Below are 115,343 nucleotides of genomic sequence, written 5' to 3'. Positions count from 1 at the left end.
GCCGTCTCCACGCCCTCGGCCACCACGTGCGAGCCGATCTCGTGCGCGAAGTTGGTCAGCCCCTTGGCCAGCGCGCGGCACGTGCGGTCGCTGTCGATGCAGTGGGTGATGCTCATGTCGAGCTTGATCACGTCCGGCTGCAGCCGCAGGATGTGGCGCATGCTGGCGTAGCCGGCGCCGGCGTCGTCCACCGCCAGGCGTGCGCCGCGCGCGCGCAGCGGCGCCAGCGCATCGGCCAGTTCCAGGTAGTTGCGCACGATGGCGTGCTCGGTGATCTCCAGGGTCAGGCGCGCGACGTCGATGTCGTCCCCGAGCAGCACCGCCAGCGCCTCGGACGTCAGCAGCTCCGGTGACAGATTGAGATTGAGCCGGAACGTCGGGGGAAACCGCCGCAGATAGGCCAGTGTCTTGGCCACCACGTGCAGTTCCAGGCGGATGCCGACGCCGGCCAGCTCGGCCTGCTGGAACCACTTGTCGGGGCCACGCTGCGGGGCGATGTCGAAACGCGACAGGCACTCGAACCCATGCAGGCGCATACCGTCCAGCGCGAACAATGGCTGGAACACGATGCGCGGCGCGCCCGCCGCCAAGGCGCCGTCGATCTCGTCGATCATCGCCTGCCGCTCCAGCTTGTGCGCCTCCACTTCATGCAGGCGCAGGGCGAGAATCTCGGCGAATGCGCGCAGCATGCCGATGTCGCGTTCGCCCAGGCCGTGCCTGGGCAGGAAGCTGAAACAGCACAGCGTGCCGTACACCCGTCCGCCGACCTGGATCGGCACGCTCATGTGCGCGCCGATCGGGATCGAAAAGGTCGCCGGGATGCATTGCGCGGCCGGCACCAGCGAGGTATCCGGAATGAGCTGCGGCAGATCGCCTCGCACCACGCCCATGCAGTAGCCGTCGGCCAACGGCAGGATCTGGCCTTCGTGGATCGGGCAACCGGGCGGACCGTCCACGTGGTCGAGCACGCGATCGGTCGCGCGGAAGCGCGACAGGAACGCCACATCCATGTCCAAGTGCTGGCGCACCACGCGCAGGCAACGGCGCAGTTCGCGGTCGCTGATCTCACCCGACAACAGCTCGAACAACGGATGAGATTCCGATGCACCCTCGCTCGACGCCATCCCGCTTCTCCCCCGAAAGCGTTGCGGCCCACGCGGCTCGGGCCGCGCACGGCGCCGAGCCGTGACCGACCTGATCGAGCAACGGGGAACCCCGGGCGTTCCCCGCGCTATCCAGCGGGCGACACGTCCTTGTCGTTCGACTGTAAAGCGTGATGTACAGCGGCGAAAGCACCCGCGTGTTCAGGAAGCGAGCTGTCTACGGCAGCGACCGCGTCGAACAGCCGCGGCGCGGCTCCAGCCAACATGCTGGCGCCGCCGATGGCGGACCGTTCAGGCAACGCGGCCGCAGTCACCGACTGGCAGGCGCCCTGCGAGTCGAGCGACACCGACGTCTGCCAGCGGCGCACCGTAGCAGAGGCGGCTGACCCGGGACCGGTGGCCGCATCACCGGACGACACGCAGATCACCCTGGACAAGGCGCCGCGCACGCCTCGCCCGTTCACCCAGACGTGCTAGTACAGCGTATCGCGCGTACGCTGCGGCAATTCCCGGTCATAGGCGTCGGCGTCGAACGCGTCGTCGGTCAGGTGCGCGAGCATGGTGCCGGGACTGGGCAGACGATCGCGCGGCAGGTGCCGCGCCGGATCCCATAGCTGCGAGCGCACGATCGCCCTGGCGCAGTGGAAGTACACCGCCTCGATGTGCACCACGATCACGCTGCGCGGCAAGCGCTCGCCGACCGCAAACCGCGCCAACAGGTCCGGATCGACGCGGATCTCGGCATGGCCGTTCACGCGCAAGGTTTCGCCGATGCCGGGAATCAGGAACAACAGCGACAGGCGCGGATCCTGCAGCAGATTGCGCAGCGTATCGATGCGGTTGTTGCCCGGCCGATCCGGAAACGCCAGCGTGCGCGCATCCAGCACCTGCACGAATCCCGGCGCGTCGCCGCGGGGTGAGCAGTCCAGGCCCTCGGCACCGGCCGAAGCCAGCACCACGAACGGCGACGCGTGCACGAACGCCTGGTAGTCGGCGTTCAGATGATCGATTTGCTTGCGCACTGCGCGCTCGGCGGGTTGGCCGTACAGGGCTTCGAGGGCGTCGAGGCTGGTGATGCGATGCGCGGCGTGCCCCGCCGGCGAGATGGGCGACGCCATCTCAGTCGGCACGTCCGCCTTGGCAGCGGCAGCATTGGCGAGCGCAGCGGCGAGCACGCTTTCGTAAAGGTGCAGACGCAGACGGAAATTAGCGCCAAGCCAACTCACCATCCATAGAATCGCCGCGAACATCGCCAGAATTGATAACCATGCAGGCAAGGCAAGCAGATCGCGCCAGTTGCGCAAAACGACGAGCAGCGACAAGCACAGAGGTAGCAAACCCAGCTTATCCATACCGCCGACGAACAGACCGAGCTTGGCAACTAGACGTTCCTGCGCCATCTTCGCGTAACGCAATTGGTCTTCCAGCACTTCGCGTGGATAGATCAGCAACCACTGAGCTAACTGACGCAGTTCGCCGACATCATGATCGTGCTGCAAGATCCACTGCCGGCGCGCATTGGAGAATTCGTAGATAAGCAACCCGACCGTGCGTAGGAAATAAGGCACAAAGGTAACGGTGAGCGCCAGCCCGACCTGCGACAGCGTCACCATCCAGTGCTGCGGCGCTATCCAGACCAACAGCAGCGAAGGCAGCAGCGCGAGCATTGAACCCACCCATCCCACCGCATTGAGCATCCGCATCCAGCGCGGCGTCGACAACGCAGACACCGGCCCTTCCGGCATAGCTTGTATTTTCTGCTCCAGCAGCGCGAACGTCAGCGGTGGCGTGGTGGCATCCATGGCCGCGATCTCCTTAGGCCAGAGGCGCGCACTGGCTTTTTATGAATAAAATTTTTACTTTAAATTCGCGCATTATCCACTCAGCGACAGATGCGGCATTGAACGCATTTTACTCAGAACTGACTACTAACTGATTCAGACCACAATCACTCCAACATATTTAAAACTGGGCGCGCCTCGTTCGTTTCAGCAGCTCTCAAAACCTCGGCCTTCCCCAGCAAGCCTTTCTCGATAATATTTTTAACGAGATGCGGATAATTGAAGCTCCACTTAACCTCTGGATTTTCGATAGCAGCTAAAATCTTATTAGCATCATCCCGGGAAAGAAGATCAATCATTCTTTCAGATATAGCCGAGCAAATGGCATTAGATGAGTCCCAACTTCCTGATGTCAAAAGCATTTCAACAGCCCGACTTATTACCGGGCGAGATGGAGCTCTAGCAACCTTCTGAACGAACTCTCGAAGCTGACTCGGCGTTACACGACTCAACCTCTCATTCACCTCTTCAAACAGAAAATTTATATCAGAGGCAAAATTTAAAATTCCTAAATCAGCTTCGCCAATTCTTTTTACAAACTCCTTAAGCTTAATTCTAACGCCTGCACTTACTTTTGAAAGCAGATGAGGCTCCTTTGAAATGACGAGTATAAGATAGCCAAGCTGTCTGTCATCAACCTGATCAAAAATTGACGATACTTTTTCATTAACAACAGAATCTACCACTACCCCATGAAGCTGGCGGCAAGCAAACGCCGCTGCAAGCCTTCTTTCGAACTGGTCTGCATTCAACTTCTCCCTTAAAAGAGAAGTCAGACAGCCCAAGAAAAAATCCCTCACTACAGTTTTTTTTGCCCGAATCAAGGGTGTTGCACTTAAAGCAACAACCGCGTCTTGAGTCTTCCTGGGAAAATACTCGGAGTCCACAGTCGCGCGAATTGAAGCCAGAGCTGATTTGCCTTGCACTGGCGGCCTTTCCAGCACGTGCTCAACTGCATTGCGAAGATGAGCTCTAGCGACTTCTGCAGATGCGTCTAGAACGTCCAAATCTTGATTCAGGTTAGGGTGACCGAAGCGATTCCTATCTTCAAAGAGGCGCCGAAGATCAACGCATTCCTGCTCGGATATAAGCTCGTAACTTGATTTGGCCAGATCCAACACATCGCGTTCGAACTTTAATGCGCCAGCAGTGTCTCTTTTCGCTTGAATTTGATCGAACTCAGCAACCAATTGAACAGCAGATGCGTCGCCAGCCAAAGCCAGCTCCCTAAACTTATCCACAAAATCATAAATAAGTGCTATCCATGTTGCGACGATGCATGATCGATAGGCGCCAACTTTATAACAACGCACAGCCTCTTCAATAAAAGACTTAGCTGCAATACTCCTTACGCGCTCCGCGAGAACCTCAACGTCAATGAGAGTCATTATTAATCACTCACCCGCACTTGCTATACCCACAATTCAAACAAGTCGCACACCCGTCCATGATGACGAGCGCCTTGGTATTGCACTTGTGGCACATCGTGGCCGACGGCGGGAAACTCGCGCCGTCGCCGGTGACGGCGATGTCCTCTTCGTGGTCGGCGGTGGAGTGGGCGGACACCGTACCCTCATCCGCCCTGCGGGCGCCTTCTCCCACAGGAGAAGGCACCGCCTTGCTCACTTCACTGTTTTTTTTTGAGCGTTCTTCGTACTGCTTGCGCTTCTCGGCGATCAGCGCGCGCTGGTGGTCGCTCATCTCCGGGTCGTGCAGCAGGCCGATCGACTTCATGTGTTCTTCGACGATGCTGCCCAGTTCGGCGACCAGCGACGGCATGTACACGCCGCCGGCCTTGAAGTAGCCGCCCTTGGGGTCGAACACCGCCTTCATTTCGTCGACCAGGAAGGTGACGTCGCCGCCCTTGCGGAACACGGCGGACATGATGCGGGTCAACGCCACGATCCACTGGAAGTGTTCCATGGACTTGGAGTTGACGAAGATCTCGAACGGGCGGCGCAGTTCGTGTTCGGTGCCGGCATTGAGCACGATGTCGTTGAGGGTCACGTACATGGCGTGTTCCACCAACGGCGACTTGATCTTGTAGGTGCTGCCGATCAGCACGTCCGGGCGCTCGATGCGCTCGTGCATGTGGATGATGTTGTCGGCCGGCGCTTCGGCCTCGGCGGTGGCACGGTCGATCGACGAGGCGGGCACCGCGGCGGCGGCGTCGCGCGCCTTGTCCTCGGGGGTGACGACGGCGTAGCCCTTGATTTTCTGGTCGATCTTGATGGCCATGAGGCGTGCGTTCCTGGAATGCGGATCGGGACGGGCGTGGGCCCGGCCTCTCTCCCGCGTGCGGGAGAGAGGGTGCGACGGGACGGCTTACTTCTTGGCGCGGGTGGCCGCGGCCTTCTTGCCGGCGGCCTTGCGCACGGCGGTCTTCTTCACCGCGGCGCTCTTCTTGGCGACCTTGGCGGTGCTCTTCTTGACCGCCTTGGCGGCCTTGCCCACGGCCTTCTTGGCCACGGCCTTGCGCGCGCCCACGCTCTTCTTCACCGCGCTCTTCTTGGCGACCACCGACTTCTTGGTCACGGCCTTCTTGGCGGCGACCTTCTTGACCGCCTTCTTCGGCGCGGCCTTCTTGGCGGTCACTTTCTTGGCCAGGGCCTTCTTGGCGACGGCCTTCTTCGCGACCGTCTTCTTGGCGGCGGCCTTCTTCGCCGGCGCCTTCTTCGCAGCCGCCTTCTTGGCGGTCTTCTTGCCGCCCTTGCTCAGCGAGGCCGCTTCGGCCTGGGCGCTGGCCTTGGCCGCTTCCAGCTTCTTGCGCGCGCTGGCGACGGTCTTCTTGACGGCCTTGCCGGCCTTCTCGGCGCGCTTGGCGACGGCCTTCTCGGCCTGCTTCACCACCTTGCGGGTCTTGGCGACCTGGTCCTGCACGCGCTTCTGCACGTTCTCGGCGGTCTGCTTGACGCTGGCGACGGCCTCGCTGGCGGTGGCGGCGATGGTCTCGCCCACGTTGGTGGCGGTTTCTTTCACGTTCTCGGCGACCTGCGTCAGCGTCGCCGTGACTCCATTCCCAGTGCTCATAAAACCCTCCTCAGGGTGTCAGTGTTTATGTAACGCGGGCGATGCTATACCGATTGCAGCGAAGCGGGGAGCCGGAAACGGCGACAGGCGGCGGACGGTGGGGAAGCGTTGGGGAAGCGCGGCGCGCCGCGCTCCCGGGCTCCCACCGCCGCCCTCCCCTCCGCCGGCGCGGAGAGGAGACGGGACGGCATCAGAACTTGCCGTAATACCCTTCTTTCAGCGCATCGAACAGGTTGGCGGCGGTATGCATCTCGCCGTCGTATTCGATCTGTTCGTTGCCCTTGACCTCGACCACGCTGCCGTCTTCCAGCTCGAAGCGGTAGGTGGTGTTCTCCAGGTCCGCCTCCTTGACCAGCACGCCCTGGAAGGCGGCCGGGTTGAAGCGGAACGTGGTGCAGCCCTTCAGCCCCTGCTGGTGGGCGTAGCGGTAGATGTCCTTGAACTGCTCGTAGGGATAGTCGGTGGGGACGTTGGCGGTCTTGGAGATGGAGCTGTCCACCCACTTCTGCGCGGCGGCCTGCACGTCCACGTGTTCCTTGGGGTGGATGTCGTCGGCGGCGATGAAGTAATCCGGCAGGCGCGCGGCGGTGTCCTCGGCGAACGGCATCGCCTTGGCGTTGACCAGGTGGCGATAGGCCAGCAGCTCGAAGGAGAACACGTCCACCTTCTCCTTGCTCTTCTTGCCTTCGCGGATCACGTTGCGGCTGTAGTGATGGGCGAAGCTCGGCTCGATGCCGTTGGAGGCGTTGTTGGCCAGGCTCAGCGAAATGGTGCCGGTGGGGGCGATGGAGCTGTGGTGGGTGAATCGCGCGCCCACCTCGGCCAGCTCCTCGACCAGCGCCGGCGCCACCTCCGCGATGCGCTGCATGTAGCGGCTGTACTTGGCGTGCAGCAGCCGGCCCTCGATGCGCTCACCGACGCGCCAGCCGTCGCGGGCCATCTCCGGGCGCTGCCGCAGCATCGCCGCGGTGACCTCGAAGGTCTCCTGCATGATCGGCGCCGGGCCCTTTTCCTTGGCCAGCGACAGCGCGGTCTCCCAGCCGGCCACGGCCATCTCGCGGGCGATGGCCTCGGTGAACTCGCAGGACTCGGCGCTGCCGTACTTCATCCGCAGCATGGTCATGGTCGACCCCAGGCCGAGGAAGCCCATGCCGTGGCGGCGCTTGCGCATGATCTCGTCGCGCTGCTGCTGCAGCGGCAGGCCGTTGACCTCGACCACGTTGTCGAGCATGCGGGTGAACACCCGCACCACGTCCTTGTATTCCTCCCAGTCGAAGCGGGCGCGCTCGGTGAACGGCTCGCGCACGAAGGTGGTGAGGTTGATCGAGCCGAGCAGGCAGGCGCCGTAGGGCGGCAACGGCTGCTCGCCGCAATTGTGGGCGTGCAGACCGTTGCCGTCGAAGGTGTTGATGCCGGGGACCTGAACGTCGTAGACGTCTTCGATGCCATCGGCGGCCACCGACTGCACGGTCGCCACGAAGCGCTCGCGGTTCAACTGGCGACGGTAGCCGGACAGCATCGCCTTGAGGCGGTTGGCCTTGGCGGTGTCGGCAAAGCCCACCCGCTGGGCGAAGGCGTCGAGGTTGTCGCCGCTGACGACCAGTTCGTGCTGCGCCTTGGTGGGATAGGCACGCGTGCCGCCGTGCCCGTCGGGGAGCAATGCCGTGCCGGCGGGCCGCCGGTCGCGGTAGATCTGCGAGGCGATGCCCAGCCGCAACAGCATGCGCTGCGCTGCCTCCAGCCGTGCCAGGTCGGACTGTGCCAGGCGCACGCTGACGCCCTTCTCCTGGCTGCCCTGCACCGAGCCGTCGGTGTCGAACAAGCCGCGCAGGAAGCCGCGATGGAAGTCGCTGGAGGTCTTCTCGACGGCCGGCGTGATCGCCTTGTCGCCCGGACGCAGGCCCAGCTCCAGGGCCAGATCGCGCAACGCGGCCGACTTCAGGCGGTACTCGCCACGCTCGCGCACCTCGCTCCAGCCGGCGAAGTCGGCACGGTGCGGCAGGCTGCGCGCGCAGCGCAGGGCTTCGTCCATCAGCGCCACCGGTGCCAGCGGCGCCGCATTGACGGCGGCGGCTTGCGACCAGACAGACAACACGGCGGCCTCCTGCTTGAGCGTACCGTCGCCCACCAGCATGCCGAGCAGGAAACCTTCCTCATAGCTGCGCGCGCCGCACCACTCCGCACCGGCACGATGATTGTTGAGCAGCACCCGGTCGCCTGCGACCAGTTGGTCCGCCTGGCACCATTGGGTGTCCAGCGACCAACGGGTCTGGCGCACCACGCGCCGCACGCGGTGGTCTGCGGTCAGGCGCAGCGCGTAACCCTCCTGCGTCTGCAGTCGTACCACCTGCTTGTGCGCGGTCTTGAAGAAACCCTCCGCACCGGTGGCATGGTCGCCGCCATCGACCCGCGCCAGGAACTGCGTTCCCAGCAGATCGGCGACCTGACGCGGCCCCTCGGCGGTCTGCACCCAGGTATCGGCGGTCACGCAAGGATTGGTCGCGCGGATGTTCTCGCACCACCAGTTGTTGTTCATTTCGTTGACGCGGTCGATCAGGATGAAGCCCGGCTCGGCGTAGTCGTAGGTGGAGACCATGATCATGTCCCACAGGTGGCGGGCGCGGATGTGCCCGTACACCTTGCACGCGACCAGGCCGTCGTCGCGCACGATGTAGTCCTGGTGCGTGGGCCAGTCGCGCCACACCACGGCGCTGGCGTCGGCCAGGTCGATGTCGGCCTCTTCCTTGCGGTTCACCGGGAACACCAGCGGCCAGTCGGCGTCCTGCTCCACCGCCTGCATGAAGCCGTCGGTGATCAGCAGCGACAGGTTGAACTGGCGCAGGCGCCCGTCCTCGCGCTTGGCGCGGATGAAGTCCTTCACGTCCGGATGGGATACGTCGAAGGTGCCCATCTGCGCGCCGCGGCGGCCGCCGGCCGAGGACACGGTGAAGCACATCTTGTCGAAGATATCCATGAACGACATCGGCCCGGAGGTGTAGGCGCCGGCGCCGGCCACGAACGCGCCGCGCGGGCGCAGCGTGCTGAACTCGTAGCCGATGCCACAGCCGGCCTTGAGGGTCAGCCCGGCCTCGTGGACCTTCTCCAGGATGCCGTCCATCGAGTCGGTGATGGTGCCCGACACGGTGCAGTTGATCGTGCTGGTGGCCGGCTTGTGTTCCTGCGCGCCGGCATTGGAGGTGATGCGCCCGGCCGGGATCGCGCCGCGGCGCAGCGCCCAGGCGAAGCGCTCGAACCAGTAGGCGCGCAACTCGTCGGTGGATTCGGCATCGGCCAGCGCCCGCGCCACGCGCAGGTAGGTGCCGTCGATGTCGGCATCCAGCGGCTCGCCCTGCTTGGTCTTGAGCCGATACTTCTTGTCCCAGATGTCCTGCGACGCCGGCTGCATCGGGATGGGGTCGTGCTTGGATCCGGTCTGGACGACTTCCAGGCGCACCGTACTCATTCTGCTGTGTTCTCCTCGAACCTGTCCCGATGGGGCGGATGGGTGGTCACCCGCCGTGTGTCTTGTCTATATCGCACTTGCGCTGCACGGCAGAGACGGCCGCGGCAGCGCACGCGGCGCCTGCCCTCGACCGTTCGACATTCCCCGAATCCGCGACGTTTCCTGTCACCGTCCCGTCATGCACCGCCGAGCGCGCCCCTGGATGTAAATTCCTGGTGAAGAAAACCCTATGTCTAGTGCCGCACCGATGCGCTACCGCTACATGTTGTGGCTGCGGCACGCGTGAACGCTAACCCCGGGCAGGCCGACTGTCAACGGCGCCGCACGCCCATTGCACGCCATCGAGATGCGGCGCGCACGGGGCGCGTACACGGCCTTGCGCAAGCGGCATTCGGCGCGCTTTCACTGGCGGTTAAACGCCGCGCGTTCATCTTGATTTACGCGCACGCGCGCCCATCTGCCCCACGTCTCCCGCGTCCCCGGAAAACCACCCATGCGACCGCTGCCTACGCTGCTGACCCTGACCGCCGCCGCTGCCTTCGGCGGTTTCGCCGCCACCGCGATCAACGCGCAACTGGACAACCGCGCCGAGGCCGCGCCGGTGGCGGCGGCACCGCCGCTGTCCGGCGCCGCGCGGCTGCCGTCCTCGGTGGCCGGCGAGCCGCTGCCGTCGCTGGCGCCGATGCTGCAGAAGGTGATGCCGGCGGTGGTGAGCATCAACACCAAGCAGGTGGTACGGGTACGCAATCCGTTCTTCAACGACCCGATCCTGCGCCGCCTGTTCCCGGACATTCCGCAGGAGCGCATCAACGAGTCGCTGGGCTCGGGCGTGATCATCGATGCCAAGAACGGCTACGTGCTCACCAACCACCACGTGGTGGAGAACGCCGACGACGTGCAGGTGACCCTGGCCGACGGGCGCAGCTTCAAGGCCGAGTTCATGGGCTCGGACGCGGACACCGACATCGCGCTGATCCGGATCAAGGCCGACAACCTCACCGAGATCCGCCTGGGCGACAGCGACAAGCTGCGCGTGGGCGATTTCGTCGCCGCCATCGGCAACCCGTTCGGCTTCACCCAGACCGTCACCTCCGGCATCGTCTCGGCGATGGGCCGCAACGGCATCCGCGGCCTGGGCTACCAGAACTTCATCCAGACCGACGCCTCCATCAACCCGGGCAACTCCGGCGGCGCGCTGGTGGACCTGCGCGGCGAACTGGTCGGCATCAACACCGCCAGCTTCAATCCGCAGGGCAGCATGGCCGGCAACATCGGCCTGGGCCTGGCGATCCCGTCGAACCTGGCGCGCGCGGTGGTCGACCAGTTGATCAAGAACAACGGGGTGATGATCCGCGGCACCTTCGGCATCGAGACGCAGAACCTGACCACGCAGATGGCGCAGGGCCTGGGCCTGTCGGCGCCGCGCGGGGCGCTGGTGACGCGGGTGCTGGCCGGCTCGTCGGCCGCGGCCGCCGGGCTGCAGCCGGGCGACGTGGTCGTCGGCGCCAACGGCGAGCGCCTGGACAGCGCCGAGGCGCTGCACAACTACGAGGGCCTGCAGCCGGTGGGCAGCACGGTGACCTTGGACGTGCGCCGCGACGGCAAGCCGCTGCAGCTCAAGGTCGCGCTCAAGGAACAGCCGCGCGCGGTCAGCGGCGAGTCGCTGGACCCGCGGCTGAGCGGCGCCACCTTCACCGACCTGCCCGAATCGCTGCGCCAGTCCGGCATCTCCGGCGTACTGATCGGCAACGTGGCGCGCGGCAGCCGCGCGGCGCGCAACGGCCTGGCCGGCGGCGACATCGTGGTGGCCGCCTCGGTCGGCGAGTTCGCCGACCTGGCCAGCTACCGCGCCAACTTCGCGCGCAAGCCGGCGCAGTTGGTGCTGCGCGTGGTGCGCGGCGGCGCGCAGGCCGACCTGGTCATGCAGTGAGGCGACGCCCTCAGTCCAGGCGCGCGGCGTAGTCGTCGCGCACGTGCTGGTTGAGATAGGTGGTGAGGCCGCGCCCGGCCGCGGCCAGGCGCTGCATCTCCAGCACGTGGAGCAGGCCGGGATGATGGCGGTCGTAACGGTAGGTGGCGCCATCGGCGAAGCGCAGCACGATCCAGTCCGGACCGCTGTCGTAGGCGACCACTCCGGCGTGGCCGCTCCGGTTGCCGTATGCGTGCATGACAGGTCCTCCAGGGCTTTTGGGATGGCTGACAAGACGTCGCGAGCCGCCGCCAGTTGGGGTGCGGCCGGCGCGAAGTAACCGCCGTGCACGCGTGGTGCCTGCCGGTTCCGAGCACGTCCGCGCCGACGGTGGCTGCGAGTCGTTTTGCTGGCCGCTCTTGGCCATTCGCCGGCAGAGCGCCGACACTATGGCGCATCGCCCGCGGCGACGAGCTAACACCCCGTACACCCCGCCGATGGTATTGGTGTCGCCCCGTTCTGCGCAGCGTCCGCATCGGCGGACGGCAGGCCCCCAAACCCCAGAGGAGACATGCCCATGAATGCCAGCCCGACCAATACCGAAAACCTCAAGGACAACCTGAGCGAGGCCGGCGCGCACCTGAAGTCCGCGGCCAGCTACGCCGGTGATGCGATCAAGGGCGCTGCCGGTGCCGCCGGTGAAGAACTGAAGCTGGGCAAGGCCAACGTCAAGGCCGAGCTGTCCGACAGCGCCCTGTCCGGCTTGGCCGCGGCCGAGTTCGGCGGCGCGGCGGCGAAGGAGCAGGTGGACGTGCTGCTGGACAAGGGCCGCGACCTGATCGACAGCGCTGCCGAACTGATCCGCGAGCGTCCGCTGGCGTCGTTCGGCGTGGCCTTCGCCACGGGCTGGATCATCGCCAAGCTGGCGCGCAGCGGCGGCGACAAGTAAGCCGCACGTGAGCGAGGAGCAGGCCCGCGCCGACGGTGCCGCGGCGGACGCCGCGGCCGCACCGTCGCTGGAGGAATCCTTCCGCGCGCTCGGCACCGCCGGCCGCGAAGGACTCACCGCCACCCTGGACACCGGCCGCGCGCTGCGCAAGCTGGTGGCCGCGGATCTGGCCCTGGCTCGCGCCGCGTTGGCGCGGGCCCTGGTATGGCTGACCGTGTCGGTGGCGTTCGGCGCCTCGGCCTGGATGCTGCTGATGGGCGCGATGATCGCCTTGCTGCAGCGCATGGGCTGGTCGTGGCTGGCGTCGATCTCGGCGACGGCCGCCTTCAGCCTGGTGGTCACCGCGCTCGGTGCCTGGCAGGCGTTGCGCTACTTCGACATGAGCAAGCTCGACGCCACCCGCCGCCAGCTGGCCAAGCTGGGCATCGGTGGCGATGACGAGGACAGCGACGAAGACGTCGCCAAGCGCGAGGCCACGCCATGACCCTGCGGCAATTGCAGCACCGCATCGCCCGCGCCGAATCGGTGCTGGAAGGGCGCCAGGAGCAGGTGCGCACGCACTGGACGACCCTGCAGCAGGTCTGGCGCGAAGGCTGGACGCCGTGGCGGATCGTGATCGTTGGCCTCGGCACCGGCTTCCTGGTCGGACGCGCCGAACCGGCGGCCGTGGTCGGCAAGCTCGGCGGCGCACGCTGGCTGCAGATGCTCAGCGCGGTCTCCAGCCTGATCAACGCCACCACCGCCAAGAGCGCCTCGGACAACGCCGAGCGCGCCTCCGACAATGCCGAGGAGGCGGCGGATACCGCGCAGGACGCGGCCGAGGACGCCAGCACTCCGCCCGCAGCGCAGCCCGCCGCTGCCCCTGCTGCCGGCCCGCGCCCCTGGCCGCCGATGGCCTCGCGTCCCGGGCACCCGGCCGCGGCGGAAGCGGCGACCGACCTGTCCGAGCGCTAGGTCGCCCCCGGCAAGCACACGGAGCGCAGTGTAGGAGCGGCTTCAGCCGCGATGGGCGTTCCCGGTAAAGCCCGTCGCGGCTGAAGCCGCTCCTACGATGGCGCCGCACATCCGGTTCCATTGCGGCGCCGCCGGATTGAACGCAGTGCCAGGCGACCGCGGGCGCAACGCCGCGAGCACGCGGCGGCCACGCGGTCTTGATACCGCCCCGGCCACGATCGGCCTACACTTCGCTTCCTTTTCGACGCCGTCCGGCGCATGCGCTGCGGCGCGCGCCGCGGCCACCGTCTCGCAGGTCCGATGAGTACAGTTTCCGATCCCGCGGCCGTCGCCGACGACGCGCCGCATGACGCCCTGCCGCCGCCGCCCGCGCCGCGCCCGCGCGGACCGGTCTCGCTGGTGGTGCTGGCGACGCTGGCGGTCTGCTACACGCTGTGGGCGGCACAGGACGTGATCCTGCCGATCCTGCTCTCGGCCTTCTTCGCCCTGGTCGGCAACCCGATCCTGCGAGTGTTGCAACGGCTGTACCTGCCACGCTTCCTGGCCGCGCTGCTGGTGCTGCTGTCGGGCATGGCGGTGGCGACGACCTTGACCGTGCAGTTGGCCGGCCCCGCTGCCGAGTGGGCGCAGCAGGCGCCGGCGCAACTGCGCCACCTCGCCACCCAGGTGCGCGATCTGACCAAGCCGATGCAGCAGGCCAACCAGGCCGCGGAGAACTTCGCCCGCGCCGCCGGCGGCGAGAGCGGGCGCCGCGTGCAGGTGATCCGCACGCAGATGGACGACCCGTACAAGGCGCTGGTGCGGACCCCGCGGCTGGCCGCCTCGGTGCTGGCGGTGGTGCTGCTGACGTTCTTCTTCATGGTGTTCGGCGAGAACCTGCAGCGCCATGCGATCGCCTTGCTGCCCAACCGCCAGCAACAGAAATTCACCACCGAGATCCTGCGCTCGATCGAACGCGAGGTCTCGCGCTACGTCCTGACCATCACCGTGATCAACACGCTGGTCGGCCTGATCTTCGCCGGCATCCTGATCCTGCTGAAGATCCCGCCGCAGGAAGCGTTGCTGTGGGGCACGGTGGTGGCGCTGCTGAACTTCGCGCCGTACGTGGGGCCGCTGATCGGCGCGGTGCTGATGCTGCTGATGGGGTTCGTCGCCTTCCGCGACCCGCTGAGCGCGGCGCTGCCGGCGATCCTGTACCTGGCCCTGCACACGCTTGAGGGCCAGGTAGTGACGCCGATCGTGCTCGGCCGGCGCATGGCGATCTCGCCGCTGATGCTGATCCTGGCGCTGATGCTGTTCGGCTGGCTGTGGGGCATGATCGGCCTGCTGCTGGCGGTGCCGCTGCTGGTGTGCATCAAGATGGTGCTGGCGCGGGTGGAGGGCATGCAGCGCTGGGCACGGCTGCTGGAGTGAGGCGGGGATTCGGGATCGGGCGTCGGAAGCGCCTCGGCGTGCTGTCTATCGGATGCTGCCCGCGACGGCGGTGGCGCTTGGCGTAAAATGCGCCGGTGACTTCCATGCCCTCCTTCCCCGTCCGCGCGATCACGCTGGATCTGGACGACACGCTGTGGCCGTTCGCGCCGATCGGCGCGCGCATCGAGCAGGTGCTGCACGACTGGCTGCTGCAGCACAGCCCGGCCACCGCCGCACGCTTCCCGGTCGCGGCGATGCGGCAGCTGCGCGAAGACGTGTTCGCCGCGCATCCGCACCTGCATCACGACCTCAGCGAACTGCGCCGCTTGACGCTGCGCCGCGCGCTGCACGAGAGCGGCGCCGACGCCGCCCTGCTGGAACCGGCCTATGCGGTGCTCCATGCCGCGCGCAACCAGGTGGAGTGCTATCCGGACAGCATCGCCGCGCTGGAGCGCATCGCCGCGCGCGTGCCGGTGGTGGCGCTGAGCAACGGCAACGCCGACCTGGCCACGATCGGCCTGGACCAGCATTTCGCCTTCCAGCTCAGCGCCCGCGAGCACGGCGCGGCCAAGCCGGACCCGGGCATCTTCCGCGCCGCCTGCGCGCGCCTGGGCCTGCCCTGCGCGCAGGTGCTGCACGTAGGCGACCACATCGAGATCGACGTGGTCGGCGCGATGCAGGCCGGCCTGCGCGGCTGCTGGATCAACCGCGATGCGCAGGCCTGGCATCCGCCGACGCCACCCGACCTGCATTTCGACACCCTCACCGGCCTGGCCGACTGGCTGGACGCGACCCAGCCGGCGGTCGCGCGCGCATGACCTGCGCGCGCTGGCCCGCCGGCCACCTCCCTCTTCCAAGGATCCGCTGATGTCCCTGCCGACCGGCTTCACCGACGCCTCGTCCCACGCGCTGCCGCTGTACGTGCTGGACCGCGACCACCTCGCCGAATGGCGCGCGGCGCAAGCGCCGGCCTGGGCGGCGTGGATGGACGCCCAGCAATTCGTGGCCGCACCGGGCAGCGTGCTGCTGCTGCCGGGCGCCGACGGCGTGGCCGCCGCGGTGCTGGGCGTCGGCGATCGCGGCGATGCGTATGCCTATGCGCATGCGCCGTACGCGCTGCCGGCCGGCAGCACCTGGCGGGTGGAGACGGCGCTGGACGCCGACACGCTGGCGGCGCTGCACCTGGGCTGGGGCCTGGGCAGCTACCGCTTCGCCCGCTACAAGCAACCGGCGCGGCTGCCGGCGCAGTTGCTGGCCACGCCGCAGGCGGAAGTGCGCGACCTGATCGCCGCCAGCCTGCGCGTGCGCGACTGGGTCAACACGCCGACCGAGCACATGGGGCCGGAGCAACTGGAAGACGCCGCGCGCGCGATCGCGCAGGAACACGGTGCGCAGTTCGAGAGCATCGTCGGCGACGCGCTGCTGGCGCAGAACTTCCCGGCGATCCACGCGGTCGGCCGCGCCTCGCACCGCGCGCCGCGGCTGCTGGTGCTGCGCTGGGGCGAGGAGGCGCATCCGCACGTGGCCTTGGTCGGCAAGGGCGTATGTTTCGACACCGGCGGCCTGGACCTGAAGCCGGCCGACGGCATGCGCAACATGAAGAAGGACATGGGCGGCGCCGCGCACGCCCTGGCGCTGGCCGGGCTGGTGATGGCGCAGCGCCTGCCGCTGCGGCTGACCGTGCTGCTGCCGGCGGTGGAAAACTCCGTCGGCCCGAATGCGTTCCGCCCCGGCGAGGTCATCGCCACCCGCCAGGGCACCAGCGTGGAGATCGACAACACCGACGCCGAAGGCCGCCTGGTGCTGTGCGATGCGCTGGCCTATGCCGGCGAGCAGCGACCCGACGCGATCCTGGATTTCGCCACCTTGACCGGCGCGGCGCGCATCGCCCTGGGTCCGGACCTGCCGGCGCTGTTCAGCAACGACGACACGCTGGCGCAGGCCTGGATCGCCGCCGGCGAGCGCACTCGCGACCCGGTCTGGCGCATGCCGCTGTGGCGCCCGTACCTGCGCTACCTGACCAGCTCGGTCGCCGACCTGGCCAACGCCGGCTCGCGCATGGCCGGCGCGGTCACCGCCGCCCTGTATCTGGAGCGTTTCGTGCCGGCGCGGCAGGCCTGGGCGCACCTGGACGTGTACGCCTGGAACGACAGCGACCGCCCCGGCCGCCCAGCGGGTGGCGAGGCACTGGCGCTGCGTTCGGCGTATGCGATGTTGAAGGCGCGCTACGCGGGGTAAGCCGCGGTCGATCGGCCTGCGCGCCCCAGGTCGCGCAGGCAGGCGCGGGGCTGGTGTCGAGCGGCATCGGGCGGTGCAGCGCCTCGCGCGTATTCCTTGTAAGCCACTGCGGCCGCGACGCGCGGGGGTGTGAGCATTGCTGTCTTCGGACACCGTCGGGACTGAAGTCCCTCCCACAGTGCAGCACCATGCCCATCGTGCACTCGTAGGAGCGGCTTCAGCCGCGACGCGACGGTGTGAGCAGCGTTGTCGTCTTCGGATGCCGTCGGGACTGAAGTCCCTCCCACAATGCACCCTCACACTGATCGTGTTCTTGTAGGAGCGGCTTCAGCCGCGACGGGCCTTCCCATGAACGCCTGTCGCGGCTGAAGCCGCTCCTACGACAGCAGCAGGCACGCGGCAAGCCAACCGCTGCGCGCTTTTCCTGCCGATCGCCATGGCACGCCAACCGGCGCGCCGACCATGCCTTCAACCCGCCAGCGCCTGCAGCGAATCGCGCTCGATACCGGCGTAGATGGCGAATTCGTCGTGCACCGGCGCGCCCAGCGCCTGCTCGAATGCGGCACGGTTGGCGTGCGCGGCGTAGGCGCGCTGTTCGCCGCCGCCGAGGTTGGACTGGAAGATGCCCGCAGCGCTGACCGGCAGGAAATCCTCGTAGACGATCGGGTCGGCGCTGGCCAGACCGTCGGCGATCAATGCTTCGGCCGGCTTGCCGGCCAGGGCGGCGGCGCCGGCGGCGCGACCGGCGTCGGTCAGCGCATAGCGGAAATAGCCCAGGCCCTCGCGGCGCAAGGTGGCGTAGTCGTCGGGGAAATCGGCGAACACGGCATGCAGGCGCGTGGCGTAGTCGGCACCGGCGCTGCCCTCGGCCGCGCGCGCGCGCTCCAGCAGCGCGTCGTACAGCGCGCGACCCTTCGGCGTCAGGGCCAGGCCACGCTGTTCGATCTCGCCGAACCGCGCGGTGTGGGTACCGGCCTCGGCGCTGTCCGCGCCCGCCGGGAAACGCACGGTTTCCTCCAGCGCCTTGAAGCTGGTCTGGCGCAGCAGGATCGGGCAGGCGCGGCGCGGCGGGCCTTCGATCACCGCCTTGGCGTCGATGCCCCGGCGCAGCATTTCCGCCTGCGCGGCGTCGATGTCCAGGGTGCGCGGGGTCAGGTGGTTGATGTGCGGGCCGTGGAAGCTGACCACGTCGGCGATCAGCTTGTGCGCCTCGCTCAGCGCACGGTAGGTCGGCAGGCTCACGGTGGCGTCGCTGTGCCAGCGGAAGGTCTCCAGCGCCTCGGCAACGAAACGCTGCGCATCGGCGTCGACCAGGCCGCCGTCGCGTTCGCATTGCGCGATCAACGCGAGGGCGCCGTCGGTGAAGATGCGCCGCTTGGCGAGGATCTGCGCGGCCTGCTCGCGCAGCGCCGGGTCCTCGATCAGCTCCAGCCGCAGCAGCGAAGTGAACACGCGGAACGGGTTGCGCGCCAGCGCCGCGGCATCCAGCGGGCGGAACGCGGTGGAGTGCACCGGCACGCCGGCCACCGACAGGTCGTAATACCCCACCGGCGCCATGCCCATCACCGCGAACAGACGGCGCAGGGTGGCCAGTTCCTCGGCAGTGCCGACGCGGATCGCGCCATGCCGCTCCTGGTCCAGCCGCGCGCGTTCGTCGTTGCGCTGCAGTTGCGCCTCCAACGCCGGATCCGCGGCCAGGGTCTGCGCATTGACCTGCGCCACCAGCTCCATCAGCGTGCCGTACAACGGCACCTCGGTGCGGTACATGTCGGACATGGCCTGCGCAAACAGGCTGCGGATAGCGTCGGGCGAAACGAAGGCGTGGGTCATCGGGCGGTCCGGAGCGGCAGTGGCGCCGGCGGCAGGACCGGCAGAATGCCTATTCTCGCGCCGCGGCGGCGGCGCGGCCAGTGTGGATGAATGCGCGGCGCGTATCGGTGCGGCACGGACGTGGCCTACACCGCTGTCTCCTTCTCCCGCCGGGAGAAGGTGCCCGCAGGGGCGGATGCGGGTCCGGGCGCAGCCTCGTGCACCCAAACTGCATGAGGCGCTGCGCGCCCCGACCCTCACCCCCAACCCCTCTCCCGGGGGGAGAGGGGCTAGGTATGCGCAGACGTTGATGCATAACGGTGCCTGCATGCCGTGCAGGACAACGGGACGTTCGCGCAACGACATGGGCGAACGTGCAGGCGGCCGCTCTGTGTCGTTGTGCTCCCCCGCGCTTATTGCGTGCGCGCGGATCCGTCCTGCGGCTGCGCCGCGGCGCGATCGCGGGCGGCGCGGTCGCCCAATTGCCGGCGCAACAGTGCGTCCAGCACGATCGGGCGATCCCAGTGGTCGTAGCTGGCGACGATGGCATGGCGCAGCGCGCGATAGGCCAGCGAACCGGGCGGCGCGTCCATGTCGCTCGCCACCGTCGCCCAGCCGGCAGCGACACCGGCGGCCGTGCGTGCGCGCACCACCTCGCGGTAGGGTCGCCCCGCCGCCTTGGCCAGGAACGCCGCGACATAGACATCGCGCGGCGGCCAGCGCCGATCGTGCAGCAGGACCTCGGCATAACCGTGCGGCATCTGCGCATAGCGCGCGATCTCGTCGAGAAAGCTGTCGGGATAGCGCGCGGCGTAACGGTCGATGTCGAGCAACTGACGGTCGATCCAGGCATCGTCGGTGCCGGGCACCTCGACCGGTGCGGCGTCCGCGGCTTCGGTGGCGGCCGTGCGCGCCGGCGCCGCCGCACCCTGCGCCACGGCCGGGCTGCCAGCGCACAGCACGGCACACAGAAGCAGAGCGGCAGAAGGCTGATGCAGGCGCATGCTCCGATTCTGCCGGAGGCGACGGGCGCTGTCAGCGCGCTTGAAGGAAGAGACCAGCCGGCAAATGCGCACCGCGGCCTCGGCGGGATGGCAAACGACCATGTTGGCATGACCGGTGCCCACCTCGGCTACGCGCACGCGGCCCATCGACGCAAGCACGCCCTGCTGGCTCACCTACAGGCCGTTGTCGGCAGCACCGCGTGGACATGGCGTTACTGACTGCGGCTCTCTGCCGCAGGGATTAACAAAGCGTTTAAAGCAAGCAAGAGAACACGACGGGGCGCAATCGCCGGCTCTTGTAGGAGCGGCTTCAGCCGCGACCAGGCTTTCCCGGTACAGCCCGGTCGCGGCTGAAGCCGCTCCTACGAGACCCGACCAGACGCGCACGCCAACGCCGCCAAGCAGAGGAGTCGCTCAGCCCCGCTGCAGGCTCGCCGCATGCCGGTTGAGATCCGCCACCGCCTGCGGCCAGTCCGCGGCCGCGGCGACTTCGCGCAGGCGCGGTTCGTCGGCCGACAGCCCGTGCTCGGCCTCGTGCGCCCAGGTGGTGGTGTATGGCGTATGGATGCCCCAGCCGCCGAGCGCGATCACCGGCTCCACGTCCGATCGCAGCGAGTTGCCGATCATCACGAAGCGCTCGGCGCCGATGCCGAACTCGGACAGCACCTTGGCGTAGGTCTTCGGGTCTTTCTCGGACACGATTTCGATGCGCGGGAACAGGTCGCCCAGGCCGGACTGCGCGATCTTGGCTTCCTGGTGGAACAGGTCGCCCTTGGTGATCAGCACGATCTCGAACTCCGCGGCGATCGTCGCCACCGCCTCGCGCACGCCGGCGATCACCTCCACCGGATGCTGCAACGTGCTGCGCCCGATCTCGACGATGCGCCCGATGTCGCGCGCGGAGATCCGCGCATCGGTCAGCTCGATCGCCGCCTCGATCATCGACAGGGTCATGCCCTTCGCGCCGTAGCCGAACACCGCCAGGTTGCGCCGCTCCACCGTCAGCAGGTGCTGCAGGGTGCGGGCGTCGTGCAGGTCCAGGTACTGGCCGAGGATGGCTTCGAACGCGGCTTCGGCGTCGCGGTAGTAGTCCTCGCTCTTCCACAGGGTGTCGTCGCCGTCGAAACCGACCAGGGCGATGGGGGAAGCACGCAAGGCAGTCGGCGTCGGCATCATCCGCCAAGCATAGCAGCGCCTTCCGACCCGCAGACACCTCCCCTGCCCCACCGCGCAAACGCACGACGGCGGCCCATGGCCGCCGTCGTGGTGGAGCGTTGATGGAAAGACGCTCGCGGTGATGCGCTAGAGGTCCGGTCCCGGCGAGGCGGTGCGCGTCCTCATCGCCGCGCGACCGCCGTGCCGGGACCGCTCCCGTTACTGGCCGCCGTTGCTGTCGCTGCCGGTCGCCGCGCCGCCCTGCTGCTTGGCGACGTAGGCCTTGTACTCGTCCGGGGTCAGCTTGCCGTTATGGTCGGCATCGGCCTGGGCGAAGATCTGGCTGAGGCCGGCGTTGACCTGCGCCTCCTGCTTGCTGATGGCGCCGTCCTTGTCGGCGTCCACATCGGCCCAGGTCTGGCCGCCGCCCGAGGCCGCGCCGGCCTGCCCACTCTGGCCGGTGGCGCTGGTGGACGACTGCGTCTGCGCCTGCGCGGCGGCATCGGCCTGCTGCGCGTCCTGGGCAAACGCCGGCAGGGCCAGCGCGGCGGCGAGGAGGGCGGCGGTACCGATCAGCGGGGTGCGGGTGCGAATGTTCATGGGTGGATTCTCCTTGGCTCTCTCGGTGTGGCATGTCCGGTCGATTCCGGACACGGCGCTACCGTGCCGGTCTCAGACTGAATCCATTCCCTGTCGAAAATCGCCGCCAAACGGATCGTTAACCACGGCGCCCGCACGGCGCGCTACCGCAATGGTTAGGGCTTCGTCAGCGTGTGGTAAGGCGTCCATTCGAGACGTTTGGATTGCAGAAAGAAAACGTCTGTTTCAGCGTGTTTCGTGACCGCCGTCGCCAGCGTTTTCGCTTGAACGTCCCCTGAATGCAACCCAGGCCAGCGCCACGCCAGCGAGCGCGCCGGCCACTTCCAGCACCACCCGCGAGCCTAGTTCGTCCGGGTCGTGGATGCTGGCCAGGGCGATGCGCGCGTACAGCGGCGACTCCAGGCGCACGATGCTGGTGTAGAACAGGTTCCAGCAGTCGATGCCGGCCGACACCGCCACCGCGATCAGGCACGCGCCGCCCAGCTGCTGGCCCTCGGACCAGCCCCATCGCCGGCCCAACCATTGCCACAGCGCATAGACCAGGAAGCCGACCGCCAAGGCGATCAGCCCGGCTTCCAGCGAGCCCAGCAGGCCGAAGTGCAGCGGCAGGTTCATCGGGTGTCCTCGGTCGGCAAGGGCACAAGTCTAGAGGGTGTCGCGCATCGGCGTGCGGCACGGCGCGCCGGCGCGCGGCTCAACTGGCGTTTTCGGCGATCGCGCTCACCACCGGCGCGCCGTCCTCGTCCCAGCGCACCGTCATCAGCATCGGCTTGCAGCAGACCTGGCAGTCCTCGACGTACTGCTGCACGTCCACCGACGGATCCAGCGCGACGTCGATCCATTCGCCGCAGTAAGGGCATTGCAGGTCGACGAACTGGTGCGTGCCGGTCATGGAGGGGTCCGTAGCGAAGATGAGGCGCCGCTAGCGCACCGGCACGTCGAAGGCGACGCCGGGGCTGGGCTCGGGCTGGAAGGTGAAGTGCCACCATTCCATCGGATAGTTGACGAAGCCGCGCGCGGCCATCGCTTTCAAGAGCTGCCGACGGTGCGCACGCTGCGTGGCGTCGATGGCCGGCGTGTCGGTGTGCGCGCTGGCGTCGAAGAAGTCGAAGCCGGTGCCCATGTCCAGCGCGCGGCAGGCGCCCTGGCGGCAGTCCAGCAAGCCCAGGTCGACGGTGGCCCCGCGGCTGTGGCCGGAGTGCTCGGCGATGTAGTCGCCGAGCAACACGCTCTTGTCGAGCTTCGGGTAGTAGCGCGCCTTGGCGAGCTGATCCTGCGGATCGCGCGCCCAGGCGACGAAGGCGCGGACCGACCGCTGCGGCCGGTAGCAATCGAACACCTGCAGGCGGTAGCCCTTGGCCTGCAGGTCGCGCTGCACCTGCGCCAGGGCCTGCGCGGCCGGCGCCAGCAGATAGCACTTGGGCGCGTCGTAGCCCGGCACCGGGCGACCGGTGAAGTTGTCGTGGCCGGCGTAGCGGATGTCCATCGCGATCTCCGGCGCCAGCGCATGCACGTCCACCAGTCCCGCCTGCTCCGGCGTGGTCGCCGGCGAGGTGATCGGTTCCGCAGCGAACGTGGCGGGCGCGACGGCGAACGCGAGCGTCAGGCCCAGCGCGCGCAGCGCGCCAGGCCGGCGCCAGGGGCGCGAGGAATGGTGGTGGCGTGAGCGGCGGTCATGCGGCATCTGCGCAGCATAGGCCATGGCCGTTGCCGCTGTCCTGCCGCGCTCCCGTGATGCGCGATGCCACTGCGCAATGAGGGCGGCCAGCGGCGCGTGCCGATGACCGCCCTGCGCAGTGCGTATCAACGCCCCGGCGTCTGCGCCTGGGTCTGGGTGCGCTGCTGGTCCTGCACCTGCCGCTCCTGCGCCTGGCGCTGGGTTTCGGCCGCCAGCTGCTGCTGGCTCTGCTCCAGCGGCACGGTCGCCGCCTGCTGGCGATCGACGTAGGCGCGGTACACGTCGTGCGCGTTTTCCGGATTGCGCTGTACCGCGATCATGCCGCGGCCATCGGTGCTGGCGACCAGGTCGTCGATGCGCGACATGCCGCTGACCTTGGCCTCGAACGCCAATTGCCCGGCCGCACGCTGCATGGACTCGCGGTCGCCGTAGCCACCGTTGCGCCCTTGCTTTTCCAGCTGCGCGACCGCCTGGTCGAACAATGGATTGTCGCGCCGCAACTGCTCCACGCCCTGCTGCCGCTGCACGCTGCGCTCGATCGCCGCCAGCGTCTCCGGGCCGGCCTTGCCGTCCACGCCCTTCAGGTGCTGGTCCTGCTGGAACTTCTCCACCGCCGCCTCGGTCTTGGGGCCGTAGGTGCCGATCGCATCCTTGGCCTCCAGGTAGCCGAGCGTGGCCAGCTTCTCCTGCAGGCCCTTCACCGCCTCGCCCTGCGCATTGCGCGCCAGCACGCCGCCGTGCGCGGCCGGCTCGCGATGGCCGTCCTGCGGCTTCGGCGCCGTGTGCCCGTCGCGTTGCTCGCCGGGCTTGGCGACGGTCTTGCCGAGGTCGGCCAGCTTGAGCAGGTCGGCCTTCTCGTTCTCGGCACGGTTCTGCAGCGAATCCAGGGTCTTCTGCTTGTGCACGCGCGGGAACAGCTCCTTGACGTGCTCGGCCTTGTAGTCCTGCACCGCGCTGACGATCTCCTTGTCGGAGATCTTCGACAGGTCGGCCTGCTTGCCGAACTTCTCCTCCATGGCGCGCAGGAACACGCCGGAGCCGCCCGGCTTCTTGTCGCTGCCGGGGCCGTACTGGACCGCGGTGCTCCACATCGCGTCCTGCACTGCCGGGCCGCGGTCGGACAGGTCCAGGCCCTTGTCCTTGAGCCGGTCGACCAGTTTGTCGAAGTGGGTGCGCTTGATGTAGTCGTGCTGTTCCTGGCCGAAGCCGGGGTCGGTCTTGGCCAGCTCCTTCCACTTGGCGCTGAAGGCGTCCGAGCCCGGCTTGAGGCCGGCGAAGTCGTCACTGTACTTGCTGTCCTTGACGAAGGCGGCGACGGTGCCGCCGTTGATGACCTTGCCCTCGCGGGTGGTGGTCTGCGAGGTCATCTGATACGAGCCGTAGGACACGCCGCCCGGGTCGTCGACGCCGGAGGACACGGTCGACGCGCCGCGGCCGCCGGTCTCGTAGTGCTTGGAGGTCTGGCCCAGTTCCCAATCCTTGTCGCTCATCGCGTTCTCCTTGGCAGGACGCGCGGCGTGGAAGGCGCCGCGCGTCGGGGTTCAATACATAGAGGGTGAAATCAGTGCGCTTCGAGTTCGTCGGCGCGGCGTGCGGTCATTTCCAGGCGGCATTCGGCCGCATCCACGCGCTCGGCCTGGCCGCCGTCCGGATCGGCGACGCACTTCTCGTCGCGTTCGGCGATCCACTTGCGCTGCCGCTCGCGCAGCGCGTGCTGCTCGGCCTCGCCGAGCTTGGCCATCGCCGCCTTGTAGGCGGTGTTGAGGCGCTGGTCCTGGTAGGCGTGTTCGTCGGAAATGCAATCCAGCATCGCCGGGGTGGCGCCGCCGGCGGCGGTGATGCAGGTGTCGTAGGACGGTCGCAGCACGGGGGAATCTCCTGAAGCGGGGGAAGGGCTGGGCGCCGCCGGCGTCGCGGCCGGCGTGGCGGCACCCGCGTCGGCCTGGGTGCCGGCCTCGTGCGCGGCGGCAGGGGCCGCCGCGGCAGCGGCGTCCGCAGCCGGAGCAGCTGGTGCCTGCGCCTGGCTGGGCGTGGAAGACGGCGCGCTGCAGGCGGCGGTGGCCACGCACAACAGCAGCAGGGAAGAGTGGTGGAAAGCCTTGACGATGGCCATGGTCGGGTTGCGTCCTTGTCGTTTGCGCGAGCGGAAAGGCGAGGTTCTAATCGATGGTGGCGCACGCTGTCCATCGCGCGCCGCGATGGCGGGTGCTGGTGTTTGGCCGGCGTTGGGCAATGTCGCGCCGACGCATGCATGGCAATGGCCGCCGCCATCGCCACGCACGACCATCGCCGCGCGACATGCGCGGCGGTGGTCGCGGCCGGAAGCACCGATCAGCGCGGTGCCTGGGCCTTTTCGCGCTGCGGGTCCAGCTGCTGCGGCTGCTCCTGCGCCTGCCGCTGGGTTTCGGCGGCCAGTTGCTGCTGGCTGCGTTCCAGCGGCACCGTCGCGGCCTGCTGCCTGTCCACATAGGCACGATTGACGTCGTGCGGATTCTCCGGATTGCGCTGCACCGCGATCAGGCCGCGGCGGTCGCCGCTGAGCACCAGGTCGTCGATGCGATTCATGCCGCTGACCTTGGCCTCGAACGCGACCTGGCCCGCGGCGCGCTGCATCTCCTCGGCGCTCTTGAAGCCGCCGTTGGGTCCCTGCTTCTGCAGGTGGTCCATGGCCTGCTTGTACAGCGGGTTGTCGGCCAGCGCCGCCGCGTCGGCCTTGGCCGGCGCCGGCTGCTTGGCGATCGCCTCCAGCGTGGCCTTGTCGGCGATGCCGGTCGCCGCCAGGCCCTTCTCGCGTTGCAGGTTGGCGACCACTTCCTTGGTGCGATCGCCGTAATAGCCGGTACCGCTGAGCAGCTTGCCCTGGTCGTCCTTGATGCCCAGTTCGATCAGGCGCTGCTGCATCGCCTTGACGTCGGCGCCCTGCTCGCCCGGCTTCAGCGCCGTGCGCGGCTCCTGCGCCCCCTGCGTCTGCGCCTGGCTCTGCTGGCGGTCCTGCAGCAGGTCGCGGCCCTTGGCCAGCGGATCGGAAGCGAACAGCTTGGCGTTCTGGTGCGTGGCCAGGTAGTCGTCCAGCGGCATGGTGTTGACGCCCTTGCTGCCGGTGGACTGGCTGACCAGCAGTTCGCCGCTCTTGGGATCGCGCACGACCATCATGATGTGGTCGATGCCCTTCCAGTGCTCGTGCGCGGTCTTGCCCGAGTCCACGCCGATGACCATGCCTTCCTTCAGCGCGCCGGGCTTGAACACGTCCTTGCCCTGCAGCAGCACGCCGGAGCTGTCGAAGGCCTTCTTGACGATCTCGCCGGAGCCGACCATGCCCTGCGCCAACATGTCCTTCTGGGTGAACACGTCGCGCCCGGCCTTGCGGTTGATCTCGTTCATCGTCGCGTTCTGCAGCTCGGTCACCCAGCCGGAGCAGTCGATGTAGCCCTGCGACAGATGCTTGCCGTCCACGCCGGGGTGGTAGTACTTGCTGCTCTTGACGTTGATCGCGTACTTCACGTCGTCGTGCTTGACGCCCAGGTCGTAGGCGGCGGTCAGCGCGATGCCGTCGTGGCCGCCCTGCCTGCCGCCTGCGTGGGTCGGCGTGCGCGCCGGCGCGCCCTGGCCCTCGGCGAGCGGCTTGATGCCCTTTTCCGGGATCGCGATGTGGTCGTATTTGGCGTCCCAGTACTTCACGAAGGCCTTGGCCATGTCCTGGTCGGACAGTGTCTTGAAGTCGGCCAGCGAGGTGCCGGTGTAGGCCTGGAACTGGCGCGCGCCCTGCGCGTCCTTTTCGCCGGGAACGTTGTTGAGGATGTTGGCGCGGGTGCCCTTCAGCTCGAAGTGGCCGGTGGCGATGGCGGCCTGGATCGAGCGGTAGCCGCCGGCGCCCTGCTGGTGCGCCATGTACATGTCCAGGCCGTCGGGCTGCGCGCTGCCGGACAGGTAGGGGCGGCCGTCGCGTTCGTGCTGGCGGGTCAGGCTGTTGCGGTTGTCCTGGTACATGCGCGCAGCGGCATCGGTGTTGGCCACCGCGTCGAGTTCGCGGCCACGGATGCCGTAGGCGCTGGCGGCGCCGGGGGTGAACTGGAACAGGCCCTTGGCGCTGTTGGGACCGCGACTGGCCTGCTCGTCGAAGCGGCCGCCGGTTTCGATGTAGGCGAAGCGCATGAAATCGTCGACCGGAATCTGCCGCTGCCTGGCTTCCCGCTCGATGATGTCGAGATTCTCTGCCTTGGTGGTATCGCGTGCCATCTCGTGTAACTCCTTGAGGTTGAGGTACGGCCATCGCGGCCGCCTGGGTCAACCGAGCTCGTCCGTGAGCTTGTTAGTGCGCGGTCAACAGAACGATTGCGTACTGCGGAACATCGGGTGCTGCGTCCACCGGCGCGCCGCCGCGCGCCGTGGGGTCATGCGTCGGGCGTCGGCTGGTACTGGCCGCTGTCCGGGTCGAAGGCGTACTGCAGCACGTCGCCGGCATCGAGCAGGCGCGCGCGGCCGGGAGCGGCGATCGCGGTGCCGTGCAGCGCCACCCGCAGCGCCGGCATGCGCTGGCCGGGGACCGCCTGGAATTCCAGGGTGCCGGTGCTGGACACGTGCGGCACCACGCCGTCCGGGTCGCTGGCCGCTTCGTTGTCTTCGCCGGCCGCCACCGTGCCGCAGTAGAGCCAGCTGCGGTAATCGCCGAGGTCATGCCGGTTCGGGTCGAACACGAACAGCGCGAAGCCGGCCTCGGTGATGCCGTTGCCGAAGCGCGTGGTGGGCAGGGCCAGCAGCAACCGGCCGTCGCCCAGTGCATGCTGCTGCGGCGCACGCGTGGTGTCGAACGCATCGGCACGCGCATAGGCGCCGAAGCTGCCGACGTAGCGCTGCGCGTGCAGCACCATCCACGGCCGCTCGCCGCCGGGCGTGGTCAGCAGGAAGGTGGCGGCGCCGAGCGAGACGCCCTCGCCCGGGTTCGGAAAAGTTTCGGCATCGTCGATGCCGTACCGGCCCGGCGTGGCATAGCTGAAACCGGTGTAGTAGTGCTTGCCGTCCAGTTCGACATGCTGGCCGCCCCAGAAATTCACCACCGCGCCGTTGTCGATCTCGTAGGACACGGCGCCATCGCCGTCCCAGCCGTAGATCAGGTACAGCACGCTGCCCGCATCGGGTGGCACTTCGGGAGCGGCGGCGCGCTTGTTGTCGTTCGACATGTCCAGAACATCCTGTATTCGGTGAAGAAGCCGGAAGAACTCACCTGCACATTCCGATGCGCCCGCCGCCGTGTCCGCCCTGACGCAGGCGGCGCACGAGGCGGACGCGACGCCTGACGCGGAGCACGAAGACTCCCCGCGGGCGCGGTTGCGGACGGAACGACGGTGACGTGCACTGCGGCCCCGAGCAGGGGCGGTGATGGCGGTCGCGCATGGCGAACCGCACGCCGGCAATCCACGCCGGCATTTCGGGCGAGTGCAGCATCCCATGCCGCTCGCGAATGACTCGCCTGATCATCAGGCCCCGTGGGGCGCATCTTAAACCAGGTCCTGCGCCCGACACCACCGCGGCAACGCGCGCCCGCGCCGCCCGCGCGCCGTCCGTCAGCGGTCCAGCGGCGGGGTGTACTGCTGCTTGGCGGGGTCGTAGGCGTAGGTGACGGCGTCGGCCGGGCCCAGCGTGCGGACCTTGCCCGGCCCGTCCACCGCCGTGCCCTGCAGGGCGATCCGCAGCGACGGCACGTTGCCGCTGGTCGGCGGCACGAAGCTCAGCGTGCCGGTGCTGGTGGCGCACTTCATGGTGCCCTGGTCGTCGCAGGCGGCGCTGTTGTCCTCGCCGGCAGCGACCGTGCCCAGGTAGACCCAACCCTTGTAGTCGCCCAGGTCGTTCTTGTTCGGGTCGAAGGTGAAGATCGCGAAGCCGGCACTGGTGATGCCGTCGGCGAAGCGCGTGGTCGGCAGCGCCAGCAGCAGGTGGCCGTCCTTGGTGGTGGTGCTCTGCGGCTTGCGCTGTTCGTCCAGGGTGTCGGCCTTGCCGTCGGAGCCGAAATCGCCGGCCCAGCGCTGCGCATGGAACAGGGTCCAGGTCGGCGTGCCGCCGGCGCTATCGAGCACGTAGGTGGCCTGGCTGATGCTGACGGTGGCTGCCGGGTCGGGCATGTCCTGGTCGCCGGCCTGGTCGCCGGGCTTCTCGTACTTGCCGCCGGTGGCATTGGCGAACCCGGTGTAATACTGCTTGCCGCCGAGGTCGAAGCGGTCGCCGTACCAGAAGCTGGCCACTGCGCCGTTGTCGATGGCGTAGGACGCGGAGCCGTCGCCCTTGGTGCCGTAGATGTCGGCCAGCACCTGGCCCGGCGCCGGCACCTCGGCGGCGGCCGGCTGTGCCGCGGCGGTCGCGTGGGCGGGCGCTGCGGGCGCGGCCGCGCTTGCCGGCGCCGGGGTCTGCGTGGCCGGCGCATCGGCAGTCTTGTCCTTGCACCCACCCAACAGCAGGAAGGTGGCCGCCCACAGGGCCGTGGTTCCTCGCCTCATCGCACTGTCCTTTGGAGTCCGTTGGCGCGCGATGCTACCAAGAACCGCGGCGGCGCCAAGTGACAGGCGTGCACGCCGCCAAGACCGACGCTGGCGCCGCGGCGCGCCGGCTCAGGGCGCGTCCGGCTCCATCGCCGGGACCGGCTGCGGCCGCGCCAGCAGCGGCTGGGTCAGCGCGTACAGGATGCGCAGGTCTTCGGCGTCGAAGTCGGTGGCGTCGTTGCCGCGGTAGTGGTGGTGGAAGGCACGCAGGGTCGCGGCGCGGTCGTCGACCGGATAGCCGACCAGCGCCAGCGCCTGCCACGGATCGAAGCAGGGCGGGGCCGGCGGCGTGTCGGCGGCCGGCCAGCGGCCGAAGCCGGCCTCGGCCAGTTGCTTCCACGGGAACAGCGGGCCCGGATCGACCTTGCGCGAGGGCGCGAAGTCCTCGTGCCCGACCACCTGGGTGCGCGGGATGCGCAGGCGTGTGCACAGGTCTTCGAGCAGCACCAGCAGGCTGGCGATCTGTTGCGGCGCGAACGGGGTCTTGCCGTCGTTGTCCAGTTCGATGCCGATCGAGGCGGAGTTGATGTCGGTGATGGTGCCCCAGCGTCCGGCGCCGCCGTGCCAGGCGCGGTCCTGGTCGGCGACCAGCTGGTAGCGTGTGCCGTCGCGGCCGATCAGGTAGTGCGCGCTGACCTTGCCCTTGCTGTTGTGCGAGCGCAGCGTGTCCAGGCTCTGCTGTACCGAGTGCTGGTCGGTGTAGTGGATGACGATCAGGATCGGCCGGCGCGTGTCGTAGTTGGGCGACGGCACCCAGGTGGCCAGCGGATTGCGCTGCGGCGCGTGCGCGCAGGCCCCGAGCAAGGCCAGCGTCCCCAGGAGCAGCAGCCGGCACACGGCGGACAGGAACGGCACGGGAACGCGGGTCATGGACACTTCCTAGTCGGGGTCGCACAAGCGTACGCAATCGGCGCGGCGGCGGCGTGCAAACGCGCGTCGACGGCCACGCGCGCTCAGAAGCGGTAGTTGAAGTTGACGGACCACTGCCGGCCGATCGCGCTGTACACCCGCGGGAAGTACGGCCAGGTGGTGTAGGTGTCGTCGCGCGGATGCAGCGCGTCGAACACGTTGAGCACGCTCAGGCCGACGGTGGTCTTGTCGGTGATCTGCTTGGCGAGATCGACGTTCCACACCAGGTAGGGCGCGACGCGGCCGCGCTCGGCGTAGTCGGGCCGCGAGCCGTAGCGGTAGCCGTACACGCTGGCCGACCAGTCGCCGCGGCTCCAGTTCGCGCGCCAGTTGCTGCGCGTGCGGAACGCCAGGTAGTCGACGTCGTTCATCACGTCCACCGGCTGCGCGCCGGCGAACTGCGCCACCTCCATCCGCAGCACCCGGGTCAGGCCACCCTGCAGGCCGAGCGTGCCCCAGGCGCCGAGGTCGAGGTCGTAGCGCAGGCTGGCGTCGATGCCGTCGGTGCGCATCAGCGACTGGTTGATGGGGAAGGTCTTGAACGCGGTGATCTGGCCTTCGCTGGTCAGGTCGGTGCCGGGGCTGCGGGTGACCGCGTCCAGGTAGAACCGGCAGGCCGCCGAGGCAGTGTCCACCGCGGCGCCGGCGCGGTCGCGGCCGAGCAGGCAGTTGGCGTTGTTCTCCAGCAGGGTTTCGCTGGAGACGGCTTCGACCCGGCCCTTCAGTTCGATGCGGTAGTAATCCAGGCTCAGCGACAGTGCCGGCAGCGCATCCCAGACCACGCCGAACGTGGTCGACTTGCCAGTCTCTTCGCGCAGCAGCGGATTGGAGGCCTGGGTGGAGAAGGTCTGGTACTCGTGCGCGCTCGCGCAGGCCGCCGACAGCGGATCCAGGCCGTCGCGGCGGCACAGGTATTCGTCGACCACGGTGGGATTGTTGGCGCTGGTGCCGGCGTAGATCCACAGCAGGTCCGGCGCGCGGAAGCTGGTGGCATGGCTGCCGCGCAGCAGCAGCGTGTCGAACGGACGCCACTCCAGCCCGGCCTGCCAGGTGGCCGCGCCATCGACCGCGGTGATGTCGTCGTAGGCGTCGTAACGCGCGGCCAGGGTGGCGCTGAGCCGGCTGGCAATCGGCACGCGCAGTTCCAGGCCGGCGGCATAGCGCTTGCGCGGGCCGCCGCCCGGGGTCTGGGTGAGGTTGTAGATGCGCTCGCTGCCGGTGTAGTCGACGGTGGTGCGTGGATCCGGCTGCAGGTCGTAGGTCTGGCGTGCCGCTTCCAGCACGGTGGCGATCTGCACCATGCCCGCCGGCACCGCGAACAGGTCGCCGCTGACCACGAACTGGGCCTGGTCGGTGGCCGATTCGCCGCGGCTGATCACTTCGGTGGTGAGCTGCTGGTACAGCGCCGGGCTGCCGGGCGCGAACAGCCGGTCCGGGCGCACGCGGCGGATTTCGGTGCCGTCCGGCCGATAGCCCAGCACGGGCCCGAAGTAGTAATCGCGCACCGCATTGGTGAGGAAGCGCGGGCGCCGCGTGGTGATGTCGTAGCGCGACAGCGACACGCTGGCATCCCAGTCGAACCGCCCGTCGAAGGCCTTGCCGCGCACGCCGGCGTTGAGGTTCCAGCTGCGCTCGTCGTAGTCGATGGTCTTGATGCCGCCGACCTCGTCCGGCAGGAAGATGCGCTGCGCGGTGACCAGCCCCAGGTCCGGATCGTAGGCGGTGAACGCGCCCTCGCCGATGTAGTAGTGGGTCTGGCTGGAGCTCTTGTCCTGCGAACGGTTGGCCAGCAGTTGCGCGTAGGCGACGACGTCGTGGCCGAGCTCGGCATCGCCGGCCAGGTAGGCCGAGGTCTTGCCATAGCCGTTCTGCACCGAGCGCCCGGCGTAGTAGTCGAACGCGCCGCAGCGGTTGGGCGCGGCCAGGCTGTCGCTGGTGCGGTAGGGACGGAACGCCGGATTGGTCGCGGCGCAGGCCGCGGCCAGCGCCTGCGGCGAGGTCGAAAGCGTGCCCGCCTGCGGCCACAGATAGGTGTTGCCGCGGCGCAGGTACACGCCGGAGATGGACACGTTGGGCGAGCCGGGGTCGGCCTTGTTGTCCGGATGGTCGTCGTAGGAATCCATGAAGCCGCGCTGGCGGGCGACGATGGGTTCGCGATCCAGCCGCTCGAAGGCGTAGGTAAAACTCCAGCCGTCGCCGCGGCGCCCGCCGGTCCACTGCAGTTGCCCGGTATCGCCGCCGCCGCGGGTGGTGGTGCCGGCGCGCACGCGCAGGCTGTCGCCCTGGAAATCGCGCTTGGTGATGATGTTGACCACGCCGGCCACCGCGTCGGAGCCATAGATGGCCGAGGCGCCGCCGCTCATCACCTCGATGCGCTCCACCGCCGCCGCCGGAATGCTGCCGAGGCTGACTGCGGTGCCGTTGGCGCCGTAGGGTTGCGGGTAGTCGGCCATGCGCTTGCCGTTGAGCAGAATCAGCTGATAGCCCGGCCCGAGCCCGCGCAGGTTGAGGTACTGGCCGTTGGGCGAACTGCCGGTCTGGTCGCTTTCGTTGAAGGTGCTGCCGCTGAACTGGGTCAGCGTGCCCAGCGATTCCCATACCGTGCCGAAGCCCTGCTTGCGGATGTCCTCGGCGGTGATGACGGTGACCGGCGCCGGGCCTTCGACCTGCGCGCGGGCGATGCGCGAGCCGGTGACCAGCACCGCGTCGAGATCGCGTGGCGTCGCCGCCTGTTCCTGCGCCGCAGCCGCTGCCGGCGAGGCCGCGGCCAGCGTCGTCAGCGCGGCCAGCGCCACGCGTACGGGTCGCAAGGGAGAAGGACGACGAACGATTCGCATGGGCACGCGGCTCTCCTGCATGGCGCGGGTGGATGGCGCGAACGCCGCGGGCGCGGCTACCGACGAGCGCCTGTCCCTGGCGTCCACGCACACGGCGATGACACGTGCACGGCACGCGGCCATCGTGTTGCGGGTTGCTGCATCTTGCCGAGTGGACGCGGCGCTGCCGTGCGAGTGCCTGCACGTTCCCCTGCGCCATCGCCACGCTTCCCCTGTGCAGTTGGATGTAACACGCGCTTGCAAAACCTGTCAACGCAGCGCCTTGACAGGAAAAAACCGGGAATCGAAGATCCTGGCGTCGGCGCGCAGCACGCGCCGGCCTTCTTTCCAGACAGCGGGATGCCATGATCACGATGCGCGGCCTGTGCCTGTTGCTCGCCGTGGCGGCGAGCGGCGGCATCGCACCAGCACGCGCCACCGACGCCATGCCGCTGCAGGCACAGCCGGCGCAGTTGCAGGCCGCGCACTGGATCGCACGGCTGCCGGCGGCATCGCCGCCGTTGCTGCAGGCGTCGCAGCGCGCCGCGTTCAATGCCCGGCTGCTGCGCGACGATCCGTCGATGCACGACCTGGCCGCACTGCCGGCGCAAGTTCCCGGCGCGCAGGTGCGCACGCAGATCCTGGCGTTGTCGGCACCGCCGACGCGCACGCTCTCCGACGCCCAGGGCGCCACACTCGATGCCGCGCGCCTGCAGGCGCTGCAGCGCGCGCTGGCGCTGGACGCGCTGCCGGCGCAGGTGCAGCCGCGCTATGCATTGGTGGTGCAACGCGCCGACCTACGGCGCTTCCCGACCGCCGACCGTGTGTTCAGCGACCGCGACGATCGCGACATCGACCGCTTCCAGGAATCGGCGCTGTATCCGGGCAGCCCGGTGGCGATCCTGCATGCCAGCGCCGATGGCCAGTGGCTGTTCGTGCTGGCCAACAACTACGCCGCCTGGATCGCCCGCGACCGCATCGCCGAGAGCGACCGCGCCGGCGTACTGGCGTACGCGCAACGTACGCCGCGACTGCTGGTCACCGGCGCGCGCGCGGCTACCGTGTTCACCCCGGAGCTGCCGGCAGCCTCGCAGGTGGCGCTGGACATGGGCAGCGCGCTGCCGCTGCTGCGCGACTGGCCGCCGCTGCAGGCGATCAACGGCCAGTCGCCGCTGGCCGCCTACGTGGTGCAACTGCCGCTGCGCGACCGCGACGGACGGCTGCAACTGGCGCCCGCACTGGTGCCGCGCAGCGCCGACGTCGCCGAGGCGCCGCTGCCGGCCACGCCGCAGATGCTGCTGCAGCAGGCGTTCAAGTTCCTCGGCGAGCGCTATGGCTGGGGCAACAGCTACGACGCGCGCGACTGCAGCGGCTTCGTGGTCGACCTCCACCGCAGCCTCGGCATCGAGCTGCCGCGCAACACCGGCGACCAGGCGCGCAGTCCGGCACTGGCGTCGGTGCCCTACACCGCCAGCGACCCGCTGCCGCAGCGGCAACAGGCGCTGGCGCAACTGCGCGTCGGCGACCTGGTCTACATCCCCGGCCACGTGATGCTGGTGATCGGTCACGAGGATGGCCAGACCTGGGTGATCCATGACGTGGCCGGCGCCAGCTACCGCGACGCCGCTGGCCGGTTGCAGCGCGTGCGCCTCAACGGCGTGTCGGTGACCCCGCTGGAGCCGCTGCTGCTCGGCGACGGCACGCCCTTCATCGACCGCATCACCCGCATCCAGCGCCTGCGCGCACCGACCACCGAATGAAGATCACCGAGATCCGCCTGGGCATGCTGCGCGTGCCGCTGAAGACCCCGTTCAAGACCGCGCTGCGCACCGTGCAGGCGATCGAGGACGTGGTGGTCATGGTCCACACCGACGACGGCCGGATCGGCCATGGCAGCGCACCGGCGACCCCGCCCATCACCGGCGATACCCACGGAGCGATCATCGCCGCGATCGAACGCTGCCTGGCGCCGCGCCTGATCGGCGAGGACATGGCCGACCTGCAGCGCCTGCGCGGCCTGATCCAGGGCGCGCTGGAACACAACAGCAGCGCCAAGGCGGCGCTGGAGATCGCCGTGCACGACCTGTGGGCGCAGCAGCATGGTGCGCCGCTGTACCAGCTGCTTGGCGGTGGCACGCCGCAGCTGACCACCGACCTCACCATCAGCGTGAATGCAGTGGACACGATGGTGGCCGATGCGCTGTCGGCACTGGCGCGCGGGTTCGTGGCGCTGAAGATCAAGATCGGCACCGATCTCGCCGAGGACATCGCACGGGTCAAGGCGATCCATGCCGCGGTCGGCGATCGCGCGCAGCTGCGGCTGGACGCCAACCAGGGCTGGACGCCCAAGCAGGCGGTGCAGGCGATGCACGCGCTGGAGCGTGCCGGGGTGACCCTGGAACTGCTGGAACAGCCGGTCAAGGCCGGCGACGTCGATGGCCTGCAGTACGTGACCGAGCGCGTGCAGACCCCGGTGATGGCCGACGAGAGCGTGTTCTCGCCGGCGCAGGCGATCGCGCTGCTGCAGCGGCGCGCGGCGGACATCGTCAACATCAAGCTGATCAAGGCCGGCGGCCTGTCCAACGCGCTGCGCATCGCCGACATCGCCGCGGTGTATGGGGTGCCGTGCATGATCGGCTGCATGCTCGAATCGAGCATCGGCGTGGCGGCGGCGGCACACCTGGCGGTGGCGCGCGCGGACGTCATCACCAAGGTCGACCTGGACGGACCGTCGCTGGGAGCCTTCGACCCGGTGGTGGGCGGGGTGCAGTTCGACGAAGCGCAGATCCGGATTGGCGAAGCGCCTGGGTTGGGGATTCGCGAGATCCAGGGGTTGGAGTTGTTGCCGCGGTCGGTGTAGGGATGGTGCTGCGCCGCGCGTGGCGCCAGGCGCGCTGCGCCATGCGGCGAAGAGCGGCACCTGGCTGCGCTGGCGGACACGAAGGCCGATTCTCCAGCTTCCGTCCGTGACTGGAGCAGGTCTTCAATCACGATCGACAATGCACGCGTAGGAGCGGCTTCAGCCGCGACAGGCGTTACCGTGAAGGCCTGTCGCGGCTGAAGCCGCTCCTACAAGGGACAGGCGACCGCCTTGCCACGGCCAGCGCGTGTGCAGTCCCTGGGCAGCGGCCTCTCATCCGCCATAGGGATCGACCGTGCGGATGCTGCCATCCGCCTCGATGTGCAGCGGCGTGCACTTGACCGAGCGCAGGTGGGTCACGCCGCCGGACAACAGGGCATCGTGATAGAACAGGTACCACCGGCCTTCAAACCTGCAGATGGAGTGGTGCGTGGTCCAGCCCACCACCGGCTTGAGCAGCACGCCGCGATACGTGAACGGTCCATACGGGCTGTCGCCGATGGCGTAGCACAGCAGGTGCGTGTTGCCGGTGGAGTACGACAGGTAGTAGCGGCCCTGGTCCTTGTGCAGCCACGGCCCCTCGAAGAAGCGGCGCGCGTGGTCGTCGGCGCGCAACGGCTGGCCGTGTTCGTCGAGGATGACGATTTCGCGTGTGCGCTCCGCCAGCTGCGTCATGTCGGGGTCCAGCCTGGCGATCCGCGGCCCCAGCGCCGGTTCGTCGCCGACAGGCTCGGCGTACGTCGCATCGAAGCGGTCGTCGCGATATTTCTGCAGCTGGCCGCCCCAGATGCCGCCGAAGCAGAGGTAGTGCGCCCCGTCGTCGTCCTCGAACACGGCAGGGTCGATCGAATAGGTTCCCGCGATCGGCTCGGGCTCGGCGGCGAACGGGCCCTCCGGGCGGCCGGCCACCGCCACGCCGATGCGGAACAGGCCCTGCGCGTCCTTGGCCGGGAAGTACAGGTAGTAGCGGCCGTCGCGGGTCGCCGCATCCGGCGCCCACATCTGCCGGCTGGCCCAGGGCACGTCGCGCACGTGCAGGGCCACGCCGCAATCGGTGGCGGCGCCGTCGGGCGTGTCCATGCGCAGCACGTGGTAGTCCTCCATGCCGAAGTGACCGCCGTCGTCGTCGAACGGCGCGCCGCTGTCGATGTCGTGGGACGGATAGATGTACAGGCGTCCCTCGAATACGTGCGCCGATGGATCGGCCGTGTAAATGTGGGTGACCAGCGGCTGCGCGATGGCGTGCGCCGCGAGATGGTCCAGGTCGCTGCGTTCACTCGGGTCGGCCCCCTGCCGACGCGCCTGCAGCTCGTGTTCGATGCGACGTTCCATGCGTTTGTCGATCCGATAGAAGAACAGCAGCGCCACCGCGACCAGAAACGGGAGGGCGCTATAGACGCTCACGGTCAGGCGAATGCCGTCCACCACATCCTGCGGCTGCTGCGGCGCGCCCGCCTGGTAGCCGTGGTGCGCGAGGATGCCGGCGACCAGCGCGCCGCCGATGCTGAGCCCGATCTTCAGCCCGCACAGCATCGCCGAGAAGATGATCGCGGTGGCGCGGCGATGGTTCTTCCATTCGGAGTAGTCGGCGACGTCGGCGATCATCGCCCAAAGCAGCGGGATGGTGATGCCGTAGCAGAAGCCGTGCAGCATGAAGGCGCCGAAGGCCACGCCGATCGCCGTGGGCGGAAACACGTAGAACGCCAGCAGGAACACGGTGGAGGCCAGCAGCGCGCCGCCGAAGGCATCGCGCTTGCCGAAGCGGTCGGCCAGGCGCCGGGAGAAGCCGATGCCCAGGATCATGCACAGGATGCCGCAGGCATTGAACAGGCTGAATGCCGAGGTCGCCGGATCCTGCGGCCAAGTGAAACCGGACAGGCCCCATCCGGCGAGCAGCGCATTGACTCCGCCGATGAAGCCATTGAAGCCGGAGGCGTCGAGAAAGCCCGCCAGCGCCGCCTCGCTCAGGTAATACTGGAAATAGTAGATATAGGTGCCGCCCTTCAGCGCCAGGTTGACGAAGACCAGCACCGTCAGCGCCAGCATCACCTTCCATGGCCGGTTGTGCAGCAGGTCGGACAGATCCTGCAGCACGCCGGCGCTCTGTTCCTTGGCCGGCACGATGCGCTCGCGGGTGGTGGCGAAGGTGATCAGGAAGAACAGCGTGCCTACCACCGCGAACACCGTCATCAGGCGCTCGAAGCCGCGCACGTTGTCGCCGTCGCCCAGGATCAGCACCAGCGGCAACAGCAGCACCTGGATGATGAACTGCGCGATCATCACCGCCACGAAGCGGTAGGCCGACAGGCTGTTGCGCTGGGCCATGTTGCCGGTCAGCACCCCGCTGAGGGCCGAGTACGGCAGGTTGTTGGCCGCGTACACCAGCATCAGCAGACCATAGGTGGTCAGGGCGTACAGCACCTTGCCGCGCGCGCCCAGCTCCGGGGTACTGAAGGCCAGCAGCGACAGCACGCCGAACGGGATCGCCGTCCACAGGATCCAGGGCCGGAACTTGCCCCAGCGGCTCGCCGTGCGGTCGGCGGCGATGCCGATCAGCGGGGTGAACACGAACGCGCCCAGCAGGCCGATGACGAAGATGATCGTCGCCGCCGTGGCGGCCGGCAATCGGTACACGTCGGTGTAGAAGAACGCCAGGTAGGTGATCAGCGTCTGGAAGATCAGGTTCGCTGCCAGGTCGCCCAGGCTGTAGCCCAGCTTTTCCCGCACCGTCAGCACGTGCACGGGGGTCTCCGCACTGCGGGGCTCAGTCACGGCGCGTCTCCACGGTGAAGCGGCCACGCACGCGGGCGTCGGCGCTGGAACCGCCGATCCGGACCTCGTAGCTGCCCGCCGGCACGACATAGCGGCCGCGCGCATCGTCGTACTGACGCAGCGCCTGTTGCGCGTCCAGTTCGAAGGTCAGGGTCCGCCGCTCGCCAGGGGCGAGGTGCACACGCTGGAAGCCACGCAGCGCCTGCTGCGCATCGCCGGGCGCGGCCGCCAGCCGCCGCACGTACAGCTGCGCGACTTCGTCGCCGGCGCGCTTGCCGGTGTTGGCCACCTCCACCTGCACCGTGAGGCGTCCATCGTCGGCGATACGCGGCGCGTCCAGGCGCAGCTTGGCGTAGTCGAACCGCGTATACGACAGCCCGTGGCCGAACGGATACAGCGGGATGCCGCGGAAGTAGCGGTAAGTGCGGCCTTCCATCGCGTAATCGTCGAACGCTGGCAGCGCCTGGTCCGCCCGGTAGAACGTCACCGGCAGGCGCCCCGCGGGATTGACCTCGCCGAACAGCGCCTGGCCCACGGCGGTGCCGCCGCGCTGCCCCGGATACCAGCTCATCAGGATCGCCGGCAGATGCGCCTGCGCCCATTCCACCGCCATTGCCGAGCCGCCGGTCAGCACCATCACCACCGGCTTGCCAGTGGCGTGCAGCGCTTCCAGCAGAGTGCGCTGCGGTGCGGGCAGGCGCAGGTCGGTGCGGTCGCCGCCGGCGAAGCCCGGATAGTCGACTTTCATTTCTTCGCCCTCGACGTCGCCGGTCAGGCCGCCGACGAACACCACCACGTCCGCGTTGCGCGCGGCATCGAGCGCCTCCTCGAACGGCGGCTTGGCGTAGGGCATGCGCCAGCCCAGGCGCACGCCCGCGTCGCGCTCGGCGTCGTAGTACTCCAGCTTCACCGCATAGGCGCGGCCCGCCTGCAACTCCAGGTCCACACCGTCGGCGCGCATGCGGTCGCTGTCGGTCCAGTGATCCAGCACGAGTTTGCCGTCCACGTAGAGGCGGAAGCCGTCGTCGGCGGCCGCCTCGATCCGGTAGCGGCCCGATACCGGCGGCAGCAGTTGGCCGCTCCAGCGGATGCTGAAATGATCGTTGGGAATGCCCTGCCCCGGCCCCGCCTCGCCGCGGGCCAGCAGGTTGTCCGTCGGCGAACCGCGGTCCCAGCGGAAGCCGATCTGGGCATCGGTGCGGACCAGCGCCGGCGTCCCCGACAGATCGGGCGTGCGGAAGTATTCGCCGCGCAGGCCGCGTTCCGGCGAGTCCGCCGAGGGCCGCAGATACGTCGGCTCGATCAGCGGCGTGGCGCTCGGATCGTCGCGCCCTTCGACCAGATCCACGCCGCGCGCATAGCGCACCTCGATGCCCTTGGCCGCATCGCGGATGCCTTGCAGGATGGTGACCGGCGCCGCCGGGGTGCCGAAGTAGTTGCCGAGCAGGGCCATGGTGTCGTCGGCGGTCGGGCCGACCACGGCGATGCGCTTGAGCTCGCGCGACAGCGGCAGCACGCCGTCGTTCTTCAGCAGCACCAGCGATTCCTGCGCGGCCTGCAAGGCCAGCGCATCGTGCGCGGGCGCCTGGTTCACCGAGGCGGGGATCCGCGCCCAGCGCACGCGTTCGGGCGGATCGAACATGCCCAGCCGCATCCGCGCGGTGAACAGGCGTGTCACCGCGTCGTCGATCTCCGCTTCGCCGATCAGCCCCTGGCGCACCGCCGCCGGCAGCGTGGCGTACTCCTGGCCGCACTCCAGTTCGGTGCCGTTCTTGACCGCCAGCGCGGAGGCCGCCTCGCGGCTGGGCGCGAGGTGGTGATGCTTCCAGATGTCGACGATGGCCCAGCAGTCCGACACCACATACCCCTTGAAGCCCCAGTCGCGGCGCAGCACGTCGCGCAACAGGAACCGGCTGGCGCTGGCGGACTCGCCGTACACCCGGTTGTAGGCCCCCATCACCGCGTCCACCTGCCCCTCCTTCACCAGCGCCTCGAACGCCGGCAGATAGGTGTCGTAGAGGTCGCGCTTGCTGGGGCGCGCATCGAAGTGGTGGCGGTCGGCCTCCGGGCCGCTGTGCACGGCGAAGTGCTTGGCGGTGGCGTCGAGCTTGCGGTACACCGGATCGTCGCCCTGCAGTCCGTGCACGAAGGCCACCCCCATGCGCGCGGTGAGGTAGGGATCCTCGCCGTAGGTTTCCTGGCCGCGGCCCCAGCGCGGGTCGCGGAAGATGTTGATGTTCGGCGACCAGAAGGTCAGCCCCTGATAACGGCCGTGCGCGCCCTCGCGGAGGAACTGGTGGTGCTTGGCGCGCGCCTCGTCGCTGATGGTGGTGGCCACCTGCCCCATCAACGGCACGTCGAAGGTGGCGGCCAGGCCGATGGCCTGCGGAAACACGGTGGCCTGCCCGGCCCGCGCCACGCCGTGCAGCGCCTCGTTCCACCAGTCGTAGGCCGGCACGCCCAGGCGTTCGATCGCCGGCGCGGCGTTCTGCATCTGTGCCGCTTTCTCCTCCAGGGTCATCTGCGCGACCAGCGCGGCCGCCCGGTCCTCGAAGCTGGCCGAGGTGTCTTGCCACGGCTTGCTGTCCTCGGCGTGGACGGCGCTGGCCAGCGTGGCGGCGGCGCAAAGGGCCAGCGCACGGAACAGGCGGCCACGGCGACCGGTCGGAAGGGAGGGTCTGCGCGTCATCATTTGCTCCTGGAGGTGCGCTCGTCGCGCGCGAATGGACCGAGCAGGGCGCCCACGAAGCCGCCTGCGCGATCGGTACTCAACACCGTCCCGTCGACGTCGTCGGCGAGGGTCTGCCAGCCTTGCCCCACACCGGTGTCGAACGCGAACGCATACGTGCCGTTGTCGCCGGCGATCTTCAGGCGTAGCGCGCCGGGCGCGTCCACCTCGCGGGTCGCGATGGTCCTGGTCGCGCCCTTGCCTTCGCGCGCTTCGAGGAACACCTCCACGCGACCGCCGCCCACACGGCGCACGCCGAGGAAGTACCACCAGTCCTCGTTCTGGAACGCCGCAAGCCCCGCCGCCACGCCCGTCGCCGGCCGCGTCAGTGCGGTGCTGGCCGCGAACCGCAGATGTTGCTGGCGGCGCCCCAGGAACGCGGGATTGCGCAAGGTGTCCAGGTTCTCCGGCAGCGGATGCACGGCCAGGCTGCCCGGACGCGTACGCAGATCCGCCCAGTCCTGCTTGGGCACGCGCACGCGCAACCAGCCGCGGCCGAGCGTCGGTGCGTCGAAGTCGTCGCGTTCGGCGAAGTTGCCGGTGGACGGCGCCTGCGACGCCGCGCCCTGCATCCACGACGGCGCCTTGACCGCATACGGGATGGCCTGCCCGGCCGGCAGGATCACCGGCCAGCCGTCGCGCCACTGCACCGGCAGCAGATAAGTCTCGCGCCCGGTGTTGTAGTGGCGCACGTCGTAGGTGCGGCTGGCCAGGAACACCGCCCACCACGAGCCGTCCGGCCCCTCCACCAGATCCGCATGCCCGGCATTGGCGATGGGCAGCGCCCGAGCGTCGGGCAGGTCGCGCTGGGTGAGGATGGGATTGCCCGCGTACGGCAGGTAAGGCCCCCACACGTCGCGGCTGCGCAGCACCACCTGCGAGTGCTGCGGCCCGGTGCCGCCCTCGGCGTCGGAGAGGTAGTACCAGCCGTCGCGTCGATACAGGTGCGGCCCCTCGATCCAGATCGGGTTCTTCGCCGGCTCCACGCCGCCATCGATCAGCACCTTGCGCGGCCCTACCGGGGTGAAGGTCGCCAGGTCGAGTTGCTGCATCCAGATCGCGCGGTGGCCGTCGTAGCGCGCCGGGCCGGGCGGCACGTCGTTGTTGAGCAGGTAGACGCGGCCGTCTGCATCGAAGAACAAGGACGGGTCGATGCCGCCGATGCCCGGCAGCCAGTGCGGGTCCGACCAGGGGCCGGCGGGATCGCGCGCGGTGGCGATGAAGTTGCCGCCGCTGTCCACGGCGGTGGTGACCACGTAGAACACGCCGTCGTGGTAGGCGATGGCCGGTGCGAAGATGCCGCGCGACACGCTCAGGCCATCGAAGTCCAGCTGCGTCGGCCGGTCGATCACGTTGCCGATCTGCGTCCAGTGCACCAGGTCGGCGCTCTCGAACACCGGGATGCCGGGGAAGTAGGTGAAGCTGGAATTGACCAGGTAGAACCGCCCGTTCGCGCGGACGATGCTGGGGTCGGCATGGAAGCCGGCCAGGATCGGGTTGCGGTAATGCCCGGCGGGCAGCGGCGCCTCGAAGGCCGCGTCGCGCCCGGCGTAGTCGAACCAGTCGAAGTAGACCGGCGGCGCGGGCGCGGCCCGCAGGGGCTGCAGCGCCGCGGACAGCAGCAGGAAGGCCATGGCAAGCAGCGCACGCATCAGGGAACCTCTGCAGGAAGGGAGAGTTCGAACGGTCCCGCCGGCGCGCCGGAGCCGTCGCCCAGCGTGCAGACCGGGCCGTCGGCCCAGCAGTAGCGGATGCGCGCAGCGGTTGCGGCCTGCGGGCTGCGCAGGACCACGGTGCGCCCGTCCAGGGCGGCGTCTGCATACGTACAGTGCTGCGCCTGCGCATCGCAGAGTTCGAAGCCGATGGGACCGTTCGCACCGGTCGTGACCAAGGCGCCGACGACGTCGTCGAATGCGATCCGCACCGTGCCCTGCGTGCGCGATGCAGCGCGTGGCGTTGGACCGGACGGGGCCAGCGCGCGTTCGCCATAGACCACATGGCGTGCCGCCTGTGCCAGGCGTCGCCCCAGTTCCTGCTTGTTCGGCGGATGGATGTCGTAGGCATCGCCGATGTCGATGGCCACTGCGAGTCCGCTGTGCGGATCTTCTGCCGCCACGCGCCGCTGCGCCTCGCGCACCTGCGCCCAGCCGCTCTCCGTCGGCGCCTGCGGCGGACGACCGTAGCCGGCCAGTTGCACCACCAGCAACGGCAGCGCCGTGCCGAACTGCCGGCGCCAGTCATCGCGCAAACCACGCAGCCGCGTCGCGTAGGCCGCATCGTCGCCGGTATTGGATTCGCCCTGGTACCACAGCATTCCGCGCAGGCCGTACGCCCCGAGCGGCGCGATCATGCCGTTGTACAGCGTCGACATGCCGGAGGCCGCATGCCACGGCGCCAGCGGCGGTGACTGCGGATCGGGCGCGACGCGGTACTGCCACGGCGCGTCCAGCACGATCCGCGTGCCATCGTCCAGCTCCACGGCCTGGGCGCTTGCGGGGCCTGCCAGCCCACCCTCGCCGTAGGTGTCCAGCACATTGACGACCACCGTATTGCGGCCCGCCTTCAACAGGCCGGGCGCAAGCGCATACCGGCGCGGATCGCTCGGCGCGTTCTGGCTGCCCACGGCCACGCCGTTCACCCAGGTCATGTCCGTCTCGTCGACCGGCCCCAGCACCAGCCGAGCGCCTTGCGCCGCCTGCGCGGCGGTGAGGGTGACCTGCGTGCGGTACCAGACCATGCCGTTGTAGTCGGCCAGCGCCGGCACGCCCCAGCGCTCCCATGGCCCGAGCGCCGCCGGTGCATCCTGCCATCCGGTGCGGCCAGCGCCGGGTTGCCATGGCGTATCGCCCGGCTTGGCGCCGGCGCGTGTGCTCCACCACTGCTGCCAGTGCCGGCCCCAGCGCGCACTCGCGGCCACGGGGTCGGTGGCGTACAGCGCCAGCACGTCCAGCGCCGCGTCCATGCCGCCCTGCGCACGCAGCGCGCCAGCGCTGGTCCAGGCCTCGATCCGCGCACCGCCCCAGGCCGCCTGGATCAGCCCCATCGGCACCTTGACCGTCTTCTGCAGTTCGCGCGCGAAGTAGAAGCAGGCGGCGGAAAACTCCCGCACCGTCTGCGGCGATGCGGGCTGCCACGCCACCGCAGCCGCGAACGCCTCCTGCGGCGTGACCGCCGCGGCCTTGGGCACGGCGAACAGGCGGATGCTCGGCTGCGTGGCCGCGGCCAGTTCGCGGCTCGCATCCAGCGCGCGCCACACCGGCAGCTCCATGTTCGATTGCCCGGAGCACAGCCAGACATCGCCGATCAGCACATCGCGCAGGACCTGGCGATCCCGTCCCGCGCGCACCGTCATGTCGTAAGGCCCACCGGCGGCGATGGGCTTGAGCGTGGCACGCCAGCGGCCGTCGGCATCGGCGCGTGCGCTGACCGACTGCCGGGCGAAGGTCACCGACACCGTGGCACCCGGCGCGGCGTGCCCCCAGACCGGCATCGGCCGGTCGCGCTGCAGCACGGCGTGATCCTGGAACAGCGGATGCAACAGCGGCGGTGCCGCGTGCTGCGCCATGCAGGGGATTGCGCAGCACACCAAGGCCATCGCCAGCAGCCGGCCGCTCCACGTTGTCGGTTTCATCGTCCATCTCCGGGTGCGGAGGGAAACTGCTGGGCCTGGTACCAGGCCAACGGGTGCGGCGGCGCGGTTTCGCCTGCGGGCAATGGCCGCCCGCTCACCGACTGGAAGTACGCCACGCTGGCATCGCGCCACCACTGCGCCTCGCGCAGCTGGATGCGCAGGAAGGCCGCCACCTGCGCATGCCGCTCGGCATCCACCTTGCCGCGCAGGCCGTCCCAGGTGGCCTGCATGGCCTGCACCTGGCGCACGCCCTGCGTATAGCGCCCGACCAGTTCGTCCCACAATGGCCTTCCGGAGGCCATGCGGTGGTCCCACGGCACGTGGTGGAACCACAGCAGCAACGGCTCGGGCACCCGCGCCAGGTCGCCATACACGGCCGCCACCTCGGGCGCGTACTGGCTCACCGCATTGCTGCCGCGCGCAGTGCGATCGAAACCGATGCCATCGCGGTCGGCACGGTGGTAGTACACCGACGTCCAGTCCGCGCGCGGGCCGCCGTCCACCCAGGGGCCGGGGCCGTAGTGGTGGCCGCGCGCCATCAGGTGGTGCAGGCCCAGCGGGGTCATGTAGTTCACCGCCGCCTCGCGCGAGCCCATCATCATCCCGACGATGGGCTGCACCACCTCGGGCGCCGGCGAGAACGTCATCGCCGCCCATTCCGCGGCGATGGCGCGGGCGGATTGGTGCGGATTCCAGGCGAGACGGCCGAACACGTACCAGTTGGCCTGATCGAAGTGCGAGCCGCTCCAGGTGCGGTCGTTGCCGATGTTGGCGACGCCGGCGATGCCGGTCAGGGCGTGGCCTTCCAGCGATCCATCCACCACGTCCGCCACGGTGGAACCCGCGCCGCGGGCGTGGGTGTCGGACTGCAGCACGTCCTCGTACAGCGGCCCCAGGTACACCAGGTGCGTGGCGAAGCCGAGATACTCCTTGGTGATCTGCAACTCCAGCATCAGCGGCGTGCGCGGCATGGCGCCGAACAGCGGATGGAAGGGCTCCCGCGGCTGGAAGTCGATGGGGCCGTTCTTGACCTGCACGATCACGTTCGGGCGGAAGGCGCCGTCCAGGCCGGCGAACTCGGTGTACGCCTGCATGGCGCGATCCACCGGCACGTCGTGGGCGTAGACGAAGGCCCGCCACATCACCACGCCGCCGTGCGGCGCCAGCGCATCGGCCAGCAGGTTGGCGCCGTCGGCATGCGAACGGCCATAGTCCTGCGGGCCGGGCTGCCCTTCCGAATTCGCCTTGACCAGGAAGCCGCCGAAATCCGGAATGCGCGCATAGATCTCGTCGGCCTTGTCGCGCCACCAGCGCTGCACGGCCGGGTCGTGCGGGTCGGCGGTCTTCAACCCGCCCAGCTCGATGGGTGCGCTGAAACGCGCGCTCAGGTACACGCGGATGCCGTAGGGCCGGAACACGTCCGCCAGCGCCGCGGCCTTGTCGAGGTAGGCCGGCGCCAGGCTCTGCGCGTTGGCGTTGACGTTGTTCAGCACCGTGCCGTTGATGCCGATCGAGGCATTGGCGCGCGCGTAGTCGGTGTAACGCGGGTCGCGCCACTCCGGCAGGCTTTGCCAGTCCCACAAGGAGCGGCCCGCATAGCCGCGCTCGACATGGCCGTCCAGGTCGTCCCAATGGTCGAGCACGCGCAGTTGGAGCCGTGGCGACTCGCGCACCTCCAGCGTGTCCAGCGACGCGCCGGTCTGCAGCAGCCGAAGCAGATGGAACACCCCGTACAGCACGCCGATGTCCCGGCGCGCGACCACCAGCAACACCGCATGCCCATCGATGCGGGCGCGCTTGAGCAGGTAGCCCTCCTCGCCCAGCGACGCGATCTCTTCGCGGAACGGCGCAAGCGCCGGCGACGACTGCGGCGTGCCCAGCACCACGGCGTGGTCGCCGGTCGCCGCCGCCTGCAGCGCCGGCGCGCGCCCCAGCAGGCCGGTGAAGCCACGCACCAGCTCATCGCGCGCCACACGCTGCGTAGGGGTCCCTTCCGGCGCCACGACCTCGTCCAGGCGCACGCGCGCGTCCGCCGCGCGCGCGGTGCCTTGCGAGGGCACATAACGCATCCACAGCGCAGCGCCATCTTCCGCGCGCACGCTGCCCGCGCAGACCATCAGTGCTATGGCAACGCACGCCATCCGGTGACACCAAATGACATGGATACGGCGCCCAAGCGCCGCCAGCAAACCTTGTAAGCTGACGGCGTGCCCGCGGCGCGGCAGCGTCAAGAAGAGCAAAGGGAACGCGTTTTGGACAAGCCGAAGAAAGCGGTCCGCCGCAAGACCAGCGGGGTGACGATCGACGAGGTCGCCGCCCTGGCCGGGGTCTCGCCGATGACCGTCTCGCGCGCGATCAACCAGGGCAAGGTGCGCGATGCCACCCGCGAGCGCGTGCTGCGCGCGGTGCGCGAGCTGGGCTATACGCCCAACCTGGCCGCCAGTTCGCTGGCCGCCGCGCAGCACACGCGCATCGCCCTGATCTACACCAACCCCAGCGGCGCCTACCTGCGCGAGCTGCTGGTCGGCTTGCTGCGCGTCGCCTCCAACGCCGCCATCCAGTTGGTCATCCACTACTGGGAGGACCTGGACCCCGACGCCGAGCGCAAGGCCGCGCGGGCCCTGGGCGGGCGCGTGGACGGCGTCATCCTGCCGCCGCCCTTGTGCGAGTCGCAGGCGGCGGTGACCGAGCTGGTCAAGGCCGGCATCCCGGTGGTCGCGATCGCCGCGGGGCGGCTCAGCGACGCGATCTCCTGCGTGCGCATCGACGACTTCCATGCGGGCAAGGAGATGGCCGAGCACCTGATCCGGCAGGGCCACCGGCGCATCGGCTTCATCCGCGGCCGCCAGGATCTCAGCGCCAGCGCGCGGCGCTACGAGGGCTTCGTCACCGCCCTGCAGGACGCCGGGCTGCAGGTCGAACCCGGCCTGGTCCAGCAGGGGGACTACACCTACCGCTCCGGGCTGGCCGCCGCCGAGAAACTGTTGTCGCAGCGGCGGCCGCCGACCGCGATCTTCGCCAGCAACGACGACATGGGCGCGGCGGCGATCTCGGTCGCGCACCGGCGCGGCCTGGAGGTACCCCGCGACCTGTCGGTGGTGGGCTTCGACGACACCTCGGCCGCCACCACCGTGTGGCCGGAACTCACCACCATCCATCAACCGATCGCCTCGATGGCCGATGCCGCCATCGACATCCTGCTGCGCAGCATCCGCCACAAGCGCGACGACGCGCGCGTGTCCAGCGACCACGTGGTCCAGCACCGGCTGGTGCTGCGCGGTTCGGTCGCCAGTCCGCCCAAGGGGCGCTAGCGCAGGACGCGGGCTCACGCGCTCGGGCATGCGACGGTCGTCTCCGCTTCGTTCAACGCGCCGAGCGCGACCTGCGACACCGAGAGCGTCATCGTGCCCGCCGTCGCCACCGCCCAGGGGCGATCCAGCTTGCCCAGATCCGCGCCGGCCGCGGCCAGGCACTTGAGCGGCACGCCCACGCGCGTCCACTGGCCCACCGGCAGGGCTGCCAGCGTCGGCCCGATCGCCACCCGCGCCGTGCAGCCGCTGCCGCAGCCGACCGCCAGCCACGCCTGGCCCTGCGGTGCGGTGTCCACCCGCAGCGTGGTCACCAGCATCAGGTCGCCGTTGCTCTCGCGCTGCAGGTCCAGCGGCGTATGCGACTGCAGCGCGACCACCGCTTCGCGCCCGCCCGACCAGGCGAGGCGGCGGCCATCTTCCTGCGCCAGGTGATCCACGCCGGTGACTTTCAACAGCGCGCCGTCGAGCGATTCCGGCACGCGGGTGACGGTCACGCCCTGTCCGGTGCTGCCTTCCAGGCGCAAGGCCATGCCCGGGCCGGCCGCGCCGCGGGCGAAGAACACCCCGGCCGCGCCTTCGTTGCCGGTGAGGCCGGACACCTCCGAGAGCTTGGCAAGATCGCCGTTGTCGGCATAGCGCAGGCCGTAGCCGAAGGCGAACAGCGGGTCGTAGTGCTTCTGCCCCACGTTGTTGGCGTATTGCGTGGCCGTGCGCGGCCAGCTGAAGCTCAGCTTGCCCTTGAAGTCGTGCTGCACGCCGCCCTGCGGGCTGCGCAGCAGCACATCGGCGATGCCGGCGCCTTCCGAGCCCGGCAGCCACGCCGCCACGAAGGCATCGGCGGCATTGAGTTCGCGGTTGACCCACAGCGGGCGTCCGCTGAGGAACACCGCGACCACGGGAATGCCATCGGCCTTGAGCCGCTTGATCAACGCCAGGTCGGTGTCGTCGCCCGGCTTGTAGGCCAGGGTCGGCCGATCGCCCTGGAACTCCGCATACGGGTTTTCTCCGAACACCACAACGGCCACGTCCGGCTTCGTCGTGTACTTGCCGTCGACCGAAAGCACGGCCTCGCCGCCCGCGGCCTTGGCCTGCTGCGCGAAGCCCTCGTAGATGGTGTCCGCGTTCGGGAAGTCCTTGCGGGTGGTGCCGGTGCCCTGCCAGTTCAGCGTCCAGCCGCCGGCTTGCTTGCCGACGTCGTTGGCGCCGTCGCCGGCCACCAGGATGCGCTGTTTCGGCGTCAGCGGCAGCACGCCGCCCTGGTTCTTCAGCAGCACCAGCGACTCGCGCACCGCCTGCCGCGCCACTGCGCGATGCGCCGGCGCACCGATCAGCGCGAACTGGCCACCGACCGCGCGCGCCGACGGCTTGCCCGCCTCGAACAGGCCCAGCCGCATCTTGACCCGCAGGATCCGGCGCACCGCATCGTCCAGGCGTTGCGGGGAGATGGTGCCGTTCCTGGCCGCCGCCAGCGTGGTGGTGTAGAAGCCCTTCCAACTGTCCGAGGCCATGGCCATGTCCAGGCCGGCGTTGATGGTGGCCGGGCAATCGGTGGGCGTGCAGCCCTTGACCTGTCCGTGGCCGTTCCAGTCGCCGACCACGAAACCGCCGAAGTGCATGCGGCCCTTCAGCGCATCGGTCAGGTACGCCTTGTGGCCATGCATCTTTTCGCCGTTGACGCTGTTGAACGAGGCCATCGCGGTCTGCGCGCCCGCGGCGATCGCCGGGGGATAGCCGGCGGCGTGGATGCGTACCAGCTCGGCTTCGTCGATTTTGGTGTCGCCCTGGTCCCGGCCGTCGGTGGTGCCGCCATCGCCCAGGAAGTGCTTGACCGAGGCGATCACGTGGCGGCCATCGAGGAACGCCGGCGTTCCCACCTTGCCCTGCAGTCCCTCGACCATCGCACCGGCATAGCTGGCCACCACCTCGGGCGACTCGGAATAGCCCTCGTAGGTCCGCCCCCAGCGGTCGTCCTGCGGCACCGCCACGGTCGGCGCGAAGGTCCACTCCATGCCGGTGGCACGGGTCTCCAGCGCGGTGATTTCGCCGATGCGGCGCAGCAGCGCCGGGTTGCGGGTCGCACCCAGGCCGATGTTGTGCGGGAACAGCGTGGCGCCGACGATGTTGCTCTGCCCGTGCACCGCATCGATGCCGAACAGCACCGGAATCGCCTTGCCGCCCTGCGACGTATCCATCGACGCCGCATAGAACGCATCGGCCAGCGCCAGCCATTCGGCCGGCGCAGCGTCGTAGCGGCCGCCGGGATCGGAGTTGCCGCCGGCCAGGATCGACCCCAGGCGATACTTGCGTACGTCCTCCGGTGTGAGGCTGCCGATGTCGCCCTGCACCAGCTGGCCGACCTTCTCCTCCACCGTCATGGTGGCGATCAGGTCGGTGAGGCGCTTCTCCAGCGCGGGATCCTCGGGCAGCGGCCAGGTCACGTTGGGCCAGGCGCTGGCCTCGGCGCGGGCGGGCGCCGCGGCCTGGACGCCGCCCTCGCACACGGCAAGCGCGAGCAGGAGTGCGGCCAGCAGTGCGCCGGTATGGCGTGCGGAATGGGTGTCGGTCACGGCGCTCTCCTTGCCGCCGCGCTCAGCGCAGCAGGTACTGGTTGATCAGGTTCTCGTAGCGCTCCTGCCGGCCGCTGATCTGCCGCGGCTCGCCGGCCTTCGCGCCCAGCGCCGCCAGCTCGGCGAGGCCGAGCGCGCCGCGCGCGAATTCCTTGCCGGCGCCGCTGTCGAAGCTGGCGTAGCGCTCCTGGCGCCACTGTTCCCAAGGCGACTCGTTGAGCAGCGCATGGGCCACTTCCAATCCGCGGGCGAAGGCGTCCATGCCGCCGATATGGGCGATGAACAGATCCTCCAGGTCGGTCGATTCGCGGCGCACCTTGGCGTCGAAGTTCAGGCCGCCCTCCAGCCCGCCCTGGCGCAGCACCACCAGCATGGCGCCGACGGTGTCGTACAGGTCGGTGGGGAACTGGTCGGTATCCCAGCCGTTCTGCGCATTGCCGCGGTTGGCGTCGATGCTGCCGAGCAGGCCATGGTCGGCCGCGACCTGCAGGTCGTGTTCGAAGGTGTGGCCGGAGAGCGTGGCGTGGTTGGCCTCGATGTTGAGCTTGAAATCCTTGTCCAGGCCGTGCGCCTTCAGGAAGCCCGCCACCGTCGCGCTGTCGAAGTCGTACTGGTGCTTCATCGGCTCCATCGGCTTGGGCTCGATCAGGAAGTTGCCCTTCAGGCCGATGCTGCGGCCGTAGTCGCGCGCCATGGTGAGGAAGCGCGCGAAGTGCTCGAGCTCGCGCTTCATCTGCGTGTTGACCAGCGAGGCATAGCCTTCGCGGCCGCCCCAGAACACGTAATGCTCGCCGCCCAGTTCCACCGTCGCCTCCAGCGCCGCCTTCACCTGCACCGCGGCGCGCGCCACCACGGCGAAATCGGGATTGGTCGCGGCACCGTTCATGTAGCGCGGATGCGAGAACAGATTGGCCGTGCCCCACAGCAGCTTCATCCCGGTCGCGTCCTGGCGCGCCCTGGCCAGGCCGACCATGTGCTTGAGGTTCTTTTCGTACTGCCCGGCATCGTCGGCGTCCGGCGCCAGGTCGATGTCGTGGAAGCACCAGTACGGCACGCCGAGCTTGGTGAAGAACTCGAACGCCGCATCCACTTTGGCCTCGGCGCTGGCCATCGGCGCGCCGACCTCCCAGGGGAAGTGGCGCGTGCCCGGGCCGAACGGATCCTGCCCGGCGTTGCAGAAGGTGTGCCAGTAGCAGACCGCGAAGCGCAGATGTTCCTGCATGGTCTTGCCGCCGACGACCTTGTTGGCGTCATAGACCTTGAAGGCCAATGGATTGTCCGAGCCGCGGCCTTCGAAGGGGATGCGGCCGATGCCGGGGAAGTATTCCTTGGCGCCGATGAAGGGTTGGGTGTGCATGTGCGTGGTCCTGTCGTGGTGGGAGGGGTGCGAAACGGAAGGTCAGCCGCGCAACAGCGGCGTCAGGGCGTCGAGATGACGCAGGAAACGCGCATAGGCCGCGGCGTAGGCCTGGGTGCGCGCCGGATCCGGGCGGGCCGACAGCTGCGGATCCACCGCCACATGCCGCTGCGCGATGTCGGCGATGGAGGCGGCATCGCCGCGTGCCAGGCCCACGGCCCACAGCGCCTGCAAGGCCGCACCGAACGCTGCGCCTTCCGGCTGCGTGGGCACGTCCACCGGCAGGCCGAACACATCGGCCACCAGTTGCCGCCACGCGCCGCTATTGCTGCCGCCGCCGGTCAGCACGATGCGCTCGAAGTGCATGCCGGCACGCACGAACGCGTCGAAGCCGTACTTCAGGCTGTACGTCGCCCCTTCCATCGCCGCGCGATAGAGATGGGCCGGGGTCATGTTGATGGTGTCCAGGCCCGCCAGCACGCCCTTGCCCAGCGGCAGGTCCGGCGTGCGCTCGCCATTGAGGAACGGCAGCATCACCAGTCCGTCGGCACCGGGCGCGGTGGCGTGCAGATGCGCATCGCCGTCGCGGGTGCTGAAACCGAACGCGGCGGCGACCTGCTCGGTCGCCACGGTGCAGTTCATCGTGCAGATCAGCGGCAGCCAGCCGCCGGTGGAGGAGCAGAACGCGGCCCACGCGCCGTCCGGGTCGACCACCGGCGTGTCGGAATAGGCGAACAAGGTGCCCGAGGTGCCCAGGCTCATCGCCAGGCGACCGGGCACGACGCAGCCGGTGCCGATGGCCGCCATCATGTTGTCGCCGCCGCCGACGGCGACCTTCAGCGTTGCCGGTACGCCGAGCAGGCTGGCCGCGGCCGGGTCGATGTCGAACAGGGCATCGGGTGCGGCCAGGCGCGGCAGGCACTCCGCCAGATCGCGCTGCGGATCGGTGGCGCGCAGCAGCTCGGTCGACCAGGTGCGCGTGCGCACGTCCAGCCAGCCCGTGCCCGAGGCGTCGCCGTATTCGCAGAAGCGCTGGCCGGTGAGCACGAAGTTGAGGTAGTCGTGCGGCAGCAGAATGGTGGCGAGGCGCGCATAGGCCTCGGGCCGGTGGGTCTTGGTCCACGGCAGCTTGGACGCGGTGTAGCCGGTGAGGATCGGATTGCCCGCCAGTGCGATGGTGCGCGCCGTGCCGCCGACTGCGTCCATGATCTGCACGCACTCGGCCGAGGTGCTGGTGTCGCACCACAGCTTGGCCGGTGCCAGCACCTCGCCTGCCGCATCGACCGGAACGAAGCCGTGCTGCTGGCCCGAGACCGCCAGCGCGCCGAGGCGCGACCGCAGCGAAGGATCGATCGCCCGGAAGCAGGCCTGCATGGCCGCGACCCAGTCGGCCGGCCGCTGTTCGCGACTGCCGTCGGCGGCGGCCTCCAACTCCAGCGGCGCGGTGCTGCTGGCCACGACGCTGCGCCCGACCGGGTCGTAGACCACGACCTTCAGGCTTTGCGTTCCCGCATCGATTCCGGCCACCAGTTGCATGTCTTCCACTTCGTACCCGCCCTAAGTTAGCGCTACCATTTTTGGATGACGGCGTGCGTCCCGCTACGCCAGGGAAACGCTCCGCTGCCAGACGTCCGGCGCCGCCTTGCAATAGCGCTCGATGAACTCCGCCTGCGAGGGCATCACCGCGCTGGCCTGCTGCAGCGGCTGCCGGATCCGCGTCAGCAGCGTGCGCAGATCCGCATCGCCGATGGCGGCGGCCAACGGATGCGGCGGCCCGGGCTGGACTCCCTGGCCCATCAACACGCTGGTCCACGAATCCACGCGGAACAGCTCGCCGGGGTCCTGCCAGGCGTGCGCACGTTCGCGCCAGGCGCGCAGCCGAATCGCCAGCGACTCGGGCAGCGCCATCTCGCGGCATGCCTTCCACATCGGCACGTCGCGCTGGGTGGCGTGGTAATGCAGGATGATGAAGTCGCGCACGTGCTCCATCTCCTGGCGGCTGACCGTGTTGTACAGCTCCACCAGTGCCGGACTGATGCCGTCGCTCGGAAACAGCTGGATCAGGCGCACCACGGCGCTGATGGTCAGATGGATGCTGGTCGATTCCAGCGGCTCGATGAAGCCACTGGCCAGGCCCAGCGCCACCACGTTCTTGTTCCACGCCTGCAACCTGCGCCCGCTGCGAAACGGCACCAGCCACGGGTCGCGCAGCGGCGGACCGTCGACGTCGCGCAGCAGCTTGGCGTGCGCCTCGTCGTCGGACATGTGGTGGCTGGAGAACACCAGCCCGCACCCGACCCGGTGCTGGAGCGCGATATGCCAGCGCCACCCGGCCTCGTGCGCGATGGCACGGGTATACGGCACCGGCGGCGCGACCGCCTCGGTCTGCACCGCCACGGCGCGATCGCTGGGCAACCACTTGCGCCAGTCTTCGTAGCCGGTGTGCAGGGTCTGCTCGGTCAGCAGGCCACGGAAGCCGGTGCAGTCGATGAACAGGTCGCCCTCGATGACCTGCCCGTCGTCCAGCAGCAGCGACGCGATGGCGCCGTCATGCGCATGTTGCCGAACCTCGCGGATCTGCCCTTCCACCCGGCGCAGGCCATAGCCTTCGGCCTTCTTGCGCAGGAACTTCGCGTACAGCGCGGCGTCGAAATGATAGGCGTAGTTGACCTGCGGCTGCGTCTCCAGCGAGAACCGGTCCGCACGCGAGGCCACGCTTTCCAGGCAGTAATCGCCCAGGTCCGACGGCATGCCGCGGCGCAGGCTGTCCAGCCAGAAATGATGGAACGGCGTGGCCCAGGTGCCCTGCCCGATGGTGCCGAACGGATGGATGAAGCGATCGCCGGGGCGACGCCAGTGCTCGAAGGAAATCGAGAGCTTGAAGGTGCCGGCCACCGCGCGCAGGAACTCCTGCTCGTCGATCTGCAGGAAGCGGTGGAACATGCGGATCGGCGGCACGGTCGACTCGCCCACGCCCACGGTGCCGATCTGCTCGGACTCCACCAGGGTGATGTCCAAACGATCGCGGAACTGGTGCGCCAGCGCGCAGCCGGCCAGCCAGCCGGCGGTGCCGCCGCCGGCGATGACGACCTTGCGGATGCGTGCGTCCGTGGTGGCGGCGAGATTCAAGGCGATGCTCCCATCAGCGGTTGAGCCGCGCCAGCAACTGCGCGCGCACGCGGCGCGCACGCGTTTCGTCGAACGGCGCCAGTTCGCCGCGCGCGGCCTCGGGCAGGTGCTGCGCTGCGCGTTCGCCCGGACCGAACACGTAGTAATCGAAGATCTGCGCCCACGCCTGTTTCTCGCGCGCCGGCAGATCGCGCAGCGCCCACATCGCGTGCTGCAGCGCCGGCAGCGGCGAGGGCAGGAACGCCGGCGCACTGCGCCACCAGTAGTTCACCAGCACGTTGAACGGCGCCAGGCTGCGCACGTGGTGCCACCACATGCTCGGGATGAACAGTGCATCGCCCGGCTCCAGTTCGACGTGCTGCGCGCTGGCCAGGGCATCGCGGAAGCGCGGATACCGCGCGAAGTCGGGGCGGTCAAAGTCCACCACGCTGACCACCTGCCCGCCTGGCGTGGGGTCCAGCGGTCCCGGATACAGGTTGTCGATCTGCTCCGGCGGAAACAGGGTGAAGCGGCGCCGGCCCACGGCACAGCAGGCCAGGTTGTCCGGCGTGTCGAAATGGCAGGACGCCGTCACCCGGTTGCCGATCCAGATGCTCGCCAGCGCATCGATGCCCTGACCGGCCAGGCCGGCGTCGTTGGACTGCGCGAAGCCGGGCAGCGCCCGCGCGATCGGCAGAGACGCGACATAGTAGGTGGGCGGCCGCGGATCCTCGAAGGTGGCGGCGATCGCGTCCAGCACCTCCGTGAGCGGTCCACGCCGGACCTCGACATTCAACTGGGTGAAACCGGCGTTGTAGAACGGACGCCCCTCGATCCCGGGTTCGCCGAAGGAATACGGAATCGGCATACCCGCATCGAAACCACGCAGGTAGGCCAGGGCCTCCTGCGTGGAGCGCAAGCCGGCCTGGACCAGCCCCCAGTCGCGCGCGATGCCGCGCACCATCACCGGCTCCCCGGCCGCCACCAGGTCCTGCACTGGCAGCGCGGTGGGCTGCACGCCCTCCAGTGTCCGCATGGCCCCGCCGTCCGGCATGGTCAGTTCCTGCCCGCCGCGACGGCGGCATCCTGCAATCGCAAGCGTCGCTGCTTTTCGGCGATCAGCCGCCGCATGTTGTGCAGCGACGCCAGCATCAGGAACGCCCCTTCCAGATAGCCGGCGCGGTTGAGCGCGGCCAGCGCGGTGCCATCCAACTGAGACAGGCGCTCACGGTCGATCGCGTGCAGGCCGCTGACGCCGACCCGATGCTGCGCATCGACTTGCACGTCGAGCGTCACCGGCTGGATCAGTCCGTGCGCATCGAGCGCGGCGAACATCTCCGCGCCGAAAGCATGGCCCTCGTGGATGCCACGCAGCACCGTGGTGATGTGGTCGAGATAGGCGGTGTTACCCCCTTGCGGCAGGAACACCGGCTCGCCCTGCATCGCGGTCACCCGCGGATGCTCCATGTCCACGTGCAAAACCGCCTCCTGGGTGAGCACGCCATCGATCCGCTGCTCCTGGAAGCCGATCAGGAACGGCCCCTTGGCGGCAGCCCCGGGCAGATACGAGGCCGCCCAGCGCCGCTCCTGCAGGAACAGGTTCTCGTGCTGCTCGAACCCGAGCAGCGCCACCGACTGCCACGCGCCGGTCGCCGGATCCTTGCGCAGGAAGAGCGGATATTCCCGCTGCAGCTCGGCGAACTCGCTGGGATAGGCCGGCACCATGCCCACCGCGTCGCCGAACTCCGGCCCGAAGTCGGTGGCCACGCGCAGGTCGCGGTGCGCGATGTTGTTGAGCATTTCGTAACGCGGCATCGTGTTGCGCACTCCCGGTTGCAGCCTGGCACGGAGCGCCGCCGCAACAGCGGCGGCGTCCGTGGCGACACGCGAAGAGAAGCTCCTCGCCTTCTTCAGAACCTGTAGCGAACGCCCAGCATGTAGCGCGGACTCTGGTCGGCCAGCTTCACGATCATCTGCGAGGTACGCGAGCGCCAGCGCACGTCCTCGCCGGTCAGGTTGATCGCTTCCAGGCCGAACGACCAGTTGTCGTTCAACGTGTAGTTCACGCTGAGGTCCCACTGTTCGTAGGGTTCCACATAGTACGGATTGCGGCTGGTGCCCTGGTTGGCCAGGATCAGGTACTGGTCGCGCCAGTTCCAGGCCAGGCGTACCGACCAGCCGTACTTCTCGTACATCAGCACCGCATTGGCGGTGTCGCTCAGCCCGGTGAGCGCGAACTGGTCGATGCCCGGATCGCCGCCGTTGTCGTAGCCCACGTCGCCCTTGACGATGGTGTAGTTGGCGAGGACGCCGAACCCGGTGTCGCCGAAGAAGTACTGCCCGCCGAGTTCCCAGCCGTGCAGCTTGGCCTGGTTCTGGTTGATCGGGCGGTTGACGTTGAACTCGTACAGCGGGTCGTCGGCCTCGCCGTAGAGATCGTAGGCCGCTTCGGTCGCCAGCACCTGCGCGCCGGTGCCGTTGTAGGCGGCCAGGCCGGCCGGGTTGTTGCGCAGCAGGGCCAGCGCGGTGAACAGCGAGGTATCGTTGGCCGAGCAGGCCGCTGCGTTGGCCGGGCCGACCTGGGCAAGACAGGCGCCGCTGGTGAGGAAGGCCAGTGCCGTCCTCGCGTCCGGGCCGGAGGTCGGATCGCGCAGGCCGTACAGATTCTCCTGCACCACGGTGTTGCCGATGAAGTTGTTGACCGACTTATTCCAGTAGGTCACCGACAGGTAACTCGCGTCGGCGAAGTACCACTCCAGCGCCAGGTCGAGGTTGTCGGACTCCAGCGGCTTCAGCGCCGGGTTCTGCGCGGTGCCGCTGGCCCGCGAGGACGGGTCGATCAGCACCGAGCCGAACGGCTGCTGCGCCCCGGGGCCGGCATAGAGGTTGCCGATCGGCGCGCGCGCGATGCTCTTGCCGAACGAGACGCGGCCCTTCAGCGTGTCGGTGAGGTCGATGCTGAAATCGAGGTTGGGCAGGATGTAGCTGTAGGTGGTCTTTTCGCTGAAGGGTTGCTGCGCGTTGGACAGCACCACGCGGAAGTCGTTGTTGGACTGCCACTCGATCGCTTCCGGGGTGGCGATGACCGAGGTCGAGACCACGTCGGTGGTTTCGTAGCGCACACCCAACCGCGTATTGGTACGCCGACCAGCCAACTCGCCATCCAGTTCCACCTGGAAGTACGCCGAGCGGGTCTTCTCCTCCACGAAATTGTCGGCGGCGCGCTGCGGGCTCACGCCCAGGCCGACGCCGTACTGGCCGGCTGCCCATTCCGCGAGCCGGCCGGCATCGCCCCGCCATGCGGGCCAACTGGTGCCGCCGTAGTCGTCGAACAGGCCGATGATGTTGACCGGCTGCATCAGGTTCATCAGCCCGCCGGCGGTATCGCGGTCGACATTGGCCACGCCCCAGTCGCCCAGGGTGGAATACGCCTCGGCGGCCTGGATGCGGTGGGTGGTCGACTTGCTGCTGTCTACGCCGAACTGGAAGCGGCCCTGGTCGAAGCTCCACTCGCCGTCCACGCGCGCCTGCTTGATCTGGCTGATCTGGCTCTGCGAGTTGACGCGCAGCACCTGCGTGCCGATCTCGCCCGGCACGAAGCCCGGGTTGACCACGCCGTTGACGTTGGCCGCGGCAGCGGCGTCGCTCGGATACCAGACCTGGGTGCCGATCGGCAGGCCGTTGTTGAAGTTCAACTCCTGCACCCAGGAGCCGCCGCAGTGCGGGCCGGTGGTGCAGTTGTTGGTGCCGGCGATGCTCATGAAGAGAGAACCGCCGCCGGTCAGCGGATCGTTGGGGCGGCTTTCGTTCTTCGAGTCGTGCGCGTCGAAGCTCAGCTTGAGCCGGTCGGTCACGTTCCACACCGCGTTCAGGCCGAGCGAGCCCAGCTTGTACTTCTGCATGCTGCGTTGCTGCTCGAGGCCGAAATCCTTGGTGCCGGCGATTTCGCGGATGTAGGTCGGCACGGCCACCGCGCCGCTGGTGTCGAAGGTCACGTCGGTGTAGTTGCTGTTCTGCAGCCACATGCCCTGCTCGCCACGATTCTCGGTGATCTCGTTGGTCGAGTAGGTATAGTCCAGGGTCAGGGTCAGGCTGTCGGTGGGCGCGAACTGCAGCACCGCCTGGCCGTTGACGCGCTCGCGTTCGAACTCGGAGAACGCATAGCGCAGGTCGTTCGGGCGCGCGTACAGCGCACCGATCTGCGGCGCGTTGACCACGGTCGGGTTGCCGGGCATGGAGCCGGTCCATGGCTGCACGTTCCAGTAGTTCTCGGTGGCCTGCACCGAGCCGCCCTTGCGCTTCTGGTAGCTCGCGCTGACGCCGACGCCGAAGGTCTTGTCCGGATTGCTGTAGCTGAAGATGCCGGACAGTTCCGGGGTCAGGTCGTTGTCGAACGGCTGGCTGCGGTCCGAAACCGCCTTGGCGCCGGCACTGGCGACGATGCCCTGATGGTCGAACGGACGCGAGGTCAGGATGTTGATGGTGGCGCCGATGCCGCCGCTGGGCACGTTGGCCTGGCTGGTCTTGTAGACCTCGATGCCGTTGATTGCTTCGGCGGCCAACTGGGCGAAGTTGAAGGCGCGGGTGCCGCCGTCGACGCCGCCGATGGCGACCTGCCCGGCGGCGCCGAACGCATCGGCGCCCGGCATCTGCCGCCCGTTGAGCGTCACCATGTTGAACTGCGGGCCGAAGCCGCGCGCGGTGACCTGCGCGCCTTCGCCATCGCGCCGCTCGATGGAGATGCCGGTGATGCGCTGCAGGGACTCGGCCAGGTTGGTGTCCGGGAACTTGCCGATGTCCTCGGCACTGATGGCATCCACCACGCCGGCGGAATCGCGCTTGATGTCCATCGCCTGGCTGAGGCTGTTGCGCAGGCCGGTGACCTGGACGGTGTCCAGTTGGGTCGGGCTGCTCTGGGCCTGCTGCTGGGCGGGCGGTGCCGGCGCCGGCGTCGACGCGTCCTGTGCGAGGGCGGGATTGATGACCAGCACGCCGCCGACGAACGTGAACATGGCCCTGGATTTGAACTTCGCCAGCGCCCGGCTCATGGACGAGCCCTCAGGACTGGCAGACGACGAAACATAGAAGCGCTCATGACTCTCCCCTCTGACATGCGATCGATGGATGTACCGCCCCTCCCCCAAAGAGGCACGCACGGGCGATGCCCGTCTTCCACGCCGAACATCGCAGCGCGCTGTGCGGTCGCTGCGACTCAAAACTCCGTTTCAGGATTGCCAGACGACGCGCGATAAAGGCTCCCCCCGAGCCCGACTGCCGCTAATTGATAGCGCTATCATCACGTCACGGCGCAGACTACGCACCCCCGATATCGCTTGTCATCATGCGTCGCAACAAAGGAACGCATTCCTTGAAGAGCACCCCCAAAACGCTGCGTCGAAAAGCGAGCACCATCACCATCGACGACGTGGCGGCGCATGCCGGCGTCTCGCCCATGACCGTCTCGCGCGTCACCCATGGCCATGCCGGCGTGCGCGAGAGCACCCGCGAGCGGGTGATGCGCAGCGTGCGCGCCCTGGACTACCGGCCCAACCCGGCCGCCAGCGCCCTCGCCGCGGCGCAGCACCTTTGCATCGCGTTGATCTACACCAATCCCAGCTCCAGCTATCTGCGCGAACTGCTGGTCGGGGCGCTGCGCGGGTCCACCCGTGCAGCGGCGCAACTGGTGATCGCGACCTGGGATGGCCTGGGTCCACGGGCGCGCCGCGCCGCCGCGCAGACGCTCTGCAACAGCGTGGCGGGGGTGATCCTGCCGCCGCCGCTGTGCGAATCGAAGGCCATCGTCGGTGCTTTCGTCGAGGCCGGGATCCCGGTCGTCGCCATCGCGTCCAGCCGGTTCAGCGACAAGGTCTCCTGCGTGCGCATCGATGACCGCCGCGCCAGCCACGACATGGTCTCGCATCTGATCGCGCACGGGCACACCCGCATCGGCTACATCACCGGCGACCCGAACCAGACCGCCAGCGCGCACCGCTGGCAGGGCTACCGCGATGCCCTGGCGGAGGCGGGCATCGGCTACGACGCCGCGCTGGTGCAGGCCGGCGATTTCACCTATCGCGCCGGATTGGAGGCGGCCGAGCGGCTCTTGGCGCTGCAGCCGCGCCCCAGCGCGATTTTCGCAAGCAACGACGACATGGCCTCGGCGGTGGTGTCGGTGGCGCACCGCCGGCGCCTGAAGGTGCCGGAGGATCTGTCGGTGGTGGGGTTCGACGACACGTCGGCGTCGACGATGGTGTGGCCGGAACTGACCACCATCCATCAGCCGGTGGCGGACATGACCGATGCCGCCATCGACCTCCTGTTACGCGAGATCCGGCAGGCCGCCGGGGCGGAGCGCGTCAGCGTCAATCACGTGGTACCGCACCGCTTGATCACACGCGATTCGGTGTCGCGGCCACTGCTGGATCGCTAGCGTCATCGCGCAGAGTGGGGGACTGGAAGGACGACGCCGAGGAATTGCTTCTTCTCACGCGTTACACACACTTGCAGAGGGGCCAGCAAGGTGCCCAGCGCCGAAGGGTGTGTCGTGCAGGACAGCGAGGGTCTGCCCGCCGACTTCCGGGACATCGAGGGGCCGGACTTGGCCAAGCTAGTCGAACGACTAGAGGAACAGGGAGACCTTAGTGACGACGAACAAAGCCTTCGACGCTTTCACGGAAGTCGAGGATGAACTGAGCGTAGAAGTCTTCCGCGAGAGCTACATCGGCGCCTTCAATAGCTGGGCGAAACTGGCCGAGCTTTTAGTTGAAGAGGTCGACCTACTCGACGGCGTCCCGGATAAAATGGTTCGTAACTTCGATTACGATCGTACGGAAGTGACATACGTATAAGCAGCGATGCATGAAGTTCAGAGCATTACCTCTGGGAGCGCTGAAGTGCCAGATATCGCCCGAATACATCTCGCACTCGCTCCCTTGCCTTCTTAACACGCTTTTCGGCGTCCCGGAGCAACCTGTATTCGGTCTCATGGAGTGTACCGCGGGCTGCAGCAGGTGAAATCCCGGCTAACGAAGAGGCACGCGACTTGATCATCCATGCTTCTCCCTCAATTCTACTCATGAAGCGAGCGACATCGTCGTCGAAAAGAAATGGCGCCTCTATTAAGCAATCTTCAAAAGCGTCCTTTACATCCGCAGGAATATCTGTATAGGGCCTTTCCGGCCGATTCTCATTAGCATGAGCAATTATTCCGGTTCGGTGATATATCTCCGAAATCATGCAATCAAGCATCGCCACAGTCGCTTTATACACGCGCAAGCGACGGTCGTAAGAGTCGAGGCGAAGTTTGACATCATTCGTGTGCCACTGGGCAATCGCAACGGCAACGCCAAGCGCAGCGACCCCAGGCCCGAGGCTCGCCTTCAAAATTTCCACTACAGCACGCACGTCAATCTGACCGCCACCAAGCATCTTCGCTCTCCAAAGCACGGCGTTTGATGCAAGAGCATACATGATTGAGAATTTAGAAAATCAGATCTAATACTTCGTTTCGAGCACCTCGCGGATCCAGCCTCCAACACTTTCTTCTCCAACAACGACACGCGGGGCACTGCGGGGCACTGTGAGCAAATGGTAGGAAAGCAACCACTACTGTGGCGTCAAGCATTTGGCGAGCGCATCCTCAACAAGGAAGACAGCCGTTAGCAATTCTTCTATGACTAGACCAGAGCGATCACTAAGGCAGCGGATTTCCTAGAAATAAAGAAATCGGGTGCTGTCAGAACCCCCACGGACTATCCGGCTTATCGCAGCGGTAGAAATTGGTCTCACCCAGAAGGACGCGTGGGTTTTCCCGAATTATTTTCCACGCGTAATCGCTAATGTTGTAAGCAAAGCCCTCTGTCAGCGTGCCGGTGCGGGAAGCGAGGTAGATCACGCCAATCGCTGCCAGTCCAGCTACAACGCCATCTTGATGCCGAAGGAAGTTGGAACGCGTGTTCTTCGCGAAGTAGTATCGGAGGATCTGCTTCTCCGGCTCTGTCAGCTTCTGGAGGCGCTCAACTATCGCAGTGCGTTCTTGCTTGGTTTCCCATGCCAGCCTAAGACACCGCCATAGCCAAAGCAGTGCCGATAACGCGGTGAGCACTGCACACACGGCAAACACCAGGCCGACCCAGCCTCTGTAGGCAACGATCCAGTCTGATAGACCAAGTTTTTTGTGGACAGTGGTGGGCAAGAATAGCGCCCCGCCGGCTAGCACCATCCCCGCGAAGAGATAGCGCGGGCCGAGCTTCAGCACGTCCGCAATGCCCTTGACCCACTCCATCTTTCGCCCCTGTCGCACCTGGGTTAATCATATAGCGTCAGGCTTTGCACCGAACGCCAAGACAATACACGCATCATACAAACCACAGAACCGCAAAGCATGGCCTTCAGGGGTCGTGACTGCTCGACCACGTCATCCTACGAACGTAGTGCGGGGCTGGGTGAGTGTCTGACTATAGACGTGCTAGGTCTTTTGCTGTTGCTATTGCTCTGGCTTTTGACTTACCGGGTTCCCTTCCGAAGCGGCGAACTAGGCGGGAAAAACCCGAAGGGCGGCGTACATGGATGTACGCCGTCCGCGGCAGGGGCAGGATGCCCCTTCCGCGGATCCCGTCTGGTTCGCGGACCCGGAGCGCGCAGCGCGGAGGGCGCGTAGGCAGGGCGCGCTTTCTTTTGGTTACCTTTTCTTTGCGCGAGCAAAGAAAAGTAACTCGCCCGCAAGGGCGAAAGCCTTTAAAGCTTTTGCTTTTGCTGTTGCTACTGCTGTTGATTCAAGTTTGTCTGTCGGACGAGAAGATCTGTAGGAGCGGCTTCAGCCGCGACAGGCACAATGGACTCTCGCTGTCGCGGCTGAAGCCGCTCCTACAATTCAGCCACGGCGGCAGCATCTTCAAGAGCAAAGCTTTCGCCTTGCGGCGAGTTACTTTTCTTTGCTTGTGCAAAGAAAAGTAACCAAAAGAAGCGCTTTACCACAGCCGAAGGCTGGTCAAGCACACCCTGCCTCGCGCCCTCCGCGCTAACGCGCTCCGGGTCAGCGTCCACCCCGGGGATTCGCGGAAGGGGCATCGTGCCCCTGCCGCGAACGGCGCACGTCCCTGTGCGCCGCCCCTTCGGGGTTTTTCCCCGGGCCGGCCGCCGCTTCGGAAGGGAACCCGGTAAGCCAAAAGCTAGAGCAACAGCAACAGCAGGAACAACGGCAACAGCAACAGCAACGACGTGGATCAGCTTGCGTGAGTGCAGAACAGGCAATCACGACACAACACCCATACCACCGCCCACACGTCCCCAGCACAGACACCACCCGCCACCCACTGCATCGGTCCAGTTGCCGGCAAGCTAGCGGCACCAGCGCACGCCATCCGCCTAGCAACTGCGCTACCTTGCACCCAAGGCGCGCCCTCGCGCCCATGCCGCCACCGGAGATGCCCATGCCCCTGCTCCATCGGTCCCCTGCCGCGTCAGTGCACAGCGGTCACCACCGCGCCTGGCGCATCGGCCTGGCCCTGCTGTGCGCCCTGATCGCCGCGCCGAGCATGGCCGCCGACAGCGCTGCCGTGCCCGCCTTGCAGCGCGCGCAGCAACTGATCCTGGTGCTGGCGCCGGACTGGGAAAGCCCGCAGGGGCGACTGCAGGCGTTCGAGCGCGACGCGCAGGGGTGGCGTGCGCATGGCAAGGCCTTCGACGTGAGCCTCGGCCGCCACGGCAGCGCCTGGGGCCTGGGCCTGCATCCGGCACAAGACGACGGCCCGCAGAAACGCGAAGGCGACGGCCGCAGCCCGGCGGGCGTGTTCACCATCGGCGAGGCCTTCGGCTATGCGCCGCGCATCGACAGCGCCATGCCCTACCAGGCGATGCAGGAGAGCAACTACTGCATCGACGTGCCCACCTCGCCGCTGTACAACCGCATCGTCGATGCCAAGGAGGTCGGCAGCGCCGCGGTGGCCGGGTCCACCGAGCCGATGCGCCTGGACCTGCGCCACGCCGGCGACACGCGCTATCGCGAGGGCTTCGTCATCCAGCACAACGCGCAGGGCACGCCGGGGGCCGGCAGCTGCATCTTCGCCCACCTGTGGCGTGCGCCGGGCGCGCCCACCGCCGGCTGCACCGCGATGCAGCCGGCCGATATGCAAGGGCTGCTGGCGTGGCTGCGGCCGTCGGCCGCGCCGCTGTTCGTGCTGCTGCCGCGCGATGCGTACCGGCGCCTGCAGGCTGACTGGGCGCTGCCGGCCGTGGGGCCGGCACCGTGAGCCAGGCGCCGCAACCCGGGCTGGTCCGTGCGGTCAGCCGCTGGCAGATCGTCGGGCTGTCGATCAACGACGTGATCGGCAGCGGCATCTACCTGCTGCCGGCGGCCACCGCCGCCCTGCTCGGGCCGCTGAGCCTGTGGGCGGTGCTGCTGGCCGGCGTGGCGGTGGCCCTGCTGGTGCTGTGCTACGCGCAGGCGGCCAGCTACTTCGACGAGCCCGGCGGCAGCTATCTGTATGCGCGCGAGGCGTTCGGCCGCTTTGCCGGTTTCGAGATCGGCTGGATGATCTGGCTGACCCGGATCAGTTCGGCGGCGGCGCTGAGCAACGGCCTGGCCGATGCGGTGGTGCGCTTCTGGCCGGCCGCGGCCGGTGGCGGCGCACGCCTGGGCATCGTGGTCGGCTCGCTCGGCCTGCTCACCGCGATCAACGTGATCGGCGTGAAGTCGGCCGCGCGCACCGGCGTGGCGCTGGTGATCGGCAAGCTGGTGCCGCTGCTGCTGTTCGTGGCCATCGGCGTGTTCTACGTGGACTGGTCGTGGGCGTTCTCGGGCAAGACCCCGGACCCGCGCGATGTCGGCAACCTAGGCGAAGCGGCCTTGCTGCTGCTGTTCGCCTACGCCGGTTTCGAGAACATCCCGGCCGCCGCCGGCGAGTACCGCAATCCGCGCCGCGACGTGCCGTTCGCGCTGATCACCATGATCGTCACCGTCACCCTGATCTATGCCGCGGTGCAGGTGGTGGCGCAGGGCACGCTGCCCAACGTGGCGCAATCGGCGACGCCGCTGGCCGACGCCGCCAGCGGCTTCGGCGGCGAGGCATTGGCACTGATCCTGACCGTCGGCGCCACCATCTCCATCCTCGGCACCACCAGCAACACGGTGATGCTGGGGCCGCGCTTCCTGTTCGCGCTGGCCAAGGACGGCTATGGCCCGGCGTTCCTGGCGCGGGTGCATCCGCGCTTCCGCACGCCGGCCGCGGCGATCCTGCTGCAGGGCGTGCTGTCGCTGGCGCTGGCCCTGTCCGGCTCGTTCGTGCAGCTGGCCCTGCTGTCGATGGTCACCCGCCTGTTCGCCTACATCGGCACCGCCGCGGCGGTGCTGGTGCTGGCACGCCGTTACCACGACCGGCCCGGTGCGCTGCGGCTGCCGGGGGGGCCACTGATTCCGCTGGCGGCACTGCTGCTGGCGCTGGCACTGCTGCTCAGTGCCAGTTGGCAGAACCTGGCCGCCGCGGGCGTAGCGCTGCTGGTCGGCGCGCTGTTCTATCGCTTCCCGCGCAAGGACGCGGCCTGAACGCCTTCACGCCGCCTTGCGCGCAGGTCACGCGCGGATAACTCCAGCGCCCGGACGCTGGACGCCCGCCAGCAAGGGCCGCCCGCCATGAAACGACGCCGCGTCTACAGTGCCCCGGATCTGCCCACCGCCACCCGTGCGCTGCAGGCCGCGCGCAGCGCCGGTGTCGACAACGACGACCTGTCGCTGGTCGCACGCGGCGACATCGAGCTGGAAGCCATCCCCGACGACCGCAAGGAAGGCAAGACCGACACCGTGCCGGCCGCCGCGCGCGGCGCCCTGGGTGGCGGCGCGGCGGGCCTGCTGGCCGGGCTGGCGGCGATCGCGGTGCCGCCACTGGGCATCACCCTGGCCGGCGCCGGCGTGATGGCCATTGCCGGCGCGCTGGTCGGCAGCTGGTCCTCGGCCCTGGTCGGGTCGACTGTGCCGGACCCGGTGCGGCGCAACTTCGAAGAGGAAATCGAGGCCGGCCGCATCCTGGTGGTGATCGAAGGCGAGCCGGAGCAACTGGACGCCGCCGACGCCCCGCTGCGCGCGGCCGGCACCACGGCCTTGCCCTACGAAGCGGCGGCGGCCGCGCACTGACGCGGCGCCACGGAGCGAACACCACATCGGCTTGCGCGCGATCTCGCGCGCCAGGTGCTGCGCTCGATGGTCTGCGCAGCCTGGAGACCGACCACGATGGCGTCGCAACCGGCGCGCGTCGGCGATCAGGCGGTCGTCGACGCCCGCATGCGCACGAGCAGCCCGGCGGCGTACACCAGCCCATAGGCGATCAATGCCGCAGCGATGCTCATGGTCAGCGGGCTGGCGTTCTGCAGAGTCTGCGCGCTGCCGCCGGAGAAGGCGCCGCTGGCCCAGCGCCAGGCCAGGCGCCCCAGCAACAGCACGCTCAGCGCGGCGCCGATCCAGGGATTGGGTGTATACCAGCGCGCGCCGTCCTGCACCTCGATCCGGGTGTGGTGCAGGGCGAAGGCGCCCAGCGCGGCACCGCCCACGGCACCCAGCGCCATGCCCAGGCGCACGGCGGGCAATTGCGCAGCCAGCCAGGTCAGCAGGACCGCGACCAGCAGCAGGAACCCGAGCCGCACGCCGGTGCGCCGCGGCTGCCAGGGCTGGCGGCCGAAGTAGCGGCGGATCCGCCGGTAATACAGCCAGCCGACGCCGGCCGTGGCCAGGTACGGGGTCAACAAGGCGATGCCGTTGGCGGCCATGGGTCTGCCGGAAAGCGAGGATGTAGCGGCGGATCGTAAGCCACCGTGCGCGCGGGCGCAGCCTGCCGGAAGGCATGAATGTTTCATACCGCGATCACGCCGCGCAGGGACAGGGTTAACGAGCGCCTGACTAGCGTGGAGCGTATTCACAGCAACGGAGACCGACGATGAGCGTTCCGTATCAGATTCCCGGCCGCGCCCCCAACGACGAGGACCGCAGCAGCGTCTCGCAGTACTGGCGCGATCGCTTCGCGGACGAGCCTTATTACAGCGAGGGCGAACGGTTCGAGGACTACGAACCCGCCTACCACGCCGGCCACGAGGCGCGCATCCGCGACTTCAACCGCGCCTACGAGCAGGTGGAAGCGGAACTGCACCGCGACTGGGACAACAACAAGGGCTCGCAGACCCTGAGCTGGAGCAAGGCCCGCCACGCGGTGCGACGCGCCTGGGAGCGGGCCGGCAACGGCGACTGAGGCGGATGCGCCACATCCCCCGATCGTAGGAGCGGCTTCAGCCGCGACGCGCTTGTTCGGTGAAGCCCGTCGCGGCTGAAGCCGCTCCTACGAGGGCAGCACGGCGTTGTTCCTAATAGCACGACGCGCCCGACGAAACCGACGCATCGCCAAGCGTACGCCCATGCCGCTCACCCGGCAGCGGCACAACCGCCACTGCCGGGTGCGTGCTTCAACTCTCCAGCGGCTGCAACTTCAGCAAGCGCCCGCCGGCGCCGTCTTCCAGCAGCCACAGCGCGCCGTCCGGGCCCTGCTCCACTTCGCGGATGCGCTTGCCCATGTCGTAGCGCGCGGCCTCGCGCGCGGTTTCGCCGTTGAATTCGATCCGCACCAGCGACTGCGAGGACAGGCCGCCGATGAAGCCGTTGCCGCGCCACTGCGGGAAGCGGCTGCCGTTGTAGATGACGAAGCCGGCCGGCGAGATCACCGGCGTCCAGCTCACCTTGGGCGCGGCGAATTCCGGCCGCGTGCTGTGGTCGGGGATCGGGCGACCGTCGTAATGATCGCCATTGGACACGATCGGGTAGCCGTAGTTGGCACCGCGCTGGATCAGGTTGAGTTCGTCGCCGCCGGCCGGGCCCATTTCGTGTTCCCACAGCCGGCCGTTGGCGTCGAAGGCCAGGCCGAGCACATTGCGGTGGCCGAGCGACCACACCTGCGCGGCGACGCCGCCGCGGTTGGCGAACGGGTTGTCGGCCGGCACGCTGCCGTCGTCGTTGAGGCGCACGATCTTGCCCAGGTTGCCGCTCATGTCCTGCGCCGGGTCGAACTTCTGTCGCTCGCTGGAACTGATCCACAGCTTGCCGTCCGGGCCGAACGCCAGGCGGTGGCCGAAGTGGCCGTTGCCGGACACCTTGGGCTGCTGCCGCCAGATCACCTGCTGCTGCGACAGAGCGCCGCCGCCATTGTTGTCGAGCGTCAGCTTGGCGCGCATCACCGCCGCGCCGCGCGTGTCGCCACTGCCGGGTTCGGCGTAGCTCAGGTAGACCCAGCCGTTCTTGGCGAAACCCGGATGCGGCAGCACATCGCCCAAGCCGCCCTGGCCGCCGTACGCCACGGTGGGTACGCCGCTGACCGTGCCGGTGTGGCCGCTGACCGGATCGATGCGTTTGAGCGTGCCGCCCTTCTCGCTGACCAGGGCGGTGCCGTCGGGCAGGAAGCTCATCGCCCAGGGTTCGTTGAAGGTGGCGACCGGCGTCGCCGAGAACGGCCAGTCGCCGCGCCGCTCGGCCGCCTTGTCGGCGGGCGCGGCATGTGCCGCGGACATCGCCAGGCCCATGGCCAGCGCGCAAGCCAAACCCAGGGGAGTACGCATGACGTGCACCTATCGGTTGGGGTCGAATCCCGAACCTAGCAGAGCGCGCGTGCACGGCAAGCATGCCGCGGCCAGGGCGTGGCCGCGGTCACGTCACGGCGACGGGTCCGGTAGACACGTCGCCTATTCAAGAACGTCGCCGCGGCGGCGGCAGGCCCTGCCGCGACGCCGCGACGCCGCAATCAGCCCTGCGGCAGCAGCTCGAAGGCCACGGGCTCGCCACTGGCCGAGGACGCGCACACCCACAGGTCGAACATGCCCGGCTCGGCCGTGCACTGTCCGTCGCGGCCGGTGAAGGCCAGCGCGTGGCGGTCGAGGGTGAAGCTGACCTCCATGCCCTCGCCCGCCGCCAGCCGCACCTTGCGGAACGCCTTCAGCTCGCGCACCGGGCGCACCCGGCTGGCGACGCGGTCGTGGATGTACAGCTGCACCACTTCCTCGCCCTCGCGCTCGCCGACGTTGTCGATGCGCGTGGTCACGGTCAGGGTGTCGTCCCAACCGACCTGGGTGCGGTCGAGCTGCGGCACGCCGTAGGCGAACTGGGTGTAGCCGAGACCGTGGCCGAACGGATACAGCGGCGCGTTCGGCACCTCGCGCCAGCGCGACTTGAACTCGCTCATCGTCGGCAATTCCGGCCGGCCGGTGCGCGGGTGGTTGTAGAAGTACGGCTGCTGCCCGGCGTCGAGCGGGAAGCTCACCGGCAGGCGCGCGGACGGGTTGTAGTCGCCGAACAGCACGTCGGCCACCGCCGGGCCGGTCTGCGTGCCCAGGTACCAGGTCACCGCGATCGCCGCGGCGTCGCGCACCGCGCCCTGCAGCGCCAGCGCACGGCCGTTGCGCAGCAGCACCACCAGCGGCGTGCCGGTGGCGGCGACCGCCTCGGCCAGCGCCTGCTGCGCCGGCGGCAGCACGATCTGCGTGCGCGACTGCGCCTCGCCGCTGTAGCGCTGCGGCTCGCCCAGCGCCAGCACCACCACGTCGGCGGCGCGCGCGGCGGCCACCGCCGCCTCGATGCCGCCGTCCAGCGGCGCTTCCAGCGCGCAACCGGGCACCACGGTCAGCGCCTGCGCGTCGTCCAGCGCGGCGCGTACGCCGGCCTCGAGGGTCACGTAGCGACTCTTGTCGCCGAACAGGGTCCAGCAGCCCTCGATGTTGTCGCGGTCCTGCACGAACGGGCCGATCAGCGCGATCTTCTGCCCCTGCTTGCGCAGCGGCAGCACCGGGCCGTCGTTCTTCAGCAGCACGATCGAGCGCCGCGCCGCGTCGCGCGCCAGCGCATCGTGCGCGGTGATGTGCGACTGGTCGGCCTCGCGCGCCGGGTCCAGCGAGCGGTACGGATCGTCGAGCAGGCCGATCGCTTCCTTCAGTTCCAGCACGCGGCGCACCGACGCATCCAGCAGCGCCATCGGCACCTCGCCGTCCTCCACCAGCGACGGCAGGTGCGCGGCGTAGAAGCCGCTCTGCATGCTCATGTCCATGCCGGCCAGGAACGCCTTCTTGGTCGCGTCGCGCTCGTCGGCCGCATAGCCGTGCGCGATCAGCTCCATGTCGGCGGTGTAGTCGGAGATCACCACGCCGGGGAACTTCCATTCGCCGCGCAGGATCTCTGTCAGCAGTTCGTGGTTGGCGCTGGCCGGCACGCCATTGATGTCGTTGAAGGAGGTCATCACGCTTAGCGCGCCGGCGCCGAAGGCGGCCTGGAACGGCGGCAGGTGCACGTCGCGCAGGGTCTGCGGGGCGATATCGACGCTGGCGTACTCCATGCCGGCGGCGACCGCGCCGTAGGCGGCGAAGTGCTTGGGCGTGGCCAGCAGTGCGTCGTCGGCACGCAGGTCCGGCCCCTGGAAGCCGCGCACGCGTGCGGCGGCGAAGGCGCAGCCCAGCACCACGTCCTCGCCGGCGCCCTCGGCGCCGCGGCCCCAGCGCTGGTCGCGGGCGATGTCCACCGCCGGCGCATAGGTCCAGTGGATGCCGGCGGCGGTGGCCTCGACCGCGGTGGCGCGCGCGGTGCGCTCGGCCAGCTCCGGCTCGAAGCTGGCGGCCTCGCCCAGCGGGATCGGGAACACCGTGCGCATGCCGTGGATCACGTCCGCGGCCAGGATCACCGGGATGCCCAGCCGGCTCTCCTCCAGCGCCACCTGCTGGATGCGCCGCCCCAGCTCCGCGCCGACGCCGTTGAACAGCGAGCCGACCCGGCCGGCGCGCACCTGCTGCAGCACCTCGTCGGCATTGCGGACGTTGGCTTCCGGATTCACGTCGGGGGCGAACGGGCGCACCATGTCGGCGAAGACGCCGAGCTGGCCGACCTTCTCCTCGACGGTCATGCGGGCGATGAGCGATTCGATACGATCCGAAGCCATGGGGTCCTTTGAGAAAACGTTTACATAGCCGCCAATTCTAGCTCTCCGGCCAGACGATGGGGCAAGTTCCGGCGCCGGAATCGCCTATTCAGAAAACTGTCTACCGACCGGGTGCGCCCCGGCCGCCGCGCACCATACGCCTGCGGACGGATGCCGCATAGGGGGAACGACAGGACGCCCTGGCCACGATGCCGCGCCTCACACGGGCCGCGCCGCGACCGCCGGACTCGGGCCCGGGGCGCCCGGCGGCTCAGGAGCTGAAGTAGGCCTCGGCGATGGCGTTGTGCAGGTGGCCGAGGTGGGTCTGGATCTCGTCCATGAACCCGGCCGGGTTGTGCGCGGCCAGGTAGGCCGGGTCGGCATTGCGCACCAGCCCGCTGATGCGCATCAGTGCGCGCTCCACCGGCGGCCGCGGCGGCATGGTCGGCAGGATGTGCTGGGCGCGCACCAGGCAGAACTGCACGCTGCGCGGGAAGTCGTTGTTCTGCAGCAGGAAACGCAGCGCCTGCTCGCCGGTGACGCGCTGCCGCACGTGGCGGCGGTACATCTGGTAGGCGGCCTGGGCACGCAGCACGCTCATCCACTGCATGGCCTGGTAGGCCTCGCGGTCGTCGGCCTGGCGCGGGGTGATCAGGCCCGAGGCGCCGGCGTCGATGATGCGCGTGGTCATGTCGGCCTGCTCGATCGCCGTGCCCAGGCGCAGGAACTGGAAGCCGATGTCGCGGCTGACGTTGGCGGTCAGCAGCCCGGACACCTTCAGGCAGGCATCGGTGACGTGGCCCAGGAACTCCATGCGGTAGCGGCGGCCGACGCTGCGCTCGCCGTTGGCGTCGATGTGCAGGTGCAGGTCGTTGACCGCTTCCCAGATCTCCTGCGGCAGCGTGTCGCGGATGCTGCGCAGCAGTTCGCGGGCGTAGCGCACCGAGCTGCGCAGCGAGGACGGGTTGCGCTCGTCCAGCAGCAGGAAGCGCACCACGTCGGCATCGCCGACGTCGTCGCCGGCATTGGGGAACCACAGCGCGAAGATCTCGCCGGCGCCTACCGTGTCGATCATCGGCCGCCAGGCGAAACGCACCGAGCGCGGCAGGTCCAGTTGCAGCAGGCTGCCCACTCCCACCAGCCGCGCAGTGGTCTCGGCGCGGCGCACGTAGCGGCTGAACCAGTAGAGGTTGTCGGCGACGCGCGAGAGCATCAGTCCAGCTCCTCGTCCACGTCCACCACCCAGGTGTCCTTGGCGCCGCCGCCCTGCGAGGAATTGACCACCAGCGAGCCCTCCTCCATCGCCACCCGGGTCAGCCCGCCGGTGGTCACGTAGACGTCCTCGCGCGAGAGGATGAACGGGCGCAGGTCCAGGTGCCGCGGCGCCGGCCCGGCCTCGGTCACGATCGGCGCAGTGGACAGGCCCAGGGTCGGCTGCGCCATGTAGTTGCGCGGGTCGGCCAGGATCAGCTTGCGGAACTGCTCGCGCTGGCGCGTGGTCGAGCGCGGGCCGATCAGCATGCCGTAGCCGCCGGACTCGTTGGCCGGCTTCACCACCAATTCGTCCAGGTGCTCGAGCACGTACTGGCGGTCCTTGTCGTCGTGGCACAGGTAGCTGGGCACGTTGGGCAGGATCGGCTCCTCGTCCAGGTAGTAGCGGATCATCTTCGGCACGTAGGCGAACACCACCTTGTCGTCGGCCACGCCGGCGCCCGGCGCATTGGCCAGCGCCACCTTGCCGGCGCGCCAGCTGCGGATCAGCCCAGCCACGCCCAGCACCGAATCGGCGCGGAACGCCTCCGGATCCAGGAACAGGTCGTCGACCCGGCGGTAGATCACGTCGACCCGGCGTGGCCCGTACACGGTGCGCATGTAGGTGCAGTCGTCGTCGGCCACGAACAGGTCGTCGCCCTCGACCAGTTCGATGCCCATCGCCTGCGCCAGGTAGGCATGCTCGAAGTAGGCGCTGTTGAAGATGCCCGGGGTCAGCAATGCGATCACCGGCTGGTCGCCCGGGCGCGGCGACAGCGCCGCCAGGGTGTCGTAGAGCTGCGCCGGGTAATCGTCCACCGGCAGGATCGCGCTGGTCTCGAACAGCTCCGGAAACACCCGCTTGGCCACCATGCGGTTCTCGAGCATGTACGACACGCCGCTGGGGATGCGCAGGTTGTCCTCCAGCGCGTACAGGGTGCCGTCGGCGTCGCGCACCAGGTCCGAGCCGCACACGTGCGCCCACACGCCCAGTGCCGGGGCGATGCCCACGCACTGCGGGCGGAAGTTGACCGAGTGCTCCAGCAGCATCGCCGGGAACACCTTGTCCTTGACGATGCGCTGGGCGCCGTAGATGTCGCCGATGAACAGGTTGAGCGCGCGCATGCGCTGCTTCAGCCCGGCCTCGGTGCGCTGCCATTCGTGCAGCGGGATCACCCGCGGGATCAGGTCGAACGGCAGGGTGCGGTCGACATTGCGACCGTCGGAGTAGACGGTGAAGGTGATGCCCATGACCCGCGCGGCGACATCGGCGGCGAGCTGACGTTCGGACAATTCGCGTCCACTGAGGCTGGACAGGTACTCGATGACCCGGCGCGCGGCCGGACGTGGCTGCCCATCGGACTGGATCAGCTCGTCGAAGGTGGCCGTGCGGTACTTGCTCCAGTCCATCGCGCCCCTTGTTGCTGTGGGCCGGCGGCAAACGGCGCCGGCATGTTGTCCCGCAACATGCCCGCAGTCGTGACGGCCGTCAAGCCGCCGGCGGCGGGACGGTGTCCGGGGCGCGGCGGATGCGCGCGCTGTCCATGAACATCGCGTCGCTGGAGGCCTGGAACACGCGCAGGTCGAAGTTGGGCAGGATCGCCAGCAGGTGGTCGAACAGGTCCGCCTGGATCTGCTCGTACATCGCCCAGCGGGTGTCGTTGGCGAAGCAGTACACCTCCAGCGGCAGGCCGTTGGCGCCCGGCTCCAGTTGCCGCACTAGCAGGGTCATGTCCTGGCGCACGTGCGGGCTGGCGCGCACGTAGTGTTCGACGTAGGCGCGGAAGGTGCCGAGGTTGGTGATCCGGCGGCCATTGATCGGCGCCACCCCGCGCTCGGCCAGCGCGCCGTTCCAGGCGTCGAGCTCGGTGCGCTTGCGGTCGATGTACTCGCGCAGCACGGTCAACTGCCGCATCTGCTCGATCTCGGCGGCGTCGAGGAAGCGCACGCTGTGCTGGTCCAGGTACAGCGCGCGCTTGATCCGGCGCCCGCCGGCCTCGCTCATCCCGCGCCAGTTCTTGAACGAGTCGCTGATCAGTTTCTTGGTCGGGATGGTGGTGATGGTCTTGTCCCAGTTCTGGACCTTGACCGTATGCAGCGCGATGTCGATCACGTCGCCGTCGGCGTTCTGCTGCGGCATCTCGATCCAGTCGCCGACGCGGACCATGTCGTTGGAACTGATGGTGACGCTGGCCACCAGCGACAGCAGGGTGTCCTGGAACACCAGGATCAGCACCGCCATCATCGCGCCCACGCCCGACAGCAGGATCACCGGCGACTTGTCCACCAGCACCGACACCATCAGCACCGCCGCGACCACGCCGAGCACGATCTTGAGCAACTGCATGTAGCCCTTGATCGGCTTGTTGTGCGCATCCGGGCGCCGCTCGTACACGTGGTTGAGCAGGTCCAGCACGCGCGACAAGGCCAGTGCCACGGTCAGCACGATGAAGGCGGCGCAGACGTTGCGCACCACGCTGACCATCGCCGCCGGCAGATGCGGCACCGCGCCGATGCCCAGCGACAGCACCAGCGCCGGAATCACGTTGGCCAGGCGCGGGATCACGCTCAGCTTCACTTCCTTGTCGCTGAGCACGGTGGCGCGCAGTGCCCGCCGCAGCCCGCGCAGCAGGATCCGCTTGGTCACCCAGTTGGCCAGCCACGCCGCCAGCAGCAGCGCCACGATCACCATCGCGTCGTAGGCCCAGGGATACGGCGCCAGGGTGTGCTGCAGGTCGGCGAAGAACGCCGCGCCGGGCAGCGCCGACGAGGCGCTGGCGAACGGCGGCAACGCCTGCACGCTCATGCGCGGCTGCGCTCGATGATGACCCCCACCGCCTGCGCCCCGCGCACCGCGCCCGGCTTGCTCAGCTTCAGCCGCAACCAGCGCACGTCGAATTCTTGCAGCACCACTTCCGCGCAGCGCTCGGCCAGCGTCTCCACCAGCCCGTAGCCGGACTGCTCGACCAGCTCCACCAGGCGCTTGCTCACCGCCTTGTAGTTGAGCGTATCGGCGATGTCGTCGCTGGCCGCGGGCTTGCGGTTGTCGAAGCCCATTTCCAGATCGAAGCGCAGCGTCTGCCGGATCCGCCGCTCCCAGTCGTAGATGCCGATCAGCGCGTCGATTTCCAGACCTTCGATGAAGACTTTATCCATTGGGAGCAGGGATTGGGGAATGGGGATTCGGGAATGGTAAGAGCAAAGGCAAAAGCGGGACGTGAGCCGCTTTTACGATTCCCGATTCTCCATTCCCGACTCCCGCGCTGCCGCCAGCGGCGGCAGCGTCGCCATGTCCCAGCGCGGCGTCACCTGCACCGCGGCTGCGGCATCGTGCAATCCGGCCTGCAGGCGCAGGGCGCCGGCGAAGGCGATCATCGCGCCGTTGTCGGTGCACAGCGCCGGGCGCGGAAAGCAGGCACGACCGCCGCGCGCCTGCGCCATCGCCTGCAGCTTGGCGCGCAGGCGCAGATTGGCGCCGACGCCGCCGGCGACCACGATGGTGTCGCTGCCGGCCGCCTCCAGCGCGCGCTCGCACTTGATCGCCAGCGTGTCCACCACCGCATCCTCGAAGCCGCGGGCGATGTCGGCGCGCACCGTCTCGGACTGGTCGCTGTCGCGCCAGGCCAGCAGCACCTGGGTCTTGAGCCCGGAAAAGCTGAAGTCCAGGCCGGGCCGGTCGGTCATCGGCCGGGCGAAGCGGAACCGCCCCGAGGTGCCCTGCGTGGCCAGCGCCGCCAGTTGCGGGCCGCCCGGATATGGCAGCCCCATCAGCTTGGCGGTCTTGTCGAAGGCCTCGCCGGCGGCGTCGTCCAGGGTCTCGCCGAGCAGGCGGTAACGGCCGATGGCCTCCACCGCGATCAGCTGGGTGTGGCCGCCGGACACCAGCAGCGCCACGAACGGCGGCGCCGGCGCCCCGTGCACCGGGTCCGGATCCTCCATCAGCGGCGCCAGCAGGTGGCCTTCCATGTGGTGCACGCCGATCGCCGGCACCTCCAGCGCCCAGGCCAGGGCCCGGGCCACGCCGGCACCGACCAGCAGCGCGCCGACCAGGCCCGGCCCGGCGGTGTAGGCCACCCCGTCCAGGTCGCGCACCCGCAGGCCGGCCTCGGCCAGGGTCTGGCGGATCAGCGGCAGCAGCTTGCGCACGTGGTCGCGGCTGGCCAGCTCCGGCACCACCCCGCCGTACTCGGCGTGCAGGGCGATCTGGCTGTACAGCGCGTGCGCGCGCAGCGCGGCCGCGCCGGAGCGCGTGGTGTCGTAGACGGCGACGCCGGTTTCGTCGCAACTGGATTCGATGCCGAGAACGTTCATGGGTGCATTGTGGGGCCGAATCGGCGGCAGGCCAAACGCGGCGCTTGCAGCGGCGAAATCTGTCGCTATAATGTGCGGCTCGCCGGGCCTGACCCGGTCACCATTGTGTCCCGGAGATTCCATGCCCAGCGTTAAAGTCCGCGAGAACGAGCCCTTCGAGTTTGCGCTCCGTCGCTTCAAGCGCACCTGCGAAAAGGCCGGCGTGCTGGCCGAAACCCGCAAGCGCGAGTTCTACGAAAAGCCGACCCAGGAACGCAAGCGCAAGGCCGCTGCCGCGGTGAAGCGCCAGCTGCGTCGCACCTCGCGCGACGTCACCAAGCGCCAGCGTCTGTACTGAGGATCGCGGCCTGCGGTAGCGGGATGTGCCGGTTTCGGCACCCGCTACGGTAAGCCCACGAAGCCGGCACGCGCAAGCGTCGCCGGCTTTTTGTGCATCTTCTGCTTGGACCAGGCGATCCGCCCGCGCGGAGTATCGGCCCCGTCCCTGATCCCTCGGCACCCGCGTGCCGCCTCGGCCGCACGGCCTGCGCCAGCGCGCTTGCCTAGAATGCCCTTCCCCCCTTTTCTCTTCCCTGTGGAGTCCCTCATGACCCTCAAGCAGCAGCTCACCGACGACATGAAGGCCGCGATGAAGTCCGGCGACAAGCACAGCCTGGGCGTGATCCGGCTGATCAACGCCGCGATCAAGCAGAAGGAAGTGGACGAGCGCGTGGAGATGGACGACGCCGCGGTGATCGCGGTGATGGACAAGATGGTCAAGCAGCGCAAGGACTCGGTGAGCCAGTACGAGGCCGCCGGCCGCGACGACCTGGCCCAGGTGGAGCGCGAGGAGATCGTGGTGATCGAGCGCTACCTGCCGAGCAAGATGGGCGAGGCCGAGATCGTCGCCGCGATCCAGGCGGCGATGGCGCAGACCGGCGCCGCCAGCCCGGCCGACATGGGCAAGCTGATGGGCGTGCTCAAGCCGATGCTGGCCGGCAAGGCCGACATGGGCCAGGTCTCGGTGCTGGTCAAGCAGCAACTGGCCGGCTGACGCTCCCGAGGGGCGCGCGGGCGGCGGGCTTCACCCGCCTTTCGATGCCGGGCTGCTACAACGCCCGGCAAGCCCGCGCCCTCCTTCAGCGCGCAGTGCGGGACCGGCGTTGCGACGCCGCGCGCCGAAGGTCCCGCGCCCATGTCCCTGCCCCTGTCGTCCGATCGCCTGCACAAACATCTCGACCGCCTGCAGCAGAGCCTGCCGGCCGCGCTGGTGCGGCGCTTCGTCGAGATCGACGTGATGACCCAGTCGGCCTCGCTGTCGTTCTACGCCCTGCTGTCGCTGGCGCCGCTGCTGGTGCTGCTGCTGTGGCTCACCGCCTCGCTTTACCCGCAGGCCCAGGAGGCGCTGATTGCGCAGATCGGGCAGCTGGCCGGACACGGCGCGCGCGAGGTCGCGCAGACGGTGATCGACAATGCCAAGAACCAGCCCAACATCGGCTCGCTGGCCGGGCTGTGGAGCACCCTGCTGCTGTTCGTCGGCGCCACCGCGGTGTTCGCGCAGCTGCAGAACGCGCTGAACCTGATCTTCCGCACCGACAAGCAGCGCCTGGACGGCATCATGGCCTGGCTGAAGAAGCGCGTGTTCTCCTTCGGCGTGGTGCTGGGGCTGGGCTTCCTGCTGCTGATCTCGATGATCCTGACCACCGTGCTGCAGGTGGTGTTCGCGCGGATGCCGTCGCTGCTGCCCGCGGTCGGCTACGTCTCGACCCTGGCGATCTACGTGCTGGCCTTCGCGGTGCTCTACCACTACCTGCCCGACCGCCGGGTGCAATGGCGCCAGGCGATCATCGGCGGCGCCATCACCGCCTGCCTGTTCGTGGCCGGGCGCTATGCGATCGGCCTGTACATCGCCACCGCCGCGCCGGGCAGCGCCTACGGCTCGATGGGCGCGCTGGTGATCCTGCTGGTGTGGATCTACTACGCCACCGTGGTGTTCTTCGTCGGCGCGCTGATCACCGCGGTGATCGACGAGCGCCTGCGCTCGCACAGCAAGCTCGTCGCCGCCGGGATCGACCCGCGCAACGCCGCGCAGGCACCGCCGACGTCCTGACCGCACGGCGCTGAACCTCACAGGCAGCGCGCCCAGCGTGACGGCGCACGCGCGTGGCATCCTATGCGGATGGCCCGCATCCCCGACGCATTCATCGACGACCTGCTCGCCCGCACCGACATCGTCGAGGTGGTCGGCACGCGCGTGCCGCTGAAGCGCCAGGGCAAGGAATACGCGGCGCGCTGCCCGTTCCACGACGAGCGCTCGGCCTCGTTCACGGTGTCCCCGACCAAGCAGTTCTACCACTGCTTCGGCTGCGGCGCGCACGGCACCGCGATCAGCTTCCTGATGAACTACGACCGCCTCGAATTCCTCGACGCGGTCGACGAACTGGCCAAGCGCGCCGGCATGGAAGTGCCGCGCGACGCCCAGCAGCGCGGCGCCGCCCAGGCCGCCGGCGACGACCACCGCGACCTGTACTCGGCGCTGGAAGCAGCGGCCAAGTTCTTCCAGCGCCAGTTCGACGGCAGCGACAGGGCGCGTGCCTACCTGGACGGCCGCGGCGTGGATGCGGAGAACCGCGCACGCTTCCAGATCGGCTATGCCCCGGACGGCTACAGCGCGCTCAAGGACGCGCTGGGCACCGACGAGCGCCGGCTCAAGCTGCTGGACCGCGCCGGGCTGTTCTCCAAGAACGACCGCGGCCACGTCTACGACAAGTTCCGCGACCGGGTGATGTTCCCGATCTTCGACCGCCGCGGCCGGGTCATCGCCTTCGGCGGCCGCGTGCTCGACAAGGACGACGGCCCCAAGTACCTGAACTCGCCCGAGACCGCGCTGTTCCACAAGGGCCGCGAACTGTACGGCCTGTGGCAGGTGCGCCAGGCCAACCAGAAGATCGAGCGGCTGATCGTGGTCGAGGGCTACATGGACGTGGTCTCGCTGTTCCAGTTCGGCGTCACCCAGGCGGTGGCGACGCTGGGCACCGCGACCACGCCGGACCACGCCGAACTGCTGTTCCGCAACGCGCCGGACGTGTTCTTCTGCTTCGACGGGGACGCCGCCGGGCGCCGCGCGGGCTGGAAGGCGCTGGAATCGGTGCTGCCGCGGATGAAGGACGGCCGCCAGGCGTTCTTCCTGTTCCTGCCCGATGGCGAGGATCCGGACACCATCGTGCGCAAGGAAGGCGCCGCGGCCTTCGATGCGCGGCTGGTCCAGGCCACGCCGCTGTCGCAGTTCTTCTTCGACGAACTCTCGCGCGAGATCAACCTCGGCACGCTCGACGGCAAGGCACGCCTGGCCGAACGCGCACGGCCGATGCTGGCGCAGATTCCCGACGGCGCCTTCGGCGACCTGATGCGCCAGCGCCTGGCCGAACTCACCGGCATCGGCGCCGCCGCACCGGCGGCCACTGCAGCAGCAGCGAGCCGGCCGCCGCCGCGCGCGCCGCGCCCGGCGCACAAGCGCAGCCTGGTGCGCGAGGCGATCGTGCGCCTGCTGCAGTCGCCGTCGCTGGCGCTGGACCTGCCGCCGCCCTACCCGTTCGCCGGCCTGCGCCTGCCGGGCATCGAACTGATGATCGAGTTGCTGCAGATCGTGCATGCGCGCCCGGAAATCACCACCGGCGCCCTGCTCGAACACTTCCACGAACGCGAGGAACTGGCCGCGCTGCAGAAGCTGGCGGTGCAGGAGATCGCCGGCGAGACCGCCAGCTGGCGCCAGGAGCTGCACGACGTGGTCGTGCAGCTGGAAAAGCAGACGCTGCAGCAGCGCCTGGACGAACTGCAGGCCAAGCAGCGCGCGCAAGGCCTGGACGACACCGACAAGTACGAGCTGCGGGAGCTGTTGAAGGCGCGCGCGGCGCTGCACTGAGTCCGCACAGGGTTCACTGAAAAGGCGGCGATCCGCATGACAGACCGCCACCTCCAACCACGCCTCGTCCGGGCTATGCCGACGTTTGCGCCGGTGCCAACGCCGCCGTCGCGTCTGCCTCCAGCCTCTTCCACTCCACACCCTTCGCTTGGATGCGCGCGACCAGCGCATCGAGCAGCGCATCTGCCTCCAGCGGCTGCGTCTGCGCCGTGGCACCGGGCGGAAACACCGGCTGCAGCCAGTTCGCGATCAGCGCCTCGTAGGCCTTCGTATGCTGGAACGCCACCTGCTGCAGGAAGGTCTTCAGGTCGGTCGGAGGACTACCGCTGGGCGTTCCCGCCAACGGCTGATTGGCAATCTGCGTGTAGGAGACGCCCGATGCCCAGGCCTGCACGATGGCCGCATTCACCGCCAGATCGACATCCGAGATGGGCGTGTTGCCGTAGAGCGTCTTGATCTGCCGAAGCATGGCAATGACCCACGCATGCGGTACCGCGTCCAGGGTATTCCACATATCGCGGTTCCAGGCCTGGTAACCGTTGGCAGGCGTGGCCGGCAACAGCTGCGTGCAGAGGCTGGAGAACGCCGCGTTGCCCGGCGTTGCGCCTGCAGTGGGATAGCAGTACACCGCGTTGTATCCGTCGAGCTTGCCTGCCTGCTTGAGCCACGCCGCAGTGGTCGGCGACAACGCGCCACCGAGGCTATGGCCGGCGAAGATCACCGTGGCATCGTTGCTCGCATTGCTCTGCAGGAAGCTGCACAAGGTGGTGCTTGGCGCCTTCGCAGTACCCGGACTCACCATGTTGAGCAGATGCCATACGCCCAATGCGGTACCCATCGAGATCACCGCGGCATCCTGCGGGATCGGCTTGGATGCCCTGGTCGGCATGGCACTGGCCAAGGGGTCGTAGGTGGAGAAGTCGACCACCGACGCAACGTCGAAATCCTCGACCAACCAGTCGTAGGAGGACTTCGGGTTGGTGGCGCAGATCGCCACCACATAGACAGCGGTGGAGAAGCCAGGCATGTCCGTGCACTTGGCGACGAACATCGCGTTGTCCGAAAGATGGGAGTGTTGCCCCTGCCACACCTGCGGCCCCCAGACCAATTCCCAGGCCCCGATCGTCTGCTGCGCGGCCGTCGACTTCAGGGTATCCAACAACATGCGCTGGTAATCGGATTGCAGCGCAGGGGCAGTACCGGTGCGCGTCCCTACCCAATTGGCCAAGCTCGAAAGCGCAAACACGGTCTGATATTGATCGTATTGCATATGCGTGCTCCTGATCCCTGGAGAAGCGGGAGGCGATGGCGCACGCGCGGCGCGGCATCGTGCCCGACGCGCTCCCCCAATCGGACGGGCCGAGGCAATCTAGCAAGCCGCCGCGACACGCATTCGATCGAAACCGCCAGCACCGCAAGATGTCTGCGAGTTGTCTACGCCGTGCGTCCGGATTCGCGCGCGGGCGCCATGCTTCCTAAAATGCACACTCCTCGCCGCTCGCCCCCCCAATGATCAAGTCCTGGCTCGCGCGCCTGCGCATCGAACCGTTCACCCTGGCGCTGCTGTGCACGGTGCTGCTCGCCTCGCTGCTGCCGGTGCAGGGACGCGCGGCGTCGGTGATGGACGTGGTCACCGACCTGGCGATCGCCGCGCTGTTCTTCCTGCACGGCGCGCGGCTGTCGCGCGAGGCCATCGTCGCCGGCGCGCTGCACTGGCGCCTGCACCTGACCATCTTCGCCGCCACCTTCATCCTGTTCCCGTTGCTGGGCCTGCTGTTCAAGCCGCTGTCGCACTGGCTGCTGACCCCGGACCTGTACATCGGCGTGCTGTTCCTGTGCGCGCTGCCGTCCACGGTGCAGTCGTCGATCGCCTTCACCTCGATGGCCGGCGGCAACGTGCCGGCGGCGGTGTGCAGCGCCTCGCTGTCGAGCCTGCTCGGGGTGTTCCTGACGCCGCTGCTGATGGGCCTGCTGGCCGGCGCGCAGAGCGCCATGGCCAACCCGCTGGAGGCGATGGGCAAGATCATGCTGCAACTGCTGGTGCCGTTCGTCGCCGGCCACCTGCTGCAGCGCTGGATCGGCGGCTGGGTCGAGCGCCGCCGTGCGGTGCTGCGCTACACCGACCAGAGCACCATCCTGCTGGTGGTGTACACCGCGTTCAGCGCCGCGGTGGTCGAAGGCCTGTGGCGCAAGACGCCGCTGCCGGCACTGCTCGGCGTCGCCCTGGTCGGCGCCCTGCTGCTGGCGCTGGCGATGACGCTGATCACCTTCGGCGCGCGGCGCCTGGGCTTTTCGCGTGAGGACGAGATCCCGATCGTGTTCTGCGGCTCCAAGAAGAGCCTGGCCACCGGCGTGCCGATGGCCAAGGTGCTGTTCGCCAGCGGCAGCCTCGGCGCGATCGTGTTGCCGGTGATGATCTACCACCAGATCCAGTTGATCGTCTGCGCGGTGATCGCGCAACGCTACGCGCGTGCGGCCAAGGCGGAAGCGAGGCCCTAGCGAGCGGCAGACAGCAGTCGGCCGCCCATCGCGCCGGTGCGACCGCGGGCGAGCCGCCCTCCGCGGCACCGGTGATCGCGGCATATGCAGATGCACAGCCGGCATGTGCAAGCGCGGCAGGGGCTGCGTACAGTAGATGGCCGGCACGGCCGGCGCCGTGCGCCCCTCCCCACCCGGTGCCCCCATGAGCCGCATGTTGCGCCGTTCCGCGACGATCTCCACCAGCCTGGCCACGCTGCTGGCGCTGGGCGCCTGCCAGCAACCGCCGGCACCTGCCGCGCCCAAGGCCGCCACCCCGGCACCTGCCGCCGACAGCGCCGGCATCGCCTGGCGCGAGGGCGACGTCGACGATGCCTTCGCCGAAGCGCGCGAACACGACAAACCGGTGCTGCTGTACTGGGGCGCAGCCTGGTGCCCACCCTGCAACCGGCTCAAGGCCACGCTGTTCAAGGACCCGGCGTTCATCGCCCGCACCCGCGCCTTCGTCGCGGTGCACCTGGACGGCGATTCGGAAGGCGCCCAGGCCTGGGGCGAACGCTTCGGCATCAAGGGCTATCCGACCATCATCGTGCTGCGCCCGGACCGCACCGAGATCACCCGCCTGGCCGGCGACAGCGACACGCAGCGTCTGGCCGAGGCGCTACGCGTCGCCGCGACCCGCACCACCACCTCGGCGCAGTTGCTGCAGCAAGCGCTGAAGGCGCCGGCCACGCTCGGCGCCGACGACTGGACCCTGCTCGGCGAATACGGCTGGGCCGTGGATGCAGCGCAATTGGTCAAGCCGGGTGAGGCGGCCGACGTGCTCACGCGGCTGGCCGCCGCCGCGCCGCAGCCGGCATTGCAGCGCCGTTTCGCGCTGCAGGCGTTGGCGGCGCAGGATCCGGCCAAGGCTGCCACCGTGGACGCCAGGCACCGCGCCGCCGACCGCGCGCTGCTGCAGGCGGTGCTGGCCGATCCGGCCGAGGTGCGCGCCAATCGCAGCACGCTGACCTATGCGGCGCGCGAACTGGTGCAGGCCGCGGCCAGCGACGCCGCCGAACGCAGCGCACTGTCGAGCGCGCTGACCCATGCACTGGACCAGGTCTATGCCGACGGCAGCCTGCCGATCAGCGATCGCCTGGACACCGCGGCTGCGGACATCGCCCTGGCGCGCCTGGCGCAAGGCCAGCCGGCCGAGGCCGGCGACGGGCCGCAGCCGCCGCTGCCGCCCGCGGTGGTCGCCAAGGTGCAGCAGCGCGTGCAATGGGCCGAGCAGGCCGCCAAGACCGACGACGAACGCCAGTCCACGATCAGCACCGCCGCCGGCGTACTCGACGCGGCCGGCGACAGCGCCGGCGCCGAACAACTGCTGCTGGCCGAGCTTCAGCGCAGCAAGACCCCGTACTACTACATGCCGGAACTGGCCAGCCTGGCCGAGGCGCGCGGCGACAAGCAGACGGCGCTGTTCTGGCTGAAGAAGGCCTACGAGAGCGCGCAAGGCCCCGCCACCCGCGTGCAGTGGGGCGTGCTCTACGTCGACGGCCTGGTCCGGCTGCAGCCGGACAATGCGGCCGCGATCGAGGCAGCCGCCGGACAAGTGATTGGGGAATTGGCCGGCCAGCCCGACGGCTATCACCAGCGCACCCGGCAGCGCTTCGACACCCTGGCCAAGACCCTGCAGACCTGGAGCAAGGGTCATGACGGCCGCGCGGTGCTGGCGCGGCTGCAGCAGAAGATGCAGCAAAGCTGCGGCAGCCAGCAGAGCGACGGCTGCCAGCATTGGCTGGGATGAGGGCACGCGGCGCGTAACGCGCGATGACCTGTGCAACGCGCCGGCGGCCGCCGCTGGTCCTCTGCACGGCCGCCATTCGCTGGAGATCCTGTGCGCCGCGGCGCGATTGCCCACGCCGCACGATGGACTGTAGGCAGGCCTCGCGCAGCGGCGCACCATGGCGCGCCGTGCGCTCGACCGTTTCCGATCAGGCCGCCACGCGGACCGGCGCCGCTGCCTGACCGGCGCCCTGGCTGCCGGGGCGGCGGCCGCTGCCGGTATGCGCATTCAGGCCCTGCGCCTGCCCTTCCAGCGCGCGCGCGGCCTCGGCCATCTTTTCGACCAGCGCCGCGTTCTGCTGCGTGGCGGTGTCCATCTGCACCACGATCTGGTTGACCTGGCCGATGCCGGCGCTCTGCTCGCGGCTGGCGCCGGCGATGTCGGTCATGATGCGCTGCACCTCGCGCACCGAGCCGAGCAGTTCTTCCATGGTGGCGCCGGCGCGCGCGACCAGCGCCGAGCCGCGATCGACCTGCTCGCTGGACCCGGCGATCAGGCCGCGCACTTCCTTGGCCGCGTCGGCGCAACGCTGGGCCAGGCTGCGCACTTCGGTGGCGACCACGGCGAAGCCGCGGCCCTGCTCGCCGGCGCGCGCCGCTTCCACCGCCGCGTTCAGGGCGAGGATGTTGGTCTGGAACGCGATGCCGTCGATCACGCTGATGATGTCGGCGATCTTGCGCGAGGCGCTCTCGATGCCGGCCATGGTCTGGACCACGTCGCGCACCACCTCGCCGCCGCGCTGGGCGACGTCGCTGGCGCCGTCCACCAGGCGGTTGGCATGGCCGACGTGCTCGACGTTGCGCTGCACGGTGCCGGTGATCTCTTCCATCGAGCTGGCCGCCTCTTCCAGCGCCGCGGCCTGCTGCTCGGTGCGGCGGGCCAGATCGCTGTTGTCGTCGACCATTTCCGCGGCGGCGGTCTGCAGGGTGTGCGCGGCCTCGCCGAGCTGGCGCGCGGCATGGATGTCCAGCAGGGCGCCGACCGCACGCAGCGGGGTGCCGTCGGCGGCGCGCTTGGTCAGGCCGCGCGCGCGGAACCAGCGGTACTCGCCATTCTTCAGCTGCAAGCGGTATTCGATGTCGAAGCCGGTGCGGCCGGTACGGTCGTTGAGGTGCGCGGCGAATGCGTTGAGCGCGAACTGCGCGTCCTCCGGGTGCAGACGCGAGGACCAGCTGTCGAGCACGTTGGGGAACTCGGCCTCGGAGGCGAACCCCAGCAGCGAGCGGAACTGCGGCGACCACCAGAACTCGTTGGACGGATTGATCGGGTCGCCGGCAATCACGCTCATGTCCCACAGGCCGTCGTTGAGCATGTCCTGGCCCAGCTCGAAGCGCGTCAGCACGATGTCCAGGAAGGCCTCGCGCTCGCGCCGCTCGGTGATGTCGGTGAGCGCGCCGGCCACGTGCAAGGGCGTGCCCTGGGCATCGCGCTGGGTGGTGCCGATCGCGCGGAACCAGCGGTACTGGCCGTTCTTCAGCTGCAGGCGGTAGTCCACGTCGTACGGGGTCTGGCCGCTGCGGTCGCCCAGGTGCGCGGCGAACGCGTCCAGCGTGGCCTGCTTGTCGTCCGGATGCAGGCGCGAAGCCCAACTGTCCAGCACGTTGGGAAAGTCGAGCTCGGAGGAGAAGCCCAGCATCGCGCGGAACTGCGAGGACCACCAGAATTCATTGGCGGGGTTGATCGGATCGCCGGCGATCACGCTCATCTCCCACAGGCCGTCGGTGGTTGCCTTGGTGACCAGGTCGAAACGGACGCGCATCTCGTCCAGGTTGGCGAGGGCGCTGTCGGCCTGCGCACGCGCGCGGTCGCGCTCCGCCTCGGCCTCGCGCAGGCGCTCGGTCAGTGCCTGCAGCTTCGCCGCGTCTTGCTTGCTCTTGCCCCACATCGCTGTCTCCGCGGCTTTGCCGATTTTGGTCGTTCGCTCGGTAACGACCGCGACCGGCAAGACTTGAGCGGGTAGCTGAACGCGCCGTTCAGGCGATCCAGTGATCGACCAGCAGGAACGCGAACAGCGCCATCAGGTACACGATGGAATAGCCGAACATGCGCATCGAGAACATCTCGTCCGGCGGGTCGAGCATGCGCCAGGCGTACCAGAGGAACACCGCGTCCAGCACCAGGGTGCCGCCGAGGTAGAACACCCCGCTCATGCCCACCGCCACCGGCAGCAGCGTCACCACCACCAGCAGCACCGTGTACACCAGGATCTGCCGGCGGGTATGCGCCACGCCGTGGGTGACCGGCAGCATCGGGATCGAGGCCTTGGCGTAGTCGGCGCGGCGGAAGATCGCCAGCGCCCAGAAGTGCGGCGGCGTCCACACGAAGATGATCAGCACCAGCAGCGAGGCATAGGCCCAGTCCCACTGGCCCTGCATGCCGGTGATCGCGGCCCAGCCCAGCAGCGGCGGCGCCGCGCCGGCCAGGCCGCCAATGACGATGTTCTGCGGCGTGGTGCGCTTGAGGAACACCGTGTAGATCACCGCATAGCCGATCAGCGAGGCGAAGGTCAGCACCGCGGTGATCCAGTTGACCCACACCACCAGCACGGTCATCGACAGCGCGGTCAGCAGCGCCGCGAACACCAGTACCTGCCACGGCAGCACCTTGCCCACCACCAGCGGGCGCCAGGAGGTGCGCGCCATCTGCGCGTCGATGCGCGCGTCCAGCAGCTGGTTGATCGCCGCCGCCGCCGAGGCCGCCAGCCAGATGCCGAAGAAACCGAGCAGGCCGGTGCGCACCTGCGCCCAGGTCGGCAGCCCCGGGATCGCCAGGCACATGCCGACCAGGGCGGTGAACACGATCAACGCCACCACCTTGGGCTTGGTCAGGTCCCAGTAGTCGCGCCAGTGGACGCCGCGCGCGCTCATTGCGGTGCCCGCAATCGCGCCAGCAACGACACCAGCACGAACAACAGCGCCACCGCGCCGGCGTTGTGCAGCACCGCCACCGGCAAGGGCAGCGCCAGCTTGACGTTGAGGATGCCCAGGCACACCTGCGCGACCAGCAGCAGCGCCAGCGCCGCAGCCCAGCCGCGCATGCCCGGCGTGCGGCTCAGGCGCCAGCTCAGCCACAGCAGGTAGGCCGCCACCACCATCGCCATCATCCGGTGCGCCATCTGGATGGCGATGCGCGCCGCGCCATCGAGCACGCCGCCTTCGTAGTCCACGCCGATGCCGCGCCACAGGGTGAAGCCCTCGCGGAAATCGTGCGGCGGCCACCACTGGCTGACGCAGCGCGGGAAGTTGTCGGCCGACCAGCTGCCGCCGCCGCAGGCCAGCGCCGCGTAGTTGGCGCTGACCCAGCCGCCCAGCGCGATCTGCAGCACCAGCACCGCCACGCCCAGGCGCAGCAGCCATTTCAGGCGCGGCGCATCGGCCAGGGTGATTGGCAGGTGGGTGGCGCGCCAGGCCATCCACACCAGCAGCGAGAACATCAGCAGGCCGCCCAGCAGGTGCCCCATCACCACGATCGGCTTGAGCAGCAGGGTCACCGTCCACATGCCCAGCAAGGCCTGGAAGATCACCACCGACAGGGTCAGCACCGCCGCGCGGGCCAGGTCGTCGTTGGACCAGCGCAGCGCCGCCAGCAGCAGGATCGCCTCGCCACCGACCGCCACCAGCATCGCCAGCCCCGGCCAGCCGGACATGTACAGCGGGATCGACAGCGCCACCAGCGCCGCCGCCGTGACGATCTGGGCGATGCCGAGCCGGCGCCGCCGCGCCGCCAGCAGCGACAGCACCAGCACCTCCACGCCCAGCGCACCGGCCAGGAAGCGGTGGATCTGCTCGCGCCAGGCCTTGTGCGTCTCCAGCGGCCGGATCTTGCTGGCGGCGTGGGTGTCCGCCTCGGCGCTGGTCTGCGGCCAGGTGATGCGGCCGTAGCAGGTCGGCCAGTCCGGACAGCTCATGCCCGCGTCGGACAGGCGCACGAACGAACCGAACATGATGGTGCTGGCGGTGAACAGCGCCGCCAGCCAGGCCATGCGGTGGAAATGCCGGAACAGCGCCGGGCGCGCGAACAAGGTCATAGGAAGCGGCTCACAGGAGTTTCAGCAGTTTCGCCAGGTCCGCGCGCAGCCCGGCCGGGTCGAACCCGGGGGCATAGCGCAGCACCACGAAACCGTTCGGATCGATGACGTAGACCGGCACTCCGGCCGCATCGCGCACCCGCGGCAGCGCCGCCAGCAGCGCCGGGTCCGCGCGCAGCGCCTGCACCTGCGGCAGGGCCTGGGCGGCGGCCGGCGGCGTGCCGATCCACAGGATCTGGACGTGGTCGGCGTCGTGGCCGAACAGCTGCCAGACCTTGTCCAGGTCGCGCGCCAGCGCATCGCAGGCGCTGCCGCAGTCCGCCGGCGGCGCCAGCGCGATGCGCCACAGGCGCCGCTGTGGTTCCCAGGCATAGCTGCGGCCGTCGGCCAGCCGTGGCTGCAGCGCGCGCAGGTCGGCCGGCGGCTGCAGCAGCTCGCCATGGTTGCGGCTGGCAGCCGGCTGCCAGCCGGAGAAGCGCAACGCGCCGGCGACCAGCATCGAGCCGAAGAACAGGACGAACAACACGATCAGCGGCCAGCGGCCGCGTGCGGCCGCCGGGCGCGGGGCCGGGGTGGGAGCATTCATGCCGGGGATTTTCTCATGCGCGCGCGCTCAGCGCCCGCCCCGTCCCCTGCGCGCGCGCCAGCTGAGCAGCGCCGCGGTGACCAGCACCGCCAGCGCCAGGCCGAACCATTGCACCGCGTAACCCAAGTGGCGCTCGGGCGGCAGCGTGTTCGGCAGCAGGTCCAGGTCGCGCGGATAGCCCAGCGGCAGGGCCGGATCCAGGCGCAGCACCTGCAACAAAATGTCGCGGCGGCCGAGCGCCTCGCCGATCGCCGCCGGCTCGATGCGCATCGCCAACCAGCGCTGCGGCGAGGGCGCCGCCACCAGCGCCGGACCCAGCGCCAGCCCATGCGACGGCGCCGGCCCGAGCAGGCCGACCAGCGTGTAGCGGCCCTGCAGCGGCGCCGGCTCCGGCAGCGCGCGGTCGGCCGGCAGCGGCAACCAGCCCAGCTCCACCAGCAACGGCGCCGCGACGCCGTCGGCCAGGAACGGCTGGTACACCTTGACCCCGCTGCGACCCTGCCGCAGTTGGTTGTCGAGCAGGATCTGCCCGGGCAGGAAGCGGCCCGCGCCATGCACCCAGCGCAAGTGGCCGGGCGGGCTCGCACGCAGCGCATCGGCCAGCGTCTGCGGGCGATCGCGCACATGCGCCGCCTGCGCCAGCAGCGCCTGTTTCTCGTGCATGCGCTGCAACTGCCAGCGACCAAGCAGGCAGAAGGCCAGCGCCACCGCCAGCGCGACGCTCCAGCCCAGCCACAACGGCATGCGCCGGCGCGCGCCCACGCGCGAGGCAGCGGCGAGGGTCATAATGCGGACACACCATGCGCCGAGACGCCCATGAACGACTCGCTGAAGACCTTGCTGATCGTCGCGTTCCTGCTGCTCATCCTGTGGAACCTGGGCGCCGGCCTGTATTACCTGTTGGTGGACCGCGGCCAGAGCAAGCGCACGGTGAACGCATTGACCTGGCGCATCGGCCTATCGGTGTGCCTGATCCTGCTGGTGATCCTGGGCATCTATACCGGCACGATCAAGCCCCATGGACTCGGGCGGTAGGCATTGCTGCCGGGATTCGGGATTCGGGATTCGGATGAGCATGCCGTGCGCGTATGACCGTGCACGCAAGCGATCCGCAAAGTGCGCTGTTCCTCGTAGGAGCAGATTCAGCCGCGACCCGTTACCGGTAATGCGTCGCGGCTGAAGCCGCTCCTACAGCACCGCCACCGAGGACGCGGGCACGCGCGGGATCCAACGAATCCCCAATCCCAACTCCCCAATCCCCGCCCTCAAAGCACATAGACGAACAGGAACAGCGCCAGCCACACCACGTCGACGAAGTGCCAGTACCACGCCGCCGCTTCGAAGGCGAAGTGGTTGTCGCGGCTGAAGTGCCCGCGCGTGATCCGCAGCAGCATCACCAGCAGCATGATCGTGCCCAGCAGCACGTGCGCGCCGTGGAAGCCGGTGAGCATGAAGAAGGTGGAGCCGTAGATGCCCGAGCCCAGGGTCAGGTTGAGCTCCTTGTAGGCATGCATGTACTCCTCGGCCTGGAAGTACAGGAAGGTGCAGCCGAGCACCACGGTCAGCGCCTGGAACACCATCAGCCGGGTGCGGTGGCCGGCCTTGAGCGCGTGGTGGGCGATGGTCAGGGTCACGCCGGAGCTGAGCAGGATCAGTGTATTGATCAGCGGCAGGCCCCACGCCGGAATCGTCTGGAACTGGCCGCCGATGCCGCCCGGGCCGTTGGTCGGCCAGGCAGCGGAGTAGCCGTCCCACAGCAACGCGTTGGTCATTACCCCGTCGCCCTCGCCGCCCAGCCACGGCAGGATGAAGGTGCGGGTGTAGAACAGCGCACCGAAGAAGGCGCCGAAGAACATCACCTCGGAGAAGATGAACCACACCATCCCCATGCGGAACGACACGTCGACCTGGCGGTTGTAGTGCCCGGCGATCGATTCGCGGATCACGTCGCCGAACCACATGAACAGCGTCGCCACCAGCATCGCGATGCCGGTGAAGAAGGTCCACTTGCCCCAGGACGCGTCGTTGAGCCAACTGGCCACGCCGATCATGGTCACGAACATCGCGATCGAGCCGATGAACGGCCAGCGGCTCTGGCTGGGCACGTAATAGGCGTTGGCGGTGGCGTCGGTGCTGGGCTGGGCCATGGCAGGCATTCCGGTCGGGTCAGGGAGCCGCGCGCGCGGAACCGGCCAGTTTCGGCGATCCCAGTTCCGCGCTCAGCGCATCGTTCTTGTAGAAGGTGTAGGACAGGGTGATGGTGGTGATGTCGCGCGGCAGATTCGGATCGACGATGAAACGCACCGGCATGTCGCGCTTCTCGCCGGCCTGCAGGGTCTGCGCGGTGAAGCAGAAGCACTCGGTCTTGGTGAAGTAGCCGGAGGCGCGCGCCGGCGCCACCGACGGCACCGCGCTGCCGACGATGGCGTGCGCGCCATCGTTGTGCGCGTAGTACAGCGCCTCGTTGAGCTCGCCCGGCACCACCTGCATGGTCAGCTGCTCCGGATGGAACGACCACGGCAGCTTGGAGTTCACGCCGCCATCGAACTGCACCGTGACCGTGCGCTTGCCCGCCAGTGGCTTGCCGGCCTGCGGACCTTCGCCCGGGCCGCGCTCCAGGCGCACGCCGAACACCTTCTCGCAGGCGATGCGGTACAGCGGCACCAGCGAGAAGGTCAGCAGGAACACCGCCAGCGCCACGCCGACCAGCTTGAACAGCCCGGCGCTGCTGTGCACCTGCGGCGCCGGCGCGTTCATCGGCCCAGCACCCCGGTGAGGATGAAGCCGACATAGATCGCCAGCGCCACCGCGCCGACCACCAGCGCGGTGCGCGCCGCACGCTTGCGGCGCAGGACCAGGTCGTCGAGCGGCGGTTGCGCGGTCATCAGTGGCTGATGTCGTCGTGGGCCAGGTCGCCGGGCTTGAGCACCGGCGGCAGGGTGAAGGTATGCGCCGGCGCCGGCGACGGCACCGTCCACTCCAGGCCGCGCGCGCCTTCCCACGAGCGCGCTTCGGCGCGCGCGCCGTTGCGCAGCGACGCCAGCAGGATGCCGGCCATCAGGAACGGGGTGACGAACATGCCGAACGCACCGATCGAGCTGACCAGGTTCCAGTCGGCGAACACCACGTTGTAGTCGGGGATGCGCCGCGGCATGCCGGCCAGGCCGAGGAAGTGCTGCGGGAAGAACAGCAGGTTGACGAACAGCATCGTCCACCAGAAATGGAACTTGGCCCAGGCCTCGTTGTACATGCGCCCGGTCCACTTCGGCCACCAGTAATACACCGCCGCGATCAGCGCGAACACCGCGCCGGTGACCAGCACGTAGTGGAAGTGCGCGACCACGAAATAGGTGTCGTGGTACTGGAAGTCGGCCGGCACGATCGCCAGCATCAGCCCGGAGAAACCGCCGATGGTGAACAGGATGACGAAGGCGATGGCCCACAGCATCGGCGACTCGAAGGTCATCGAGCCCTGCCACATGGTGCTGACCCAGTTGAACACCTTCACCCCGGTGGGGATGGAGATGAGCATGGTGGCGAACATGAAGTAGATCTCGCCGCCCAGCGGCATGCCCACGGTGAACATGTGGTGGGCCCAGACGATGAAGCTCAGGAACGCGATCGCCGCGATCGCGTAGACCATCGCCTGGTAGCCGAACAGCGGCTTGCGGCTGAAGGTCGGGATGATTTCGCTGATCACGCCGAACGCCGGCAGGATCATGATGTAGACCTCGGGGTGCCCGAAGAACCAGAAGATGTGCTGGTACATCACCGGGTCGCCACCGCCGGCGGCGTTGAAGAACGAAGTGCCGAAGAACTTGTCGGTGAGCAGCATGGTCACCGCGCCGGCCAGCACCGGCATCACCGCGATCAGCAGGAACGCGGTGATCAGCCAGGCCCAGCAGAAGATCGGCATCTTCAGCAGGTCGATGCCCGGCGCGCGCATGTTGAGCACGGTGGCGATGATGTTGATCGCGCCCATGATCGAACTGATGCCGGCGACGTGGATGGCGAACACCGAGAACGCGACGTTATAGCCGCCCTGCAGCATCAGCGGCGGATACATGGTCCAGCCACCGGCCGGCGCGCCACCGGGCAGGAACAGGGTCAGCAGCAGCAGGGTGAAGGCCACCGGCAGCAGCCAGAACGACCAGTTGTTCATGCGCGGCAGCGCCATGTCCGGCGCGCCGATCTGCAGCGGGATCATCCAGTTGGCCAGGCCGACGAAGGCCGGCATCACCCCGCCGAAGATCATCACCAGCGCGTGCACGGTGGTCATCTGGTTGAAGAACTCGGGCTTGACGAACTGCAGGCCCGGCTGCGCCAGTTCGGCGCGGATCACCACGCTCATCGCCGCACCGATGACGAACATGGTGAAGCTGAAAAGCAGGTACAGCGTGCCGATGTCCTTGTGGTTGGTGGAGAAGAACCAACGCTCGACGAAGCTCTGCTGATGCCCGTGCTCGTCGTGGTGATCGACTGCCGAATGGGCCATGGCGGCTACCTCAGGAAAGGAATGCTGGAGATCAGGCGGCTTGCACGATCGGGTGCGAGTCGGAACGGGGACGCGACAGCCGCGCCTGCGGCGGCACCGCCGGCGCCTGGGCATCGGCGGGCGCGGCAGCGGGTGCGGCCGTGGCCGGCGCGGCCGCCGGAGCCGCCGTCGTCGTGGCCGGCGCAGACGCGGCGGCGGGCGCCGGCTTGCGCGATGCCAGCCACTTCTGGAAGTCCTGCTTGCTCACCGCCTCGACCACGATCGGCATGAAGCCATGGTCCTTGCCGCACAGTTCGGCGCACTGGCCGCGGTACACGCCGGGGGTGTCGATGCTGGTCCAGGCCTCGTTGATGATCCCGGGGATGGCGTCCTGCTTCCACCCAAGTGCCGGCACCCACCAGGCGTGGATGACGTCGTCGGCGGTGATGACGAAACGCACCTTGGTGTTCACCGGCAGCACCAGCCGGTTGTCCACGTCCAGCAGGTAGTGCGGATCGTGCTCGACGGTGGGCACCGCACCGCTCTGCCGCAGCCGGTCGGAACTGCGCGCCAGGCGGCTGGTGAACGCCACGTTCTCGCCCAGGTATTCGTAGCGCCACATCCACTGGTAGCCGGTGACCTTCACCGTCATCTCGGCATCGCGGGTGTCGTACATCGCGATCAGCTTGGCCGTGGCGGGCCACGCCATCACGATCAGGATCAGCACCGGGATCACCGTCCACACGATCTCGGCCTTGGTGTTGTGGCTGAACTGCGCCGGCACCGCGCCCTTGGACTTGCGGAACTTGAAGATCGCATAGGCCATCGCGCCGAACACCAGCACGCCGATGACCACGCAGACCCACAACGCGACCATGTGCGCGTCGTAGGCGTTGCGCGCGCTCTGGGTGACGCCCCTGCCCATGTTGAGCTGCCACGGCTTGGGATCGGCCGACTGCGCCCACGCCAGCGGTGCGGCCATCGCCGCCGCCAACGCCATCCCGCCCCTGACCGCCTGTTGCACCCACCCGCCGCGTTGCTTCATTGCCTAGACCCCTTGGAGCGTCATCGGTTGCGGCCGGTCACGGCCGCGAGCAAGCCTTCCAGGGTCTGCGCCAGTTGCCGGCGTTCGTCGGGGCCGAGGAACTCGCCGACCCGGACCTGCTTGCCGCTGGATGCCAGCACCACCCTGTCGTCGCCTTCGATCCGCAACCGCACCCAATGCGGATGGGCGCGGAACGCCGGCGTTCCTGCATTCGGACGGGTCACTTCCACGCAGGCCGGACCCACCCGGATATCCTCTTCGCGCTCGCCGCCGCGCCACGACCAATGCAGCGCGAGCGCCACCACGATGCTGTGCAACAGAGCGAACGCAGGCGCGAACACGTTGCCGGCGAGCCACCCCAGCCCAGCCACGGCCCACATCGCCCCGGCCAGTGCGACGAACAACAGAACGAATTGCCGGGCATTCAACGCCCGCGGCGGTCGCAGCCGCAGCTGCGTACCCGACCCCTCCGGAGAAAACGGAAACATTTCGATCATGTCGAACCGCGCTTCCGAACCGCTCGCGCCCGAGCCGCGAGCACGCCTGGATGGTAGCCCCGGGCCTGCGCGGCGGCAAGCGCGCGTTCACCACAAAAAATGCTGCAGCGCAACCAGATTCGCGTTAAGCCTGGACGCTGCCGCCGGCGTCGCGACGATGCCGGCGACGCCCTGCGCGTGCAAGCGCTGACATAAAATGGTGGGCTCTGTCCCTGGCCTTTCCCGCATGAACGCTCTGCCTGGCGCCGGCTCTGTTCCGGCGATGCCGTCCGCGTCTCCTTCGCCCTTGCTGTCCCCCGAACTCCCACCCGCGCCGCAGGCCCTGCGCGCGGCGATCACCGCTGCCTGGCTCAAGGACGAAGCCGAACACGTGCGCGAACTGCTCGAGCAGGCGCGTCTGCCCGCGGCCGATCAGGCCAAGGTGCAGGCGCTGGCCGCCGACCTGGTCACCCGGGTGCGCGCCCGCGCCCAGGACCAGGGCGCGATCGAAGCCTTCATGCGCCAGTACGACCTCGGCAGCGAGGAAGGCGTGCTGCTGATGTGCGTGGCCGAAGCGCTGCTGCGCATCCCCGACCAGGACACCGCCGACAAGCTGATCCGCGACAAGCTCGGCGATGCGGACTGGAAGAAGCACATGGGCGAGAGCGACTCGATCCTCGTCAATGCCTCGACCTGGGGCCTCATGCTCACCGGCAAGCTGGTGCAGATCAACGATCTCACCCGCGCCGACGTGTCCGGCGCGTTCAAGCGCCTGATCGGCCGCGTCGGCGAGCCGGTGATCCGCCTGGCGGTGCGCCAGGCGATGAAGATCATGGGCCACCAGTTCGTGATGGGCCGGACCATCGGCGAGGCGCTGACCCGCTCGAAGAAGGGCGACAACGCCCACTACCGCTATTCGTTCGACATGCTCGGCGAAGGCGCGCTGACCATGAAGGACGCGCAGCGCTACCTCGATGCCTACCGCCAGGCGATCCACGCCATCGGCAAGCATTTCGCCGCGCAGCGCCAGCAGGGCGGCAAGGACGCGGTGTTCGCTGCGCCCAGCATCTCGATCAAGCTCTCGGCGCTGTACCCGCGCTACGAGCACGCCAAGCGCGCGCGGGTGATGGCCGAACTGGTGCCGGGCGTGCTGGAACTGGCGCAGCTGGCCAAGTCCTACGGCATCGGCTACACGGTCGATGCCGAAGAAGCCGACCGCCTGGAACTGTCGCTGGACATCATCGAGGCCACCTTCTCCGATCCCTCGCTGGACGGCTGGGAGGGCTACGGTCTGGCGGTGCAGGCGTACCAGAAGCGCACCCCGTACACGATCGATTTCCTCGCCGACCTGGCGCGCCGCGTCGGCCGCCGCATCCCGGTGCGCCTGGTCAAGGGCGCGTACTGGGACGCGGAGATCAAGCGCGCGCAGGTCGAGGGTCACCCGGGCTATCCGGTGTTCACCCGCAAGCAGAACACCGACGTGTCCTACCTGGCCTGCGCCAAGCGCCTGTTCGCGCACAGCGACGCGCTGTATCCGATGTTCGCCACCCACAACGCGCAGACCATCGCCGCGGTGCGCGCCATCGCCGGCGGCCGCGACTACGAGCACCAGAAGCTGCACGGCATGGGCGACGACCTCTACGCCGAGGTGATCCCCGCCGACCGCCTCGGCGTGCCCTGCCGCGTGTACGCGCCGGTGGGCTCGCACGAGGACCTGCTGCCGTACCTGGTGCGGCGCCTGCTGGAGAACGGCGCCAACTCCAGCTTCGTCAACCGCATCACCGACGAAGACGTGGCCATCGAAGACCTGATCCGCGACCCGGTCGAGGCCGTGTCCGCATTCGCCTCCATCCCGCATCCGAAGATTCCGCTGCCGGTCGATCTGCTGCGCAGCCAGAACCACAACAGGAAGAACTCCATGGGCGCCAACCTCGCCAACGACAACGATCTGCGCGCGCTGGCCGACCAGCTCAACACCGCGCTCAAGCCCTGGCACGCCGCGCCGCTGGTGCCCGGCGCGGTGATCGCCGGCGATGCGCTGCCGGTCGCCAACCCGGCCGACCGCCGCCAGATCGTCGGCCACTGGAAGCCGGCCGATGCCGCCACCGTGGAGAAGGCACTGAGCAATGCCGCAGCCGCCTATCCGGCCTGGAACCGCACCCCGGCCGCCAGCCGCGCCACCATCCTCGAACACGCCGCCGACCTGCTGGAGGCGCGCATGCCCGAGTTCATGGCGCTGTGCGTCAAGGAAGCCGGCAAGACCCTGCCCGACGGCGTGGCCGAAGTGCGCGAGGCGGTGGACTTCCTGCGCTACTACGCCGGCCAAGCGCGCGCGCAGTTCGGCGCCCCCGAGCGCCTGCCCGGGCCGACCGGCGAATCCAACGAGCTGCAGCTGCACGGCCGCGGCGTGTTCGTGTGCATCAGCCCGTGGAACTTCCCGCTGGCCATCTTCCTCGGCCAGGTCGCCGCGGCGCTGGCCGCCGGCAACAGCGTCATCGCCAAGCCGGCCGAGCAGACCAACCTGGTCGGCCATGCCGCGGTGAAGCTGCTGCACGAAGCCGGCGTGCCGGAGGCGGTGGTACAGTTCCTGCCCGGCGACGGCGCCACCGTCGGCGCCGCACTGACCCGCGACGCGCGCGTGGCCGGCGTCGCCTTCACCGGCTCCACCGAGACCGCCCGCGCGATCAACCGCGCGCTGGCCGCGCGCGATGCCGCCATCGGCGTGCTGATCGCCGAGACCGGCGGCCAGAACGCCTTCATCGCCGATTCCTCGTCGCTGCCCGAGGCGGTGGTCAAGGACGCGATCTCCAGCGCCTTCATCTCCGCCGGCCAGCGCTGCTCGGCCGCGCGCGTGCTGTTCGTGCAGGACGACATCGCCGACAAGGTGATGACCATGCTGGCCGGCGCCATGGCCGAACTGAAGGTCGGCGATCCCGGCCTGCTGTCCACCGACGTCGGCCCGGTGATCGATACCGACGCGCTGCAGATCCTCACCGATCATGCCGCACGCATGGACCGCGAGGCGCGCGCCATCGCCGTCGCCGCGACCGACGCCGCCACCGCGCACGGCAGCTTCTTCGCCCCGCGCGCCTACGAGCTGCAGTCGCTGGCGCAGTTGCAGCGCGAGATCTTCGGCCCGGTACTGCACGTGATCCGCTGGAAGGCCGACCAGCTCGATGCGGTGATCGACCAGATCAACGCCACCGGCTACGGCCTGACCCTGGGCGTGCATTCGCGCATCGACGAGACCATCGAGCGCATCGCCTCGCGCGTGGCGGTGGGCAACGTCTACGTCAACCGCAACCAGATCGGCGCGGTGGTCGGCGTGCAGCCGTTCGGCGGCCAGGGCCTGTCCGGCACCGGCCCCAAGGCCGGCGGCCCGCACTACCTGCTGCGCTTCGCCACCGAAAAGGTGGTGACGGTCAACACCACCGCCGCCGGCGGCAACGCCTCGCTGCTGACCCTGGGCGACTGACCGGCCTATCTCGGCGCAGCGTTTCCCCCGGAACCTGCGCCGACCGCCCTGCCTGCCGCGGCGCGCACCGCACGCGCGGACAGGCACAAAAAAAGCCCCGCCGAAGCGGGGCTTTTTCGTGAGCCGTGAAGCGCCTGCGATCAGAACTTGTAGTTGACCGAAGCCGCCAGCACGTTGCCGCTCACGTCGTAGTCGCCGACCAGGGTGTTGCCGGTGGCGCTGGTGGTGGCGATGCTCGGATCGCTGGTGAACAGGTGGGTGTAGCCGAAGCTGTACTCGGACTGCTCGGACGGCTTCCAGGTCAGACCCAGCGAGACCCACTTGCGGCTCGCATCCGGCACGCGCACGTCGCGGTGACGGTCGGTGGTCGGGGTCTGGTCGTAGGCTAGGCCGCCACGCAGGGTCAGCGTGTCGCTCATGCGGTAGTCGGCGCCCAGCGACACGAAGGTGGTGTCGCGGTACGAGAAGTCCAGCACGCTGTCGGGCTGGTTGGAGGCGAAGTCGACGGTGACCTTGTCGAACTTGCTCCAGGCGGTGCGGGTGACGTCGGCCATCACCGTCCACTGCTCGTTGATGTTGTGGGTGAAGCTGGCGGTGGCGCTGGCCGGCAGCTTGACCGTGGCGCGGCCCTTGGTGTCGACGAAGGTGCCCGGCGCGGCGACGGCCAGCACGGTGGCGGCATTGCCCGGCACGGTGAAGTCGGCGTCGCCGCCGGTGATCTTGTGCTCGACCTGCGACCGGTAGCTGAAGCCGATGTGGGTGTTCTCGTCGATGCTGAACAGGCCGCCCAGGGTGAAGCCGACCTCGGTGTTGTCGCCCTTGATGCGCGAGAAGCCGTCAGCGCTGCCCGGCGCGAAGCCCGGCACACGGCGCGAGGCCAGGATGGTGCCGAAGTCGATGGCGTTGGTCAGATCGATGTCCAGGCGCTCGGCGAACACCGACGCGCCGAACGACACGTACGGGTTGACGTCGTAGGAGAAGGCGAAGTTCAGGTCGATCGCCTGCAGTTCGGTCTTCACGCCGTTGTAGCGGCCGACCCAGTCGCGGTCGTATTCGGTCTTGAAGCCGAACGGCACGGTCAGCGAGGTGCCGAAGTGCATGTTGTTGTTTTCGCCGAACGGCATGTGGAAGTACACGGCCGGGACCGGCGCGATCATGCCGGCGTCGCCACCGCGGCCGCCCGAGATCGGCGCGCCGGTGGCATAGGTGCCGCCGTCGCCCTGGTACTTGGCCGAGAACTGGATGGCGCTGACGTCGGCCTGGAACACCTTGCCGTCGAGCTGGCGCATGCCGGCCGGGTTGTTGGCAATGATGGACGCGTCGCCGGGGGCGCTGCCGGAGCCGGCAAAGGCGCGGCCCAGGCCCTTGGCGCTGTTCTCCTTGAGCTGGAACGCGGCGCCGTGCGCCTGGCCCATGGCCAGCGCGCCGACGATGCCGACGGCCAGAGCGGTGAAACGGACGAACTGGGTTGCGTTTTGCATGGCTAGTTTTTCTCCGGAAGACGAATTGTCTGTGTTCGCGTCTGCGCAGGCCGGGGCCGAAAAGACCCGGGAATGCGCGCCGGAGTCCCCTCCCGACATACGACGCCGTATGCGAGTATACGCCTCCGCGTTAACTCAACAATAACGACATGATACGTTCAGGTTCGTGTGGAGTCGGCGTGCGTTCAGCCGGATGAAGCCGTTATCGTGGCGTCCCTGGCGGTCTTCGGCTCCCCCTTCCCTCGCATGTTCGTTTCCATCCCCTCCCGCGAGCGCACCACGTTGCGCTGGGCCACCCCGCTGCTGTTCGCGGCAATGTGGCTGGCCTTCCTGTGGTCGATCAGCCGCCCCGACGAGGCGCGCGCGACCCTGTGGCTGGACTGGGGCGCGCTCTCGGCCGGGGTCGGCAGCCCGCGCGACTGGCTGGCGACGGTGCAGGACGGCAGCGTGCTGCGCCTGTTCACCGCCCTGTTCCTGCACGCCGACTGGTCGCACCTGCTCGGCAACCTGGTGTTCCTGCTCATCTTCGGCCTGCCCGCCGAGCGCGTGCTGGGGCCATGGCGGTTCCTGCTGCTGTTCCTCGGCGGCGGGGCGATCTCCAACCTGGCCGCGGTGTTCGCGATCGGCACCCCGGACCGGGTGATCATCGGCGCCAGCGGCGCGGTCTCGGCGCTGATCGGCACCTACCTGGCGCTGTTCCCGCGGGCCAAGCTCGGCGTGGTGCTGCCGCTGGGGCTGTTCCTGGAGTTCGTGCGCGCCCCGGCCTCGCTGCTGATCGGCACCTGGGCGGCGCTGCAGGTGGTGTTCGCCTACATCGGCCCGGCGTTCGGCATGGTGGCGTGGTCGGCGCACCTGGCCGGCTTCGCCTTCGGCATGGTCTACGGGCTGTACGTGCGCGCGGCGATCGCGCGGCGGCTGCGCAAGCGCAAGGGGTTCTGAGCCGCGTGCGGGGATGGCCGCGCCTTATACTGCGGGCATGTTCAAGCACCTGTACAAAGTGACCTTCCTCAACCACGGCAAGGTCTACGAGCTGTACTGCCAGCACGTCGGCAGCAGCCACCTGTGGGGCTTCACCGAGATCGGCACCCTGGTGTTCGACGTGCACGACGGGCTGGTGATCGATCCCACCGAGGAACGCCTGCGCGAGGAGTTCGGCGCCACCAAGACGCTGCACCTGCCGATGCAGAGCATCGTGCGCATCGAGGAAGTGGAGAAGAAGGGCCAATCGACGATCCGCGACGCGGCCACCGGCGAGAAGGTGGTCACGCCGTTCCCGATGCCCGGCAAGCCGCGCTGAGCGCATGCGCATCCTGGTCGCCGACGACTATCAGGATGCGGTGCGTCACCTGCCCTGCTTCGCGCGCCTGCAGGCGCACAGCGTGCAGGTGCTGACCGCGTTGGCGCCCGACCGCGCGACCTTCCTCCGACACGCCGCCGAGGCCGAGGCGCTGGTGCTGATCCGCGAGCGCACCCGCATCGACGCCGCGCTGCTGGCGCAACTGCCGACGCTGCGCCTGATCAGCCAGACCGGGCGGATCGGCGAGCACATCGATCTGGCCGCCTGCACCGCGCGCGGCGTGGCCGTGGCCGAAGGTGTCGGTTCGCCGGTGGCGCCGGCGGAACTGACCTGGGCGCTGCTGATGGCCGCCAGCCGGCGCTTGCCCGCCTACCGCGATGCGCTGCTGGCCGGACACTGGCAGGTCACCGGCGATGCGCAGCTCGGCCGCAGCCTGGATGGCCTGACCCTGGGCATCTGGAGCTACGGCAAGATCGGCCGTCGCGTCGCCGCCTATGGGCGTGCCTTCGGCATGCAGGTGCAGGTATGGGGCAGCGAGGACAGTTGTGCGCAGGCACGCGCAGACGGCTTTGCGGTCGCCGCCAGCCGCGAGGCGCTGTTCGCCGAGAGCGATGTCCTCAGCTTGCATCGCCGCCTGGTCGCGGCCACCCGCCACCAGATCGGGCTGGACGACCTGCTGCGGATGAAACCCGATGCGCTGCTGGTCAATACCAGCCGCGCCGAACTGCTCGCCCCCGGCGCGCTGCTGGCGGCGCTGGACGCCGGTCGGCCGGGACAGGCGGCGCTGGACGTGTTCGAACAGGAGCCGGTGCTGGATCCGCAGCATCCGCTCCTGCGGCATCCGCGGGTGCTGGCGACGCCGCACCTGGGCTACGTCGAACAGGCCAGCTACGACCTGTATTTCGGCAGGGCCTTCGACAACGTGCTGGCCTTCGCCGCCGGCACGCCACAGCGCCTGGCCAATCCCGAGGTGCTGAGCGCCCGCGGCTGAGCGGCGGACCGCCTTCGCCCAGCGGACGCGCGGCGCGCCAGGCGACGGCGCGCCGCGACCGGCTCAGGAACCGGACGCCGGGGCCGGTTCGGGCGTGTTGGTTGCCGGCTTGGCCGCGTCGGGCTTGGCCGGTTCCGCTGCCGGCGGCTTTGCCGGGGCCTGCTTCGGCGCCGCGCCCGCCGGCTTGTGCGCCGGCTTGGCCTTGGCCTTGCCGGCCGGCGCCGCCGCGGCCGCCCGCGCCACGGCGCCGGGCTGCTTCAGTTCGGCCAGCGCCTGCGCGATCGGGCCATCGCCCGGCAACACGTCGCCGGCGGTGTAGCCCTCGGCGCCCTCGTCGTCGCCATGCAGGTGGCCCGGCAGGGTCGCTTCGCTGTAGTCGGCGATCGCGGCCGGCTTGTCGGCGTCGTCCGCGCTCGCCTCCGGGTGCAGCACCACGTCGGGCACGATGCCGCTGGCCTGGATCGACTTGCCGCTCGGCGTGTAGTAGCGCGCCGTGGTCAGCTTGACCGAGTCGCCGTTGTCCAGCGGCAGCACGGTCTGCACCGAGCCCTTGCCGAAGGTACGGCTGCCGACGATGCGCGCGCGCTTGTTGTCGCGCAGCGCGCCGGCCAGCACTTCCGAGGCGCTGGCCGAACCGGCGTCCACCAGCACCACCATCGGCGCGCCGTTGAGCAGATCGCCGGGCGTGGCGTCGAACTTGGAATCGCTGACCGAGATGCGCCCGCGGGTGCTGACGATGGTGCCCTTGTCGAGCACGTCGTCGGCCACCTGCACCGCCGCGGTCAGCAGGCCGCCCGGGTTGCTACGCAGGTCCAGCACCAACCCACGCAGCTTGCCGCCGGCCTGCGCCTGCAACTGCTGCAGCTGCTTGTGGAAATCGGCGCCGGTGTCGGCCTGGAAGGTGCTGATGCGGATGTAGCCGTAGCCCGGTTCGAGCATGCGGCTGCGCACGCTGGCCACACGGATGGTCTGCCGGGTCAGGGTCACGTCGAACGGCTTGTCGACCTTGTCGCGGGCGATGGTCAGCACGACCTTGCTGCCCGACTCGCCGCGCAGCGGCTCCATCGCCTTGACCGCGCTGATCGGCTTGCCGTCGATGGCGATGATGATGTCGCCCGAGCGCAGGCCGGCGCGCGCGGCAGGCGTGTCGTCGATCGGCGACACCACCTTGAGGGTATTGTCCGGCAACTGCAGCAGCTCCACGCCGATGCCGTCGTAGGCGCCGCTGGTCTGCTCGTCGAAGGCCTCGGCGTCTTCCTTGCTGAAATAGGTGCTGTGCGGATCCAGGTCCAGCAGCAGACCGCGGATCGCGGACTGCATCAGCTTCTTGTCGTCGACCGGATCGACGTAGGCTTCCTTCACCGCGTTGTAGACCGCGACGTAGCGGCGGATCTCGTCCAGCGGCACCTTGGTGCTGGCCGATTCGGTGGCATCGGGATCGTCGGCGCTGGCCGCCGGGGCCGTGGGCGTCTGCGTCTCGGCGCGTTGCGCCATCGACGGCAGCGGCGCCAGGGCGAGCAACAGGGCTGCGGACAGGACTACGCGCATGAAGCACTCCGATTGGGGAAGACCCGCACCGTGCACGGCGCGGTTGTCCGGATTATGCGCGAACCCGAGCTAAATTCGCGTTGAACGCACCGCGTTGGCGTGGCTCAGCGGCGCTGCAGCCACGACGATGGATCCACCGGCTGACCATTGCGGCGCAGTTCGAAGTACAGCGCCGGACGGCCCTGGCCACCGGAATTGCCGACCTTGGCCACCGCATCGCCGCGCTTGACCTTGGCGCCGGCGTCGCGCAGCAAGGTGTCGTTGTGCGCGTACAGGCTCATGTAGCCGTTGCCGTGGTCCACGATCAGGATCATGCCGTAGCCGGTCATCCAGTCGGAGAACACCACGGTGCCGTCGGCGACCGCGGTGACGGTGCTGCCGGCGGGGGCGGCGATCAGCACGCCGCTGCTGGTGCGCCCGTCGGGCAGCCGGCCGCCGTAACGCGCGATCAGGTCGCCCGACAGCGGCCAGCCCAGGCCGCCGACCTTCAACGGCGGCGCCGAAGCGACCACCTTGGGCGGCACCTTGCCGCCACCACGCCCGGCCTTCGCCGCGGCCTTGGCCTGCGCCGCCTGCTCGGCGGCTTCGCGCCTGGCCGCGGCACGGCGCTCGGCTTCGGCACGGGCCGCCGCGGCGCGCAGGTTGGCGAGCAGGGTTTCCAGCGCCTTGGCGTCCTGGCCCAGCGCCTTCTCGCGTTCGCTGCGGTCCTGATAGCGCTGGTCCAGTTCCGAGACCACGCTGGCGCGCTGCTTGCGGTCGCGCTGCAGGGCCTGCGCCTGTTCCTGCTGGCGGCGCTGGGCTTCGCTCAGTTGCTGCTTCTGTTCGACGACCTCGCGCTGCACCTGTTCCAGCGCCTGCAACTCGTGGGTCAAGGTGGCGATGCGCTGCGCGCGCTCGCGCTGCAGGTAGCGGTGATAAGCCAGCAGGCGGTTGGCATCGGCCACGCGGTCCTGCGCCAGCAACAGCTTCAGCGGCGCATTGCCGCCGATGGCGTAAGCCGCGCGCAACAGTTGCGCCAATTCGGCGCGCTGGCGGGTCAGGCCGCTGCGCAGGCCATCGCGCTTGCGTTCGAGCTCGGCCAGGGTCTGCTGGTGCCGCTGCAGCGCCTGCTGCGTCTGCGCCAGGCTGCGGCCGGTGGCGGCGACCTTTTCGTCGGCCTCGCGCAACTGGCGTGCGGCGTCGCCGCGCTTGCCCTCCAGTTGCCGCCGTTCCTCGGCCACGCTCTTCAGCTCGCCGCGCACCTTCTCCAGGCGCTTCTCGGCCTCGCGCGGATTCTGCGCCGCGGCCAACCCCGCGGTCAGCAGCCACGCCGCCGCCAGCAGGCTGCGCAACGGCCCGCGCCAGTCGCCGGGCGCACGCCGCTCGGCCGCGCGGGGCGCGGCGGAATGCGATGGGACAGGCGCGGCTGCGGGCAAGCGGGGGTCCAGTGACTTCAGGCAGGTGTGGATTGTAGCGAAGCGTGTTGTGATCGCCTCACGATTGATTGCCGCCGCATCGTCGGCGCCCGGGAGGTGAGGGATGAAACGCATGCATCTGGCGGTTGTGCTGGCCTTGGCCCTGGCCGGCCCGGCGTTCGCGAGCGAGGGCATCAGCAAGGTCAACGGCAGCATCACCGCCGACGCCGGAAAGCAGTACGGGGATCTGGAAACCGTCAACGGCAGCATCAACGTCCAGTCCGGCGCCCAGGTGGGCAGCGTGGAAACGGTCAACGGCAGCGTCAAGGTCGCCGACGGCGCGCAGACCAAGGGTCTGTCCACGGTCAACGGCGGCATCACCCTCGGCGAGCGCGCGCAGGTCGCCGGTTCCATCGAAACCGTCAACGGCGGCATCTTCGTCGACCGCGGCGGCCGCGTCGACGGCGGCATCGAGAGCGTCAACGGCAGCATCGGCCTGGTCGCCACGCAACTGGACAAGGGCATCGAGACGGTCAACGGCGACATCACCGTCGGCCACGATTCGCATGTCGGCGGCGGCATCTCGATCAACAAGCCCAGCTTCAGCATGTCGTTCAAGCCGGCGCGCAAGCCGCGGGTCATCGTCGGCCCGCGTGCGGTGATCGACGGCCCGCTGCGCTTCGAGCGCGAAGTCACCCTGTACGTGCACCGCAGTGCCAAGACCGGGCCGATCACCGGGGCCACCGCGTTGCCCTTCGACGGCGACACCGCGCCGAACAACTGAGCCGCGTTGCCGTGCGCGCCCGGGCGCGCGCGGCTTGCCTATAGAATCCAGGGTTCCCTCGCCACCAGGAGCCCCCATGTCCCGCAAGCTCGTGCTGTGCCTGGCCGCAGCGGCGGCGCTGACCGCGTGCAAGCGCGAAGCCCCCGCCCCGGCCGCCGACGCCGCGCCACCGACCGCAGCGCCCGCGCCTGCTGCGGCGCCCGCGCATGCGTTTTCCACCGGGATCGCGCCGGCGGACTTCGCCGAACTGGTCAAGACGCTGTCCTCCGACGCTTTCGAAGGCCGCGGCCCCGGCACGCCGGGCGAGGACAAGACCGTGGCCTACATCCGCGACCAGATGCAGCGCATCGGCCTGCAGCCGGGCAACGGCGACAGCTGGTTCCAGGACGTGGCGATGACCGAGACCACCGCGGCGCCCGGCACCACGCTCACCATCGCGCACGACGGCGCGGCGCGGCAGCTCGCCTTCGGCACCGACATGGTGGTGGGCACGCGCACCGGCCAGCCCGAGGTCAAGCTCGATGGCAGCGACATGGTCTTCGTCGGCTACGGCGTGGACGCGCCGGAGCAGAAGTGGAACGACTATGCCGGCCAGGACTGGAAGGGCAAGACGGTGGTGATGTTCGTCAACGACCCCGGCTTCCACACCGGCGACGGCAGCCTGTTCGAAGGCAAGCGCATGACCTACTACGGGCGCTGGACCTACAAGTTCGAGGAAGCCGCGCGCAAGGGTGCCGCTGCCGCGTTGATCGTGCACGACACGCCCGGCGCCAGCTACGGCTGGGACGTGGTCAAGAACTCCTGGTCCGGCGCGCAGTACGACCTGCCGGCGAAGGACGATCCGGAGCCGCGCATTCCGGTGCAGGGCTGGCTCACCGCCGAGGCGGCCAAGAAGCTGTTCGCCGACGCCGGCCTGGATCTGGCACAGGCCTACAAGGACGCCAGCAAGCGCGGCTTCAAGCCGGTCCCGCTGAAGGCCAAGCTCTCGGTGGACCTGAAGAGCACCATCGCCGAGAAGACCTCGCGCAACGTGCTCGGCGTGCTGCCCGGCAGCAGCCGCGCCGACGAAGCGGTGGTGTACATGGCGCACTGGGATCACCTGGGCAAGCACGAGGGCGAACCGGGCGACAACATCTACAACGGCGCGGTCGACAACGCCACCGGCGTGGCCGGCATCCTGGAAATCGCCGAGGCTTTCGCGCACCAGCAGCCCAAGCCCGAGCGCTCGGTGGTGTTCCTGGCGGTGACCCTGGAAGAGTCGGGACTGCTCGGTTCCAAGTACTACGTGGCGCATCCGACCTTCCCGCTGAACAAGATCGCCGGCGTCATCAACCTGGATGCGATGCCGGTGGCCGGGCGCGCCAGGGATTTGGTGGTCAACGGGTTCGGCAGCTCGCAGCTGGAAGACCTGCTCAAGCCGATCGCCGCCGCGCAAGGCCGCGTGCTGCACTCTGAAGACGCGCCGCAGAGCGGCTTCTACTTCCGCTCCGATCACTTCAACTTCGCCAAGGCCGGCGTGCCCGCGCTGTACATCGACGGCGGTGAGGACCTGGTCGACGGCGGCATCGAGGCCGGACGCCGTGCCGCGGCGGACTACGCCAAGCGTTACCACACCGCGGCCGACGAGTACGACCCGGCGACCTGGAAGCTCGATGGCGTGATGGACGACCTGCAGGCGGTATACGGGGTCGGCAAGGAACTGGCCGCCGGCGACAGCTGGCCGAACTGGTATCCGGACAACCCGTTCAAGGCCGCACGCGACAAGATGATGGGCCGGCCCACGTCGCTACCGGCAGCGGCGCCTGCCGCCGCCAAGTAGGCGGCTGCGCCCTCCAGTTTCATGGCAACGGCGCTTCGGCGCCGTTGTCGTTTGTGGGCGTCGGTCGTGCGACGGGCGGCATGGGGCGCGCGGAACACGACGGCATGCGTTGCCATCATCGCGGTGCCAGCTTCCATCCGATCATGTTCAACGGCGCGTTGCGGGTGCACTGTTCTGGGGGCCTCTTCGAGATGCCTCGAATCACGACAGAAAGCGCACCTGTAGGAGCGGCTTCAGCCGCGACGGACGTTCCCGTCACTCTGGTCGCGGCTGAAGCCGCTCCTACAGCGGCGGATCACGCACCGGTCGCTTGGATGTCCGCGCCCCATTGGCGTGCAACGCGCAGTCGTAGGCAGTCGGTCGGTATGCCTATCTGTCGGTCTCTCGGTCTGCCGTAGCGACTCGAACTGGCGTTTTTCACGGTCTTCTTCGACCGCGGCAACCCGCATTCGCTGCCGTCACTGAGCATTGTCCCTAACCCGGGTAGCTCGCTCTGCGCCCATGCACTGCTCTGCGCATCGGTCGCCTCGATCATCCGGTGCATCGTGACTGCGTCCCTCAGATGCCGCGATCCGTCGCCTGGAGGCAATGAATCCGTTGCCCTTGCGGCACACTAAGCGGCACGCTCTCCAAAAGAAAAGCCCGGGCATGCTCCTGCCCGGGCTTCCATGGTCGCGCGGTGACGCGTGATGTGTCCGTGGTAACCGGCGGCTACCGCGGACAACCGCCTCAGGCCGCCTGCTTAGTCTGTGCCAGGCTGGCCATATCGATGACGAAGCGGTACTTCACGTCGCCCTTGAGCATGCGCTCGTAGGCCTCGTTGATCTGCGCCATCTCGATCGTCTCGATGTCGGACACGATGCCGTGCTTGGCGCAGAAATCCAGCATTTCCTGGGTCTCGCGGATGCCGCCTATCAGCGAGCCGGCCAGCTGGCGCCGCTTCATGATCAGGTTGAACACCGTCGGCGACGGATGCGGTTCGGCCGGTGCGCCGACCAGGGTCATGGTGCCATCGCGCTTGAGCAGGGTCAGGAACGCATCCAGATTGTGCGGCGCCGCCACGGTGTTGAGGATGAAATCGAAGCTGTTGGTATGCGCCGCCATTTCCTCGGCGTTCTTCGACACCACCACCTCGTTCGCGCCCAGGCGCAGCGCGTCCTCGCGCTTGCCAGCGGACGTGGTGAACAGCACCACGTGCGCGCCCATGGCGTGGGCGATCTTCACGCCCATGTGGCCGAGGCCACCCAGGCCGACGATGCCGACCTTCTTGCCAGGACCTACCTTCCAGTGGTTCAGCGGCGAATAGGTGGTGATGCCGGCGCACAGCAGTGGCGCCACCGCGGCCAGCTTGTCGGCATCGTGGCGGATGTGCAGCACGTACTTCTCGTCGACCACGATATGGTCGGAGTAGCCGCCATAAGTGTTCTCGCCACCGAACATCGGGCCGTTGTACGTCCCGACGAACCCGTTCTCGCAATACTGCTCTTCGCCATCGGCGCAGGAGGCGCAGTGCCGGCAGCTGTCGACCATGCAGCCGACGCCGGCCAGGTCGCCGACCTTGAAGCTACCGACCTGGTCGCCCACCGCGGTGACGCGGCCGACGATTTCATGGCCCGGGACCGACGGGTACTGGGTGTTGTGCCACTCGTTGCGGGCGGTATGCAGATCGGAGTGGCAGACGCCGCAGTAGAGGATCTCGATGCTGACATCCTTGGCACCGAGCGCACGGCGCTCGAAGGTGAAGGGGGTCAGCGGCTGATCGGATGCCTGGGCGGCGTATCCGTTGGCTTGGCTCATGGGGAAGGCCTCGTGGTGGGTGAAAGGGGGCCGGGAGCGACGCGTGAAGCAGGCAGCGAATGCCTCGCGATCGCCGGAATCGGAAAAAAGTCTAAGCGCCATGGCATGAAAGGCACGCATCGCTCCATGGAACGGTGCGATGCGCTCGCTCAAAACCCGCTGTCGAAGTGGCCAGTTGTGGACTGGCGCACGGGTTCAGCTGAACCTGGATGTACTTCGCCGATGGCGTGCGGGCAGCGATTGCTTCATCAGCGAAGCGCGCCTGTGGAAGACGCGCGGCATTGATGAAACGCACGACATAAAAGACCCCAAAAAGTCTTTGCAAGCGTTCGGTGACGCCCCTGCGGGGCCGCTTCCCCCGCAAAGGGGGTCGTGGTCCTGGCGGGAGAAGGGAGCAACCGAGCCCTCTCCCGCCGGGAGAGGGGTTGGGGTGAGGGTACGGCGCGCGCAGCCCCTCGCCGATCCGTCATTGCGAGGTTTCGCCCGCAACCTCATCTGCCCCTGCGGGGGCACCTTCTCCCCGACGGGAGAAGGAAGAACCGAGCCCCACTCCCCCCGGGAGAGGGGTTGGGGTGAGGGAACGGGGCGCGCCTCGCCGATCCGTCATTTCGAGGCTTTTGCCCGCACTTCCATCGCCTGCTCGCGTCGCGCTGTTTTTTCCCGCGCAATAAAAAATCCCCGTCCTTTCGGACGGGGATTTGGGGTAAAGCCCCTGGCGATGACCTACTCTCGCATGGCTTGAGCCACACTACCATCGGCGCAGCTGCGTTTCACTTCCGAGTTCGGGATGGGATCGGGTGGTTCCACAGCGCTAATTTCACCAGGGAGACGGTTGGAGTGTCGCCACGTGCGGGTCCTCGGTTGTTGGACCGAGGACGGCAAGGGCGCCAGCCTCTCATAGGGTGTGATGTAGCGAGCGAGTGAGAGCGATCGACGTGTGTCGCGCTAAGGGATGCTTATGAGGAAGCATCTTGAGGTTATATGGTCAAGCCGCACGGATCATTAGTATCAGTTAGCTCAATGCATTGCTGCACTTACACACCTGACCTATCAACCACGTAGTCTACATGGTTCCTTTAGGGGACTTGTGTCCCGGGAGATCTCATCTTGAGGCGCGCTTCCCGCTTAGATGCTTTCAGCGGTTATCGCTTCCGAACATAGCTACCCGGCAATGCCACTGGCGTGACAACCGGAACACCAGAGGTTCGTCCACTCCGGTCCTCTCGTACTAGGAGCAGCCCCTCTCAAATCTCCAACGCCCATGGCAGATAGGGACCGAACTGTCTCACGACGTTCTGAACCCAGCTCGCGTACCACTTTAAATGGCGAACAGCCATACCCTTGGGACCGACTACAGCCCCAGGATGTGATGAGCCGACATCGAGGTGCCAAACACCGCCGTCGATATGAACTCTTGGGCGGTATCAGCCTGTTATCCCCGGAGTACCTTTTATCCGTTGAGCGATGGCCCTTCCATACAGAACCACCGGATCACTAAGACCTACTTTCGTACCTGCTTGATCCGTCGATCTTGCAGTCAAGCACGCTTATGCCTTTGCACACAGTGCGCGATGTCCGACCGCGCTGAGCGTACCTTCGTGCTCCTCCGTTACTCTTTAGGAGGAGACCGCCCCAGTCAAACTACCCACCATACACGGTCCCCGATCCGGATTACGGACCTAGGTTAGAACGTCAAGCACGACAGGGTGGTATTTCAAGGATGGCTCCACCACAGCTAGCGCCATGGTTTCATAGCCTCCCACCTATCCTACACAGACGAACTCAACGTTCAGTGTAAAGCTATAGTAAAGGTTCACGGGGTCTTTCCGTCTTGCCACGGGAACGCTGCATCTTCACAGCGATTTCAATTTCACTGAGTCTCGGGTGGAGACAGCGCCGCTGTCGTTACGCCATTCGTGCAGGTCGGAACTTACCCGACAAGGAATTTCGCTACCTTAGGACCGTTATAGTTACGGCCGCCGTTTACTGGGGCTTCGATCAAGAGCTTCGCCTTGCGGCTGACCCCATCAATTAACCTTCCAGCACCGGGCAGGCGTCACACCCTATACGTCCACTTTCGTGTTTGCAGAGTGCTGTGTTTTTGATAAACAGTCGCAGCGGCCTGGTTTCTGCGACCCTCTTCAGCTATAGCTCGCACGAGCCACCAAAAAGGGTGCACCTTCTCCCGAAGTTACGGTGCCATGTTGCCTAGTTCCTTCACCCGAGTTCTCTCAAGCGCCTGAGAATTCTCATCCTACCCACCTGTGTCGGTTTACGGTACGGTCTGCGTAAGCTGAAGCTTAGGAGCTTTTCCTGGAAGCGTGGTATCAGTGACTTCGTCTAAAAGACTCGTCTCGGTGCTCGGTCTTAAAGGATCCCGGATTTGCCAAAGATCCAAACCTACCGCCTTTCCCCGGGACAACCAACGCCCGGTACACCTAACCTTCTCCGTCCCTCCATCGCACTTACGCGAGGTGCAGGAATATTAACCTGCTTCCCATCGACTACGGCTTTCGCCCTCGCCTTAGGGGCCGACTCACCCTGCGCCGATTAACGTTGCGCAAGGAAACCTTGGGCTTTCGGCGTGCGGGTTTTTCACCCGCATTGTCGTTACTCATGTCAGCATTCGCACTTCCGATACCTCCAGCAGACTTCTCAATCCACCTTCGCAGGCTTACGGAACGCTCCTCTACCGCGCATCGCTTATCGCGATGCACCCCAAGCTTCGGTTCACTGCTTAGCCCCGTTAAATCTTCCGCGCAGACCGACTCGACCAGTGAGCTATTACGCTTTCTTTAAAGGGTGGCTGCTTCTAAGCCAACCTCCTGGCTGTCTATGCCTTTCCACATCGTTTTCCACTTAGCAGTGAATTTGGGACCTTAGCTGTGGGTCTGGGTTGTTTCCCTTTTCACGACGGACGTTAGCACCCGCCGTGTGTCTCCCATACAGTCCGTCTCGGTATTCGGAGTTTGCAATGGTTTGGTAAGTCGCGATGACCCCCTAGCCATAACAGTGCTCTACCCCCGAGAGGATACATATGAGGCGCTACCTAAATAGCTTTCGAGGAGAACCAGCTATCTCCGGGTTCGATTAGCTTTTCACTCCTAATCACACCTCATCCCCTACCTTTGCAACGGGAGTGGGTTCGGGCCTCCAGTCAGTGTTACCTGACCTTCACCCTGGGCATGACTAGATCACCCGGTTTCGGGTCTACTGCCCGCGACTATGCGCCCTTATCAGACTCGGTTTCCCTTCGCCTCCCCTATACGGTTAAGCTTGCCACGAACAGTAAGTCGCTGACCCATTATACAAAAGGTACGCAGTCACTCTTGCGAGCTCCTACTGCTTGTACGCACACGGTTTCAGGATCTATTTCACTCCCCTCTCCGGGGTTCTTTTCGCCTTTCCCTCACGGTACTGGTTCACTATCGGTCGGTCAGGAGTATTTAGCCTTGGAGGATGGTCCCCCCATGTTCAGACAGGGTTTCACGTGCCCCGCCCTACTCGTCTTCACTGGTATGGCCCTTTCAAATACAGGGCTATCACCTTCTATGGCCAACCTTTCCAGGTTGTTTTTCTAAAACCATACCAGCTTAAGGGCTAGTCCCCGTTCGCTCGTCACTACTTAGGGAATCTCGGTTGATTTCTTTTCCTCCGGTTACTTAGATATTTCAGTTCACCGGGTTCGCTTCCAGCAGCTATGTATTCACTGCAGGA

The 115,343-nt window shown here is 68.4% G+C and carries 88 protein-coding genes, 2 rRNA genes, 1 other RNA gene and 1 pseudogene (2 of these 92 running past the window's edge); 30 read left to right on the top strand and 62 right to left on the bottom strand.

Going from position 1 to position 115,343, the window contains the following annotated elements:
* The 6 genes from NUG21_RS02920 to NUG21_RS02895 all read right to left on the bottom strand — a co-directional run.
* Positions 1-1,088, bottom strand: partial view of a sensor domain-containing phosphodiesterase gene (locus tag NUG21_RS02920; protein ID WP_263392228.1) — the 5' portion only. 115 nt of this gene lie to the left of the window's left edge; 1,088 of the gene's 1,203 nt are visible here — the first part of the coding sequence; the start codon lies at positions 1,086-1,088; its stop codon lies off the left edge, out of view.
* A 488-nt stretch (positions 1,089-1,576) separates the two neighbouring features.
* Positions 1,577-2,905 (bottom strand): pyridoxamine 5'-phosphate oxidase family protein, encoded by a 1,329-nt coding sequence (locus tag NUG21_RS02915; RefSeq protein ID WP_263392227.1) that lies wholly within the window; start codon positions 2,903-2,905, stop codon positions 1,577-1,579.
* A gap of 146 nt (positions 2,906-3,051) precedes the next feature.
* Positions 3,052-4,332 (bottom strand): hypothetical protein, encoded by a 1,281-nt coding sequence (locus NUG21_RS02910; RefSeq protein WP_263392226.1) that lies wholly within the window; start codon positions 4,330-4,332, stop codon positions 3,052-3,054.
* 10 nt (positions 4,333-4,342) lie between these two features.
* Complete coding sequence (locus NUG21_RS02905; protein WP_263392225.1) at positions 4,343-5,182, bottom strand: TSCPD domain-containing protein; 840 nt, start codon at positions 5,180-5,182, stop codon at positions 4,343-4,345.
* A gap of 87 nt (positions 5,183-5,269) precedes the next feature.
* Entirely contained in the window at positions 5,270-5,974 is a 705-nt protein-coding gene (locus tag NUG21_RS02900; RefSeq protein WP_019796310.1) for a hypothetical protein, read from the bottom strand.
* Positions 5,975-6,164: 190 nt separating this feature from the next.
* Complete coding sequence (locus tag NUG21_RS02895; protein ID WP_263392224.1) at positions 6,165-9,437, bottom strand: ribonucleotide reductase barrel domain-containing protein; 3,273 nt, start codon at positions 9,435-9,437, stop codon at positions 6,165-6,167.
* A 493-nt stretch (positions 9,438-9,930) separates the two neighbouring features.
* On the opposite strand from NUG21_RS02895, the gene NUG21_RS02890 reads away from it, so the two are divergent.
* On the top strand, positions 9,931-11,367 hold the full coding sequence (locus tag NUG21_RS02890) for a Do family serine endopeptidase (RefSeq protein WP_160945666.1): 1,437 nt from the start codon (positions 9,931-9,933) through the stop codon (positions 11,365-11,367).
* A gap of 10 nt (positions 11,368-11,377) precedes the next feature.
* On the opposite strand, the gene NUG21_RS02885 is transcribed toward NUG21_RS02890, so the two are convergent.
* Both NUG21_RS02885 and NUG21_RS02880 read right to left on the bottom strand, forming a co-directional pair.
* Complete coding sequence (locus NUG21_RS02885) at positions 11,378-11,605, bottom strand: hypothetical protein (RefSeq protein WP_160945667.1); 228 nt, start codon at positions 11,603-11,605, stop codon at positions 11,378-11,380.
* Between the two features lie 26 nt (positions 11,606-11,631).
* A non-coding RNA gene (locus tag NUG21_RS02880) (sX9 sRNA) lies at positions 11,632-11,708 on the bottom strand.
* A gap of 215 nt (positions 11,709-11,923) precedes the next feature.
* On the opposite strand from NUG21_RS02880, the gene NUG21_RS02875 reads away from it, so the two are divergent.
* From NUG21_RS02875 to NUG21_RS02850, 6 genes are all read left to right on the top strand, one after another.
* The gene (locus tag NUG21_RS02875) at positions 11,924-12,295 is read left to right on the top strand and encodes a hypothetical protein (RefSeq protein WP_010340149.1); all 372 of its coding nucleotides are present in this window, start codon (positions 11,924-11,926) and stop codon (positions 12,293-12,295) included.
* 7 nt (positions 12,296-12,302) lie between these two features.
* A complete protein-coding gene (locus NUG21_RS02870) occupies positions 12,303-12,779 on the top strand; it encodes a phage holin family protein (protein WP_160945668.1) in 477 nt (158 codons plus the stop codon).
* Positions 12,776-13,249, top strand: coding sequence for a hypothetical protein (locus NUG21_RS02865; RefSeq protein WP_160945669.1), 474 nt, complete (start codon positions 12,776-12,778; stop codon positions 13,247-13,249). The genes NUG21_RS02870 and NUG21_RS02865 overlap by 4 nt, the downstream gene beginning before the upstream one ends.
* Positions 13,250-13,549: 300 nt before the next feature.
* Entirely contained in the window at positions 13,550-14,662 is a 1,113-nt protein-coding gene (locus NUG21_RS02860; RefSeq protein ID WP_263392223.1) for an AI-2E family transporter, read from the top strand.
* Between the two features lie 104 nt (positions 14,663-14,766).
* The gene (locus NUG21_RS02855) at positions 14,767-15,480 is read left to right on the top strand and encodes an HAD family hydrolase (protein ID WP_263392222.1); all 714 of its coding nucleotides are present in this window, start codon (positions 14,767-14,769) and stop codon (positions 15,478-15,480) included.
* Positions 15,481-15,529: 49 nt separating this feature from the next.
* The gene (locus NUG21_RS02850) at positions 15,530-16,900 is read left to right on the top strand and encodes a leucyl aminopeptidase family protein (RefSeq protein WP_242084776.1); all 1,371 of its coding nucleotides are present in this window, start codon (positions 15,530-15,532) and stop codon (positions 16,898-16,900) included.
* Between the two features lie 468 nt (positions 16,901-17,368).
* Here the strand turns inward: NUG21_RS02850 and NUG21_RS02845 are convergent, their stop codons facing one another.
* From NUG21_RS02845 to NUG21_RS02780, 14 genes are all read right to left on the bottom strand, one after another.
* Positions 17,369-18,730 carry a 2-oxoadipate dioxygenase/decarboxylase HglS gene (locus NUG21_RS02845; protein WP_263392221.1) on the bottom strand — a complete coding sequence of 454 codons (1,362 nt, stop codon included), beginning with the start codon at positions 18,728-18,730 and terminating at the stop codon, positions 17,369-17,371.
* 392 nt (positions 18,731-19,122) lie between these two features.
* On the bottom strand, positions 19,123-19,887 hold the full coding sequence (locus tag NUG21_RS02840; protein WP_263392220.1) for a hypothetical protein: 765 nt from the start codon (positions 19,885-19,887) through the stop codon (positions 19,123-19,125).
* Between the two features lie 240 nt (positions 19,888-20,127).
* Positions 20,128-20,886: an HAD family hydrolase gene (locus tag NUG21_RS02835; RefSeq protein ID WP_160945674.1), complete on the bottom strand. Its 759-nt coding sequence runs from the start codon at positions 20,884-20,886 to the stop codon at positions 20,128-20,130.
* 201 nt (positions 20,887-21,087) lie between these two features.
* Positions 21,088-21,468 carry an EF-hand domain-containing protein gene (locus NUG21_RS02830; RefSeq protein WP_160945675.1) on the bottom strand — a complete coding sequence of 127 codons (381 nt, stop codon included), beginning with the start codon at positions 21,466-21,468 and terminating at the stop codon, positions 21,088-21,090.
* Positions 21,469-21,693: 225 nt separating this feature from the next.
* Positions 21,694-22,083, bottom strand: coding sequence for a hypothetical protein (locus NUG21_RS02825; RefSeq protein WP_160945676.1), 390 nt, complete (start codon positions 22,081-22,083; stop codon positions 21,694-21,696).
* Positions 22,084-22,162: 79 nt separating this feature from the next.
* A complete protein-coding gene (locus tag NUG21_RS02820) occupies positions 22,163-22,360 on the bottom strand; it encodes a CPXCG motif-containing cysteine-rich protein (protein ID WP_010340161.1) in 198 nt (65 codons plus the stop codon).
* 30 nt (positions 22,361-22,390) lie between these two features.
* Positions 22,391-23,080, bottom strand: a complete 690-nt coding sequence (locus tag NUG21_RS02815; RefSeq protein ID WP_263393022.1) for a M15 family metallopeptidase — start codon at positions 23,078-23,080, stop codon at positions 22,391-22,393.
* Between the two features lie 191 nt (positions 23,081-23,271).
* Positions 23,272-24,636: a peptidoglycan-binding domain-containing protein gene (locus tag NUG21_RS02810; protein ID WP_263392219.1), complete on the bottom strand. Its 1,365-nt coding sequence runs from the start codon at positions 24,634-24,636 to the stop codon at positions 23,272-23,274.
* 71 nt (positions 24,637-24,707) lie between these two features.
* Positions 24,708-25,259: a lysozyme inhibitor LprI family protein gene (locus NUG21_RS02805; RefSeq protein WP_263392218.1), complete on the bottom strand. Its 552-nt coding sequence runs from the start codon at positions 25,257-25,259 to the stop codon at positions 24,708-24,710.
* A 218-nt stretch (positions 25,260-25,477) separates the two neighbouring features.
* On the bottom strand, positions 25,478-27,382 hold the full coding sequence (locus NUG21_RS02800; protein WP_263392217.1) for a peptidoglycan-binding protein: 1,905 nt from the start codon (positions 27,380-27,382) through the stop codon (positions 25,478-25,480).
* Positions 27,383-27,537: 155 nt separating this feature from the next.
* Positions 27,538-28,323, bottom strand: coding sequence for a hypothetical protein (locus NUG21_RS02795; protein ID WP_263392216.1), 786 nt, complete (start codon positions 28,321-28,323; stop codon positions 27,538-27,540).
* 384 nt (positions 28,324-28,707) lie between these two features.
* A complete protein-coding gene (locus tag NUG21_RS02790; protein WP_263392215.1) occupies positions 28,708-29,634 on the bottom strand; it encodes a hypothetical protein in 927 nt (308 codons plus the stop codon).
* A gap of 111 nt (positions 29,635-29,745) precedes the next feature.
* Positions 29,746-30,546 carry an N-acetylmuramoyl-L-alanine amidase gene (locus tag NUG21_RS02785; protein ID WP_263392214.1) on the bottom strand — a complete coding sequence of 267 codons (801 nt, stop codon included), beginning with the start codon at positions 30,544-30,546 and terminating at the stop codon, positions 29,746-29,748.
* 83 nt (positions 30,547-30,629) lie between these two features.
* A complete protein-coding gene (locus tag NUG21_RS02780) occupies positions 30,630-33,422 on the bottom strand; it encodes a TonB-dependent receptor plug domain-containing protein (RefSeq protein ID WP_263393021.1) in 2,793 nt (930 codons plus the stop codon).
* Between the two features lie 344 nt (positions 33,423-33,766).
* On the opposite strand from NUG21_RS02780, the gene NUG21_RS02775 reads away from it, so the two are divergent.
* The gene (locus NUG21_RS02775) at positions 33,767-35,161 is read left to right on the top strand and encodes an SH3 domain-containing protein (protein ID WP_263392213.1); all 1,395 of its coding nucleotides are present in this window, start codon (positions 33,767-33,769) and stop codon (positions 35,159-35,161) included.
* Positions 35,158-36,261, top strand: coding sequence for a dipeptide epimerase (locus tag NUG21_RS02770; RefSeq protein WP_263392212.1), 1,104 nt, complete (start codon positions 35,158-35,160; stop codon positions 36,259-36,261). Before NUG21_RS02775 ends, NUG21_RS02770 begins: the two co-directional genes overlap by 4 nt.
* Positions 36,262-36,534: 273 nt before the next feature.
* Here NUG21_RS02770 and NUG21_RS02765 read toward each other — a convergent pair whose 3' ends face one another.
* The 6 genes and pseudogenes from NUG21_RS02765 to NUG21_RS02740 all read right to left on the bottom strand — a co-directional run bounded on the left by NUG21_RS02765 (position 36,535) and on the right by NUG21_RS02740 (position 47,533).
* The gene (locus NUG21_RS02765; RefSeq protein ID WP_317852481.1) at positions 36,535-37,500 is read right to left on the bottom strand and encodes a glycoside hydrolase family 43 protein; all 966 of its coding nucleotides are present in this window, start codon (positions 37,498-37,500) and stop codon (positions 36,535-36,537) included.
* A gap of 36 nt (positions 37,501-37,536) precedes the next feature.
* A pseudogene (locus tag NUG21_RS02760) lies at positions 37,537-39,003 on the bottom strand (MFS transporter); the annotation flags it as partial.
* Positions 39,004-39,025: 22 nt separating this feature from the next.
* Positions 39,026-41,722 (bottom strand): glycoside hydrolase family 3 protein, encoded by a 2,697-nt coding sequence (locus NUG21_RS02755; protein WP_263392211.1) that lies wholly within the window; start codon positions 41,720-41,722, stop codon positions 39,026-39,028.
* Positions 41,722-43,413 (bottom strand): glycoside hydrolase family 43 protein, encoded by a 1,692-nt coding sequence (locus NUG21_RS02750; protein ID WP_263392210.1) that lies wholly within the window; start codon positions 43,411-43,413, stop codon positions 41,722-41,724. The genes NUG21_RS02755 and NUG21_RS02750 overlap by 1 nt, the downstream gene beginning before the upstream one ends.
* Complete coding sequence (locus tag NUG21_RS02745; RefSeq protein ID WP_263392209.1) at positions 43,413-45,392, bottom strand: sialate O-acetylesterase; 1,980 nt, start codon at positions 45,390-45,392, stop codon at positions 43,413-43,415. The genes NUG21_RS02750 and NUG21_RS02745 overlap by 1 nt, the downstream gene beginning before the upstream one ends.
* Positions 45,389-47,533 carry an alpha-glucuronidase family glycosyl hydrolase gene (locus tag NUG21_RS02740; RefSeq protein ID WP_263392208.1) on the bottom strand — a complete coding sequence of 715 codons (2,145 nt, stop codon included), beginning with the start codon at positions 47,531-47,533 and terminating at the stop codon, positions 45,389-45,391. Before NUG21_RS02740 ends, NUG21_RS02745 begins: the two co-directional genes overlap by 4 nt.
* A gap of 111 nt (positions 47,534-47,644) precedes the next feature.
* On the opposite strand from NUG21_RS02740, the gene NUG21_RS02735 reads away from it, so the two are divergent.
* The gene (locus NUG21_RS02735; protein WP_263392207.1) at positions 47,645-48,703 is read left to right on the top strand and encodes a LacI family DNA-binding transcriptional regulator; all 1,059 of its coding nucleotides are present in this window, start codon (positions 47,645-47,647) and stop codon (positions 48,701-48,703) included.
* 14 nt (positions 48,704-48,717) lie between these two features.
* Here the strand turns inward: NUG21_RS02735 and NUG21_RS02730 are convergent, their stop codons facing one another.
* The 7 genes from NUG21_RS02730 to NUG21_RS02700 form a co-directional block, all read right to left on the bottom strand.
* Entirely contained in the window at positions 48,718-51,204 is a 2,487-nt protein-coding gene (locus tag NUG21_RS02730; RefSeq protein WP_263393019.1) for a glycoside hydrolase family 3 protein, read from the bottom strand.
* Between the two features lie 88 nt (positions 51,205-51,292).
* Entirely contained in the window at positions 51,293-52,627 is a 1,335-nt protein-coding gene (xylA, locus tag NUG21_RS02725; RefSeq protein ID WP_263392206.1) for a xylose isomerase, read from the bottom strand.
* A 42-nt stretch (positions 52,628-52,669) separates the two neighbouring features.
* Complete coding sequence (gene xylB, locus NUG21_RS02720) at positions 52,670-54,163, bottom strand: xylulokinase (RefSeq protein ID WP_263392205.1); 1,494 nt, start codon at positions 54,161-54,163, stop codon at positions 52,670-52,672.
* Between the two features lie 63 nt (positions 54,164-54,226).
* Positions 54,227-55,756, bottom strand: a complete 1,530-nt coding sequence (locus NUG21_RS02715; protein ID WP_263392204.1) for a tryptophan halogenase family protein — start codon at positions 55,754-55,756, stop codon at positions 54,227-54,229.
* Positions 55,757-55,769: 13 nt separating this feature from the next.
* Positions 55,770-56,789 (bottom strand): cupin-like domain-containing protein, encoded by a 1,020-nt coding sequence (locus NUG21_RS02710; RefSeq protein WP_263392203.1) that lies wholly within the window; start codon positions 56,787-56,789, stop codon positions 55,770-55,772.
* Positions 56,790-56,791: 2 nt separating this feature from the next.
* Positions 56,792-57,550, bottom strand: a complete 759-nt coding sequence (locus tag NUG21_RS02705) for a SapC family protein (protein WP_263392202.1) — start codon at positions 57,548-57,550, stop codon at positions 56,792-56,794.
* A gap of 95 nt (positions 57,551-57,645) precedes the next feature.
* Positions 57,646-60,783, bottom strand: coding sequence for a TonB-dependent receptor (locus tag NUG21_RS02700; protein WP_263392201.1), 3,138 nt, complete (start codon positions 60,781-60,783; stop codon positions 57,646-57,648).
* A 404-nt stretch (positions 60,784-61,187) separates the two neighbouring features.
* On the opposite strand from NUG21_RS02700, the gene NUG21_RS02695 reads away from it, so the two are divergent.
* The 3 genes from NUG21_RS02695 to NUG21_RS02685 all read left to right on the top strand — a co-directional run bounded on the left by NUG21_RS02695 (position 61,188) and on the right by NUG21_RS02685 (position 63,190).
* Positions 61,188-62,165, top strand: coding sequence for a LacI family DNA-binding transcriptional regulator (locus NUG21_RS02695; RefSeq protein WP_237473046.1), 978 nt, complete (start codon positions 61,188-61,190; stop codon positions 62,163-62,165).
* Positions 62,166-62,376: 211 nt separating this feature from the next.
* Positions 62,377-62,583: an antirestriction protein gene (locus NUG21_RS02690; RefSeq protein ID WP_263392200.1), complete on the top strand. Its 207-nt coding sequence runs from the start codon at positions 62,377-62,379 to the stop codon at positions 62,581-62,583.
* Between the two features lie 346 nt (positions 62,584-62,929).
* Positions 62,930-63,190 carry a hypothetical protein gene (locus NUG21_RS02685; RefSeq protein WP_263392199.1) on the top strand — a complete coding sequence of 87 codons (261 nt, stop codon included), beginning with the start codon at positions 62,930-62,932 and terminating at the stop codon, positions 63,188-63,190.
* Between the two features lie 280 nt (positions 63,191-63,470).
* Here NUG21_RS02685 and NUG21_RS02680 read toward each other — a convergent pair whose 3' ends face one another.
* Positions 63,471-64,019 (bottom strand): super-infection exclusion protein B, encoded by a 549-nt coding sequence (locus NUG21_RS02680; RefSeq protein WP_263392198.1) that lies wholly within the window; start codon positions 64,017-64,019, stop codon positions 63,471-63,473.
* 1,147 nt (positions 64,020-65,166) lie between these two features.
* Here NUG21_RS02680 and NUG21_RS02675 point away from each other — a divergent pair.
* The 3 genes from NUG21_RS02675 to NUG21_RS02665 all read left to right on the top strand — a co-directional run bounded on the left by NUG21_RS02675 (position 65,167) and on the right by NUG21_RS02665 (position 67,862).
* Positions 65,167-65,985, top strand: a complete 819-nt coding sequence (locus NUG21_RS02675) for a L,D-transpeptidase family protein (RefSeq protein ID WP_263392197.1) — start codon at positions 65,167-65,169, stop codon at positions 65,983-65,985.
* Entirely contained in the window at positions 65,982-67,277 is a 1,296-nt protein-coding gene (locus NUG21_RS02670) for an APC family permease (RefSeq protein ID WP_263392196.1), read from the top strand. Before NUG21_RS02675 ends, NUG21_RS02670 begins: the two co-directional genes overlap by 4 nt.
* A gap of 87 nt (positions 67,278-67,364) precedes the next feature.
* The gene (locus tag NUG21_RS02665) at positions 67,365-67,862 is read left to right on the top strand and encodes a hypothetical protein (RefSeq protein WP_160945701.1); all 498 of its coding nucleotides are present in this window, start codon (positions 67,365-67,367) and stop codon (positions 67,860-67,862) included.
* 125 nt (positions 67,863-67,987) lie between these two features.
* Here NUG21_RS02665 and NUG21_RS02660 read toward each other — a convergent pair whose 3' ends face one another.
* On the bottom strand, positions 67,988-68,491 hold the full coding sequence (locus NUG21_RS02660; protein ID WP_242161178.1) for a CcdC protein domain-containing protein: 504 nt from the start codon (positions 68,489-68,491) through the stop codon (positions 67,988-67,990).
* A 167-nt stretch (positions 68,492-68,658) separates the two neighbouring features.
* Here NUG21_RS02660 and NUG21_RS02655 point away from each other — a divergent pair, with 167 nt between their 5' ends.
* Complete coding sequence (locus NUG21_RS02655; RefSeq protein ID WP_242081352.1) at positions 68,659-68,967, top strand: hypothetical protein; 309 nt, start codon at positions 68,659-68,661, stop codon at positions 68,965-68,967.
* 211 nt (positions 68,968-69,178) lie between these two features.
* On the opposite strand, the gene NUG21_RS02650 is transcribed toward NUG21_RS02655, so the two are convergent.
* The 7 genes from NUG21_RS02650 to tsaD form a co-directional block, all read right to left on the bottom strand.
* Complete coding sequence (locus tag NUG21_RS02650) at positions 69,179-70,321, bottom strand: PQQ-dependent sugar dehydrogenase (RefSeq protein ID WP_263392195.1); 1,143 nt, start codon at positions 70,319-70,321, stop codon at positions 69,179-69,181.
* 182 nt (positions 70,322-70,503) lie between these two features.
* Positions 70,504-72,681: a glycoside hydrolase family 3 N-terminal domain-containing protein gene (locus NUG21_RS02645; RefSeq protein ID WP_263392194.1), complete on the bottom strand. Its 2,178-nt coding sequence runs from the start codon at positions 72,679-72,681 to the stop codon at positions 70,504-70,506.
* A 250-nt stretch (positions 72,682-72,931) separates the two neighbouring features.
* On the bottom strand, positions 72,932-73,873 hold the full coding sequence (locus tag NUG21_RS02640; protein ID WP_160945705.1) for an alpha-E domain-containing protein: 942 nt from the start codon (positions 73,871-73,873) through the stop codon (positions 72,932-72,934).
* Positions 73,873-75,321 (bottom strand): circularly permuted type 2 ATP-grasp protein, encoded by a 1,449-nt coding sequence (locus tag NUG21_RS02635; protein ID WP_263392193.1) that lies wholly within the window; start codon positions 75,319-75,321, stop codon positions 73,873-73,875. Before NUG21_RS02635 ends, NUG21_RS02640 begins: the two co-directional genes overlap by 1 nt.
* Positions 75,322-75,400: 79 nt before the next feature.
* Entirely contained in the window at positions 75,401-76,717 is a 1,317-nt protein-coding gene (locus NUG21_RS02630; RefSeq protein WP_019796231.1) for a mechanosensitive ion channel family protein, read from the bottom strand.
* On the bottom strand, positions 76,714-77,067 hold the full coding sequence (gene folB / locus NUG21_RS02625) for a dihydroneopterin aldolase (RefSeq protein WP_019796230.1): 354 nt from the start codon (positions 77,065-77,067) through the stop codon (positions 76,714-76,716). Before folB ends, NUG21_RS02630 begins: the two co-directional genes overlap by 4 nt.
* A gap of 72 nt (positions 77,068-77,139) precedes the next feature.
* Positions 77,140-78,222, bottom strand: coding sequence for a tRNA (adenosine(37)-N6)-threonylcarbamoyltransferase complex transferase subunit TsaD (tsaD, locus tag NUG21_RS02620; RefSeq protein WP_263392192.1), 1,083 nt, complete (start codon positions 78,220-78,222; stop codon positions 77,140-77,142).
* Positions 78,223-78,343: 121 nt separating this feature from the next.
* Here tsaD and rpsU point away from each other — a divergent pair, with 121 nt between their 5' ends.
* From rpsU to dnaG, 4 genes are all read left to right on the top strand, one after another.
* A complete protein-coding gene (rpsU, locus tag NUG21_RS02615; protein ID WP_003465342.1) occupies positions 78,344-78,559 on the top strand; it encodes a 30S ribosomal protein S21 in 216 nt (71 codons plus the stop codon).
* Between the two features lie 249 nt (positions 78,560-78,808).
* Complete coding sequence (locus tag NUG21_RS02610) at positions 78,809-79,255, top strand: GatB/YqeY domain-containing protein (RefSeq protein ID WP_160945710.1); 447 nt, start codon at positions 78,809-78,811, stop codon at positions 79,253-79,255.
* A gap of 141 nt (positions 79,256-79,396) precedes the next feature.
* The gene (locus tag NUG21_RS02605) at positions 79,397-80,311 is read left to right on the top strand and encodes a YihY/virulence factor BrkB family protein (RefSeq protein ID WP_242081357.1); all 915 of its coding nucleotides are present in this window, start codon (positions 79,397-79,399) and stop codon (positions 80,309-80,311) included.
* A 69-nt stretch (positions 80,312-80,380) separates the two neighbouring features.
* A complete protein-coding gene (dnaG, locus tag NUG21_RS02600) occupies positions 80,381-82,123 on the top strand; it encodes a DNA primase (RefSeq protein WP_263392191.1) in 1,743 nt (580 codons plus the stop codon).
* A 73-nt stretch (positions 82,124-82,196) separates the two neighbouring features.
* On the opposite strand, the gene NUG21_RS02595 is transcribed toward dnaG, so the two are convergent.
* Positions 82,197-83,393 carry a lipase family protein gene (locus tag NUG21_RS02595; RefSeq protein WP_263392190.1) on the bottom strand — a complete coding sequence of 399 codons (1,197 nt, stop codon included), beginning with the start codon at positions 83,391-83,393 and terminating at the stop codon, positions 82,197-82,199.
* A 239-nt stretch (positions 83,394-83,632) separates the two neighbouring features.
* Between NUG21_RS02595 and NUG21_RS02590 the strand changes: the two genes are divergently transcribed.
* Together NUG21_RS02590 and NUG21_RS02585 are read left to right on the top strand one after the other, a co-directional pair.
* Positions 83,633-84,622, top strand: coding sequence for a bile acid:sodium symporter family protein (locus tag NUG21_RS02590; RefSeq protein WP_263392189.1), 990 nt, complete (start codon positions 83,633-83,635; stop codon positions 84,620-84,622).
* Between the two features lie 184 nt (positions 84,623-84,806).
* Positions 84,807-86,393 carry a thioredoxin family protein gene (locus NUG21_RS02585; protein ID WP_263392188.1) on the top strand — a complete coding sequence of 529 codons (1,587 nt, stop codon included), beginning with the start codon at positions 84,807-84,809 and terminating at the stop codon, positions 86,391-86,393.
* A gap of 187 nt (positions 86,394-86,580) precedes the next feature.
* Here NUG21_RS02585 and NUG21_RS02580 read toward each other — a convergent pair whose 3' ends face one another.
* From NUG21_RS02580 to NUG21_RS02560, 5 genes are all read right to left on the bottom strand, one after another.
* Positions 86,581-88,317 (bottom strand): methyl-accepting chemotaxis protein, encoded by a 1,737-nt coding sequence (locus NUG21_RS02580; protein WP_263392187.1) that lies wholly within the window; start codon positions 88,315-88,317, stop codon positions 86,581-86,583.
* An 88-nt stretch (positions 88,318-88,405) separates the two neighbouring features.
* Positions 88,406-89,299: a heme o synthase gene (gene cyoE, locus NUG21_RS02575; protein WP_160945716.1), complete on the bottom strand. Its 894-nt coding sequence runs from the start codon at positions 89,297-89,299 to the stop codon at positions 88,406-88,408.
* A complete protein-coding gene (locus NUG21_RS02570) occupies positions 89,296-90,459 on the bottom strand; it encodes a COX15/CtaA family protein (RefSeq protein WP_017914359.1) in 1,164 nt (387 codons plus the stop codon). Before NUG21_RS02570 ends, cyoE begins: the two co-directional genes overlap by 4 nt.
* A gap of 10 nt (positions 90,460-90,469) precedes the next feature.
* Positions 90,470-91,045 (bottom strand): redox-active disulfide-containing membrane protein, encoded by a 576-nt coding sequence (locus tag NUG21_RS02565; RefSeq protein WP_160945717.1) that lies wholly within the window; start codon positions 91,043-91,045, stop codon positions 90,470-90,472.
* Positions 91,046-91,072: 27 nt separating this feature from the next.
* On the bottom strand, positions 91,073-91,831 hold the full coding sequence (locus NUG21_RS02560; protein WP_263392186.1) for an SURF1 family protein: 759 nt from the start codon (positions 91,829-91,831) through the stop codon (positions 91,073-91,075).
* Between the two features lie 30 nt (positions 91,832-91,861).
* Here NUG21_RS02560 and NUG21_RS02555 point away from each other — a divergent pair, with 30 nt between their 5' ends.
* The gene (locus tag NUG21_RS02555) at positions 91,862-92,080 is read left to right on the top strand and encodes a twin transmembrane helix small protein (protein WP_160968816.1); all 219 of its coding nucleotides are present in this window, start codon (positions 91,862-91,864) and stop codon (positions 92,078-92,080) included.
* 230 nt (positions 92,081-92,310) lie between these two features.
* Here NUG21_RS02555 and NUG21_RS02550 read toward each other — a convergent pair whose 3' ends face one another.
* Genes NUG21_RS02550 through NUG21_RS02525 form a run of 6 tightly spaced genes read right to left on the bottom strand, consistent with a single transcriptional unit; the run spans position 92,311 to position 97,061 of the window.
* Complete coding sequence (locus NUG21_RS02550) at positions 92,311-93,192, bottom strand: cytochrome c oxidase subunit 3 (protein WP_160945719.1); 882 nt, start codon at positions 93,190-93,192, stop codon at positions 92,311-92,313.
* 19 nt (positions 93,193-93,211) lie between these two features.
* Positions 93,212-93,802, bottom strand: a complete 591-nt coding sequence (locus tag NUG21_RS02545; protein WP_160945720.1) for a cytochrome c oxidase assembly protein — start codon at positions 93,800-93,802, stop codon at positions 93,212-93,214.
* A complete protein-coding gene (locus tag NUG21_RS02540; RefSeq protein ID WP_255421423.1) occupies positions 93,799-93,930 on the bottom strand; it encodes a hypothetical protein in 132 nt (43 codons plus the stop codon). The genes NUG21_RS02545 and NUG21_RS02540 overlap by 4 nt, the downstream gene beginning before the upstream one ends.
* Positions 93,930-95,540 carry a cytochrome c oxidase subunit I gene (gene ctaD / locus NUG21_RS02535; RefSeq protein WP_153753398.1) on the bottom strand — a complete coding sequence of 537 codons (1,611 nt, stop codon included), beginning with the start codon at positions 95,538-95,540 and terminating at the stop codon, positions 93,930-93,932. Before ctaD ends, NUG21_RS02540 begins: the two co-directional genes overlap by 1 nt.
* Positions 95,541-95,571: 31 nt before the next feature.
* Positions 95,572-96,564: a cytochrome c oxidase subunit II gene (gene coxB, locus NUG21_RS02530; protein ID WP_263392185.1), complete on the bottom strand. Its 993-nt coding sequence runs from the start codon at positions 96,562-96,564 to the stop codon at positions 95,572-95,574.
* A 20-nt stretch (positions 96,565-96,584) separates the two neighbouring features.
* A complete protein-coding gene (locus tag NUG21_RS02525) occupies positions 96,585-97,061 on the bottom strand; it encodes a DUF2244 domain-containing protein (RefSeq protein ID WP_019796200.1) in 477 nt (158 codons plus the stop codon).
* A 262-nt stretch (positions 97,062-97,323) separates the two neighbouring features.
* Between NUG21_RS02525 and putA the strand changes: the two genes are divergently transcribed.
* A complete protein-coding gene (gene putA / locus NUG21_RS02520) occupies positions 97,324-100,515 on the top strand; it encodes a bifunctional proline dehydrogenase/L-glutamate gamma-semialdehyde dehydrogenase PutA (RefSeq protein ID WP_263393018.1) in 3,192 nt (1,063 codons plus the stop codon).
* A 140-nt stretch (positions 100,516-100,655) separates the two neighbouring features.
* Here the strand turns inward: putA and NUG21_RS02515 are convergent, their stop codons facing one another.
* On the bottom strand, positions 100,656-101,996 hold the full coding sequence (locus NUG21_RS02515) for an outer membrane protein transport protein (RefSeq protein ID WP_019797063.1): 1,341 nt from the start codon (positions 101,994-101,996) through the stop codon (positions 100,656-100,658).
* 246 nt (positions 101,997-102,242) lie between these two features.
* Between NUG21_RS02515 and NUG21_RS02510 the strand changes: the two genes are divergently transcribed.
* Genes NUG21_RS02510 through NUG21_RS02500 form a run of 3 tightly spaced genes read left to right on the top strand, consistent with a single transcriptional unit; the run spans position 102,243 to position 104,284 of the window.
* On the top strand, positions 102,243-102,935 hold the full coding sequence (locus NUG21_RS02510; protein WP_010340917.1) for a rhomboid family intramembrane serine protease: 693 nt from the start codon (positions 102,243-102,245) through the stop codon (positions 102,933-102,935).
* 37 nt (positions 102,936-102,972) lie between these two features.
* Positions 102,973-103,293: a DUF1820 family protein gene (locus NUG21_RS02505; RefSeq protein ID WP_263392184.1), complete on the top strand. Its 321-nt coding sequence runs from the start codon at positions 102,973-102,975 to the stop codon at positions 103,291-103,293.
* 4 nt (positions 103,294-103,297) lie between these two features.
* On the top strand, positions 103,298-104,284 hold the full coding sequence (locus NUG21_RS02500; protein WP_263392182.1) for a D-2-hydroxyacid dehydrogenase family protein: 987 nt from the start codon (positions 103,298-103,300) through the stop codon (positions 104,282-104,284).
* Between the two features lie 63 nt (positions 104,285-104,347).
* Here NUG21_RS02500 and NUG21_RS02495 read toward each other — a convergent pair whose 3' ends face one another.
* Both NUG21_RS02495 and NUG21_RS02490 read right to left on the bottom strand, forming a co-directional pair.
* Positions 104,348-105,832 (bottom strand): S41 family peptidase, encoded by a 1,485-nt coding sequence (locus NUG21_RS02495; protein ID WP_263392181.1) that lies wholly within the window; start codon positions 105,830-105,832, stop codon positions 104,348-104,350.
* Positions 105,833-105,936: 104 nt separating this feature from the next.
* Positions 105,937-107,163 carry a murein hydrolase activator EnvC family protein gene (locus NUG21_RS02490; RefSeq protein ID WP_263392180.1) on the bottom strand — a complete coding sequence of 409 codons (1,227 nt, stop codon included), beginning with the start codon at positions 107,161-107,163 and terminating at the stop codon, positions 105,937-105,939.
* 187 nt (positions 107,164-107,350) lie between these two features.
* Between NUG21_RS02490 and NUG21_RS02485 the strand changes: the two genes are divergently transcribed.
* Both NUG21_RS02485 and NUG21_RS02480 read left to right on the top strand, forming a co-directional pair.
* Entirely contained in the window at positions 107,351-108,010 is a 660-nt protein-coding gene (locus NUG21_RS02485; RefSeq protein ID WP_019798650.1) for a hypothetical protein, read from the top strand.
* Positions 108,011-108,086: 76 nt separating this feature from the next.
* A complete protein-coding gene (locus tag NUG21_RS02480; protein ID WP_263392179.1) occupies positions 108,087-109,829 on the top strand; it encodes a M28 family metallopeptidase in 1,743 nt (580 codons plus the stop codon).
* A gap of 729 nt (positions 109,830-110,558) precedes the next feature.
* Here the strand turns inward: NUG21_RS02480 and NUG21_RS02475 are convergent.
* The 3 genes from NUG21_RS02475 to NUG21_RS02465 all read right to left on the bottom strand — a co-directional run.
* Positions 110,559-111,626, bottom strand: a complete 1,068-nt coding sequence (locus tag NUG21_RS02475; protein WP_263392178.1) for an NAD(P)-dependent alcohol dehydrogenase — start codon at positions 111,624-111,626, stop codon at positions 110,559-110,561.
* Positions 111,627-112,336: 710 nt separating this feature from the next.
* Positions 112,337-112,451: ribosomal RNA gene (gene rrf / locus NUG21_RS02470) — 5S ribosomal RNA — on the bottom strand.
* A 156-nt stretch (positions 112,452-112,607) separates the two neighbouring features.
* Positions 112,608-115,343 (bottom strand): 23S ribosomal RNA (locus tag NUG21_RS02465); it runs 144 nt beyond the window's last position.

The sequence above is a fragment of the Xanthomonas sp. CFBP 8445 genome (assembly GCF_025666235.1).
In the GTDB taxonomy this organism is placed as follows: domain Bacteria; phylum Pseudomonadota; class Gammaproteobacteria; order Xanthomonadales; family Xanthomonadaceae; genus Xanthomonas_A; species Xanthomonas_A indica.
The sequence above is the reverse complement of the archived record's forward strand: the minus strand, read 5'-3'. Positions and strand labels throughout refer to the sequence as shown.

Excerpts from the sequence above, each read along its gene's own strand:
- NUG21_RS02755 (WP_263392211.1), bottom strand. The coding sequence starts at position 41,722 with ATGACGCGCAGACCCTCCCTTCCGACCGGTCGCCGTGGCCGCCTGTTC.
- NUG21_RS02565 (WP_160945717.1), bottom strand. The coding sequence starts at position 91,045 with ATGAATGCTCCCACCCCGGCCCCGCGCCCGGCGGCCGCACGCGGCCGC.
- NUG21_RS02835 (WP_160945674.1), bottom strand. The coding sequence starts at position 20,886 with ATGCCGACGCCGACTGCCTTGCGTGCTTCCCCCATCGCCCTGGTCGGT.
- folB (WP_019796230.1), bottom strand. The coding sequence starts at position 77,067 with ATGGATAAAGTCTTCATCGAAGGTCTGGAAATCGACGCGCTGATCGGC.
- NUG21_RS02545 (WP_160945720.1), bottom strand. The coding sequence starts at position 93,802 with ATGAACGCGCCGGCGCCGCAGGTGCACAGCAGCGCCGGGCTGTTCAAG.
- NUG21_RS02900 (WP_019796310.1), bottom strand. The coding sequence starts at position 5,974 with ATGAGCACTGGGAATGGAGTCACGGCGACGCTGACGCAGGTCGCCGAG.
- NUG21_RS02750 (WP_263392210.1), bottom strand. The coding sequence starts at position 43,413 with ATGCGTGCGCTGCTTGCCATGGCCTTCCTGCTGCTGTCCGCGGCGCTG.
- NUG21_RS02700 (WP_263392201.1), bottom strand. The coding sequence starts at position 60,783 with ATGAGCCGGGCGCTGGCGAAGTTCAAATCCAGGGCCATGTTCACGTTC.
- NUG21_RS02915 (WP_263392227.1), bottom strand. The coding sequence starts at position 2,905 with ATGGATGCCACCACGCCACCGCTGACGTTCGCGCTGCTGGAGCAGAAA.
- cyoE (WP_160945716.1), bottom strand. The coding sequence starts at position 89,299 with ATGAGCGCGCGCGGCGTCCACTGGCGCGACTACTGGGACCTGACCAAG.
- NUG21_RS02745 (WP_263392209.1), bottom strand. The coding sequence starts at position 45,392 with ATGAAACCGACAACGTGGAGCGGCCGGCTGCTGGCGATGGCCTTGGTG.
- NUG21_RS02895 (WP_263392224.1), bottom strand. The coding sequence starts at position 9,437 with ATGAGTACGGTGCGCCTGGAAGTCGTCCAGACCGGATCCAAGCACGAC.
- NUG21_RS02630 (WP_019796231.1), bottom strand. The coding sequence starts at position 76,717 with ATGAGCGTGCAGGCGTTGCCGCCGTTCGCCAGCGCCTCGTCGGCGCTG.
- NUG21_RS02510 (WP_010340917.1), top strand. The coding sequence starts at position 102,243 with ATGTTCGTTTCCATCCCCTCCCGCGAGCGCACCACGTTGCGCTGGGCC.
- NUG21_RS02660 (WP_242161178.1), bottom strand. The coding sequence starts at position 68,491 with ATGGCCGCCAACGGCATCGCCTTGTTGACCCCGTACCTGGCCACGGCC.
- NUG21_RS02860 (WP_263392223.1), top strand. The coding sequence starts at position 13,550 with ATGAGTACAGTTTCCGATCCCGCGGCCGTCGCCGACGACGCGCCGCAT.
- NUG21_RS02475 (WP_263392178.1), bottom strand. The coding sequence starts at position 111,626 with ATGAGCCAAGCCAACGGATACGCCGCCCAGGCATCCGATCAGCCGCTG.
- putA (WP_263393018.1), top strand. The coding sequence starts at position 97,324 with ATGCCGTCCGCGTCTCCTTCGCCCTTGCTGTCCCCCGAACTCCCACCC.
- NUG21_RS02810 (WP_263392219.1), bottom strand. The coding sequence starts at position 24,636 with ATGAGCGACAAGGATTGGGAACTGGGCCAGACCTCCAAGCACTACGAG.
- xylA (WP_263392206.1), bottom strand. The coding sequence starts at position 52,627 with ATGCACACCCAACCCTTCATCGGCGCCAAGGAATACTTCCCCGGCATC.
- NUG21_RS02905 (WP_263392225.1), bottom strand. The coding sequence starts at position 5,182 with ATGGCCATCAAGATCGACCAGAAAATCAAGGGCTACGCCGTCGTCACC.
- NUG21_RS02830 (WP_160945675.1), bottom strand. The coding sequence starts at position 21,468 with ATGAACATTCGCACCCGCACCCCGCTGATCGGTACCGCCGCCCTCCTC.
- dnaG (WP_263392191.1), top strand. The coding sequence starts at position 80,381 with ATGGCCCGCATCCCCGACGCATTCATCGACGACCTGCTCGCCCGCACC.
- NUG21_RS02865 (WP_160945669.1), top strand. The coding sequence starts at position 12,776 with ATGACCCTGCGGCAATTGCAGCACCGCATCGCCCGCGCCGAATCGGTG.
- tsaD (WP_263392192.1), bottom strand. The coding sequence starts at position 78,222 with ATGAACGTTCTCGGCATCGAATCCAGTTGCGACGAAACCGGCGTCGCC.
- NUG21_RS02485 (WP_019798650.1), top strand. The coding sequence starts at position 107,351 with ATGAAACGCATGCATCTGGCGGTTGTGCTGGCCTTGGCCCTGGCCGGC.
- NUG21_RS02540 (WP_255421423.1), bottom strand. The coding sequence starts at position 93,930 with ATGACCGCGCAACCGCCGCTCGACGACCTGGTCCTGCGCCGCAAGCGT.
- NUG21_RS02665 (WP_160945701.1), top strand. The coding sequence starts at position 67,365 with ATGAAACGACGCCGCGTCTACAGTGCCCCGGATCTGCCCACCGCCACC.
- NUG21_RS02785 (WP_263392214.1), bottom strand. The coding sequence starts at position 30,546 with ATGACCCGCGTTCCCGTGCCGTTCCTGTCCGCCGTGTGCCGGCTGCTG.
- NUG21_RS02635 (WP_263392193.1), bottom strand. The coding sequence starts at position 75,321 with ATGGACTGGAGCAAGTACCGCACGGCCACCTTCGACGAGCTGATCCAG.
- NUG21_RS02550 (WP_160945719.1), bottom strand. The coding sequence starts at position 93,192 with ATGGCCCAGCCCAGCACCGACGCCACCGCCAACGCCTATTACGTGCCC.
- NUG21_RS02555 (WP_160968816.1), top strand. The coding sequence starts at position 91,862 with ATGAACGACTCGCTGAAGACCTTGCTGATCGTCGCGTTCCTGCTGCTC.
- NUG21_RS02560 (WP_263392186.1), bottom strand. The coding sequence starts at position 91,831 with ATGACCCTCGCCGCTGCCTCGCGCGTGGGCGCGCGCCGGCGCATGCCG.
- NUG21_RS02885 (WP_160945667.1), bottom strand. The coding sequence starts at position 11,605 with ATGCACGCATACGGCAACCGGAGCGGCCACGCCGGAGTGGTCGCCTAC.
- NUG21_RS02685 (WP_263392199.1), top strand. The coding sequence starts at position 62,930 with ATGAGCAATTATTCCGGTTCGGTGATATATCTCCGAAATCATGCAATC.
- NUG21_RS02650 (WP_263392195.1), bottom strand. The coding sequence starts at position 70,321 with ATGCGTACTCCCCTGGGTTTGGCTTGCGCGCTGGCCATGGGCCTGGCG.
- NUG21_RS02800 (WP_263392217.1), bottom strand. The coding sequence starts at position 27,382 with ATGGCACGCGATACCACCAAGGCAGAGAATCTCGACATCATCGAGCGG.
- NUG21_RS02515 (WP_019797063.1), bottom strand. The coding sequence starts at position 101,996 with ATGCAAAACGCAACCCAGTTCGTCCGTTTCACCGCTCTGGCCGTCGGC.
- NUG21_RS02655 (WP_242081352.1), top strand. The coding sequence starts at position 68,659 with ATGAGCGTTCCGTATCAGATTCCCGGCCGCGCCCCCAACGACGAGGAC.
- NUG21_RS02710 (WP_263392203.1), bottom strand. The coding sequence starts at position 56,789 with ATGCCGGACGGCGGGGCCATGCGGACACTGGAGGGCGTGCAGCCCACC.
- NUG21_RS02585 (WP_263392188.1), top strand. The coding sequence starts at position 84,807 with ATGAGCCGCATGTTGCGCCGTTCCGCGACGATCTCCACCAGCCTGGCC.
- NUG21_RS02780 (WP_263393021.1), bottom strand. The coding sequence starts at position 33,422 with ATGCGAATCGTTCGTCGTCCTTCTCCCTTGCGACCCGTACGCGTGGCG.
- NUG21_RS02705 (WP_263392202.1), bottom strand. The coding sequence starts at position 57,550 with ATGCCGCGTTACGAAATGCTCAACAACATCGCGCACCGCGACCTGCGC.
- NUG21_RS02875 (WP_010340149.1), top strand. The coding sequence starts at position 11,924 with ATGAATGCCAGCCCGACCAATACCGAAAACCTCAAGGACAACCTGAGC.
- NUG21_RS02695 (WP_237473046.1), top strand. The coding sequence starts at position 61,188 with ATGACCGTCTCGCGCGTCACCCATGGCCATGCCGGCGTGCGCGAGAGC.
- NUG21_RS02595 (WP_263392190.1), bottom strand. The coding sequence starts at position 83,393 with ATGCAATACGATCAATATCAGACCGTGTTTGCGCTTTCGAGCTTGGCC.
- NUG21_RS02645 (WP_263392194.1), bottom strand. The coding sequence starts at position 72,681 with ATGGCTTCGGATCGTATCGAATCGCTCATCGCCCGCATGACCGTCGAG.
- NUG21_RS02790 (WP_263392215.1), bottom strand. The coding sequence starts at position 29,634 with ATGAGGCGAGGAACCACGGCCCTGTGGGCGGCCACCTTCCTGCTGTTG.
- NUG21_RS02825 (WP_160945676.1), bottom strand. The coding sequence starts at position 22,083 with ATGAACCTGCCGCTGCACTTCGGCCTGCTGGGCTCGCTGGAAGCCGGG.
- NUG21_RS02590 (WP_263392189.1), top strand. The coding sequence starts at position 83,633 with ATGATCAAGTCCTGGCTCGCGCGCCTGCGCATCGAACCGTTCACCCTG.
- NUG21_RS02890 (WP_160945666.1), top strand. The coding sequence starts at position 9,931 with ATGCGACCGCTGCCTACGCTGCTGACCCTGACCGCCGCCGCTGCCTTC.
- NUG21_RS02525 (WP_019796200.1), bottom strand. The coding sequence starts at position 97,061 with ATGATCGAAATGTTTCCGTTTTCTCCGGAGGGGTCGGGTACGCAGCTG.
- NUG21_RS02570 (WP_017914359.1), bottom strand. The coding sequence starts at position 90,459 with ATGACCTTGTTCGCGCGCCCGGCGCTGTTCCGGCATTTCCACCGCATG.
- NUG21_RS02495 (WP_263392181.1), bottom strand. The coding sequence starts at position 105,832 with ATGCGCGTAGTCCTGTCCGCAGCCCTGTTGCTCGCCCTGGCGCCGCTG.
- NUG21_RS02850 (WP_242084776.1), top strand. The coding sequence starts at position 15,530 with ATGTCCCTGCCGACCGGCTTCACCGACGCCTCGTCCCACGCGCTGCCG.
- NUG21_RS02855 (WP_263392222.1), top strand. The coding sequence starts at position 14,767 with ATGCCCTCCTTCCCCGTCCGCGCGATCACGCTGGATCTGGACGACACG.
- NUG21_RS02770 (WP_263392212.1), top strand. The coding sequence starts at position 35,158 with ATGAAGATCACCGAGATCCGCCTGGGCATGCTGCGCGTGCCGCTGAAG.
- NUG21_RS02680 (WP_263392198.1), bottom strand. The coding sequence starts at position 64,019 with ATGGAGTGGGTCAAGGGCATTGCGGACGTGCTGAAGCTCGGCCCGCGC.
- NUG21_RS02845 (WP_263392221.1), bottom strand. The coding sequence starts at position 18,730 with ATGACCCACGCCTTCGTTTCGCCCGACGCTATCCGCAGCCTGTTTGCG.
- NUG21_RS02675 (WP_263392197.1), top strand. The coding sequence starts at position 65,167 with ATGCCCCTGCTCCATCGGTCCCCTGCCGCGTCAGTGCACAGCGGTCAC.
- NUG21_RS02610 (WP_160945710.1), top strand. The coding sequence starts at position 78,809 with ATGACCCTCAAGCAGCAGCTCACCGACGACATGAAGGCCGCGATGAAG.
- NUG21_RS02805 (WP_263392218.1), bottom strand. The coding sequence starts at position 25,259 with ATGGCCATCGTCAAGGCTTTCCACCACTCTTCCCTGCTGCTGTTGTGC.
- NUG21_RS02795 (WP_263392216.1), bottom strand. The coding sequence starts at position 28,323 with ATGTCGAACGACAACAAGCGCGCCGCCGCTCCCGAAGTGCCACCCGAT.
- NUG21_RS02580 (WP_263392187.1), bottom strand. The coding sequence starts at position 88,317 with ATGTGGGGCAAGAGCAAGCAAGACGCGGCGAAGCTGCAGGCACTGACC.
- xylB (WP_263392205.1), bottom strand. The coding sequence starts at position 54,163 with ATGCAACTGGTGGCCGGAATCGATGCGGGAACGCAAAGCCTGAAGGTC.
- ctaD (WP_153753398.1), bottom strand. The coding sequence starts at position 95,540 with ATGGCCCATTCGGCAGTCGATCACCACGACGAGCACGGGCATCAGCAG.
- NUG21_RS02505 (WP_263392184.1), top strand. The coding sequence starts at position 102,973 with ATGTTCAAGCACCTGTACAAAGTGACCTTCCTCAACCACGGCAAGGTC.
- NUG21_RS02480 (WP_263392179.1), top strand. The coding sequence starts at position 108,087 with ATGTCCCGCAAGCTCGTGCTGTGCCTGGCCGCAGCGGCGGCGCTGACC.
- coxB (WP_263392185.1), bottom strand. The coding sequence starts at position 96,564 with ATGAAGCAACGCGGCGGGTGGGTGCAACAGGCGGTCAGGGGCGGGATG.
- NUG21_RS02820 (WP_010340161.1), bottom strand. The coding sequence starts at position 22,360 with ATGACCGGCACGCACCAGTTCGTCGACCTGCAATGCCCTTACTGCGGC.
- NUG21_RS02740 (WP_263392208.1), bottom strand. The coding sequence starts at position 47,533 with ATGGCGTGCGTTGCCATAGCACTGATGGTCTGCGCGGGCAGCGTGCGC.
- NUG21_RS02500 (WP_263392182.1), top strand. The coding sequence starts at position 103,298 with ATGCGCATCCTGGTCGCCGACGACTATCAGGATGCGGTGCGTCACCTG.
- rpsU (WP_003465342.1), top strand. The coding sequence starts at position 78,344 with ATGCCCAGCGTTAAAGTCCGCGAGAACGAGCCCTTCGAGTTTGCGCTC.
- NUG21_RS02910 (WP_263392226.1), bottom strand. The coding sequence starts at position 4,332 with ATGACTCTCATTGACGTTGAGGTTCTCGCGGAGCGCGTAAGGAGTATT.
- NUG21_RS02605 (WP_242081357.1), top strand. The coding sequence starts at position 79,397 with ATGTCCCTGCCCCTGTCGTCCGATCGCCTGCACAAACATCTCGACCGC.
- NUG21_RS02775 (WP_263392213.1), top strand. The coding sequence starts at position 33,767 with ATGATCACGATGCGCGGCCTGTGCCTGTTGCTCGCCGTGGCGGCGAGC.
- NUG21_RS02640 (WP_160945705.1), bottom strand. The coding sequence starts at position 73,873 with ATGCTCTCGCGCGTCGCCGACAACCTCTACTGGTTCAGCCGCTACGTG.